We start from the raw sequence: 115343 nt of genomic DNA, 5'->3' as shown, positions 1-115343 counted from the left end.
TTCAATCAAACAGTTGACCGTACTGCCTGTGCCTACTCCAAGTATCATGTCATCTTCGATATAACTTAGAGCCGCTTTGGCGGCGGCTTGCTTTTGTGCTTGCTGATCACTCATCATAAATCCTTGGCAAAATAAACGTATCGCTTTAAAAAAAGTAAAGGGTAAAAAGGTAAAATGCGCCGCCATTATACCCGATGAGCTTAATGGATGTCAGCGTAATAGCCACGCTAATCGCAAGACATTCACTCAAATTTTAAAATGAAGACAGATAAGGCAACCAAACAACCAAAGCCAGTAGCGTGACCAATAGTACGGGCGGGGTAATGAGCAGTCCAATCTTCATATACTGCCCCCAACTGATTTTATAGTCTTTTTCTGCCAATACATGGAGCCACAATAAAGTCGCCAGACTACCGATAGGTGTGAATTTCGGTCCCAAATCATTACCAATCACATTGGCATAAATCATGAGCTCTCGAGTGGCAGCAGGTACCTGCGCGCTATCAATCGCCAGTGCACCAACCAAAGTAGACGGCATATTATTCATAACAGAGGCTACAATAGCAGAGAGGAATCCAGTTCCTACTGTTGCGATGACCGTACCCTGCTGCCCTAGCCAATTCAATACTTGAGCACCATAGGCAGTCAATCCTGCATTGCCCAAGCCATAAACCACCAAGTACATACCGATGGAAAATAATACGATTTGCCAAGGTGCTTGACGCAGGATATCAGATACAGAAACAACGGCATCACGCCCTCCTTGCCACCAGCGACCTGCGATAGCCATTAACAGTAACGCCGCCACTCCTGTCACCAAGGAGATGGCAATGCCCAATGACTCAGTCTTAAAGTAGGCAATAAGTAGCAACGCGAGCAGTGGAAAGGCTACTTTAAAGACAAGCGGATCTTCAATCGCAGACTCTGGTGCACTCAAATCAGCAATGGAGTAGTGTTTTGGAATGTGCCGCGCATAGACTAACCATAATACGGCGAGCGTCGCCAATACAGAAACAATATTGACCGGTATCATCACTGCTGCATAACGACCAAATCCAATGTCAAAATAATTGGCACTAACAATATTGACCAGATTAGAAGTGATTAACGGCAGACTTGCGGTATCAGCAATGAAACCTGTTGCGATAATGAAAGCCAAAGCAGATGGTGGTGAGAATTTGAGACGCAGTAAGATAGCGATGACAATCGGTGTCAGTAGCAATGCTGCCCCATCATTGGCAAAAAACGCCGAGATAAACGCGCCTAAAATCACAATCATAGGAAATAGCAAACGTCCTTGCCCATTGCCAAGCCTAGCCACATGCAGTGCTGCCCAGCCAAAAAATCCTGCTTTATCTAAGATAAGCGAGATAATGATAAGCGCCACAAAGGTAAAAGTCGCATCCCAAACGATGTCCCACACAATACCAATATCGGAGAGCTTTACCACGCCAAAAGCTAAGGCAATCAACGCACCGCCCATTGCACTCCAGCCAATACCCAGTCCTTTGGGCTGCCATATCACTAAAACCAGAGTCACGATAAAGATAGTTAATGCCAGCATTGAGTAACCTTTTTAGGCTTAATTATTATAAGAATAATTATGTAAGAGCAAGCATTAGAAAATGAATGATGAGAGGATACATTAGAGTGATTTTTGATTGACGCGCTGCGACAGCTCCTCTGCGCTTTCTACCCGTTCAGAGTAACGGTCAATCAGATAGGCTGAGCGTCCACGGGTCAGCCAAGTGAATTTCACCAACTCCTCACAAACATCCACGAGACGCAAATATAAAGGAGACTTATCCATACGATCATCGTCGTTAAATTCCAAAAAAGCTTTAGGAATAGAGGACTGATTGGGTATGGTAATCATCCGCATCCAACGCCCAAGAATGCGCAATTGGTTAACCGTATTGAAGCTTTGACTGCCACCACTGACTTGCATCACTGCCAAAGTTTTGCCTTGGGTTGGACGCACACCACCTAATGACAATGGAATCCAGTCAATTTGTGCTTTCATAATACTGGTCATACTGCCATGACGTTCTGGGCTCACCCACAGCATACCTTCTGACCACTGCGCCAACTCTCGCAGCTCTTGTACTTTTGGATGATTGGCATCAGCAGCATCAGGCAATGGCAAACCCGTCGGATCAAAGGTTCGAACCTCACAACCATACCAACGCAATAGACGGCTCGCTTCTTCACTGGCCAGTTTAGAGAATGAGCGCTGGCGTAGAGAGCCGTATAGCACCAATATTTTAGGCGCATGGCGCGGGTCATTTGTTCCAATTAAAGGCTCAATATCGATAGATTGTATACTGTCTACATCAATATTGGGCAAATCACCCAAATCGACTACATCTAAATCTGCTGTTTTATTTGCCATGATAAATCACTTCCCCATCTTCTTTAGTAAAGCTGCTCACGGGATTGTCTAATAATTCAAATACGCGTTCTGAGGGGCGGCATAATGCCGCGCCCTTATTGGTGACCACGATAGGACGATTGATTAAAATGGGATGGTCAATCATCGCATCAATGATTTGATCGTCAGACAGTTCAGGATTGTGTAATCCTAACTCATCATTGACAGGTTCTTTGCTTCGTAACAGCTCTCTTGGTGAAAGGTTTATCTTTGCCAACAGCTCAACTAAATGATCGCGGCTTGGTGGGGTTTTAAGATATTCAATTACTTCTGGATTTTCGCCTGAGGCTTTCATGATGGCCAATGTATTGCGAGACGTACCGCATTTTGGATTGTGAAAAATTAGTGATGTCATAGTAATTTTACCTATATTTATGAATATGCTTAGGGTATGTCCTCAATCTTAAAAAAATTGACTAAATGAGCTAAAAATGAGGACACGCCCTAGTAATAAAGAGGTTTGTTAAATCAGTTATGGGCTTACTGATTATTTGAAAGACTGTCTGCATCAGTAGGTTTAGCACGCTCACATCCGCTCAGACTGTCCATAAGAGACGCACACAATTCTGGATGTCCCGCACAACAATCTTGCAATAGAAACTGAATAACCTCCTCCATATGTGACAGTGAGGCGCGATAAATTATCTGCCGACTGTGCCGTTGAGACACCACCCACCCGGCACGAGCCAGCACTGATAAATGTGCTGACATCGTATTGTGCGGCACAGACAGTTGACGAGCAATTTCACCTGCTGGCAGACCAACGGGCTCTTGGCTGACAAGCAACCTAAAGGCCTTGAGACGAGTATCTTGAGAGAGCGCAGCAAAGCTTGCGATAGCATTTATTATTTCCATATGTCCAATAATACAGACATATGGAAATAATTCAATATTTTTTTTAAAAATATTGAGATAAAATCACCCTATCTTTCATCAAAACTTAAAATCGCTGCAAAAACTGCAATAGGGTCTTGCAAGACCGTTAAAATCAGCATAGGCTAATCTATTTAATTTTTCTATTCATCCACACTTTTTATTAGGGAACATTATGCTGTCACATTGGGTACGAGCCATCTTGCAAGCCACCGTCTATGACGTGGCAATTCAAACACCACTTGAAGCGGCGCCCAAGCTGACCCAACGTTTTGCTAATGACATTCGTTTTAAACGCGAAGACTTGCAACCGGTCAAATCCTTTAAATTGCGTGGTGCCTATAATCGAATTAGTCAATTAAGTGATGAGCAAAAAGCACGCGGCGTCATTTGTGCATCAGCAGGTAATCACGCACAAGGGGTTGCTTACTCCGCCCGTAAACTTGCCCTAAACAATATCATCGTGATGCCGACCACCACCCCTGACATTAAAGTGGATGCGGTAAAGGCGCTTGGCGGCAATGTCGATTTGTATGGTGATAGCTTCGATGAAGCCAACCGTTATGCAATCAATCGCGCTGAAACAGAAGGTCTGACTTTTATCCCACCTTACGATGATGAATTGGTGATTGCCGGACAAGGTACCATTGGTCTTGAGCTCACTCAGCAATGGCGCAATATGGATTATGTGTTTGTCGCGGTTGGCGGTGGTGGTCTCATCTCAGGTGTCGCGGCATTCTTAGGTGAAGTTGCGCCGCATGTCAAAGTGATTGCGGTAGAAGCAGAGCAATCAGCTTCTCTTAAAGCGGCGCTTGAAGCCAATGAGCGCGTTAAGCTTGAGCAAGTTGGGCTGTTCGTCGATGGCGTGGCGGTTGCTCAAATCGGCGAACTGCCATTTGAAATTGTTCGTATGCAAAAGAGTGATAAGTCAGGTCCTTTAGTCGAGCCTGAAGTCGTGACTTGTACCAATGACGAAGTATGCGCGGCGGTTAAAGACATCTTTGAAGAAAATCGCAGTATCGTTGAGCCTGCGGGCGCGTTACCCGTTGCTGGTATGAAAAAATATATCGAAGCCCATAATCTGCAAGGTAAAAACTGCGTCGGTATTATTTGCGGTGCCAATATGAACTTTGACCGCCTACGTTATATCGCTGAGCGTACTGAAATTGGTGAGAAAAAAGAAGCCATCTTTGGTGTGACAATTCCTGAGCAGACAGGCGCTTTCTTAAATTTCTGCCGTAGCTTACATGGACGCAATATCACTGAGTTTAATTATCGCGCCGATAGCAAAAAATCACCTGACTCTATGGAACCTGCATCAATATTCGTCGGTATCGCACTAAAAGAAGGCGACAAAGAGCGTAAAACCATTCGCACCCAATTGGCAGCTGATGGCTACACGGCTCATGATCTGACCGATGATGATATTGCCAAATCACATATCCGCCATTTGATTGGTGGTCATGCGCATGTTGCAAACGAGCAATTATTAAGTGTGGTTTTCCCTGAACGTCCAGGGGCATTGCTGAAGTTTTTAGAAAAACTGGGTGATGACTTTAATATCACTTTGTTTCATTATCGCAATCATGGTGCCGCCGAAGGTCGCGTATTGGTCGGTTTGCAAGCGTCTGAAGGTAATTCTCGTCAATTACAAGACGCGTTACTCGATATCGGCTATGACTGCACCATGCTCAATGACAATATTGGCTATCAATTATTTTTGAAATAAAAATAGACTATCAATCCATCAATGGCTGTTTGTTAATCACTAAAAAGCCATTGATGAATGAACAGTGATTATGCATTGGTAGCTTTCATTAATTCATAGCGACCATGATGAGGTGGTAAACCGTGACTCAAAAGATATTGATCTTTATATTATTACTGGTTTTAGCACTTTTGGGTTATAAGATGCTGCAACCTGACAACACGACCAGTAACCCTATTGCTAACGTTGCGACTGATACTCCAGTTGACGCTGATTTTACCTCAACTGATCTGGATGATATACCGCCAACGTACGTCGACTCAGATGCAACGTCAACATCAGTCTCGGCAGTAAAACCAGTACTCACGTCGTCAGCATCAGCATCAAGCTTTACCTGTGATGGCAGAAAGCATTGCTCTCAGATGACGTCATGCGCAGAAGCCACTTACTTTGTACAACACTGCCCGAATACCAAAATGGATGGTAACAATGATGGTATCCCATGTGAGCAGCAGTGGTGTCGCTGATTTTATGTCAAATATAAACTGAGAACAGCATGCATATTCCTGATATTTTTTCCGCAGAAAACCTAGAAAACATCATTGGATTTATCGCAGCCAATCCCTTAGCGACCTTGATTACTCAAACCAAAGATGGCATTGAAGCCTGCCATATACCGCTCTTCTGGCATAACGATAACTTTATGCCTGATGCTAGTGTTGGTGTTGGTGTTGGTTCTGATATTAACTCTAATGCTCAGCACGGCTATCTTTACGGTCATTTCGGTCGTGAAAACCCTATTTATCAGAACACCTTACCAGATACTTCGTGGTTAATTATTTTTCAAGATTCTGGACATTATATCAGCCCCAACTGGTATCCTAGCAAAGCGAAAACCCATAAAGAAGTGCCCACTTGGAACTATCAAAGCGTCCATATTCAATCCAAAATTGAGCTGCTTGAAGACACCGATACGCTGAAATGGATATTAGCAACCATGACTGCGCAGCAAGAGGTGCTATCCGACCATCCTTGGTCATTAGATGAGGCACCTGCTACTTATATCGATGCTATGTGCCGAGGGATTATTGGCTTTAAGCTGCCCATCGATTCTATACAAGCCCAATTTAAATTAAGCCAAAATAAAACCGTAGAAAATATCACAGGTGTGATTAATGGTTTAGCGCAGTTAAAGACAAATGATGCGGCTGAAATGGCGATGAAAGTTGCCAATCAGAATAATGGCTAAGACGAGACTTTCGCTCTTCACCATAAGAATCTATTTTTAAACATTTTGATAGCGCAAGGCTCTTTCAATTTGCAAAAAAAGCACCATTAATATTATCTTACTTTATGGATATCTATGAGGTTTTGATGAGTAAACACAACAAAAACCACAATCAGCCTAACCATAGCCAACCTGATGTCGTGCGTATGCGCCTCGATAAGTGGTTGTGGGCAGCACGATTTTATCGGACACGTAATCTCGCCAAAGAAGCCATCGAAAGCGGACGGGTACATTATGCGGGTAGCCGCGTAAAGACCAGCAAAGAGATTATGGTTGGTGATGAACTACAGATTCGTCAAGGCTCAGCCACTGCTATGACTGAAAAGACCGTGGTCGTTGAAGCACTAACGGCGCAACGTGGTAATGCGCTCGCTGCTGAAATTTTGTATTCAGAAACTGAAGAAAGCGAAGAGCGCCGCGCTTATCATGCTGAGCAGCGCAAACTTGCCAATCTTGCACGGCCTGATAATAAACCCAACAAAAAAGAGCGCCGTGACCTTCAACGCTTTAAGCATAAACAAGAATAAGCTGGTCAAAGCACGACCTTAGATTATAAATAATATCATCGAAAATTCGTGAACAGATGACCGTATTGTTTAGCTTCTACTCTTGCCATTCAAGGCATTAACCGTTACGCTGACAGCCGATTTACTTAATTAATTGCATGCTAATAAAAGCCGCACTAACATGCCGGTCTCTTATAGCATGTTTTTTTGTTATACAAGGTCATATTATGCTGATGAAAACCTGTACTCCGTCTTCTGTATTATTGGTTTGTTTGGGAAATATTTGCCGATCGCCAACGGCTGAAGAAGTCTTTCGTCAGCAAGCAGCGATTGCTGGATTGTCAATCAAAGTAGATTCAGCAGGAACGAGTGACTCGCATATTGGTCATGCGCCCGACACTCGCTCGCAACGCCATGCAAAAGCGCATGGTTATAAAATCAATAAACTGGTCGCCCGCCAAGTCAGTGCCGATGACTTTCGTAATTTTGATTTAATTCTAGCAATGGATACACAGAATTTAGCTGATTTACAAGCCATCAAAGACAGCTTGATAGGGACAGAAGACAATTTGGCCAAGTTGGCTTTATTTAGTGAGGAAGATCCTACTTATGGCGGCGACGATGTGCCAGATCCTTATAAAGGCGATGGTGATGACTTTGAAGAAGTGATCGAGCGTATTGAGTCAAGCGCACAAGCGTGGATTGAAAGCTGGAAAGCTTGCTAACGATAAAGCTAACTTTCTGCCACCTTTTTATCTTTCATCCTTTATAATAAACACTGTGTAATCCATTATCTATCTGCCACATGGGCTATGTTATGACCTCAGTTTCACGCTTGGATTCTAGTACTCAATTTGCCATGACCACTGATTTGCCAGCGAGCTTATTGACCCGTGAATTAGTCGATTTGTCACATGGTAATACCATGGCCTTAGCCTGTGTCGCGGATACTGTCGTGACACTGACGGCTGAAGCACAGCTTGACGATTTTATGGCAAATTATACAAAAGACATAGCGCAAAACAAGCCATTATTTGTATTGTCTGGCGGCAGTAATGTGTTATTACCAGCGCATCTGAATGCTATCGTATTGCAGCCCCAAATGCGCGGTATCAGCCTCATCGCTCAGACAGATAGCCACGTCGATATCGCAGTAATGGCAGGCGAAAACTGGCATGACTTGGTGGTATATACGGTCAGTCAAGGTTGGTATGGGCTAGAAAATCTGGCACTAATCCCAGGGCTAACTGGTGCGGCACCCGTACAAAATATCGGTGCTTATGGTGTCCAACTAGAAGACTGCTTACAGTATGTACGAGCCTATCACTTACCCACTCAAACTTGGCATCATCTCACAGCCGCCGACTGCGAGTTTGGCTATCGTGACAGCATTTTTAAACGTGCGCCTAATACTTGGTTAATCAGCTGTGTTGGATTCAGATTACATACCGATGCAACCAAAATCCTAGCCAGCTATGGTGATGTGCAAACCGTTGCGCAACGATATGCCGAGCAAGACGATCGTACGCAGCCAGTGCCTGCGGATATCATGCAAGCGATTATCGATATTCGTCAACAAAAACTCCCTAATCCCAAGCAGCTGCCAAATTGTGGTAGCTTTTTTCAAAACCCCATTATTCCTCAATCGCACTTTATTGCTTTACAATCGACCTACCCTACTATCGTCGGCTACGCTATGCCTGATGCCATGATAAAGGTTGCGGCAGGCTGGTTGATTGAACAGACAGGCTTGAAAGGTGGTGGTATTGCACCGATTGTCACCCATCAGCAGCAAGCCTTGGTGCTGACCAATCATGCCCCTTATCACGCCACTCAAAACAATGTAGCAGATGCCCAACGACATATCGTCAATACGGTTTATGAAAAATTTGCGATTCAGTTAGCGCGTGAGCCAGTTTGGGTAAATACTGACGGCTCTATTGGGTATGATGAGCATGTGGTCTAAGCGGCTATTATCTAAGCGACTATGGCGTTATTACCTGCGTTCAGCTGAGCGTATGATAAAGCTATTTCGTATTATTAATATTACCTTTTTACTTGGTTCAACGACTGTTATTTTAGTACTCATCAGCCTATTCACGCCGCTGTTCTCCCAAGCTATTGTTTATCTATTTACGCTTTTGCCATTGCCCAGCCTACCCTCTGCTGCCTTGAGTTCACCGCCTACCGCTTATGTGGTTTTAGGCGGCGGACTAACCAATGATCATGACAATCAAATTATTCTTAATAGCTACAGCCTCAACCGCGCCCGTACCGCTGCCAGCGCTTATCACGACTTACCCTTACCTATTGTACTAAGCGGTGCTGAAGCGCCGTGGCTTGGTCAATGGCTCATTGAGCATGGTATTGATGGGCTGATAAGCGAAAATGCCAGTATGAATACCTGCGAAAATGCGCGTTTTACCGCCAAACGTATTCCACTGCGTCATGTGTATCTCATTACTGACAGCTACCATATGGCACGTGCTCGTAGACAGTTTGCCTTAAACGGTATCAATAGCACACCACTTAGCGCCCCTTTACCAGTGAGCCGTGACTGGATGAAACCTGCGCAAAACTTAAGTCATTCTCGACGCGCTGTTTATGAAGTTGCCGCTTATTTACGCGATGTGATACGTCCTCAAATGAATTGTCGTCATGCCAACGACGTGACCTCACAGCAGCTGTTAACCCCTAGAGGTAACGCAGCAAAAAAACCTGACGAATAAAGTTAAATACAAGCAGGTAGCCAGTTCAATATCTTTTGAGAACTCACCCTAATCACTACCGGTCATCCACTATACTTGTGATGAGTGTATAATAATAAAAGAAAATGCTATTTAAGAGAGTTACCATGCTCAGTATATTTTTGTTAATTCCATTAAGTCTCATGCTGTTTGTGGTTGCCATTTGGGCGGTACGCTATGCGGTCAAATCAAATCAGTTTGAAGATCTGGACAATGCATCACAGCGCATCATATTGGATGATCGCCAAGAGCGACGGCAGACCATACAGGCTCATGATTACTCAGCGCCTATTTCGCAGAATGACGATACCACAGTGACTGATATAGTCGCTGATGATAAGGTGAGCCATCCTGATATAGAGTCAATTGATCATGCTGACCTTGATAAACAGCCAAAAATCTAGCATTGAGCCACTTTATCTATAGTAGAAGCTATTGAAAGTGTGAATATATGGCAACCGAGCGCAAATAGTACGACTTAGTACATTGAACGAGGTGGATGCCATAACCACTTATCAAGGCTTGTACTATCTGCGCAGCCTACTGTTAAGTGTTGGTTAAATGCCGATTTTATGTGTAGGTTTGCTTTTCGTTTTTTAGGAGAATCGCCCCATGACCACCGCTTTACTTATTGCGGCACTACTGATGGGCTTTTTTGGTTCACCGCATTGCTTAGGCATGTGTGGCGGTCTGGTGACAGCATTTGGGCTATCGATGAAAGACGTCAGCCCGACCAAACGCCGTGCTCTTGTGGCAACTTACCATTTAGGTCGTTTGACCAGTTACGCATTTTTGGGTTTGATGGCAGGACTGATTGGCACCACTGTACTAGAGCCCTTAATGAAAGGTAATAGTACGCCACGTATCTTGCTAGGCTTGGTGTTAGTATTCGTCGGCGTGACCATGCTTGGCGCACCATTTTTAAAAAATCTTGAGCGTTTTGGTATGCGATTTTGGCAATATCTCAGCCCACTTCGTCAAAAAGTATTTCCACTCAATACCTTTCCGCGAGCATTAACGGCTGGACTGCTTTGGGGATTTTTGCCTTGCGGATTGGTTTACGGTGCATTATTGATTGCAGTAGTCGCTCACAATCCACTAAGCGGTGCTGCACTCATGTTTGTGTTTGGCTTAGGAACCGTACCGATGCTAGTCGCCACGCACGAAACCGTTGGTTGGTTACGTGACAAGATTGGACGTTTTCGCTTGAGACAGCTTAATGGCGCTGTCATGGTATTATCTGGCTTAGCCGTTGTGTTTGTCCCTATAGCAATGTCTAGCATGCATGGTGGGCATGATATGTTCAATATGCAAGGCGATCATATGCAAATGAGCGATTCAGAAATGATGGATATGCCGATGGATACAAATATGGATCACAGCAGCCATCATATGATGCCAACTGATAACAGCACAACTCCCCAAGGTATAGATCATAGTATGCATGATATGAGTGATGGCGCGATCAACATGAACCACGATGAACATTCTGAAATGATGGAACAAGCTCAATAGAATTATCGACAATAGATATTGTTAAAATATGAAATCATTTAACATCAAAATCTGCCATATAAAAAAGCCCTCAACATCAATCATGATGTTGAGGGCTTTTATGATTCCGACAGCTGTACACTATAGTAGAACTGACGGCTTATAAATCACTACTCTTGCCACTGCTCAAGGGTAAACTTAGTATCTAAATGCTTCTCTAGCGCGGGTATATTAAAAGCATCATCTTCACTCACAAAACTAATGCTGATGCCTGTTTGTCCAGCACGACCCGTACGACCAATACGATGCACGTAATCATCTGGCTGATCAGGCAAGGTATAATTAACCACGTGGCTAACATCATCGACATGGATACCGCGTCCTGCGACATCAGTTGCCACCAAGACAGAAGCATGACCATCTTTAAAGCGCTGTAGATACTTTTCACGTTTTTGTTGAATGACATCGCCCGACAACATCACAATTTTATGCGCTTGACGCAGCTTATGATACAGACGCTTGACTTGGTCTTTACGATTGGCAAAGACAATCACTTTATCCACTGCCGTATCACTGATGATACGCTGCAACGCTTCTAATTTTTGATCTTCTGTCAGTAAATAAAAGTGCTGATCGACTAACTCACTGGTTTTATGTTCTGGCTCTATTTCAACAAACTGCGGCTCATGCAACCAGCGATAGGCTAGATTCATCACATCTTGGTTGAAGGTGGCAGAGAACAGTAAGCTTTGACGGTCTGTATTGGCTGGCATCCGACCGACCAAACGCTTGATGTCAGGGATAAAACCCATATCTAGCATGCGATCTGCTTCATCTAACACCAGTACTTCCACTCGATCTAAATAGACCATGCCTTTATTGGCAAGATCAATTAGACGACCAGGTGTCGCTACTAAAATATCGACATATTGACGCTCAAGCTCATGCTGCTGAGTCTCATAATTGGTGCCGCCCATGATACAAACACTGTGTAGCGAAGTATATTTGGTCAAAGCGATACAATCATCAAATATTTGCTGAGCAAGCTCGCGAGTGGGCGCCATGACCACTGCGCGCGGCTCACCCAAATAACGCTCTTCATCATTGGTAAAAGGACGTTTAAGTAAGGCTTCCATAATAGTCAATAGAAAGGTTGCCGTCTTGCCAGTACCCGTCTGCGCCTGTCCAATAGCATCTTGATTTGCCAAGGTATGCGGTAATATTTGTGCTTGTATGGGCGTTAATGCCGTAAAACCTAGATCACTTACGGCACGTAAGGTCGGTGCTGAAAGTGGCAAATCAGTAAACGTGGTAAAATTACTCAAAAAAATATCCTTTTAAATTAATCACTTGTTCATTACTAATAATAAGTAGACTCATGATAAATAGGCTCATGATAACCCGTTATATTGCTGTCTAAATTAAGCAGCAACAACAATATGAAATCTATATATAGCTGACTGAGATACGGGCATAAAAAAAGCCAAGCCTAACGCCTAATCCCACCAAACATGCTGATTTTGACTCAACATGGGTAAGATAAAACGGGCTTGACTCAGTAGTATATCAGTAGTGTCTACAGACATTATAGCTAAACCGCTCTAATGACTGGATAGATTACTCTTCTACTTTTCTGACTTCTTCAGCTTGAAGACCTTTATCACCTTCTACCACACTGAATTCGACCTTTTCGCCATCTTTTAGAGAACGATAGCCATCACCTTGAATCGCGCGGAAATGGACAAAAATATCTTCTCCGCTGTCACGTTGAATGAAGCCAAAGCCTTTTGAGTCATTAAACCACTTAACGATACCTTGCTCACGAGCTGACATAATATTGCTTCCTAAAAAAGTCCGCTTAGCCCCAAATTCCTTTGCAACATTGCATATAAACGGGATCTAAGATGATGAAATCAAAAACTTAAGAGTACTATACTAACTATTATCACCTACATACCGCATCTATAGCAAATAACGGTATGTAGCAACATAGTGAGTATTTACAAACATAACGACCGTCTTACTGATTGCTCTACTTCGGCAGTAGCAACAAACTTGCAATAATTATTGCATAAAAAATATCATAGCACGGGTTTTTAGCAACATAAAGACTTTTAACATGATTTTTTGGCTTTAGCTTTATTTTTCATGTAATTTTTTTATAACCTCGTCATCAAGCTGTTATCATAAAGAGAAAGGTTTGATTAAACTGTGCAATTTTACGCTTATGCCATTTCATGCTTATACAGTATCTAAACCTTATAACAAATAATAAATCCTCAACCTCGTTTCATCGTTATAGAGACCATTATGACCTCGCCTTCTCAGTCTATACCAACCGTCACGCCTTCAAAGAAAAATGCCGATAAAACACTCACTCATAAGTTATTGCTGGTTAATGGGGTCAATTTGAATTTATTGGGTAAGCGCGAACCTGAAATTTATGGTCATACGACACTAGCAGATATCGAGGAACGTCTGATCGCACGTGCAGCTCAGCACGGTATTGAATTAATATGTATACAATCCAATCATGAAGGTAGACTGATAGATGACATCCAATATCATGGACTTTTAGCGGAGACAGCGCTGCAAGTAGATGCCATTATCATTAACCCCGCCGCCTTTACTCATACCTCGGTTGCGTTACGTGATGCGCTCTTGGCCACACAAAAACCGTTTATCGAGGTACACTTATCCAATGTGCATGCGCGCGAGCCTTTTCGCCATCATTCTTATCTAAGCGATGTCGCCGTCGGTGTTATTTGTGGTTTGGGGCATCTGGGTTATCAAATGGCATTGTCCTACTGGCTTGATAGCCTCTACTCTGTCACAATCAGCGATTAATGCTTAATCCTGATTACCGACAATCATGAATTGTATAACTATACTTTATCAATAGCACACGAGTTAAACAGCAATTGTTTGACTAAAATACTAAAATTATGACTGAGCAAACAACCCACTACATGGTGATATGAATGGCAAAATCGTCTGGAAAGCGCTTTATGAAATTGGCTGGCATGACAGCAAGCATTGCCGGCAAAGCAGCTAAAAACTCATTTAAGCACCTCTCAAGTGACGAAGAAAAACGTTTGCAAGCACGCTCAGAGCTGATGCAAGATGTGGGCATTCAGATAGCCGAAACGTTGGGTGAAATGAAAGGCGCGGTGATGAAAGTCGGGCAAATTGCCTCGCAATATAAAGACGTGTTCCCACCAGAAGTAGCGACAGCGCTAGAAAAGCTGCAAAAAGATGCGCCGCCCATGCCGTATTCGCAGATACGTGCACAAATCGAGCGCGAGCTTAAAGCGCCTGTCGCAGAATTATTTAGCGAATTTGAAGAAACACCGTTTGCGGCGGCTTCCATCGGTCAAGTGCATAAAGCCGTTTTGCCATCTGGTCAAAAAGTGGTGGTTAAAGTCCAATATCCTGATGTCGATGAAAACTGTGATAGTGACCTCAAACAAGTACGCATGGCACTAAAAATCGCGGGTGTGCTCAATATGAGCAAACAGTTGCAAGAGCAACTATTTAACGAGATTCGCCAAAGTTTACACGATGAATTGGACTATATTAAAGAAGCGCATAACTTACGAGTGTTTGGCGCATTTCATGCAGAAGACAAAGGTCTTATTATTCCTAAAGTCATTAGCAGCCACTCTTCTAAACGGATTTTAACCTTAACAGAAGAGATGGGAGAAACCCTAACCGTCGCGGCGACTTGGGACAATGACATCAAACAACACATAGCCAAGCGCCTGTTCCACTTTACCGCAGGACAACTATTTGGCTTATACCGTATGCACTGTGACCCACATCCCGGCAACTTTGCCTTTCGCAAAGATGGCAGTGTGGTGGCTTATGATTTTGGCGGCATCCGTAGCTATAGTGACAGCGAAGTTCAATTGTTCCGCCGTTTTGCCAAGCATGCCATTAAAGGAGATGTGACTGCCCTTGAGCAGGACCTCATCGCTCTTGATATTCGCCGTGATGACGATAAAAATATCCCCGGAGAGTTTTATGAGAAATGGCTATCCATTGGGCTAAAGCCTCTGTCTATTCAACCTTATCAACAAGGCGCTTTTGATTTTGGTCAAAGTCAGGTTCATCACGAAGTCATTGCTCAAATGCGGACGTCGTTGAAGTACTTTGGTCAATTCCAACCTTCTGCAACCACCATGATGCTAGATCGCACAGTGTCAGGACAATACTGGAACTTAGTCAACCTCGGTGTTGAGATTGACTTATCACCACTCGTTAGTGAATACATTGATGTATAACGATATAAAATATACATATTTACGAAAGCAGACAACGCACAAACACGGCTAAATATGCAAAGCGTGTCCACAACGATCACAGAATTCTGCTGCAATGGCATGACCGAACTTGCCACAATTAGGACAGGTGACGGGATTGAGTTGCGGACGCATATTACGTGCCAGCTCAGAAGTAAAAATCCCCGTTGGCACTGCAATGATCGAATAACCCGTAATCATGACCATGCTCGCAATCGCTTGACCTAGCGGTGTTTTGGGTGACATATCACCGTAACCGACCGTGGTCATGGTGACGACTGCCCAGTAGATAGACAGCGGAATACTGGTAAAGCCATTTTCAGGGCCTTCTACCACGTAAATAATCGAGCCGAAAATCGTGACCAATAATACCAGCGACAAAAAGAATACCGTGATTTTTTGCTGACTGGTTTTAAGCGCCGAGGCCAAAAATCCCGCTTGTTGCATATAAGCTTTGAGCTTGAGTACGCGAAACACACGTAAAATACGCAAAACCCGTATCACTAATAGATACTGTACCCCCACAAACATGAGGCTTAGGTAACTTGGCAGCACAGACAATAAATCGACTACCCCAAAAAAACTAAAGACGTAACGCACGCGGTTAGGCGCTGAAAACAACCTGAGCGCATACTCTATCGTGAATAAAATGGTAAAAAACCATTCAGCATAAAAGAATATAGTGCCATATTGCAGGCGCATGTATAGCACACTGTCCAGCATGACCACAGCCACACTGGTCAAAATCGCAATCAATAATACAATATCAAAAATTTTACCCAAACGGGTATCTGTGCCTTCAATAATAATATGAATGCGGTTACGCAGGTGGGTAATGGCTTCAGCCGTCGGTTGCTTCATATAGTCAGTAGTATCGAGTCAGTAGCGATATAAAATAATGGCTTGATGGCAACCAATGATTTAAAATACGCTGGATAAGGCCAAGTTAGTCAAAATAGATAAAATTGGTTTATAATATTGTTCACAGGTCACATGTGAATACAATCACTAAGTTGCCACAGTGTAGCAAAAAAGCACTCTCAACAAAATACAAATCGTTAACGTGTCGGTAGCTCTGTTACTTCAAAGAGATAGTGCAAGCTATATTATAGAAACAGGTGATATGAGGTGTGTCATCATGCAGATTGAAAAATCTTAAAATGTATAAATACTCTTATTCATGACATACTCATAGTAAAAGATTGTTATTAAACACTTGTTTTAAGCACAATAAATAATACGCAAAACTTAAGGATGTTATATGGCAGGCCATTCAAAATGGGCAAATATTAAACACCGTAAAGCCCGTCAGGATGCGGTAAAAGGTAAAGTATTCACTAAAATTATTCGTGAAATTGTCTCTGCTGCCAAGCAAGGTGATCCTGACCCTAACAAGAATCCGCGCCTACGTGCTGTCATTGAAAAAGCCCTATCTGTCAATATGACACGAGATACCATCAACCGTGCAGTAGCTCGTGGTACAGGCGGTGATGACAATGACAATATGGACGAAGTAAGCTATGAAGGCTATGGCATCGGCGGCGTCGCAGTACTTGTCGAAACCTTGACTGACAATCTTAACCGAACAGTCAGTGAAGTACGCCACGCCTTTACCAAAAATGAAGGCAATCTAGGTACTACTGGCTCGGTCGCTTATCTATTTAATAAGCGCGGTGAAATCATCTTTAATGATACAAGCCTAGAAGATGAAGTCATGCTAGTGGCATTAGATGCAGGCGCGCTTGATATCGAGAATGATGGTGAAAGCTTGCTCGTCATCACTGAATGGGAAAATTTCGGTCACGTCAAAGATGCGCTTAATGCTGCAGGTTTGGTCTCTGACAATGCTGAAGTGACCATGGCACCGTCTACCAGTGCTGAAATAGACAATGTCGATGATGCACTAAAAGTCATGAAAATGATTGATATGTTAGAAGATATCGATGATGTGCAAGAGGTTTATAGCAATGTAAACTTTTCTGCTGACGTAATGACCCAGCTCGAGCAATAGTTTTATCCCGCAACCCTTTATGTCTCACACATCAAAAAGCCAAACGTTTAAAACGTTTGGCTTTTTTTGTTTAGCAATATGTGACGAACGCTTCGCTCCTACTAGGTTTTGCAAGTGACACCTTCAAGCGCTAACAAGTATGTTTTCTTATCCAGTCCACCTGTATAGCCACCAAGCTTACCATCGCTAGCAATGACTCGATGACACGGAACGATAATGCTAAAAGGATTTTTACTATTAGCATTAGCAACCGCGCGAAACCCTTTGGGACTAGCGACATTTTGTGCCAGTGTCGCATAGCTTATTGCTTTGCCATAGCCAATATCTTGTAACGCTTGCCAAACTCGTTGCTGAAACTTGGTTCCTAAGCTGATATCTAATGGCAAATCGAATACCTGACGATCACCTTTAAAATACGATTTTAATTGCGCTATAGTCTCTATGAGTAGCGCTTGGGCAGGCACATTTTTGCTTAGGCTATCCTCATTGATAAACGTAAAGCTCTGATCGACAAACCCATATTGTTTCTTAAGTTTGGGAATGGATTTTGAGCTATGCCAAGAGTCACCTGCTAGCAGCCAATTGACTTCTACCAGCTTAGGGCTACTATGCTCATTGACACTCGCAATTAACGTTAGCTGGTGTGCGCCAAAAGCGGCTGTGGTGACTATCATGATGCTTCCTTTCAAATGATGATATTTTCAAAAATCGTTCATCGACTAAAACAACCTATCGAGCGCTACTCTTTATCATCGGTCTCAAATAAGGCGGCAACAAATTGTTTTGGACTAAAGGCACGTAAATCATCGATCGATTCACCAACACCAATATAGCGAATCGGCACATCTGTGGTTTCAGCAATATTAAAGACCACACCACCTTTCGCAGTGCCATCTAGTTTGGTAATGGTAATACCCGTTAATGGTACGACTTTATTAAAGAGTTCTACTTGATTAATCGCATTTTGACCCGTGCCAGCATCGAGGACAATCATACCTTCATGCGGTGCGCTTGGATCCGCTTTACGCATGACGCGTACCACTTTTTCAAGCTCAGCCATCAGGTGGGTTTTATTCTGCAAGCGTCCAGCAGTATCAGCGATTAATACATCGATATTTTTTGCTTTGGCAGACTGCATGGCATCAAAGATAACAGAGGCACTATCAGAGCCGTGACCTTGAGCGACGACTGGAATGTTATTACGCTCACCCCAAATTTGTAGCTGTTCAGTAGCAGCGGCACGGAAGGTATCGCCAGCAGCCAGCATAACGGATTTACCTTCGCCTTGTAAGCGCTTGGCAAGTTTACCAATCGTCGTGGTTTTACCCACACCATTAACACCCACGACTAAAATCACAAAAGGTTTTTTGCTGGTATCAATAATGAGTGGTGCGACTTTTGGCGTTAAAATATCAACCAGTTCAGTTTGCAACGCTTTATATAATGAATGCGCATAAATCAAATCACCACGGTCTGTCTGTTCGGTCAGACTTTTGATAATACGATTGGTCGCATTGACACCGATATCGGCAACCAATAACTGATCTTCAACTTCTTCCAATAGCTCATCATCAATCTCTTTGCCACCGATCAAAATACTGACCATACCTTCGGCAAGATTTTTACGCGACTTACTTAGCCCCGTTTTCATGCGGTTAAACCAGCTGCCTTTTTTCTTGTTTTCTTGCAGCTCTGTAGATTCGATTTCTGCTTGAGTGGTCACTTGTACCGCACTACTCGCAGGACTGACATTTGGGCTATCGCCAAGTTGCTCTTGTAGTGGCATGGTTGGGGCAGTAGAAATAGTGCTAAGCTTAGTATCAATATTTTTATTATTATCGTTATCAGCTGATGAAGCGCTTATAAAGCTTTCAGAGGCGTTTTTAGACGTGCTTTGCTCTTCTGTCCTCACAATTGGCGCACCCAAAGCAATGTTTTGTGCCGCATCAGCACTTGAGACATCTTTGTTTATCGTGCTGTCTTTTTGCTGATCTTCGATGCTTTTATCATTGGGCGCTTGGATAGAGCCTGCATCTTCTTTCTCATCGGTAATGGGCACAGATTGCGAAGGCAGACTGGGTAAGGTAATATCATCGTCATCTAAGTCATCAAAATTGCCATCGAGATTAATGATTACACGACTGCTATTATTGGAGTTATTCATAAGCTTGCCCTAAAAGTTATCACGTTCAGTTATTTGATTATTTTAAATGGGTCGGTATATCGTCATGTTTTTGCCATGGGCCATGACCCACGACAGTCAATTTTTAGCCTAGTTTATCATAATTCAAGTTGTGCTCAGACCTTACCATCATAGCCTATCGTCAATTTTTGCAAATCTGGCAAGTTATACCATCTATTTAGAAAGTTTCGCTTAAGGTTTGGCAACAAAAATCTGACCTTACACATGCTAAACTTCGCCTACTCTACCAGAGTTTATTGTAGAACAAGCCTTATTCCAAAACTTACCAATTACTTCACTATCGATTACTCAACCCTCATTTTTAGGAATTATCTATGCCATCACTATCTAACACTGACAAAACGTACGGTAAAAAAGCAATCAGCATCAGCGCAGCTTTATTAGTAGCGACACTAGTACTATCTGCGACAGGCTGTAATACCACCCAAGAATTTAAGCCAACAGCCAGTGTGATGGTTGGGGCACATAAATCTTTATAAAACCCGCTATCTATCGCTAGTATTGAGAGTGATCTAACCACTGATCAATTTACAAGTTGCCATTTTATATAAGTAGAATATACCATGCCACTGCCTTTATCACCGTCGCCCTTACCTACCGCCTCTCTACGTCTTGCCGGTGCCTTAGCAATAGCAACGACTCTTGCTGCTTGCCAAACCAGTACTATCAGCGCCAACACATTGTCGACTGCTCAGAAGCCAGCCATTCAAAATACCTTGGGTAAAGATGGGCTAAATACCGCTAAATCAGGTCAAGACTTTCAGCCCTCATCAGCATTGACCATGGATATGTCAGGTCGACACGAATATCAATTAGAAAACGGTCTAAAGGTAGTGGTAAAAGAAGACCATCGCGCACCTGTGGTAATGACTCAAATCTGGTATCGAGTTGGGTCAGCAGATGAGCCACTGGATAAAGGGGGCATCTCGCATTTGCTTGAGCATATGATGTTTAAAGGCACTACTAACGTTTCGAGCGACGACTATGAGCGATTGATTGCTAAATTTGGCGGCGTCAATAATGCGTTTACCAGCTACGACTATACGGGCTATTACGAGCTATTCCCTGCCAACCGTTTTCCTTTGGCATTAGAGCTAGAAGCGGATCGTATGAAAAACCTACTTTTTAATGAGCAGGAATTTACCAAAGAGCACCAAGTGGTCATGGAAGAGCGCCGCCAACGCACTGATGATAATCCACTTGCCAAGGCTTATGAGTCATTTCGCTTATTGGCGCTCCCGGATAGTCCAAAAGGCGAATCCGTTATTGGGCCGATGGATGAGCTTGAATCCATTACCCTTACAGATTTAAAAGACTGGTATAAAACATGGTACGCACCAAACAATGCAACGTTAGTCATCGTTGGCGACGTTAAACCACAAGAAGTGTTGGCTCAAGTCAAACGTTACTTTGGGGAGCTAACACCAAGCGATCTACCTAAACGTCCTGCCGTCAGTCAAAAAGGCTTCCGTGGCTATCAGCAAGTCGACTCCGAGCAAGCCGTACAAGTGCCAGTATTGTTAATAGGTTATAACGTACCCAGTCTCGTCACTGCTGGTGCAGCTAATGAAAAACAAGCTTATGCGCTCTCACTGGCTCAAGATGTATTAGACGGTGGTCTCTCTGCCCGCCTTGAGAGTCGATTGATACGCGAGCAAGGTCTACTTACCACAGTGGGCACTTCATATGACTTGCTAGATCGTGGCGATGGACTGTTTTTGATACAAGCAACTCCACGTGAAGGTGTCAGCTTAGAGCAAGCACAACAAGCCATTATGGCTGAAATAGAAAAGCTCAAAACCGATCCCATCGCTGCTGATGAAATCGAGCGTGCCAAAACCAATACGGTCACAGGGCTCGTCTATGCGCAAGACAGTATGGAAGGTCAAGCGCAGATGATTGGCTCATTACAGTCTATCGGTCTTGACGATACGCTGCTTGCCAAATTGCCCACCAAACTCGATAGCGTGACGATTGCTGACATACAAGCTGCTAGCAAAAAGTATTTGGTAAAGGACAATTTAACAGTGATGCATGTCATCCCACCTAAAAACCAAGCAGCGACAGAGAAATAATCGTGCCGTGTTAGCTCTTTATTCGATACAAGCGCCAATCATAAAGACCTTATTTATAAGAAGAAAACCATGACTCAAAATAGTAATTTGTTGCAAAATAGAAAAAAAGCGTGCAGCTCAATACCATCAGCAACCGCCACCATGCAAAAACTGTCGCATCTTAGTGTTGGCATCTTGCTAGGTCTAACAACGTTGACGATGACAGCACAAGCAAACACAACAGGTGCTGAAGAATATCGTGGCTCTGCGGCAGTGGATACCAGCGCACCGATTGCCGCATTATCAAAGCTAACCAGCCTTGACGATGATAAACCGTTAACCGTTACCATCCCAACGATTCAGCAGTTCAAAACCAAGGCAGGCGTTCCCGTACGTTTTGTACAAACAACAGCCTTACCGATTGTCGATATCGACTTGCGTTTTAACGCTGGTAGCGCCCGTGATGGCAGTATTAGTAACACAGGTTTTGGTATTGCTAATATGACTGCTACTATGTTGACGCAAGGCTCTAAACGCTTAGACGAAAATGAATTTACTCGCGCTGTTGAAACCTTGGGTATCAATCTAAATAGTAGTGCTTATAAAGACATGTTTATTGTGTCGCTACGTAGCTTATCTGATGATAAGCATCTACTTCCAGCCGTTGATTTAATGACTCAGATGCTCAGCGAACCCGCTTTTGACGACAGCATTTTAGCACGTAATAAAGCACGATTATTGGTTGGTTTGCAGCAGCAAAAACAAGATCCCAACAGCCTTGCTAGCATCGCATTTAGCGAAGCATTGTATGGCGAGCATCCTTACGCCCATCCATCAGCGGGTACACTTGAAAGCGTTCCTACTATCGAAAAGCAACAGCTAATAGATTTTAAAAACCGCTATTTGGTCGCAGCAAATGCCTCTGTTGCCATCACTGGTAATCTAACCTTAGAGCAAGCAAAAAAACTTGCTGAAGATATCACTAGCAAATTACCGAAGGGTCAGCCTGCAACTGAGCTGCCTGAACCCAAACCACTGAGCCAAGCAAAGCACATTCATATCCCCTTTCCAAGTACTCAAACCACCGTACTCATGGGACAATTGGGAGATAAGCGTGCCACCGATCCCCAGTCTCAGCAGAAGCAAACCAATTTTGCGGTTGGTAATGAGGTACTTGCGGGCGGTGATTTTAATGCGCGACTCATGACTGAGATTAGACAAAACTTGGGCTACACTTATGGCATATCAGGCTCTATGAATCCCATGCTGGCACGAGGACCATACCAAATCGGTTTTTCAACGCGCAATGATAAGGCGCGCGCGGCCATTGATGCCAGCTTAGACGTTATCAATGACACTTTAGAAAAAGGTATCACCAGCACTGAGATGCGCTTAACGACGGACAATCTTAAAAATAGCTTTCCGATGGGTTTTGCGAGCAATGCAGGAATTAATGGCTTACTTGGGATGATGAATTTTTATCAATTACCAAACAGCTATCTGACTGATTATGTCAAACGTGTTGATCAAGTAAAGCTATCAGAAGTCAATCAAACCATGCGTGATACCCTTAAACCTGATGATTTCCTGATTGTCACCGTTGGACAAGAGAATCCTTGGAAAGATAAAAAGACCAATAAATAGCCGCACAAAGAAATGCTGGGCAACACTATTTAGTATTGCCCAGCATTTCTTTATAGGTTGGCACTCTTTATGAGTCTTAATAAATTATGAGTAGCACTGTTTATGAGTGGTACTAAAAGTAGATAGTGGGTTGTCCATACAAAAAATAAGGGGCTGTAATAGATAAGGATTAAATATCACACCATATTCTTAGTATCTTAAGCTGATTAGACGGTGCGCCATAGTTAGCCCTAAACTCGCACTCTTTCAAAAATAAATGGAAATGCTTCTTATCGATCCCATTATGTTTTCTGAGTGTTCGTTTAGACTGATTCCAAAAGTTCTCAATGCCATTGATGTGATTGCTTTTACCGCAAGTAAACTCTTTAAAGTGATTGACTCTGAGGTGTTTAAACTCGCTCACATCCAATGCATGGTAAATTCGATAACTATCAGTATAAACAAAGCTGTCAGGCTTGATTTTACGCTTAATAACGGGCATTAGGGTAATCTGATTCTTGTAATACTTACAATACAGCTATTTCATATGATATGTCATATGAATAAGTCGCAAGTTAGAAAGCTAAAAACCCTTTATACTATTTTTCGCATAGCATAAAGGGTTTTTAGCTTTCTTAGATGACGTTGCCAATGTTCAACACGCCCTAATTTATTAGCTAGCGAGCTGAAGCTTTTTTACGTTACCCATAAGTGCGCTAAGATTTTTCTCAAGCTTACTTTTTTCTAGCTTCATTCTAACGACAACCTTAATAATCTCATCAGCTATCTCCTTATTGCCTTCAGCCACTGCCTGTTGCAATGCTAGGCCTTCACGCATAATAGCAACCCTTAAAGGCTCGATCTTATAAATAATACGGTTGATAGATTTATGCAGATCCGACTGTCTATAGCACTCTTTTACCTTAGATGATTTATATAAGAGACTGTTTTTATCACTTTTTGCGCGGGCTAACGTCTCGATATAATCAGCCGCTATCTTGTCAGCATAATCATCTTGAATACCAATCTCTAAAATATTTTTTACTAATATGATATCTATTTTTTCTAATTCAGTCTCTTTAATGGCACTTTTTAACATTTCACACAGTCCTTCGTAAATGTTGGGATTAGGGGTGAATTAAGTGGTTATCGCATATAAAAAGCAAAGCCATCGGCGTCACTATAATTGGCACGTGGATTCGTTGTTTGCGCACTCTTATATTCACACTCGTATAAAAGTTACTTTCACAACCATGCCAATCAATTCGTAATTGAGCTCACTCAAGAATATTTATATAACAATATACTTATGTTCATTCTAACCTAAGAGTACAAGTGTACACAATAGGTATTCAACCCTTTTGATACAAAGGTTATGAAAAGCGGCTATCAAACCGCCATAGATTGATATTTATTTTGAGAATAGTACTGTTGAGGTTTATCAAAATGATGAGGGTAAACAACTCCCTCATTATTAGGAATTGTTTAATGACGCGTGGATTCTTGCTAGACATATCTAAAATTGATTGATGGAATATTTACAAAGAAATGAATGAGCTACTTTTACTAAGAAGGGAAAATCACTGGCTCATCGCCATCTTGCCAAGGTTGAAACTTGGTCATGGCTTGTATAAATAATGGATGCGCTAGCCAGTTTTTTAGCCATATTTGCAGTTTAGGATAAGGCAAACTGTAAAAAACGTCGCGATCTACATGAGCAAATTGGCGGACAAATGGCATAATACCGATATCGGCAATGGTCACACTGTCTCCTAGCAAATAAGTATTTTTAGTAAGCAGTGCTTCTAAAATCTGTAGAAATGCTTCACCTTTTTGCCGATATTCTGTTTGGGTCATTTCAAGATGACGGTCAGCATATTTATAGCGATCTAGCCAATGCTTAAACTCCTGATCGTTTTGCTCAATTAACGTATTACCTTGATGCAAAGTCTTAGGGTTCAACAGCTCTTGTGGATCTTGCTGTTCAAGCGCCCACTCCATTATTTCCCGACTCTCTTCAATCACAACACCATCAGCGAGCTGTAAAACGGGCACGGTGCCTTTTGGACTAATCGCTAGCATTTTCGCAGGTTTGTTTTTTAAGGTTATCTCCCGTAGCTCTACCGGCAACTCGGCAAACAACAGACCGAGACGCGCGCGCATGGCATAAGGACAGCGACGAAAAGAGTAAAGACAAGAAAGGGAGTAAGCAGTCATATATTTTTTCACAGTTAAAACGAGATCAGCAGCCTTAGAGTCACTAACATCAAGAGTCATTTAGTTTCGTTACTGATCTCTATTAAGGGTTGGTAAAATTAATACTTCAAAGCATTGAACAAAGCCAGTATCATAGCGGCATTGAAAAACCCTTACCTTATTTATTATAAAACAAAAGGAAGATATAGTGTCGCAGGCTCAGACAACTATCACAGAGACACCTCATCTCACAAAAGATCAGAACTCTGTATTAAAGATTCTTACGATCATGGGTTACTTAGAAGGTACGTCCTTTTTATTACTACTTTGCATCGCCATGCCGCTAAAATATATGATGGGTATTGCAGAAGCGGTCACCTACATAGGGATGGCTCATGGCGGATTGTTCATCGCGTATATTTTAATGCTGTTGATAGCCACCACCAAAATAAAAATGCCGCTTTGGGCGATGCCAGCAGGGGTACTCGGATCCTTTTTACCCCTTGGTCCGTTTATATTCGATCATTTATTAAAAAAGAGCTTGAATAAAAAAGTTTAAAACCCCTTCAAAGTAATGTCAAATGACTTACTGAATATGACGAACATTGGTGATTTTAAGGTATAGCGCTGTTTAAGCGCTGGACGGTATGTATTAATGACTGATCATGATGGCTGATTATAGTTATTCGTCAGTCATTAATTTCCCATAAAAACTATCCACTCACTGCGACTGGCACTTTACGAATCAGCCATAAAAAGTACGCGCCGCCAATGATAGCCGCAATCGTACCCGCAGGCAGCTCATAAGGGAAAATAACATAACGCCCAATCCAGTCTGCTATTACCATCACCCCTGCGCCTAACAAAGCCGCTAATGGCAATTGGCGCTCAAGCCTTACCGCACCGAGTGACGTCGCCAAATGTGGCACCATTAGACCAATGAAACTCAATGGCCCAACCGCAAGCGTACTGGCAGTACTTAGTGCCGCCACCAGTGCCAATAGCGCAATCGTGACTGGCGTCACAGCCACCCCCAGATTACGAGCGACCCCTGTACCCAAACCAAGCACTCTTAATGGTTTGATAAGCAGTAAGCTGAGGGTAAATAAAATGAGAGCAATGCCGATAAGATACCACACGGTACTAGGCTGAGCGCTATAAGTGGTTCCCGATAGCCAGCTAAGCATTGCTTCTAGGCGTGGATCGCCAGACAGCTTGACCATGTGCATCACCCCATCCATCATCGCGGCAATACCGATACCGACCAGTAATAGATAGCCAGAGCTTACCTTACGTGCCAGCCAAATAACCAGCAATAATACAGCCATCGCTCCTGATAATCCTGAGATCAACAACGTGCCTGAGCCAGCAGACAGTCCTAAGCTTGGTAGTAGTAAAAACCCTAAGATAACCCCAAGCGCCGCGCCCGAGCTCACACCCAATACTTCTGGACTTGCCATCGGGTTGCGGGTGAGCGTTTGCAATAATACACCAGCGATGGCCAACATCAGACCCGTTGCCGCAGCGCTCAAACTGCGCGGTAGCCGATACTGCTGGGTGATCGCCCAATCGGTACTTAGTCCCCAACCACTGACGTCTTGGACAAAAACACAGGCAAGCATAATTATCATTACCACGCCAATACCCCAGCGCCACCATGCCACAGGTGCATGCTTGCCCGTTAGCATTGGAGTCACTGTTTCTATCCGCTCGCGGCGCTGACGCAAAATCAGCCAAATAATCAGTGGTGCACCGAGAATACCCGTCATCGCCCCTGCTGGAATTTGCATATTTAGTATGGGTTCGAGTAATAAAGCAACATTGCTAGTCAGCCATAAAAGTAGTGCCCCTAAGACAAAGGCTGCAAGCAGACGTTTGCTAATAGAAGCAACTCCCAACGCATTAACCAGACTGGCAGCGCCAAGACCGATAAAACCAATTAGACCAACTTCGCTAACCACCAAAGCGGTAACAACCGCCACAATAAGCACCACCAATGCACGGATACCGATAATCGGCACGCCCAAGCGCTTGGCTTGTGAGTCATCGAGACTCATCAAGGTTAATGGTTTTAACAAGGGTAGACAGACAACCGCCATCACGACGGCCGTTATCGCTAGCATCGTACTGGTATGCCAGCTATTCTGTGCCAAAAATCCCGCCGCCCACGACAGCATACCATTACTACGTTCAGCAAAAAACAACACCAAAACATTGGCAACGGCGGCAAGTAGAATGTTTACCACCAAGCCTGCCAATATTAAAATGAGCGGATTAAAACGACTAGGTGCTGACAACGCAAAGACCAGTCCCATACTAATAAGCGCGCCGACAAAGGACACATAAAGTCCGCCATAAATCGCTAAGCTTGGCAAAAACAAGGTCACAATGAGCATGGCCAATTGTGCACCAACGCCGACGCCCAATGTGGTGTCTGACGCTAATGGGTTTTTGACCAATTGCTGTAGCAAAATACTGACAACCCCAAGCAGACCACCTGCCAATAGCGCTACTATACTGGTCGCCACTATATGCAGCTGCGTCGCAAGACTGATAATATCCAATTGCGAGCTTGGAATAAACAAATCACTGATCGGGCGTGTCCACTCCTGAGCGATTAATGCCCACGTGCTCCATACTGACAACACCACAAGGATAATCATTACTGCCCAGATGCGCCATGTATCCTCAAATACCGAAGGTAGTTTCCTAGGTAATTTTGGTGCTGGATTGGGAGGTTTTTGCATAAGCTTGGAGTGTTGCTCTGATGGTGTTTTCAATGTGGGCGACTGAGACGCTGCAAGTGAAGTCATAGGTTTGACATAATCAGTAGTATTATTGGTATGAGAGTGATGAGTCTGTGCGGCAGTATTGATAGTCATGATGCTGCCCCACCTTTTAATGTCACTATTGATAAATTATTTGCCAAACCGACCAGTGACGACATGCCACCATAAATCCATATGGGCGGCAGCTCACCCACGCAGCGCTCATCGCCATAGCCTAGACGCTGCCAAACCAAACTGTCTTTAATCTCAGCTCGGGTTATCGGACTCAGCGGGTCTATGATTAATAGGCAGGTCTCATTATCCAATTGAGCCAAGTCTCCCATTCGAATGGGGACAAACCCCCATTGATTGCCTTTGCCTAATACATCCAGCTTTTTGCCCATCTGACTTAGCACGGGCTGAAACAAACTATTTTTGACATACATGCGCATGTTATTAGCATCAGCGAACTGCACAACGGCAAATCTCTTTACTTTTGGATAGCGCTGCTGCAGACGCTCACTTGCCAGTTTGATATCTTTCTGACTTTTTGTAATATAGCTTTCAGCCAAGGCTGGTTCATCAATTAGCTGTCCCAACTGACGAGTCGGCTCAGTATAATCTGCCCAAATTGCAGTATCACCTTTAGCGGCGAACATGACCGACTCAGAGGGCACATCTCCATAGAGGTTGCGGGCATGCTCATAAAAAAAGTTATCGACGACCAAATCGACAGGCAATTGGGCAACCAATTCCGCATTAGGCTGATAGCGAATGCCCAAATCAATGATTGAGGTTGGCAATTCAGGCGTACCTACCCATCTGTCCCACACCCTCACATCACCCGTCGCTATCGGGGGGTAACCCATAGCGGTCAAGGTTGCCGCATTGCCCCAATCAGGTGAGACTATATTGATGTTAGTGTTATCTGCATTGCCCACTTGAGCGTCTTTTTGTGCCGTTATTGGTTGGTGACAGGCAGTCAGCACGGTGGTCAGTGTTAAGCTTGCTATGAGCGGCAAACACTTATATTTACTGATAGTGAGATTTGAGCCAGCTTTTATACAAGGTTTTATGAAAGATTTTATGGCTATTAAAGAGAACAGAGATTTATAAAGAGCAGGAAACATGGCGGCCTATCTTTTGCGCGAATAAGAGAAAATAAGAAATGAAAAAGATGAGGCAAATACTAGGGCATGCCCTCATTTTAACAACGGTCATAAAAATTTAACCATTTTTAGCCTACTTATTCATTTTCGTTCAGATTGATGATATGCCCTACTAGGCAACGGCGACTGGCTGCCCCGTTATAGGATGACTAAGCAGCTGCATATCTACGTTAAAAATCTTGTGCAATACTGTCGGTTGCATGGTGCTGCCGATATCACCGTTATGGCAAATACGTCCGTTTTTTAAGGCGATAACTCGATCGGCATACTGCGCGGCCAAATTAATATCATGCAAAATAATAACCACACTCAAGCCCTGCTCATCCACCAAACGACGTATAAGCTGGATAACTTCAAGCTGATAGTGCATATCAAGCGCGGCTAATGGCTCATCAAGTAATAAATATCTGGTGTCTTGTGCCAGACACATAGCAAGCCAAACGCGAGCACGCTCACCACCTGAAAGCGTGGCCGTAATGCGGTCAGCGAACGCCTCTGTTTGGGTGATGCGCATGGCTTCTATTACTTTATCTTTGTCCATTTGGTTGGGCTTTTGCAGCCATTTTTGATGCGGATAACGTCCTAGCATGACCAGCTCACGTACTGAAAACCCAGCGGCTTCTGGTAGTTGCTGTGGCAAATATGCCATTTGTCGCGCCAGCTCTTTACTACTGTAATCACTGATACGGCGTTCATCCAAGCTGATGCTACCGCCACTACTTATCATCTCGCCTGCCAACGCTTTGATTAAAGTCGATTTTCCTGAACCATTATGTCCAACCAAAGCGACCAATTGGTTGCTATCAATCTCACAGCTTACATTGTCTAGTAAGGTATTTCCTTGGCGACTGATGGTCAATTGGTTTGCACGTAACATATCGGTACTCATCATGAATTTAAATCGTTGTATTTATATTGGACAGCCAATAAAAACTGATTTTACTCGTAAACGATAATAAAAACAATTATCATTAACTTAAAATACCATTCTTTTTATTTCCGTTCGCTGTTACTTGTAAGTATATATACGACCCATTTTCTTTTATCTGTGACACGTAACCCTCAAATACAAGCCTAATTCTTTATCACCTTAATCATTTTTGAACTCGCACAAACCATTACTCATATCAATAAAGAACACTTCGATGAGTTGATATAAGCTGATTGGATTTTTAGTCGCTTTTATTTCTTTAACCACCAAAGAGCTATCTAGTACCAACGTCAGTAACGACTATCTATGCCGAAGCAATGGCTGTACAAGTATTATTGAAAGACACAAAAAAACGTCTGCTCAATTTCTTGAACAAACGTTTTTAATCCCCTGTACAGCGCCTACCACACAACTTAGCGAGCTACAAACCCGGTATATCGTACTCAACACCTATCAGCTTGTCACAAATGATTGCAAGGGTATAAATAAAAACTAGGGCTTGTTGTGTTGTCTTAGAAGACACAAGCCCTAGCGTTTTAATGCAGAATTTAAAGACAAAAGTTTTTCGGGTCACTGACTCTTGAGTCGGCTGATGGTAATTCCCGTAAAACCAAACAATATCGTTAGTAGTAGCGATAAATAACAGAAGAACGCATAAGGCAGATAATCAAGCACGGGCACGCCTAATGCTTGGCTGATAAACACGCCGCACACACTCCAAGGCACTAGAGGATTGATGACCGTACCTGCATCTTCAATGGTACGAGACAGATTCTTAGGATGTAAATTCAAACGCTCAAACGTCGGACGAAAGGCAGTACCAGATAATAAAATACTCAAATACTGCTCGCCAATAAGCACGTTAATACTCAGAGCAGACATGGCAGCGGCAAATATGGCGCGTCCTGATGTGGTTAAGGTGTCTTTAATCCCTGATAACAGTGCTGGCAAAATACCCAATGCTGTGAGCAAGCCACCGAGACTGAGTGCCAATATTACAATCGCTTGAGTGAAGAACATACTCTGCACACCGCCGCGCGATAGCATACCACCGACTTCACCCAGCTCTAACGATTCAGCTGGTGCATAGCCTGCAAATAAATAGCCACCTAATTGTCCAAAGCTCGGCGAGCTGTGCAAATAAGTAATAATCAATGCTGCCACAATGGTACAGATAATCGTATAAATGGCATTGACACGAAAAACCGCCAACCCAACCAGTACCACGAATGGCAATACCGCATAACCATGTACCAAGCCACTTTCAATCAACTGACCTTGCAATACGGTTACTTGACTCAAGTCAGAGCCTGCGGTCTGCCCAGAAAAAAACCAAAAAATAATGACCGTGAGTATCCACGCTGGTACCGTGGTATACATCATATTGCGAATATGCTCAAACAAATCAATACCCACCACCGATGAAGCAATGGTACAGGTGTCTGATAACGGCGACATTTTATCACCAAAAAACGCCCCTGAGACCACCGCACCAGCCGCAATCGCCACGTTGGCATCAAAGGCATTACTCATACCAATAAAAGCCACACCCAATGTCGCCGCGGTGGTCAAACTACTGCCCAAGGCAATACCAATAATGGAGGTCAATACAAAGGCTGAAATGTAATAATACTCTGGCGATATCAACTGAAAACCAAAATACATCAGCGTTGGAATAGCACCAGACATCATTAAAGCGGCGACCATCAAACCAATAAAGAAGAATAGATAGATAGCACCGATACCACGCATGACACCCGATGCCATTTGCGCTTGCATGTCATCAAAGGTCAAGCCTTTAAACAGACCAATGCCCAGCAAGACACAAATAGCGAGTATCAATGATAAATGCGGTACCCAGCCAAAACCTATCATGGTAACACCCATAATAGCGATGACAATGGCAGAAATCATAAATGCCAGTTGAGGTGAAATTTGGGTTAATATTTTTGGAGGCATCACACATCCTTAGCTTGCCAGTCAAATCTGGCGTTAGGGTTGGCTTTGAGTCGGACAAGTTTAATGAGTTGCAATAGCGATTGCTACCCTCATTATTGATCCAGCAGACTATCGGTCTTAGCTGCCATGACAAAATCATTGCGATGCAGACCTTTAATGCTGTGTGACCACCACGTAACCGTCACCTTGCCCCACTCTACCAATATGCCAGGATGATGCCCTTCTACTTCGGCGATTTCAGCTAATTGGTTGGCAAACTCCATCGCCTTGACGAAGTTTTTGAATTTATATTGACGTTGTAATTGCTTGATGCCATCAACCTCGATCAATGACCAATCTGGAATTTGCTGTAATAGCTCTTGTGTTTCGATGTCGCTGACCGTTGGCGCGCCAATGCGGCAGGCCTCACAGCTGGCTTGTGATAATGTCGTCATTATAATGTCCTTTTATGTTAACTATTCATTTTTTTAATACTGTTATGTTTAATACAGTTACGTCCATGTTGACGCTGTCATTTACGGCTACGTCATTCAAATGATGCCGTTTGTCTTAACCATGCATTAGGCGTTTTTTACCGCATAACTAGGCTCGAACAATCCTAGCGACATGGCTTGTTTGACCATTCCCATGACATCGCTATTGACGATATCAAATAATGTATCCAAATCATCAATGACATAATAAATCGGCTGGATATGATCGATACGATAAGGGGTACGCAACACATCAAGCAAGTCAAACGCTCGGTGCTCTGGTTGATTTTGCGGTTGATGCTGAGGTTCTGCTTGCTGCTCAGAACCAGCATTGAGTGCATAAACCGTCTCAGACGGTGAGCTTAGGATGCCTCCGCCATAGATTCTACGGTTATCTTGTGTCTTTCCAACCAAACCAAACTCGATGGTAAACCAATAGAGCCGTGCCAAAAACCACCGTTCTTCTTTAGTGGCATTAAGACCCAACTTGCCATAAGTTTCATTGAACGTCGCAAAGGCAGGATGGGTCAAAAGCGGACAATGTCCAACGATTTCATGAAAAATATCGGGCTCTTCGATATAGTCCATATCATCAAATCGACGGATAAAAGTTGCCACCGGAAAGGATTTATTGGCAAGCAATTTAAAAAACTTACCAAAACTGATTAATGCAGGGACAGCGGCAGTTTGCCAGCCAGTCGTGGCTTGCAATACCTCATCGATATCATGCAATTGCGGAATACGCGTAGCGGGCAAATTCAGCTTTTTTAAACCGTCTAGATAGGCTGGGCAGGCACGGTTAGGTATTTGCTCGGCTTGACGCTCAAGCAATGCCTGCCACATACCATTTTCATCATCACTATAGTGAATATGACCATGGCTATCTGGCTGATGCGACACGTAAGGTTGTTTTTTAGGCATAGAATCCTGCTTTTTATAAGCAGAATCATCGTGACTGGCATCAGTGCCTAGCGTTTTGCAAGCAACGCTGTTGGCACCGATAGCTTTATTAACAGAATTCGTATGTGGTAGGCGTTCCATGCCTGTATTCCTTTTATTGCCATTAGCGCTCTGAATTTTTGCTATTCGTTTTCAATCATGACTGAACCATAGCTCAGTCATCGCATTGAACACATGGTATTACAGAGCGCAGTGGTTATTAGGGACAAGACAAACTTCTTTTGCCCTGCCCGTTTATTTTATGGATTTTTCCCTAAATGTAGAGGCGCTTACGGTGTTTCAGTTTCTGGCTGACCAACCGTGCCACGACGGACTTGATCGCGCTCGATGGATTCAAATAGGGCTTTGAAATTACCTTCGCCAAAGCCATCTTCGTAATCACCTTTACGCTGGATAAACTCGAAGAATACAGGGCTACCTAAGATAGTTTCAGAGAAAATTTGTAGTAGCAGACGCGGTGCGCCGCCTTCAGTGGTGCCATCTAACAAGATACCGCGCATCTGTAGCTCAGAGACATTTTCGCCATGATTTGGTAGACGCTCACTCAGCATTTCATAGTAAGTTGCGGTTGGAGCAGTCATGAGCGGGATACCCGCTGCTTTTAATTTATCGATGCTGGCAAACAAATCATCGCTGGCCAAAGCAATATGCTGAATACCTTCACCGTTGAAATGCATCAAGTATTCTTCAATTTGACCGCCGCCCTGCTTTGACTCTTCGTTCAATGGAATACGGATTTTGCCATCAGGCGCTGTCATGGCTTTACTGGTCAAACCCGTATATTCACCTTTGATGTCAAAAAAGCGGATTTCGCGGAAGTTAAAGATGCGCTCATAAAAGTTTGCCCAATAAGCCATGCGACCACGGTAAACGTTATGGGTTAAATGGTCGATGACTTTAAAACCATGCCCGACAGGACGACGGTCTACATCAGCAAAAAACTCGAAATCGACGTCATAAATAGACTCACCATCTTTATAACGATCGATGAGATAAATCAGTGAGCCACCGATACCCTTGATAGCAGGCAGGCGCAGCTCCATCACACCAGTGGGTACGTCTACTGGCTGCGCGCCCATTTCGATGGCACGCTCATAAGCTTTTTTGGAATTCTGCACACGAAAACCCATGCTACAAGCGCCAGCACCATGCTCTTCAACGAAATAGCTGGCTTCGCTTTTTGGTTCACGATTTAGAATAAGATTGATATCACCTTGACGGTATAGCGCCACATCTTTTGAGCGATGATTGGCGACATGGGCAAAGCCAAGCTGTTTGAACAATGCGTCGACCGCATCCGGTTGAGGCGAGGCGAATTCAACAAAATCAAACCCATTCAGGCTCATTGGGTTGTCAAATAAATCTGCCATTGTAATCATCCTTAATTTCAATTGGTGGTAAAAATGCGATAAAAAATGTCTTCAATCAATAATTCTTATTGACGATGTATTTATATTAGATTAGGTTTATTTATAAGACTAATTGTTTTTTATGATTTATTTATCAGGTTTACTTATGAATATCAGCATTCGCCAATTAACCGCTTTTATCCAAGTCGCTGACAATGGCAGTTTTACCCGTGCCAGCGATCAGATGCATTTGACCCAATCTGCCGTTAGCGGCTTGATTAAAGAGCTAGAGTCCAGCCTCGGTATTGTGCTGTTCGACCGTACTACCCGCCAGCTGTCTTTGTCGGTAGTAGGACGGCATTTATTGCCACAAGCACGGCGTATCTTGAATGAGATGCAGCTGTTTGAAAATGAGGCGAGCAGTTTAACAAGCTTGGCGCAAGGTCAAGTACGACTCGCTGTTTCGCAGTTTGCAGCCTCTTCGATGCCAGCAGTCATCGCCCAGTTTTCCAAACAACACCCCGAGATTAGCGTGTCGCTATTAGATTGTTCGGCAGAAAACTTACTCAGACATATTCAGGACATTGAAGTAGATTTGGGTGTCGGTACTGAGCTTGGATTTATGGAGGCTGAGGACGATATCAATGCTGATTTGTTATATCAGCTGCCATTTTGTGTGGTGATGCCTGACAACCATGCGCTGGCACAAAAACATGAAATAATGTGGCAGGATTTATTAGACATTCCGCTCATCACGCTGCAAGGCCCTTTCATTGAACAAGTGACAGCCGAGTTGGATGACCGTATCGCCAGTCATATCCAACAGGCACGGTATAAAGTGAATTTTATGTCTACCGCGCTTGAAATGACCCGTCAAGGCTTCGGTATTACCTTATGTTTGCCCTATATGCCCGAAGTCATCGACTGGGTTAGCGCCAATGGCTTACAAATGAGGCCGCTGGCACAACCCGTTAAAATGCGGCAGTTTTTTATCTATCAGCGTTCTTCTCGTGCGTTATCGCCTGCTACCATTGCTTTCAAAGACTTCTTGCAGAGCTATTTTTCCAGTCATTTTAATGACTTACAGCATACTTAAGTATCGCTGATACAGACATGATCGGTGCTTAAAAAGCCTTGAAACACAATGGTTGCAACCAACTATTTTATTAATTATGCAAGATAATTGAATCTCATATTGAGTTAACCGTCAATTTGCTCTATGATTTTTGGCGGCTTGATTTATATTTCATAAGGAAACAACATGTTTGAACGTATCGACTATTACGCTGGTGATCCAATTTTAGGGCTGATGGAAAAATATACAGCAGATAACAATCCTAAAAAGGTCAATTTAGGCATTGGTATTTATTATGATGAAAATGGTGTATTGCCTGTACTTGACTGTGTAAAAACAGCCGAAGAACGCATTGCCGATCCTATTGCGCCGCGTCCTTATCTGCCGATGGCAGGCTTACCAGGACATCGTAAAGGCTGTCAGGAACTACTGTTCGGTAAAGACGCGCAGATTTTAAAAGACGGTTTGGTCGCTACTATCGCTACAATCGGCGGTTCTGGCGCGTTAAAAGTCGGCGCTGAGTTCATCCATGAATGGTTCCCACAATCTAAATGCTATGTGAGTGACCCGACATGGGGCAACCACATTGCCATTTTTGAAGGCTCTGATGTCGAAGTGGGTAAATACCCGTACTACGATAAAGCCAACAGCAGCATCAAATTCGATGAAATGATTGCGTTTTTTGAGACGTTGAACAAAAATGATGTGATCTTGCTGCATCCTTGTTGCCACAATCCAACAGGTCTAGATTTGACCCGTGAGCAATGGGATACCGTGCTGAACGTCATTCAAGCGCGCGAATTGATTCCATTTATGGACATTGCCTACCAAGGCTTTGGCGAAGACATGGACAGCGATGCTTATGCGATTCGTAAAGCTGTCGATATGGGCTTGCCATTGTTTGTCAGCAACTCATTCTCTAAAAACTTATCGCTATATGGTGAGCGTGTCGGTGGTCTATCAGTTGTTTGTCCAACGGTTGACGAGACAGAGCGCGTCTTCGGTCAGCTAAATGCTACCGTACGCCGTATTTACTCAAGCCCGCCATCACATGGTGGTCGTGTGGTCGATATCGTTATGAACGACGAAGCACTACATAAGCAATGGGTTGGCGAAGTTTATGCGATGCGCGACCGTATCAAAGCCATGCGTTTACAGCTAAAATCAGTGTTAGAAGCCAAAATCCCGAACCGCAACTTTGACTATATTACCCGTCAAAATGGCATGTTTAGCTTTACTGGTCTGACGCCTGAGCAAGTCGAACGCTTACAAAGCGAGTTTGGCATTTACATGGTTTCCAACTCACGTATGTGTGTGGCTGGACTGAACACCAGCAACATCGACTATGTGGCCAATGCCATGGCAGACGTCTTGAAAGACTGAGTGAGCACGCATTAAAACGGTGCGGTAGTCAGTAATAGCGATTCATAAAAAGGTTGAGCGAGTGCTCAGCCTTTTTTTATGTCCTACGTTTTTCCTATTTGTTTTACCAAAGAACATCAACGTCCCTAGTATCACGTCTATTTTAAGAAAACACTGCACAAAAACCCTTGCAATCTCCACTTTGATAAATTACATTATGCGTAAGTAGTTAATTATAACGTAATTCATTATATGCTTTAGCAAGGAGCAACCTATGTCAAAGATTGACAACACCCTCATATCCTTTATCGATATCGCCGCTGATTCTGACTTCTCCATTCATAACCTGCCTTATGGTATTTTTAGTGACGCCAAAGACGCTGCTGATAATAATAAGCGCCGCGCTGGTGTGGCTATCGGTGAGTACGTATTGGATTTGGCTGTGCTCGAAGCAGAAGGTTTACTGAGCTTAGAGGGTGGTCCATATTTTGATCAAGCAACGCTAAACGCTTTTATTGACTCAGGTCGAGACAATTGGACCCAAGCACGCACAACCATCCAAACCCTCCTATCTAGTGCCAGCGACGCCTTGCGTGATAATCAAGATTTGCAGAAAAAAGCGCTATTTAATCAAGCAGACGTCACCATGCATCTGCCTGTTCACGTACCAGGCTTTACCGATTTCTATTCGTCTAAAGAGCACGCCACCAACGTCGGCACTATGTTTCGTGATCCAAACAACGCCCTGCTCCCTAACTGGACTGAAATGCCAGTGGGCTATAACGGACGCGCCAGCACCGTCATCGTCAGTGGCACTGAGGTGATACGCCCCTCTGGTCAATTAAAGCCAAACGCTGATGACCGCCCTATTTTCTCAGCCTGCAAGCGTTTAGATTTTGAGCTTGAGACTGCTTTTGTAGTTGGTAAAGGTAATAGCATTGGTCAACCAATCGCAGTGGACAATGCTTCTGAGCATATTTTTGGCATGGTTTTGCTCAACGACTGGTCAGCCCGTGACATTCAAAAATGGGAATACGTGCCTTTAGGTCCATTTAATGCTAAAACCTTTGCTTCTGAAGTCTCGCCTTGGATTGTGACTATGGATGCGTTGGTACCTTTTAAAACGGCATGCCCGATTCAAGAGCCAAAACCATTGGCATATCTAAACGAAAAAGACAGCAATAATAGCTACGACATCCATCTATCAGTTGAGTTATTGCCTGAAAACTCAGATAGCGCCACTGTGGTTTGTGAGACCAACTTCAAGCACATGTATTGGTCAATGGCGCAGCAGCTCACCCACCACACTATCACTGGCTGTAAAGTGGAAGTTGGCGATATGATGGGCTCAGGTACGATTTCAGGACCAACGCCAGATTCTTATGGCTCAATGCTAGAGATTGCTTGGAATGCGACCAAACCTGTCACTTTAAAAGGCGGTGAGACCCGCAGTTTTATTGAAGATGGCGACACAGTAATCATGAAAGGCTATAGCGAAAAAGACGGCATTCGTGTCGGGTTTGGTGAAGTACGCGGCAAAGTACTGCCCGCGCTTAACTTTGATTTTGACAAATAGTCTAGAAAAAATGTGAGCACAGTGTTTTTGAGCTGCCAAGCAACCATCGACCTATAGTCAATCGGTACTGGCAGCCTATTACTTACTGCATTCCCTATCAAAAGGAGTTTGATATGAGCTTTAAAATTGAAAAAATCCATCATGTGGCCTATCGCTGCAAAGACGCTAAAGAAACCGTTGAATGGTATCAAAAATATCTAAACATGGACTTCATCCTTGCATTTGCTGAAGACCACGTGCCTTCGACCAAAGCCTTTGATCCTTATATGCATGTGTTTTTAGACGCAGGTAATGGCAACGTATTGGCGTTTTTTGAAGTACCCAATCAGCCTGAAATGGGTTTTGATCCGAATACCCCGAATTGGGTGCAACACTTAGCCATGAAGGTAAAAAACCGTGATGCCTTAATGGCAGCAAAAAAGCATTTAGAAGAAAATGGTATTGATGTGGTCGGTGTGACCAATCACGGTATCTTCCATTCTATCTATTTCTTTGATCCTAATGGCCATCGTATGGAACTCACCTACGATGATATTACCTCAGAAGAAAAAGTCTCGATGATTACTGAAGCCATGAAGTATGAGATGTTAGAAGAATGGTCACGTACCAAACGCGCACCAGCTCATACCCAGTTTTTACATGCAGAGGAACTGGCTGAAGCAAGAGAAGTCGCGCCTGTCGGTGAGTGATTGACCTGTTATTGTGTTTGCTATCTCTTTTTATATGATTAATTAGGGCGTGCCATCATTTTAAGACCATTGAATGCATCAATATACTAATTGATGACACGCCCTAGGTAGCGAACAATATCTAACCATCATGAAAGGATTCAATGATGAAAATAAAACCCCCTTTAGGAATACTCTTAGCGACTTCGATCGCGATGACTGGTTGCTCTAATAACGACCCAGCAGTAGACGCTGATGTAGAGACAGGCGATGTGACTACTCTAAGATTCTCACACTTTATGACTGCCAATGACAACATAAACACCGAAGCATTGCAGCCATGGGCAAAGAAAATTGAAGAAGAATCAAAAGGCCGCTTAAAGATTGAGATCTACCCTTCTGCTACTCTTAGCAAACCGGGTGCTACCTATGATGCTACCGCAAAAGGTATCGTTGATATTGGTATGCAAGCGCAAGGATATACAGCAGGGCGATTTCCTTTAACTCAAATTGTAGAGCTGCCAGGTATCACCAATACTGCACAGCAGCAGAGCTGCATACTTCATAAACTGTATGATGATAGTGTCATTAAAAATGAGTACGAAGATACTCACCTGCTAGCGCTGATAGGCACTGGACAAGGTGCGCTGCATACCGTAGATAAGCCTATTCGCACGCCAGCTGATATGAAAGGTTTGCGTATTCGTCAACCTTCTGCGGTTGCCAGTCACATTATCGAAGCGACTGGCGCGGCGCCTGTTGGCATGCCTGCCAGTGATACTTATACTTCCCTTCAACGCGGTGTCATTGACGGACTTAGCTTTACTTGGCAGCCCATTCAAGCATTTCGTCTTGATGAGTTAATCAATACGCACACCAACATTCCTTTTTATAACTCTACTTTTGTTATCAGTATGAATAAAGAGAAATACAACAACTTACCTGATGATCTCAAGAAAGTAATTGATGACAATTCAGGGGCGGAGATGGCAGCACGTGTCTCCAAAGTATTTGACGTCAGTAACGCCAAAGCAATGGCCGCAGCCAAAGAAAAAGGCGATATCATGATCGATATCCCTGACCCACTCAATGACCCAGACTGGAAAGGTCCATTAATGGAAGGCTCACAGCACTATCTAGATGAAGTCAATGCCACTGGTCTAGACGCTGACAACGTGTACGAAAAAGCAAAAGCTGCCAGTAGCGCCTGTATGGTCTAAAGGATGAATATCATTAAACGATATTCGGACAAAAATTCCTTTACGCGATAGTCGGTCAGTTTATATGATTAAAACTTATATAGTAAAAAAACCAGCTACGCAATTTGATAACGCTGCGCGATTGCTAGAATTTGCTCAACCACGTTGTGTTGCTCACTCATAGGCAATTGCTCTGTCGTTCCGATGATAGTGATGGCGTACTCTAGTGGTAGTCCTTTGCTAGCAGTTTTGCCACTAACAGCAGATAGATTAACAGCGCTATTAACAAACGGCGGCAATATGACAGGAATCGTAATGGCATTAATCCCCATGAGCATATCACCCGTCACTGTCGCATAGCCTTGGGTACGAATCTTGGCTTGCAAGTGACTGAAATTCTGCCATTTTTCTGTGATTATTGCTTCATTGTCTGTCTGCCATTCAGCTGTGACCAATGGCTGAATGACGGCATCTGGCTGATAACTGGCAAATAATTGCCCCGTCGCCGATGTCGTCAGCGGCATACGTGAACCGATACGAGTGATAATACTAATCGGGCTATCTGGTTCAACGGACTGAATAATAATAGGACCTTCGCTAAACCATTTGGCAATCTGCACACCGCAATTCAGGGTGTCTTTGATTTCATTAGCGATGTGCGTCAGCCGCTCTAAAATATTGTTTTGACTAAATCCAGAGTGCCCCAATGCTGCCAATGTGTTAACCCTATCGCCTAGCCCGTAGCGACCATCATCAAGCTTACGCGCATAGTTTTTACGTATGAGGCTGACCAAATAGCGGTGACACTTTGCTGGATGCATTTGCATCACTTGCGCAATATCTTTTAGCATCATCGGCTCGTTATGATCGATAAGAACGTCTACCACCGACAATCCAATCTCCAGTGACTGGACGCCACTTTGACTTTTATTGGTTGTCACGGGATTTTCTAAAGGGCTTTCAGCTGCTGGCATGTTTTGCTCAATGAGTAATTTACTTGGCATATTAATCTAACATATTCATGAAAAACTGAAATGAAGAGGTAACGTCATAAGAGTTTTTTAATTGTATAAGATACATTTCGTACCATTAATTATAACCGCTTATCTCATTCACAACCTACCATAATAAAAGGAATTCACAATGATGACACTTTATGGCTACTTTCGCAGCAGCACCTCGTATCGTACTCGTATCGCGATGAATCTCAAAGGCTTAGACTATGACTATATTTCGGTCAATTTAGCAAAAGATGAGCAGTTAGCAGATGCGTTTAAATCACTCAATCCACAAGGATTGGTGCCTGTTTTACAGACCGATGATTTATTACTATATCAAAGCCCTGCCATCTTAGAATGGTTAGAAGAAGTTCATTCAGAAAACCCGCTATTGCCTAAAGACGCGGCTGGACGGATGCAAGTACGAGCCATTAGCGCTATGATTGGTTGTGATATTCATCCCATTAATAACCGCCGTATCTTACAATATCTACGCAATGAGCTGGCGGTAGACGAAGAAAAAGTCATGGCGTGGTGCAACCGTTGGATGAGTGAGGGATTTGCGGCGTTAGAAAAAATACTAGCAAAAGACAAAAGCCGTGGAAAATTTTGCTACGGTGACAGCTCTACTTTTGCAGATTGCTATTTGATTCCTCAGGTCTCTTCGGCGCGACGTTTTAACGTGGATTTAAGTGCTTATCCCAATATCGTCGAAATTGACACGCATTGCCGTACGCTCAAAGCCTTTGCTGACGCTGATCCTAGCATGCAGCCTGATGCGCCCAAGTCTCAATAAATACTCAAACAGGGTGCTTTCAGTAAGGGTGTTTTGCTATTAAATGACTAGGGCGTGTCCTCAATTCAATCGAGTATCCTCTAAATGGGCTAAAAATGGCTAAATCTTGCCAAACATCGTCAAATAGCTGGTTAATATCCTGATATTATCTGCGCTATTTTCCTTGTTTGACGGCAATTTATCTCATTTTTATTACCATTTTTAAAATGAGGACATGCCCTAGAAAATTAAATGATTAGAGAATTAAATAACAAAACGCCCTTATAATTTCTGGGCTCAGGGCTCAGACAAAGCAATCAAAGCGAATGACTGCCTGAAAACAGGCAAAGCATTGATACTCTTAAGCCAAACATAGTATTTAATATTTCATCGAATCATCACTTCTACTTTTCATCTCAATATAATATTTCATATATGCAAATTATTGGTTGTATAGCAGTCAACTGTTGGCTATTCTTGGTATAGGCGTTGTTATATCTCAAATTTAGAATTAATTTTAGATAAACATACTGTTTTATACATTAAAATAAGGTTGGATATTATGAGTTATACACATCTATCAAATAACAAAGACGCTCTACCATCCCATGCCGCTCAAGATATTTATGATTTAGCCCTATCGGCTAGAGAAGAAACAGAAACCTGTAGAAAAATTGCACCGACAGTGGTCAAAAAACTGTCAGAGTTGTCGTTATTTAGGATGGGACTGCCAAAATCGTTGGGAGGATGGCAAGGCAATCCTGTGGAAACGTTAAAGGTTTATGAGACGCTAGCCAGTGCTGAAGCCTCAGTTGCTTGGATCGTTTGGAACAACCATTTGGCCTGCACATTTGGACGATTTTTAGACGAGCCTAGTATGAAAGAGATATACAGTGACCCCTCTCATGTCTATGCCAACTCTGCACGCCCTGAAGGGATTGCTAAACAAACCGCTGAAGGATATACGGTCTCAGGTCAATGGACATTAGTATCAGGTTGTGAATTGGCAGACTGGTTTGTGCTGCGCTGCTTGGTAATATCCGAAGGCTCGCCTACGACCCTTGGACCGGGTGCAAATTTAAAGCTGTTCTTTATTCCAAAAAAAGATGTGGAAGTGATTGATACTTGGCATGTTGGTGGACTAAATGGTACAGGCAGTCACGACATCGTCATCAAAGACGCGTTTGTGCAGGAGCGTTATGCGGTCGATTTTGATAGCCCTGTCGCCATCGATAATGCGTATAGCCGCCTACCAATCGGTTGTATTAATGCCGTTGGCTGTGCAGCGATGGCACTGGGTGTCTTAAAAGCGGCGACAGATGAGTTAATCGAAATTTGCCTTAAGAAAGTAACGCCCGGTAGAAGCCCAGATTTGCGTGATCGTGCAGCAGTACAAGCGACTATCGCTAAAAGCAAAACCTTATTAGCGTCTAAGCGCGCACAGTTACACAATAGTGTCGAGGTATTATGGAACGAAGCACAGCAACAGAACACCTTTACCGATACACAGCTGGCTGATGTGTGGGCAGCAGCCTGTGAAGCAGCGAGAGAAGCCAGAGCCATGGTATCGGAAATTTATGCGGTCGCTGGTACGGTCTCGCTATATAAAAAACATAGAATAGAAAGAGCGCATCGAGACATTCATGCTATTTTACAACATGGTATCGTGCAGCCACATTGGATGGAGCAAGCTGGCATGGCTTATGTCGGATTGACCCCAAATGCAGCCATGTTCAGAGTATAGAATTGCTTTTATAAAAATAAATAAGCCCTCATAGAATGAGGGCTTTTTATCGATTGGCTATTGAGCCAAAGAAAAACAAATCATTGGTAAAAGTCATTTGGTGACTACCAAATAGTGACTACCAAATCATCACGCTGAAAACGTCTTCATGCTCATGTTACAAAAAAGCAAGACATCTGATGCCTTGCTTTTTTATGACTAATTTTTATAACTAACAAATCACTTTACTTGATAGTAGGCTTGATTGCTTTAATCAAAATGGAAGCCTGCACCAATCGAGCCGCCAGCATTACCTTGGGTATCAGCGGTGCCGTTTACCTTCATGACCCAACGACCATCATTGGATAACTTCGAGAAGCCAATAGCAACTGCACTTTCCCCATTGTACGTTCCTATACCGCCACCGATTAAGGATTTACCAGCGATGTAAGCTTGCGGTAGTGAAGACATTGCCATGGCGGCTGAGATACCAGCATTTGCATCGTCTTCGACTTCACCAATTTTATAACCTAGCTCATTCATGTTGTTGCCAAGTCTTTGACTAACAGCATCTAATTGACCCATATTCACAGCGTCTCTGGGTGCCATGCCATCAGCCACATCAGTGATCTTGTTGCCAGCGGCATTGATACCGCTTGCGGTCATACTAGGACCACCGACAATGCTGACACCATTATTATTGATTGTCGTATTGCCAGTTTTGACGCTATCGATATTAATATTACCGTTTAGATCAAACTTAATACTACTGCCTGCTGCTGTTGTGGTGATGTTATTACCACCTGTGAAGGTGAGGACACTGCCATCGCCTACTGGTTTGTTGATGGTAGCACCGCTATCAGCACCAAAATTGAGACCCGCATCTATTTTATCCTTGTTCACTTTGATATTGGTCGTATTAGTATCGATGTTTGTTTTATTCGTGGCAATATTCGTGGTATTGGTTTGGATATTGGTAGTGTTGGCTTGGATGTTTTCATTGATAACGACTTCTCCTTGCTTAATAGAAGCAATCGCACCGTCGATACTATTTTGACCAGTACCACCAATATTACTATTGGTAAAGGTACCATCTACAGGATTGTAGACTGTCTCACCGCCAATGATACTACTGATGCCACTGCCTTGTGCATAGAGCTGACCACCATTGATGGCATCTTTGCTACCTTCAGAGACATCGCCATTCACAACGTTTGTAATCTTAGTGTCAGCAGCATTGATACCCGCTTTGGTGATACTAGGTCCACCTGTAATAGTCAGCCCATTGTTATTCATAATGGTATTACCCGTCGTTACGCTATCTAAATTCAGGTCTGGATTTAAATCGAAGCTAATGTCATTGACGCCTGCCAATGGTGCAGCAGCACGTAGGTCAGGGCTAACATTATTGTCCGCTGATCTAGATACTTTAATATTACCATCTGTACTGTTCAAATCGATGGCGCTGCCTTGTTTGATCATAGTGGCAACATCACCCTGAGCCGTTAGTCCCCAACCTTGATCAAGGGCAAACGTCGTGGCGTTCAACTGTCCGACAGTCGCTGCATCTGTATCTGCAATACCAGCAGCTACATTGGTGATTCTGTTAAAACCATTGTCAAGACCACTACTGCTCAGTCTAACCGTTCTACCGGGACCATTACCAGTAAAGGTAAAGCCATTACTATTCATAATGCTATTACCAATCTGCATGCTACCCTCATTGCCTAAATTCAACTGGTTATTCAGTTTCACCTGAACACCCGTTGCTGAGGCCATCGTCGTAATGTTGCTATCACCAGTGACGTTGATGGTATCACCTAAAGCAAACTGCTGGTCGTTGGCACTATTGCCATCACCGATTTTGATGCCTTTGGCCACGAGACTATTGGTTGCTGACAATTGGTCGAAGTTTACCGCATCCTTACCTGTGGTCGCTTCTGCAACGTTAGTAATTTTATTGCCACCATTGTTCAGACCATTGGCTGAGATGCTGACACCGCTACCAAAGTTTGCGCTGTTAAGACCAGTTAAATCTTTCGCAAGTTTCACGGTCAATGTGCTGGTACCGTCAGCAACGACGCCAATGTTGTTGCCATTTGACAAGTCACTTGCCACGGTCGCGCCACCTTTGATTGTCAGCTTGTCACCAAGCTGACGATTAACGGTAGTACCCGTGTCACCATCGAAATCAAAACCTTTATCGATGGTCGTGGTCGTGGCTTGTAGTTGACCAAAGTTTACGGCATCGCTGGCTATTGTACCGTTAGCGACATTAGTAATTTGATTGCCACCATTGTCCAGCCCACTATTACTAAGTCTGACCGTTTGATTAGTCCCACCCGTGAATGTGACACCATCAGCGTTGACGACTGTAGTTCCTGTGGTCAAGCTGGTTGAGACTAAATCGGCAGCAGTAGCAACTTTGATACCACCATTGTCAGCGGTCAAGACAATATTGTCACCAGTAATAAAGTTGGCTGTATTATTGTCTTTATCCAAAGTCTTGACATCAGCACCATTGATTTGTGTCACTACCGTTTGCATCGCACTATCGGCTTTTACCAAGCTTGCCTTACTACCTTCGCTTAGATCAACTTGATAGTCGGTGATATTGGTATCAGGATCTTTGACACTAGTGCTAACTGTTAGTGCATTAGCATCTGCAGTAGAAACACTGGTGCCATTGGCATTGACAGTATAGACATCCTGTCCAGTATCGCTATCGTTTGAAAAGTCAACACTGGCAACATTCGTACCTTTAACTACTTTGGTTCTCGCTCCTGCGGCTGCCATCTGTACATCACCGATGTTTGCTGCATTGGTTTCCGTATTACCACCGCTTTTTACTCCCTTGATCTGGGTGTCGTTGGCATTGATACCAGTAGTAGAGATACTAACACCACCAAAATCTGCACTAGTGAGGCCCGTTAAAGTTGGAGACAGACCGAGAGCAATTCCATCGCCCGTTGATAAGCCAGTGGTGGTTAAATTGCTGTCTGTATCAAACTTAATTTCTTCACCCAAGGCAAAGGTTTTTTTGAGAGTACCGCCGCTGCTTGCATCATTCACATTAAACTTGATGCCTTTAGCAATATTGTCAGTGTTGGTACCAATATTGGTGGTATTGGTTGAGATGTTGTTAGTATTGGTCGTGACATTAGTATTAGTCGTTTCTAGCTGACTAAAATTCACCGCATCTTTTGCGTTAACCCCATCATCAACGTTAATAACTCTCTTATTACCCGCATTGACCCCGCTTTTGGTGATGCTTGGACCATTTAAAATGGTCAGACCATTGCTGGTTAACGTGGCATTGGTAGGGTTAAATATGCTTCCACCCGTTACTGTAACACCTGCACCACTAACGGTAGTGACGCCAGTAAGCACGCCGCCAGTGACAATACCTAGACCATTGACCGTTGTGCCGTTTAATAAGTTGCCAGTGCTAACGCTGCCTGTTGTACCTAGGTTTAAGTTGTCATTGAGCTCAACTTCGATTTTGCCATTTTTTACTCGGGTGTCGATGTTGCTGTTAGAGCCAACCACCTCAACGGCTTGTCCCAATGGTTTCTGTACTGTGTTACCATCAGCAGCTTTTAATGCAAAGCCTGAGGTGGATACACCAGTAATGGCACTATTCAAATCACCAATATTCGCCGCATTGGTTTCTGTTGTGCCACCGCTAGCCACTCCTGAGATGACTTTATCACCAGCATTGATACCAGTAGATGAGATACTAACGCCGCTATTAAAGCTTGCACTATCCAGACCTGTTAAGTTGTTGGCTAAACCAAGTTTGATTCCATCACCCGTTGATAAGCCAGTGGTGGTTAAATTGCTGTCTGTATCAAACTTAATTTCTTCACCCAAGGCGAAAGTTTTTTTGAGAGTGCCACCGCTACTTGCATCATTCACATTAAACTTGATGCCTTTAGCAATATTGTCAGTGTTGATGCCAATATTGGTGGTATTGGTTGAGATGTTGTTAGTATTGGTCGTGACTTGTTGGTTGGTATTAAATAACTGACCACCATTGATGGCGTCTTTGCTATTTAGACTGACCGTACCATTAGAAACATTGACGACCTTCTTATTACCCGCATTGACCCCGCTTTTGGTGATGCTTGGACCATTTAAAATGGTCAGACCATTACTGGTTAACGTGGCATTGGTAGGGTTAAATATGCTTCCACCCGTTACCGTGACACCTGTACCACTAACGGTAGTGACGCCAGTAAGTACTCCTCCAGTGACAATACCTAGACCATTGACCGTTGTGCCGTTTAATAAGTTGCCAGTGCTAACGCTGCCTGTTGTACCTAGGTTTAAGTTGTCATTGAGCTCAACTTCGATTTTGCCATTTTTTACTCGGGTGTCGATGTTGCTGTTAGAGCCAACCACCTCAACGGCTTGTCCCAATGGTTTCTGTACTGTATTACCATCAGCGGCTTTTAATGCAAAGCCTTTGTTAATAGTCGTGGTATTATTTCCGACCGCTTCATTGGTCGCATATAATTGACTACCATTCACGGCATCTGTACTAGCCGCAGTGACAGCTCCACCAGCGACGTTTTTGATCTGACGCTCAGATCCTACTACGCCCACGGATACTTGCGCACCCTCTCGTAACATACCCTTATCATCAATGACATTACCGGCGATATCATATACCACGCCACCAACTGTCATCGTCTTTTCAGAGCTTGCACTTGTTGCTGTTGTTGAGCCTGCACCTAAAGAGACTGAACCATCTTTGCTCGCTGATGCGCCAACACCGAACGCTGAAGAAGCCGTTCCCGAGGTATTGGAATGAACACCAACGGCTGTAGACAGATCACCTTTAGACAGCGATTTTGCACCAATGGCTATCGAGGCAGCACCTCCAGCTTCGGTATTGACATCATATTGATTGGTTTCTACCAGATCTTTACCTACGTAGGATTTGAAAACATCGTTAACTGTGCCACTATTTAGTGGTGACAATGGACTACCATCGATATTGGTTCTCGATGCAAAATCTAGATCATCACCGCCTATCGCGATCGAGGATGCCCCTCTAGACACGACGTTAGCACCGATAGCAATCGATTGCTCACCACTTGCCATCGTCTGTTGCCCAAATTCTGAGCTGCCAATCGCAATGGTTTGGCTACCAGTGGCTTTTGCATTTCCGCCCAGCGCCATGGCGTTATAACCTGTCGCTCCGTCGTTATTAGCATTACCGACAGCAGCTGAGTCCACGCTATAATACTTGGTTTTATTATTAGCGACAGTATTCGACAGCCCCGTTAGCTGAGCCACATTGACAGCATCACTGTCACTACTACCTGCTGCGACGTTTACAATCTGACGGTTGCCACCCGCTGCTCCTGTTCCTACAGAGACCGCGCCAAGCGTAACGCTATCCGTTGCTTGGATGACTGAGCTATCTGCTCCTACTGGCACAAAACCACTGGCACCACCAGCACGATTTGCAATAGAGTTTGAACCTAATGCGATGCCATTTACTGCGTTAGATCGAGAGCCGACACCAAAAGCAAGGCTGTTATCAGCAGTCGCTTTTGCATTACTACCAAAGGCAATCGTATCACTGCCAACTGCTTGAGTCTGTCCATCCGCTCTATAACCTACATTTGCTTGATCAGCCACTGTACCTGCATTTTCAAAATCAGTTGAACCAATCGCAATACCACGTTTGCCTGAGGCAAGTGCTGAATGACCAACAGCAAGAGAGCCTTGACCCGTTGCTGAGGAGACGTTACCAATAGCCTGAGCAAAGTCAGCAGTCGCTGCCGATTGACGTCCAAGCGCTAACGAGGTATTCCCATTAGAATACGCTGCCGCCCCAATTGCCACAGATGACCGACCAATGGCTTTTGCTTGAGTGCCTAGAGCAGTAGCGACGTCACCGGCTTCTGTCCCAGTGCCAATGGCGGTACTACCAGAGTTGTTTTGTGAACCACCCGTCCAAGTAAATGACGGATTGCCTCTATCGACCAGATTGAAGTTTTGCCCAGCGTCCGCTTCACAGCCAATGGCAACCGAATAGCTGCCTTCAGCATTCGCTTCAGTACTGTTTGTATTACAAGAAGAAATTGCCGTACCAGATCCCGTACCACCGCCGACATTCACTTGCGCAAAAGCTTGCGGTGACATTGTAAATCCAGCCGCCAGCATCCCTATGGCGATCGTGGATAGTCGGAAAAATTGGGTAGAAGAAAGATTAGAAGTCGTATTGATGGTCGCGTTTGCGCTCACGCTAGATTTGGAAGATTTGCCGCGCCCCTTTGCATATTCACCAACTGCGGTAAAACAGCTCAAGGCTTCATTCCATATTACTTTATAGATGCGGTTCATAGTGTGCACTCCCTTACAGACTGGTCAGATTTAAAAATCAAAGATAATATCCATCTTGCAGAGAGTCGATATCACAAAATAAAACACGTTATCGGCGGATAACGATTAAATGTTTTTTGTTCATCATTTATCTTGTTAACCAACAACTAACACTTTTTATCTTGAAAAGCCCTAATCGCTCTCTCTATATATTAGTATTACCGAATATATAGAGAGAGACAATGCCGCTCATCGGGCATTTATTACCGCTCATCCAATTATATAACAAAAAATGAATATACAGATGTTTTTTGCTCCTTGCTTATATTGAATGCTCCCACTTTTTTGAAATAATCCGCTTTGAAACTTAATAAAACACACGCTTATACACACACTTTAGAGATGTTTTAAGCGCGTGTTCGCCACTTTATGCTGCTCTTAGTCCCCTTCAGAGTTAACAGGCAATGTTATTTGCATCACCAGCCCTTGGATATCATCTTGGCGATTATAGACATGAATCTGACCCTTGTGTGCCATTACCACGGCATGAACGATTGCCAGCCCCAAACCATACCCCCCCGTTTCACGATGGCGAGCCGAGTCAAGCCGTACAAAGGGCTGAAAAATACGCGCCAAGTCCTTATCCGCGATGCCACCACCCTCGTCTGTGATGCTGATTTGAAGTGCAGGCTTATTGCCTTCCATCTCCACTTTTTTAATGTCAGCAATGACTGTTGAATCAGAGGCCGTATGCATAAAAGCATTACGAATGACATTTTCAAGCGCACTATGCAGCTGTTCTTGGTTGCCAAGCACAGTCCAAGGCGTTGTTGAATCAGTGGTAGATGAAGCGTCTGCCACCAATGCATGACTCGGCTGCCATTGCCAACGCACATTTTTATGCTGAAACTCAAAGCAAACGTCTTGTCCAATTTCACTAATGATGTCAGAAATATCAACCGCTTCGTTTTCTATATTGTCGATGGTATATTGCTGCATTTGTAGAGATTGAATATGAATGATTTGCTCAATCAACTCATTCATCCGCGCCGACTCTTTATCTATACGGTCGAGATAACGACTGGCATTCGGTGCAAAGTCGCGAGTCAGCTCAGTCGCAACGTCTAGACGCGCCAGTGGCGATCGTAGCTCGTGCGAGATATCACTGAGCATCTGTTTGCGTGCCAGCTCACTCTCAGCCAACCGTTTTGATAGTTTAGCCACGTCTTTTGCGAGTAAACCAAGCTCATCATCTCCCATTTTTGATAGGTCTGGGTGGGTCTGATAATCGCCATCAATCAGACGGTGTACGGTATTTTGTACACGGCGGATACGCTGAGTCATTGTACGGCTCAGCCAAATACAAACCAAGACGCTAAAAACGAGAATAAATAGCAAACGTATGGGAAAATTGCCACGTTGCAGCGCCATAACATCAGCAAAACGCAAATGCGGACGTAATTGTATAATGACAGACTGCTCATCTGGTAAGACGACCGTCACATCAGCCAGCTCAGGGCGACTGTCGAAATCAGCTAGCGTAGCGCTATTTGGCATCATCGGTTGCAGAATATGGTTTAAGAATGATGACTTATCATTCGACATTTTATTATTATCATCGTGACTATTAATCCTGTTATTGTCCACATTGGGCTGAGCTGCCATTGATTGCATTGATGGTTGCCCTACTTCACGCCGACTACCCTGCATACCTTTTTGCCTACGCTCATCTCTATTGCGATAACGCGGAAATATAATCGCCCCTTCTTCATCGTAAACACTTATCTGATTCATGAGTTGACGGTCCTGACGATACATCTGCTTAACTGTACTTAAATCACCCGCTCTTAATGCCTCAACCATTTCTTGACGCTTAATCAATAAACTATCAGTTTGTACGTTCATGCGAACCGTTAGTGCTTTTTCGACCAGCCAACGCTCCACCATGATCGATAAAATAGAGGTGATTATAATTGTTAATAATAGACTTAGAAACAAACGCCAAAATAGTGTGATTCGCACTTTAAACTTTGGGGTTTGCTTAAGCGTTTTATGGTTAATAGCTTTCTTGGAAGCGTTCATCGATGAGTCCGTCATTACAATACCAGCTGATAGCCTTTACCACGAACCGCTTTGATCGGCTCATCATGAAAAGGTTGGAATTTTTTGCGCAATCGCGAGACATGCACATCAAGGCTACGGTCGAACGGCTGTAATTCACGTTGTAAAACATGCTCTGACAGCCAGGCTTTGCTCACCACCTCGCCTTTTTGTTTCAGTAGCGCAACCAACAAATCAAACTCTGTCCCCGTCACTTGTAGTTCTATGCCATCTATCTGACAAAGCCGCTGGTTTTGATCCAGATGCAAACGACTCTCTGGTAGCGGCGTATGCTCTGATGTCGCTGCGCTGGTGCGTTTGATGACGGCATTGATACGTGCCAGCAGCTCTCTAGGATTGCAGGGTTTGGTAATATAATCATCAGCACCAAGTTCAAGCCCAATGATACGATCAATCTCCTCCCCTTTTGCCGTCAGCATAATGACAGGGATATCACTGATATTGGGTAATTGACGCAAGACACTCAATCCATCGATTTTTGGCATCATAATATCTAGCACTAACAGGTCGTAAGCAGCAGTACCATTAAGCACATTATTGCTCGCAGTTTTGAGTTTATGTATGACAGCCTCACCATCGTGAACGCAGTCGCATGTCACCCCATGATTGTGCAAGTATTCTTGTAACAATTGGGTCAATTCTTCGTCATCATCGCCTAGTAGTATGTGTGGCACATCTTTCTCCTTAAGCGTTAGATCGCTTTATGAGCCATATTATCAGTCAATTGCTTATGGATTCGCTATAAACGTTACCTTTCTTAATACTTCATAAATGTTCGTAACCTCTAACTGTCGTAATATAGCGTCTATCAGCGACAAATACTGATAACAAGCTGTGATGGATAGTGGCTATCCGGGGCACTTACTGTTCATAAGCTGATCAGATAAAAACTGACTTTTTCGCAACCAATAACGTATGCACCATAAATTAAGGTAACGATGATGAAAAAATTATTAATGGGCTCAGTATTAGCAATGTCTAGCATTTTCACCGTAACAGCTTGTACCAGTGTTAATGCAACCACTGATACCACACCAACGACCAGTAAAATGCAGCATAAAGATGGCATGAAAAAAGGTGGTATGAAAAAAGGCGGCATGAGAGGTCCAATGTCGCAACTAGATCTAACAGCAACGCAACAAGCGCAAATCAAAGCCATCATGCAAGCACAACACGGCGATCGTAAAGCTGACCGTACAAAAAACAAATTGGAACGGGCGCAAATGCAGCAACAAATGCAAGCATTGACCAATGCCAGCACTCTAAATACAGCAGCAGTCAATCGCTTAGCTGATCAGCAAGCGGCTAAAACCAAGCAACGCTTCATTGAGCGAGTACAGACTCAACATGCTATCTCTCAAATATTGACTGCTGAGCAACGAGCAAAACTTGCTACATTAAAAGCTGAAAAAATGGCGAAAGGTCATAAAGGCTCAGAGCACGGTAAAATGCATGGCAAACCACATCAAGGCATGTAATTCGTCATTAATAGACTATTTTGCATTCATGCTGAATGTCCTATAAGACTGATTATTAACACATAAAAAAGCGCATCGTATAAACGGTGCGCTTTTTAGTTTTCAAAATTTTTCTTTATATAATTAATTACAACCAAACTGGTTGCATGAGTAATTAAAACTATTTCCATCACTATCGCTACCATTATGGTAAGTATAAGACCCAATCTGGCGAGAAGTTTTGTTCCAAGAACTCCCATCAGCACTAGCACCATTAGTATAAGAGGTATCACCAATTCTATTAGTATTTTGGTTCCAACTGCTTCCCGTACTACTATTATAGCCAGATGTATATGTTGTATTTCCTACTCTGTTATTTGTATATGAATTTCCACTTGCATCAGAACATGTAGAAAAAGATGAGCTACCAATACATCCTGCTTGGGCAGATCCACATGCAACTATAGTGAAAATAAATCCTACTAAAAACTTTTTCATAACCTTCCTTTTTTAATATCAATATCATTCAATTTTTGAAGTTTCAGAACATAGCAATTTAAAACATAAAAACATTACTCTAATCAACCGAACCCAACTTCTCTTTAGCCATTGGCATGACACTAAACATCATTTTGCCCATCGCAGTACCATTGCCATCACGATAATACTGCATCAACTCGCTGCCATACTCGCGCACATCAATACTATTACTGGCATTAGGCACTTGTACATCACTTGGTAAATTGGGAAATGCCATGTTTTTGGCGCTTACAGCGGAATACTGCTGCAAAACATCTATGACCATATTATTAGAAGTAGTTTCACTCGGAAGCTCACTGCGCAGATGCTGCCATTTGAGCTGACCACGCTTATCAAATCCATACAACTCTTGCGTCTCTGCATTTGATAGCATTGCACTTTCTGCCGTCTTTTCTTTTGCCTCTGCCATTGTTTCCTCTATTGTCTCACTGCCACTATCCACATCACTATCTATGTCACTTTTTATCATTGCCAATATTTGCTGCGCCAACGCTTTACTGGTAAATTTCCTAGCATTTGTGTCGCTTGCCTCGTCAGCCGCGCTTTCTTTGACCAGTTCTGGATATCGCTGACTCATCCGCTCGTAGACGATGCGCATATAATCTTGATAAAACTGCTCATAACTCTCAGCGCTTTGTACACGGCGAATAACTTGGTTACTTGCCAGCATTGCTGGTAGCTGATGCGCGGGCAGCTTGGGAGAGAGCGAGGCTAGCGTATTAGGGGCGACATAATCAAACTGGCTAATCGGTGCGGCATCAAATGTGGCGTCTAAGGCTGCAAAGTGGCTTTTTATCAACTCACTACCAAAGCCTTTGGGTAAGGTGCCGTCATCAATGGCCAACTTTAACCACTTATTGCGCCACTTTATGCCGAGCTTGTCATCTAACAGTTCTGAATTAAACATCGCAAAATTATCTGCCCATAGATAAATATTACCGTTTTTCAAATCCAGATAAATTGGCTGATTAACACTGCTTTGATGGTTGCGTGCTTGATACTGCACGCTCGCCAGCATCGTCGCCTTGCCAACCATTGGCTGATAAACACCTTGCGCATTGATAGACAGCGGCTTTAGCACATAAGCATCTAGCAACTTTGCTTTTTTGATATCTTGCGCTGTCGATCGGTCGTCGTAATTGTCAAATAACTGTTGGTAAAACGCTGGCACATTGATTTCACTATCATATTTACTCTCTACCCATGCCTCATAGGCATCCGTACACTCAAGATAAGTGTCTTTGAGCACCGTTCGCTGAGCATCATAATCTGCCGCCAAAATATCTTTATTTTGCGCTTCTGCTTGGGTAATTAAGGTGGCATACGCTTGATCGTGTGTGTCTTCGCAGTATTCATCGATATAAACTGAGGCGACTGGCGCTTTGGCATCTATTTCCATATTTATATCGCTAAACTGCTGCTCGTTACTGATCTCCAGATTGCTATGGTAACTAAAAGACTGTCGGCGCTGTTTCTGTAACGCAGTCGCCAACGCTGTCTTTGCTGCCACTGGCGTTTGCTTGGCAGTCATAGCATTAGATTGGTCAAGACTGGTAGATTGGCAGCCCGTTAATAATAGTGCCCCTGTTACCAATGCACCAGCAAATAGGCGATTGCCATTAAGAACTGACGCAAGGCTCGCTGACGAAAGACGACTTGCAATGATTTGATGTGATTTTTTCATTTTTTATCCTTAATAAATATGGGCTTGAACATGACAAGATAGCGTTATTGATCATCTACCCTGTTGTCAGCATCGTCTTCAATACCAGTGTCATCTTGACTATCAGCACTGTCATATTCTGCTGCATCATAGCCGCTATCACCATCTGCATAATCGCTACCATAGTCATCATCCCTGCTCCCACTATAGTCATAGCGGGCATCACGTGCCGTTTGCAGTCTGTCTTTTTGTTGACGCTGCTCTGCCATCCATGCATTGCCATCGATAGCAGTTTTAGCATTTGCGCCAAAAGACTCAGCCAATAAAGGCGTTAGTGCATGTTTACTAAAACTGCTTTTATCATAGCGTACTTGATTCAGCACGCTGGTTGTCGAACCCATCAAGTCACCACCGATATTTACCCGCTGCTGCTTAGCAAGCAGGCGATCGGCGCTATCTAAATAATAGTAATTTATCTGATTAAAAGAGATTGGACCTATGGCTTCAATTAGCTGCAAAAGCGAACCTACATCCGCACTTTGGTAGCCTTTATTGTATAGCTGCACTTTCGCAAGCGCGGTTTTTAGCATAGCGCCATCAGGATATTTCTGTGGATTGGCATCGACATAATCCTGTAGCGAATTTGTCATGTATTTTAGGGTTTTGCCAATCATCTCACCGCTTTGCTTGCTGCCGAAATAGACTTTTACCGCTCGGCTCGCACCGACTTCTTTAGCAAAAGCATCACTGCGAATATCTACCGCGCTAAAGTGCTCAGACGCTAGCTCTGCCATGCTGCTCTGTACGGCAGCAATGGCGGCATCGTAAAGCACTGCTGGCGGCAGCTGCGCGGTAATACTCTCAGGCAACCCAAAACTAACAGTATGTGAGGTCATTTGGTTAGGTAAAGGGGTGTTTTCAGGATTAACCAATGCCACAATAGGCATGATTGCTGATGGGTCTACCGTAACTGTACTATGGTTAAAATCGAACGCTAGCGGTATCTGTATAGATGAGCTAATCGTTGGTGTCACATAATCATAGCTATAGACGCTTTGCAGTTGTCGCTGTTTGGGTTTGTACTGACTGACACTATTGAACGTTAAATTTTGATATTGATAAGCATTTGACGCGGCTATCTGTTCAGGCGTGCGATGGAACATACTCAGCATTTGACCAATGACGCCCGTAGATGTTGCTGATTGGCTACCTTGTTCTACATCCTCTGGTTGTTGTTTAGCCGTTTGTATGGCTTCATACTGCTCTATCATGCTTTTTGGGTTTAATTTTGATAACTTTGAAAAAGCACTGTCTGATTCATAATCATCGGTGTCATAGTTCCCTTCGCCGTAACTCTCTGATTGATAGTCACTGCGACTATAACCGTTTTCGTCATAGTTAACATCCTCTACAACACAGACTTCATAAGCGTCATCGTCCTCATTGTCATTGCATTTATTCGACTCTGCACTTACCGCTGCTAACTCTGCCATAGCCTCAGTTTGCCTGTCCTCATAATCACTTTCATCATAGTCACCGTCAGGCTTATAAGCATAGGCTTCTATAATTGTTCTAAGCAAGCTACTAGAGCCTGCATCAATGCTGTCTGGAGCAATAAAAGGAACGGCTTGATAATTGGCTTGCGAGACTGCTACGTGTTCTGTTGCCAGATGCTGACGAATAGCTGCCAGTAAATGTGACTTTGCTTGATTGTCAGTATTGGGATATTTTTCTTGGTCAAATAATTGCTGATAACGCTCAGATTTGGCTGTGAGGCTGGCATTAAATGCGCGTCCTTGTGCTTGGCTCTGTGCACTATCGGCGGTACTAAAATCAATCATACTTTTTGATGCCGCAGTCGACGATACCGCTGGGCTTGATTGACAGCCCAAAAGAGCCAGAGACGTAGTGCCAACCAGCAAGGCGATAGACGTCAATTTACCTACCTGAGATACATGGTCGTTATTATTGATAGACGAATGATGACTCGTCATCTCAGAGTAGCGCTGTCGATTATGATTATTAATATGATTTGATGACATAGTAATCTCTTTGTATAAATAGCCAGTCTATAATTAGTGTACATTAGTACCGTTATTTATATCACAATGCGTTACAATTTAGTAAAATTAGAACCTATTTATTAAGAAAATACTTAGATTTTTTTATACAAAACAACTTTCTCACTATGGCTTTCTCGCTCAAGTAAAAAGGACTTTACAATGCCAACCTCGATATCAAAAAACAACATACGCACTGCTGACAATAATCCTCAAAGTAGAGCAAATATTAAAGCGGCTATTTTGTTAATCAGTAGCACATTTTTAGTATCACTATCTGCTCACGCGCTTGAGCCGACAACCAATCAATCAACTACTATCAACCAAACATCGATTAACACTAGCGCCATCAATCTCGCGATTATGGCTGATAATCCTACTGTAATATCTGAAACTCAGCGTGTGACAAGAGCCAAAACCACTACCCTCACTTCCACGATTAACAATGCCAATGCCGATCAAGCCATCTATTCTGAAGATGCGATTCACCACCCTGTTTGGGCAAAAAACGGCATGGTCGCCACCCAAGAAGCCCTCGCCTCTGATATTGGACTCAAGATTTTAAAAGACGGTGGTAATGCGGTTGATGCTGGAGTCGCCGTTGGCTTTGCCTTAGCAGTAACTTTGCCGCGCGCAGGCAACATTGGCGGTGGTGGATTTATGATGATTTATGATGCCAAGCAAGGCAAAACGGTGGCACTCGATTACCGTGAAAAAGCACCGAGTAGCGCCTCGCGTGATATGTATCTCGATGAGGATGGCAATGCGGTCAGCGACTTGTCTCGTTATCACGGTCTAGCAGTTGGCGTACCGGGAACGGTCGCAGGATTACTTAAAGCATTAGAAGATCATGGCACCATGAGCCGAGGACAAGTGATGGCACCAGCGATTGCACTGGCTGAGGACGGTATAGAAGTCACAGCAGGTCTGTCTGAGTCACTCACAGCATTAAGCGATCGCATGCAAAAATGGCCAAGCACCAAAAAGGTATTCTTTAAACATGATGGCAGCGCCTATCAACCCGGTGAGCGCTTAAAACAGCCTGAATTGGCAAAATCGCTTAAGCTGATTGCCGCAAAAGGCGCCGATGGATTCTATAAAGGAGAAACCGCAAGTAAGTTGGTCAAAGCGGTCAATGAGGCTGGCGGTAGCATGAGCTTACAGGATTTAGCCAACTATGAAGCCATAGCCCGCGAGCCAGTCAAAGGCGATTATCGTGGTTATGAGATTGTCTCGATGCCACCGCCGTCTTCTGGTGGTATTCATATTGTGCAAATTTTAAACATTTTGGAAGGTTATCCGCTAAAAGACTATGGGCAAAACAGTGCGCAAACCATTCATTTAATGGCTGAAGCAATGCAGTTGGCTTATGCGGATCGCTCAGAGTATTTAGGTGATTCTGACTTTATCGATGTGCCTGCCAGCGGTTTAGCTTCTCAGGCTTATGCGGATAAACTGCGCACCTTAATCAATCCAGACAAAGCCACGCCAGCGTCTACCATCAAAGCCAACAACCCTCTACCCTATGAGAGTGATCAGACCACGCATTTCTCTGTTGTCGATAAAGAGGGCAATGCGATAGCCAATACTTATACGCTGAACTTTTCTTATGGCACAGGTCTTGTCGCTGAAGGTACGGGGATATTGCTCAATAATGAAATGGATGATTTTTCTGCCAAACCGGGTGTGCCAAATGGTTATGGCTTAATCGGCGGTGATGCCAATGCCGTTGAAGCCAATAAACGCCCATTATCTTCTATGAGTCCGACACTGGTTTTTAAAGACAGTAAACCATATATCGTCACGGGTAGCCCTGGTGGTAGCCGCATCATTACCACTGTCACCCAAATAATCTCGAACGTCATCGATCATGATATGAATATCGCTGAGGCCACTCACGCACCGCGTATCCATGACCAATGGCTGCCTGATGAGATTCGGGTCGAAAAAGCACTGAATATTGATACGGTTAAAAAGCTTGAATCAATGGGTCATACGGTCAGTCCAAAATCAGCGATGGGCTCAACCCAGTCGATTATGATCACGCCAAATGGTGTCTACGGCTCGTCAGACCCACGTATCGTCGATGCGGCGGTGGTTGGATACTGATTTAACTTTTACTTGATATGTATAAATAAAAAACGCTCTCTATCATAATAAAGAGCGTTTTTTTAATAGATATGAAAAGTATTGAAAGATACTATCAATACAACTTGATCTTGTTAAAGAAGTCATTGTCTAATAATAATTTCGGTCTGGCATTGACCTCTTTTAGACCCACCTTATGTTGCATCATAAGCTCTATGAGATTCATTTGATCGATGAGTATCAAACTGTGCGAATCCGTTGCATTGGCATATTCCTGCGCAGGCTTGGTAAAGCTTGTCGTAGTAATAAACAAGCCATGATGATTGGTTTTTTGTGGTGGATAAGCACCTATGAAGTTTCTCAAATCGCCATTAGATATATTATTCCCAGCACTATATAGTTTGGCTTGAATATAATAGTTATGCACCTCACCATCTGGGAAATCCTGAATAATCAGCCCGTCAATGCCATTGTCATTCGAGCGTCCAGTATGACGCGAGGTCAAATTACTCTCAGGACTTTCAATCTCTAAAGATCGTTCAATCATTTTTAGACAAAACCACTCAAACTGCAAAGGTGACAAGCTTTCAAGCTGCGCCATAATCATATCAGGCGTTACCTTGACAAAATCATTGCCCACAGTAGCATCTGCATAATTGTTCATAAACATAGACGTTCGGCGCTGAGTTTCTTCTATCAAATGATTAATAAGTGCATCGCCATTTTTACCATAAGCCGCAATATTGACTTTTTGCAGATCAGCAAAGGCTTTATTATCAAAACGGGTCAAGTTAGCAATATAATCACTATTTGGAATGCCTTCGTTAATGTATTGAGTAAAATTGCTTCCTGCTAACCAAAAATAGACTTTGCCAAACGGGTCTAAACGTATGATGTTTTTAGGCGTTACTTTTTCATCAAAAGTAATAAAATTAGCAAAATTCTGATTTAAATTGGGTACCAAGCTGAACTTGTCTTCTTTGACCAGCCCCATCGCGGACAAGCACAACAAAATTAGATCAACGATGTCATCATAACAAGGTGAGCCGTTATGACACTCATGGCGTATATCATAATTACTCATGTAATTGATTTCTTTATGATCATTGACAATTTGTGCTAACTTTTCAAACTCTCTATAAAATACCGTGCGACCAACGGTATTCCGCGTACTCAAATTTTTTATGGTTTGTATACCCGCATTTAACATGTAACCAAATGCGGGCAGCTTCGTAATGTTACTCATAATATTATCGTCTTTGTTTGATTACATGAATATTATTGTGTGAAATAAGGCGTCAAATAGGCTTTGTTTCGCAACAACTTAAGGACAAATGTTTATGCTACCAACTATTGAGACAAAACACAGCAAAATTTCACCTTTATAAATGAGAAAAACAAATCCTCTCACTCAGATTAAACCCTTTGAATCAGTGGCTGTCTACGGCAAATAATGCTATTATTGACGACCCCATTTAAAACGTATCAACATGGCTATCGAGGTCTTATTTACCTTTGAACATCCATATAAATAACGGATACACATCCTTTATTTTATCGATAGCTTATTGCTTTTGATCGTACTAGTAAGAGTCTTCTATGGCATTTGTTCACCTTGGCATCCACAGCGAATATTCAATCACCGATTCTATCGTGCGTATAAAGCCGCTTATCAAAGCGGCGGCGGCTGACCATCAGCGCGCGCTGGCATTGACCGATTTGTCCAATCTGTATGCCACGGTGAAGTTTTATCGTGCCTGCCTAGGTGCTGGTATCAAGCCCATTATCGGCAGTGAAGTCATCATGGAAAATGAAGACACACGGCTCACCCTACTCGCGATGGACAACGAGGGCTATCAAAACATCACTCGTATCGTATCGCTTGGCTTTACCGAAGGGCGCGCCGACGATGCCAATCATGGTGTACCAGTCGTCAAGCGCAGTCATATTTTAGCGCATGCGGCAGGCGTGATTGTCTTATTCACTGAAAAATCGGACGTCGGTCAGGCATTGGTTGGATCTATGCCAGAAAAAGCCGATGAGCTGCTAATAGAATGGCAGGCGCAATTTGCTGATCGCTTATATTTTGCGATTAAGCGTACCAATCGCTCAGGTGAAGACGCCTTTATTAAAGCGGCTATTCACTCTGGCGCTAAGCATCATATTCCCATCATTGCGCATAATGACGTGCGCTTCTTAGAGCAGGATGATTTCGATGCTCACGAAGCACGGGTTTGTATCGCAGGCTCCTACGTACTTGCCGACCAAAATCGCCCGCAAACTTATTCCGATGCACAATACCTTAAAACCCAAGCGCAAATGCAGCAGTTATTTGCTGATATTCCGCAGGTTATTGACAATACTTTGCGCTTAGCAAGCCGCTGTAATGTGACGTTGACGCTTGGTATCAACGTCCTACCTGACTTTCCTGTGCCTGAAGGTGAGACGATTGAATCGTTTTTCCGTGCAGAATCAATACGGGGTCTGAATAATCGACTAGGTAAACTATTCCCGATCGAGAAACGTAGCGATAATTGGAGCGAGTTTCGCCAAAGATATGATGACCGCTTAGAGTATGAACTAAAGGTGATTCTTTCAATGGGCTTTCCTGGTTACTTCCTCATCGTTATGGACTTTATCCGCTGGGCAAAAGCCAATGGCGTACCAGTCGGTCCTGGTCGTGGTTCTGGTGCAGGCTCGCTCGTTGCTTATTCGCTCAATATTACCGACCTCGACCCTATTCATTACGACTTATTATTTGAGCGATTTTTGAATCCCGAGCGTGTGTCCATGCCCGATTTCGATATTGACTTTTGTATTGAAGGTCGCGACCGCGTTATTGATTATGTGGCGCAAACCTATGGTCGTGAAGCAGTCTCGCAAATCATTACCTTTGGTACGATGGCAGCAAAAGCGGTGGTGCGTGACGTGGCACGTGCGCAAAGTAAATCCTACTTCCTTGCCAGCAAAATGTCGAAACTTATTCCCAAAACACCGGGGATTACTTTAAGCCAAGCGCTTGAACAAGAGCCGCAGCTCAAAGACTTAATCTCCAATCCTGACAATATGGATTACGAAGATGCCACTGAAGTGTGGGAAATGGCGATTAAGCTTGAAGGTATTTGCCGGAACGTGGGTAAACATGCGGGTGGCGTATTGATTGCGCCGCACAGAATCACAGATTTTAGCGCGATTTATTGTGATGATGAAGGTCACCGTGTCAGCCAGTTTGATAAAGATGACGTTGAAGCCGTTGGGCTAGTAAAATTTGACTTCTTGGGTCTACGTAACTTGACCGTGATTGATGCCGCGGTCAGAAATATCAATCTGCGCCGTGCCAAAGAAGGCAAAGATGCGTTGGTATTAGAAGACCTACCATTAGATGATAAAAAAGCCTACAAGCTCTTGCAAGATGCCAAGACCACTGCCGTCTTTCAGTTAGAAAGTATGGGTATGAAAAAGTATCTGGCGAAATTACAACCGACCAACATCGAAGATGTGATCGCCATGTGTGCGCTTTATCGCCCAGGCCCGCTGGACGCTGGCATGGTAGAGATGTATATCGACCGCAAACATGGTCGTGAGGAAGTCATTTATGATCATCCCAATCTTGAGCCGATTTTAGAAAATACCAATGGCGTTATTGTCTATCAAGAACAGGTCATGCAAATCTCGCAGGTCATGGCAGGCTACAGCTTGGGCGGCGCAGATATGCTTCGCCGTGCCATGGGTAAAAAGAAACCTGAAGAAATGGCTAAGCAGCGCGATATCTTTATTACTGGTGCAACAGAGCAAGGTATTGATGAAGCAACGTCAGGCGGTGTGTTTGATTTGATGGAGAAGTTTGCCGGTTACGGCTTTAACCGCTCGCATTCGGCTGCTTATGGTGTACTCGCTTATCAGACCGCGTATCTAAAGCAATACTATCCTGCTGAGTTTATGGCAGCCGTACTCACATCAGATATGAACAACACTGACAACGTGGTGTTCTTTATCAATGATTGCCGTGAAAACTTTGATTTAACCGTTGTTAATCCATCGGTAAATCGCAGTGAGTGGCATTTTGTTGCCGATACCCCAACCAATATCATTTATGGCTTGGGTGCGATTAAAGGCGTTGGTGAAGGTGCGGTTGAGTCTATCGTTGATGCACGCCGCCGTGAAGGTCCGTTTAAAGATCTCTATGATTTTTGCCGCCGTGTAGATATTAAAAAGGTCAATAAACGCACTTTAGAGGGACTGATAAACGCGGGATGTTTTGATGACTTTGCAGCTACCCTGCGACCAGATTTACCAGCCGATGAAGCGTACGAGATTCGCGGCGCATTAATGAGTCAGCTGCCAAGTGCCGTACAAGCGGCTGAACAAGACCGTCAAAACCGCGAAATCGGCATGATGGATTTGTTTGGTGAAATGGATGGTGTCGTTGCCGCGCCACCACTGGTCATGACGCCAGAGCTGATTTGGGGTGATAAGCACCGTTTAAAAGCAGAAAAGAACACGTTAGGATTGTATTTGACGGGTCATCCAATCAATGAATACTTGGATGAGTTAAAACGCTATACCTCAGGCACTCGTCTCGATAAACTGACTGACACGGGCTATAACGGTAGCTGTTATTTCGCCGGATTGATTATTGATATTGCCAACTTTGGTAATCGCAATGTCATTATCTTAGATGACGGCACTTCAAGGCTGGAAGTAAGCTGCTATGCCGAGCGTTTCAATCGTGTCAAAGAACAGTTGAAAATTGATGAAGTCGTCATCATCAAAGGCAGCATTCGTGAGCGTGATGGGCGTTTATTTGCCCGTCTTGATAGTGCCATGAGCATGGTCGATGCGCGCCTAAGATGGATGAAAAAAATCAGTATTAAAATTCATGGCAGCGATATCAATCTGCTGACGCGACTGCAACCGTTACTCAAGTCTGCACAAGCCAGCATTATTCCAGCACCAAAACTGTCTCATGACAACGAGCAAGACGAGCAAAATGGCAGCTTTAATGGCTACGATGCTGCGATGGGCGGAAGTTTGTATGATGAAAATGGCAATGATTTATTGGCACTAGAAAATGACATAAATCAAAATAATGCTAATCAAAGCTATGTGAACAATGCTTTGAGCAATACTGACGCCTCCATTAATGATAATTGTCTGCCACTGGGACTGAGCATTTATGAGGAATTTGGCATCGCTAACGTAGGACTATCTGAGCACTGGCGCATCTATCCCAACGATGACAACTTACAGCAATTAAAGAATATGGTTAGTGAAGACAATTTACATTTCCATTATAGCTAGGGCGTATCCTCATTTTAAAAATGGTGATAAAAATGAGATAAATTGCCGTCAAACAAGGAAGATAGCGATGTTAATATCGAGATATTGATAAGCTATTCGACGATGTTTAACAAAATTTAGCCATGTTTAGCCCATTTAGAGAGTAATTGATTGAAATGAGGACACGCCCTAACACCTGAAGAACATTGACGTATTTATTACAAACCCTTTACCGTTTTGACTTTTAGAATTGGACATAAAACCATGGATGAAACCCCAAATAAAAATATGGTTCACCAAGCTGAAGAAATCATTAATCATGAGCAATTTGAAGACATGCGTGATTTATTAGAAGAAGACTTTGCTGACTTGATACAAGTGTATATCACTGATAGTCAGCAGCGAGTAAGTGCGCTGCGAGTCGCTCAGCAAGAAAATGACAATGCCAATGGTTTTGAGGTTGCTCATGCGTTAAAAGGGGCCAGCGCCAACTTGGGCACGACCCAATTAATGAACTTGAGCAGCCAGTTACAAGAGCGCTGCCGCGAGCGTCTTATCAGCGAGCAAGCGGCACTGATTGAAAATATCGCCGTCGCATTGCAACGCGCAGAACAAGAAATCAATCTAAGACTGGGGTTGTAATGAGTAATGATTCTACCCCTATATTAGCAGCATCTACTGTCCATCATACAGTGAGCGACTATTTGTCTTGTGTGCAAATCGTCATGGTTAATACCACTTTGCCTGCCAATATTGGCTCAGCAGCGCGCGCTATGCACACAATGGGCTTGTCTCGTTTGACGGTTGTCGATCCCAAGCTACCAATTGATGAAACCAGTGTGTCTCATGCAGCAGGTGGCAGCGAGCTGCTATCATCAGCCATCATAGCACCTACTTTAGAATCTGCTATTGCGGATTGCCAGCTGGTATTTGCTGCCAGCAGTCGCAGTCGTCATTTGCCCCGCCCTGTCGTGACACCCACGCAAGCTGCTAAGATTATGTTTGATTTTATCGATAAACAGTCGGTGTCGAGCAAAGACGATAGCAATGCTGATACCCTATCGGCTGTTACTGCTAGTAAACCAAATATCGCTATCCTATTTGGGCGTGAAGATCGTGGATTAACCAATGAAGAATTGGCTTATGCCGATTATCATATCCAAATCGATGCCAACCCTGCTTATCCTGTACTCAATGTCGCGTCAGCCGTGCAAGTAATCGCTAGCTTTATTTTTGCTTACGCGCAATCACACACTCAGACAGCGGATAGTTTAGATACTGCTTTGAGCACCACTACTCAGCCAATACTCGATGTACATTTACGTCAGCAATGGGATGAACCCGCCATTACCCAGCAGCAATTGCAACAGCTGACTCATCGCACCACTGAACTGATGGTTCAACGAGGTTTAGCCGATAGCGAAAACTTGAAGTCTTTACCATCGCGACTGTCACGACTGGGCTCACGCCTACAGCTTGATCAAAAAGAGTATCAGCTACTCAGTGCTTTGATTGCCAAACTTGCAAAAGACTAAAGCTTTTAATATGCCAGGTTTCTGGCGTTGAGTTGCTATTGCAATAACAGCAGTAGCATTTACAAATGCTATGATTTTAAAAATGATATGATTCAATAATAAAAAGGAATTGATGATGAATTGGAACGTTTATTTGTCTGGAGAAATACACACCGACTGGCGACAAAAAATCATGCAAGGCGCGAAAGACCAAGGTTTAGATATTACCTTTACCTCAGCAGTCACTGAACATGAAGCCAGCGATGCCGCCGGTGACGTACTCGGTAAAAATGACAATGGGTTCTGGCGCGACCATCAGTCATCAAAAGTTAATGCGATTCGCACCAAAAACATGATTCAAAAGTGCGACATTGCTATTATTCGTTTTGGTGATAAATATAAACAGTGGAACGCTGCATTCGATGCTGGCTACTGCGCGGCTTTAAGCAAGCCGTACATTACCCTTCATGCTGAAGATATTATTCATCCGTTAAAAGAAGTCGATGCGGCGGCAATGGCTTGGGCGCAAACGCCAGAGCAAGTTGTCGAGCTGCTAAAATATGTTGTCAGTGATAGCTAAATCATAAATAATTGCCTATAGATAAATTGTCAATGACTGGCATTTTATCTGTCAGTCGTCTGTTTTTATTTATCGCTCATCGCTATATTTTGTGCGGCAAAGCTGCTATAACTAAATTGATTGTAATCAAAAATACGATAGGACAATTTATGTCATTGCCAACGGCCTTATTCAAATCACTTTCACGCATCAAAAAAGACCTAAAAGAAGATATCGATGCGGTATTTAACCGTGATCCTGCTGCACGTAATAGTCTGGAAGTCATCTTGACTTATCCTGGCATCCACGCGCTCGTCCTACATCGCGGTGCCCATTATCTGTGGCAAAACGAGCAAAAACTGGCGGCGCGAGTAATTTCTTATGGCTCACGCATCATCACAGGTATTGAGATACACCCTGCTGCTAAAATCGGTCGACGGTTTTTTATTGACCATGGTATGGGCATTGTCATCGGCGAAACGGCAGAGATTGGCAATGATGTGACGCTTTATCACGGGGTCACGCTTGGCGGCGTCTCTTGGAATAATGGCAAGCGCCACCCTACTTTGGAAGATGGGGTTATCGTTGGTGCTGGTGCTAAAGTATTGGGGCCATTTACTGTCGGTAAAGGCGCTAAAATTGGCTCAAATGCCGTCGTAGTAAAGGCAGTACCAGCAGGTGCGACCATGGTCGGCAGCGCCGCTCGGATGATATCAGACCATCACGACGAAAAAGGCAATCCGATTGTTAAAAAAGTCGATGATGCCAAGCAACAAGAAAAAGTAGCGCAAGCTGCTTCTACAGATAATGGCATAGATAAAAAGGCAGTAGATGAAAAAGCCACCAACCGCTCAGTACGCGAAACTGCTTTTCAAGCTTATGGTATCGATCCAACCTCACAAGATCCTGTGGCTGAAGCTTTTGCTAAAATGCTAGAGCATATTCAACAATCAGAAAATCGCTTAGATCAATTACAAGCAGCGATGTGCAAAATCGATCCTGACTTTTGTAAAAAAGAATATGATAAATTATGCTTAGAGGATATCGATGTGATTGGTCGTGCCGATATAGATGAAATAGGCGCTGAGCAGAAGTAACCTTCTATTCTAGCTGTCGTCGATACTGAATGAAAAGAGGCTAAACAGCCTCTTTTTCTATTTTAACCAATTGATAAACAACGCTTTACTGACTAGCTATTTAACAGACAATATTTAACAGACAATATTTATAAAAAAGATGAGTCAGGCTGCGTCAAAAACGCTATTTCTTCGCTACTTGAAACCCGTCCTAAAATGTCATTACGATGCGGATAACGACCAAAACGATCGATAATCACTTTATGTTTAAGCTCAGCATCCACGGTATCTGCATTGGTATATTGCTTAAATAGCTTTTCTGCTTGCTGATGAATCAGTTTTGATTCGCTGTGCATATAAGGCATCAATAAAAACTTACGCTCATTTATAGTTTCAAGCGCCTCTAATGCACCGGCAGCCACCGCCTCTTGCGCGAGCGCGAGACTCATCGCATCTTGGGCAAAAGCCGCTGGCGTATCACGGTAAATATTGCGTGAAAATTGATCCAATATAATAATTTCTGCTAAACGCCCTTTTATGCTGCTTCGCCATGTATAAAATTCTACGGCGGCGGCTTGCTCAAGTATATCGCTGTATCGCTCTATTAATAATTGATCAAACGCTATGTCTTTCTCAAAAAATTTCTCACTACCCACCTCATCAAAACAGAAATTTAATATGTCGTTGTACATTATTTCCTCACTACATTATTTAAAACAGTCAGCCGAAAACATTATTTGAAGCTATCATTCAAGAACATAAAGCATTCACTTTTGGTTTCATAATCACTAAGGAGTATTCAACAATTCTGTCCTATACTCTTTCATTATTCATAACTAAAAAAACAGGAAAACTCATGGCTCGTTTACAAGATAAAGTTATTATTATCACTGGTGCCGCCCAAGGCATGGGCGAGACTCATGCACGTTTGTGTATGCAAGAAGGTGCTAAAGTCGTCTTGACCGATATTAATTCTGATAAAGGCGACGCATTAGCAAAAGATCTTGGCGATAGCGCTCTATTTATTAAGCATGACGTTACTAGTGAAGAAGATTGGACGCAAGTCGTTGAGCAGACTGAAGCGCGTTTTGGACGTATTGACGTCTTGGTCAATAATGCAGGTATCACTACGCACAAATCTATTTTAGATACGTCAGTAGAAGCGTATCGCAAGATTCTAGAGATTAATCAGGTGTCGGTCTTTTTAGGTATGAAAGCAGTCATTCCAACGATGAAAGCCGCCAAACAAGGTTCTATCATCAATATCTCATCGATTAATGGTTTGGTTGGCGGCGCTATCGGCTATACCGATTCTAAGTTTGCGGTACGCGGTATGACCAAAGCGGCAGCATTAGAGTGTGCCCCTCATGGCATTCGCGTGAACTCCATTCATCCAGGCGTCATCGCCACACCGATGATTATGCAAGGCGATACCAAAGATGCGGTTGAAGCATTTGCCAAAACTATTCCGATGAGACGTGTTGCTCAGCCCGAAGAAGTCAGCGGCATGGTGTTGTTTTTAGCCTCTGATGACTCAAGCTACTCGACGGGGTCAGAGTTTGTCGTTGATGGTGGTTTGACCGCACAGTAGGCGTAATAGTTAAACTTTTTAAATGTGATATAGGCTGGGCATTTTGCTCAGCTTCTATTTTGAGAGGTTTTAAGAAAAATACTAGAGCGTGTCTTCAATAACTTTTATTTATTTAGAATAGCATCTTGGCTGCTTCATGTGACCTTTTAAAAAATGATCTTTAATCAACTCCTCTACCCCTGCTCTTTCATGCGCTTTGAATGGGTAACGATCTGCCATTACAATCCAATTAGACTCTTCAAAGTCCTTATTTTTGCTTAGGCTATTTTCATCAGAAACACCTTCTATCAATGGCGTTTCTATCAATAGAATATCGATATCCATCGTAACTTTTTTTATTGGCGTCTGAGCTTCTGTTAGACGCTGTCTATGACAGTCTCCTTCAAGATCTTTAAAAACCTGCTGTAACTGTTGCAGTGTCATTGGCTCTACCAAACGCAGATAAACGCACTGATTGGTATAATCGGGCTTTGGTTGCGCTTCGGTCGATGTAAAGTCAGGATTTTCAAACGCAGTAGATAACTGTATTTCCCCTAGCGCCGCTAGATCTTTTCGGACAAGCGGCAGATAATGCTCAGATTGATAATTACTGCCTAAAGCCAATAATACTGCCGTCACAGACTGCGTTTGCAACTGTTCAGGCGTCTGCTTTTTTAGTGTTTCAAGACTCAAATCAGCCAAATTTTTATGCATATTATGCATCATCGTCCTTGCTTACAACTGGCTTATTTTCAATGACCGTTGCATAACGCGTGATCTGTACCCCAACCGCATCGGCTTGCTTTATAGCAGTGGGCTTAGCAATGCTTAAAGTGATTTTATGACAGCTATATTTGGCAAGCAACTTATCAGCGATTTGCCCCGCTAAATGCTCTAGCAACTGCGCTTTAATCGCTTGGCACCATGCGCTCACATCATCGCAAACCGCTTTATAATTCAGCGCATCATTGACATCATCTGAGATAGCCGCACGGCTGATATCTGTTTCAAGTGCTATATCAATCAGCAGCGGCTGCGTGATTGCGCGCTCCCACGCGTAAACACCGATGACTGCTTCTACTGTCAAGCCTTTAACGAATACTACATCAGATTCGGTATGAAACATGCTCTCATCCTTGTTTGCTAAATTTTAATTAGATTTTGAACTCAGGTTTTTTAATTGGTTTTCTGCAACGCCTCTTCACGCAAACGCGCGGCTTTTAGCGCTTTACTAGGGCGATGACGCCATAAGTCAATGCTGAATAATAACAGACCAAACCAAATCAGACCAAACACTGCAAGACGTTGTAAATCAAATGGCTCGTTATAATAGAACACCGCTAAGAAGAAGATAAAGGTCGGCGTCAGATAATTCATAAAACTTAAAATGCTATAAGCAACGAGCTTGGTAGATTTATTAAACAATAATAGCGGTATCAAGGTAATCGGCCCTGCGATCATTAGTAGCCAAATATTGGGACTAAACCAAAAACTCAATTGACTACTGACCACATCTGCTTGCCAGAACCACCATAAGCAAATCGGCACCAACATCGTTGTTTCGACAAACATAGCATCGACAGCTGTCAAAGGCGTCTGCCGTTGAATGGTGCCATAAGTACTAAAACTAAAGGCTAAAATCAGTGATATCCATGGCAAGCTACCAATCATAACTACTTGAATGACCACGGATAATAAGGCGAAACCAATAGCAACCCATTGCAGCCTACGTAAGCGCTCTTTGAATAAAATCATCGATAGCGCAACGCCTACCAATGGTCCGATAAAATACCCCAAACTGGCTTCGAGAATACGGTCGTGATTGACGGCCCATACATAAGTGAGCCAGTTGGTGGCAATAATCAAACCCGATATAAATGAGAACGCGATCCATCTCGGATTTTTCTTTAAGGTATCAATCCACTGCCAGCGCTTGGTGAATACCAACACGATAAGCAAGCAAGCAAACGTCCAAATAATACGGTGACCGATAATTTCGGTCGCATCGTAGGCGGCCAATTGTTTAAAATATAATGGAAACCCACCCCAGATAAAAAAGGCAATGAGGGCGGTGATGATGCCACGTCTGGTTGTTTTAATGGGCGTAACTGGTTTTTTGATGACGTTTTGGGTGGTCATAGTACAGTACAACTTTTTAGAGCAAAGCGCACTCTTGCCCCATATTAATTTCTATATCAATTCAATGGCAAAAGCGCAGGGTCACTACAGATAGGATACAAGTTAAAAAGCAATGCGCTCATGCCAATATAGGCATCAACACATTGCTAACGATAACAACTTTAAAAACAACATTTACATCAAGGCTAACGAGTAACTTTTTAGACTTTATGGAATGCTGTAGCCAGCATTTTACAATTCAGTACTTTAAAGCTCAGTGTTGCAAAAGCCAATAATACTATTCAGCAAGTTAATAGAGTTTGTGGTATTAAACCGCAGCATTATCAACTTTAATAGACATTCCAATGTGATTGGCAAGCTCTGCAAATCCTGGGAAACTAGTATTGACGGTCTCAACGCCTTCAATAGTAATTTGCTTGGATGCACGTAAGCTGGCAATGGCAAAACTCATGGCAATGCGATGATCATGGTGCGAGGTAATGTGACCGCCACCAAAGACAGGCTGGCTATTATTGATATTGCTATTTTGACCCTCAATACCTTCGCCTTCAATGCCCTTACCTTCAATAATCAAACCATCATCTGTCACAGTACAATCAATACCCAGTGTTTGTAATCCTTCTGCCATGACTGCAATACGATCAGACTCTTTTACGCGCAGCTCTTTGGCACCAGTCAACACCGTACGACCTTGCGCACAGCTGGCAGCAATGAACAATACTGGGAATTCGTCAATCGCTAATGGCACTAAATGCTCTGGGATTTCAATACCTTTTAGGCTTGAGCTACGAATAGTGATATCAGCGACTGGCTCACCGCCGACATGTGTCTCATTACTTAAGCTGATATCTGCTTGCATTAATTTTAAGATATCGATAATGCCCGTGCGTGTCGGATTAATACCTACTTGCGTCAAGGTCAGCTCGCTATTTTGGCTGATCGCAGCAGCGACCATAAAAAATGCCGCAGAGGATATATCAGCAGGGACAGCGATATCACCACCTGTGAGTTTACCACCGCCCTCAACACTAATGCGGTTGCCATCGACCGTTACTGGATAACCAAAAGCTGAAAGCATACGCTCGGTATGGTCACGACTGACTTCCGGCTGGGTAACGGTTGTGGTGCCTTCTGCCCAAAGTCCAGCCAACAATAAGCAAGATTTAATCTGCGCAGAAGCCACAGGCATCTCATAATCGATACCTTGTAATGGCTTACCGATAGTCGCTCGACCAGTGATACTAAGTGGCGCCGTACCACTATGACCCGTACTTTGAATGACTGCACCCATCTCGCGTAAAGGTGCGGCTACACGCTCCATTGGACGCTTGTTCAGGCTGGTATCGCCTGTCAACACGCTGTCAAATGATTGCGCCGCTAAGATACCAGCCAGCAGGCGCATGCTAGTACCTGAGTTGCCCATATACAATGGTGTTTTACTCGGTTTCAGACCGTTCATACCCACGCCATGAATGGTCAATTTGCCGTTATCAGGCCCTTCAATGGTCACGCCCATATCACGGAATGCTTGCAAGGTGGCAAGCGCATCTTCCCCTTCCAAAAATCCAGTGACATTGGTCACGCCTGTCGCAAGGCTGCCCAGCATAATGCTGCGGTGGGAGATAGACTTGTCACCAGGAATGGCAATAGTGCCCAATACCGTATTGCTAGGAGTAATATTATAAGAAGCTGACATGGCAGAAGTATCCGTATAAGGGGTGCTGGCTAACATATGGCCAAAATGTCGCCGTGCGGCTTGCGCGCGGCCCAAAAGTCCCATCAGGGCGGTTGAATCTTTATCGATGATAAGCTGACGCATGGTCTGTAGGTAAACGCCATACTCATCAAGGGCGCTAACAATCGCGCTTTCGTTGGCAAAAAATATATCATGCCACATTTTAGGGTCACTGGCAGCGATACGGCTAAAGTCACGAAAGCCGCCCGCTGCATAGCGGAACATATCTAAATTGTCATCATGGCTCGCCAATTGCTCAACCAAATTGAAGGCAAGCAGATGTGGCAAATGACTGGTGTGCGCCAATATGCGATCATGGTGTTCCGCATCCATTGACATAACGTTTGCACCCACCGCTTCCCATAACTGCCGCAGCTTGGTAATCGCTACATTGCTTGTAGTAGGTAGCTCACAAATAATGACACTATGATTCACAAACAATGTGGCGCGTCTGGCATGATATCCTGAATTCTCAGCACCCGCAATCGGATGCGCTGGAACAAGACCTATAGGCAATGAGCCAAAGACGGCTTTGGCAGCGTCAATGATATTGACCTTGGTGCTACAAACATCCGTCAGGATGCAATCAGTGGCAAGTTGTCCGTTATCCATCGCTGCTTTGATATCGATAAATACGGTTTGCACCGCTTGTACTGGTACGGCGATAACAATCAAATCACTACCAAACACTACTTCGCTTAAAACAGCACTACCAGCGTCTAATAAGCCGTGCTGAATAGCTTCGTCGATGCTTGGTGTATGTCTATCAACCGCCACCAAGCGCTCACTCAAACCATTGTCTTTAATGGCTTGGGCAAGGCTCGCACCGATAAGCCCTAGACCAATCACACAAATCTGTTTAAATAACGGCGGCTGAGTATTCATACACTGCATATTATTGTTTTGATTGCTTATATTGTTTTGCTGGCGACTCACGGCTTTTCTCGTTAAACAAACTAGCATCAGAATGACTAAAACAAGCCGACGCTAGTGTCATAAAAATGATTAATAAATTATTTACTTATCCAAAACGACCTAACATACTTCTTATCAATTATCAGTCAAGATTGAGCGCAGTGTATCAATCAGGCGCATATTTTCTTCTGCCACCCCTACTGTGATACGCAGCCAATGCGGTAAGCCATAGCTCTCTAATGGACGGACGATAACACCCTGCTCTAGCAATGCTTGATGAATAGAAGCAGCGGTGATGTCTTCCATCTCAACGGCTATTTCTACCATAATAAAGTTGGCATGCGACTTAATGAAACCCAACCCTAACGCATCAAACTGCTTTTCTAACCAGCGCATTTGCTCATCATTCATCAAACGAGTTTTTTCAATAAAGTCTGAGTCAGCAAGTGCAGCAGCCGCAGCAGCTAAAGCCACCCTACTCACGTTAAATGGCTGACGAATGCGATTGAGTAAGTCCGCGACAGCCACTGAGCTAAGCGCATACCCAACACGTAAACCCGCCAGTCCATAAGCTTTGGAAAAAGTGCGCACGATGACGACATTATCAAATTCATCTAACAACGCCCGATTATTACTCTCAGGGCTATATTCGATATACGCCTCATCTAATACCACCAATACCGAGCTTGGTATGCTAGCCATAAATGCTCGTAACTCTTGAGGTTCAAGCTGTGTGCCAGTTGGATTATTAGGATTGGCGATAAAGACTATTTTAGTATTGGGGTTGTCTTGAACCGCTTGACTCATCGCTTTTAGATCATGACCAAAGCGATGTGCAGGCACTTCTATACCTGTCGCCCCTTGTATTTTAGCCAACATCGGATAAACGATAAAGGCATATTGACTGTAAACGATAGCATCGTCAGCACCAGCAAAACTACGCGCTAAAATATCAAGCAAATCGTCAGAGCCATTACCCAAAGTAATCTGCTCGACACTGACATCATTGAAGTCAGCCAGTGCTTGTTTTAGATAGTAACCGTTGCCATCAGGATAACGTGCCAACTGACCCAATTGCTCAGTAATCGCTAGCGTGACGTGCGGTGAGCAGCCTCTTGGGTTTTCATTACTGGCAAGTTTTACCACATCTGAGACGCCATACTCACGCGTCAACTCTTCAATCGGCTTGCCCGTTTGATAAGGCACCAGCTCTAAAATACTATCGTAGGCAGGTACAAGCGGTGATAAATTTGACTCTACTGAATGAGATGACGGCATGATTTATCCTTAGATATGATTTTGGCAAGTGATGTGACCCATTCGGCGTTATATCGTTGGTTCAATTTCAAAGCGAGTCAAGGGTAACCAAGGCAACCGAGTGCAGATGATTATGTGATGCTTCACGCGAGGTAAACGCCATGACTCTTTTACAGTAGAGGGACTATAGCACTGCTTTTGGATAAGAACCTAGAACGCGCACATCTTTTACCAATGGACGGATATCAGCGATAGCAGCGCTGACGTTTGGCTCGTCAATATGACCATTCATGTCGATGAAAAACACGTATGCCCACTTATTCGGACGCTCAGGACGGGTTTCGATACTGGTCATCGACACGCCATGATAAGACAAAGGCTTCAAAATCTCGATCAATGCGCCCGCTTTGTCATGTGCTGATACGACGATAGACGTTTTATCCTGACCTGATGGCGCAATCGCTTCGTGACCGATGATAAGGAATCGCGTGGTATTGCTCGGGTTGTCTTCGATATTTGAATATAGCTTATGCAAGCCATATTCTGCAGCAGCCACATCACCGGCGATTGCTGCTGAATGCCATTCATTTTTCAAGCGGCGGGCAGCTTCGCCATTGCTCGATACCGCCACGCGCTCGACATTCGGGTAATTGACATCGAGCCAATGACGACACTGCGCTAGTGACTGCTGATGCGAGTAAATACGGCTTAAACCATCAAGTTTGGTATGTTCTGCGACCAAGAAATTCTGATGAATCGGCAGCTCAACTTCTCCAATTATCTTTAAGGTGGAGGAAAGAAAACCATCTAACGTATGGTTGACCACACCCTCAGACGAGTTTTCGACTGGCACCACACCATACATCGCTGTGCCTGCTTCAACTTCACGGAATACATCAGTGATGGTGGTCATTGGTACGGTATCAGCGGCTTTACCGAAATGCTTGAGCGCAGCAGCATGAGTAAAAGTACCTACTGGTCCCAAGAAAGCAATGCGCTGCGGTGCTTCTAAGTCAAGGCAGACCGACATAATTTCACGGAACAACCGCGCCATTTTGTCATCAGCGATCGGACCTGTGTTGCGTTCCATCACCGCTTTTAGCACTTGCGCTTCACGCTCAGGGCGATAAAAAATAGGATTGCTATTGTCGGCAGTCGGGTTATTGACAATGTGTTGTTTCTTTACTGCGGCCACTTGCTGAGCCAACTTGGCACGGTTATTAATCAATGTCTGGATTTCGCAGTCTACTGTATCAATACTTTGGCGAATATCGTCCAAAAATGCTTTTTCAGTTGCAGTATCGTTAGCCCCTGCGATGGCTTGATTTAGCTTATCCATGTTTTGCTCTGATGACTGCTCACTCATTACCGCCTATCCTTTTTCTAAAATTATTACTGAGTTTTTTACTAGTTAGGTACTGCTTTTTTAACTTTGAAGGCTTCAAGTATTTCTAATTATCGACAACCAATCATTTCATTATTGAATCAGCACTCAATGACGGTCAAAGGTGTCAAGCATACTAGCAATGATATTCGATAGGAATCACACTAAATAGCAGGCAGCCTCTCAAAAGCACCCTGCACGGCGAGCGCTATCGTCTACTATTGCCGTATGTTAGTCACACACACCAGCATGCAAATGTAGCAGCCAGATCGCTGACCCGCTCTACTATAACAAAAACTATCGACAGTGCCCATGTGTAAATGCGCGTAAATTCGTCAATATTGGCAAACAGAGGCAATATGGCAGCGATGCACGGCAAAACTATGAAGGAACATCCACTCAAAACTATGTTACAGTCTAAAACTGATAGCAAATAGCACTATAAAGTAGAAAATTACCACGTAACTGAACACAATCTGTTTTTGATCAAAAAGGATATCTGATGAGCGCATTACAACAGCTTCGTACCATGACCACCATTGTCGCTGATACTGGTGACCTTGCCGCCATTGCGCGCTTAAAACCTATCGATGCGACCACCAATCCAAGCCTCATTACCAAAGCACTCCTCCATCCTGACAACCAAGGCATGCTGTCAGAAACCATGAGTCGTCATAATGGCAATATAGATGCAGTGATTGACGCGCTGACCATTCAGGTTGGCTGTGATATTTTAGAGCTTATTCAAGGCCGCGTCTCTACCGAAGTGGATGCTCGTTTGTCTTATGACACTCAGGCGACGATTGATAAAGCCTTAGTATTTATGGAAGCTTACCAAAAAGCAGGGGTTAACTCAGAGCGCGTATTAATTAAAATGGCCGCGACATGGCAAGGGATTGAGGCAGCACGCTATCTTGAAACCCAAAATATTCACTGCAATTTAACGTTGTTATTTGGACAGCATCAAGCAATTGCCTGTGCCGATGCAGGTGTGACATTGATATCGCCTTTCGTTGGTCGTATTTTAGACTGGCAAAAACGCCAACAAAATCGTCAAAACGTGCCCGCTTCTGATGATATGGGCGTGCAGTCTGTAAAGCGCATTTATCAATACTACAAGCAGCATAACTATAATACGCAAGTGATGGGCGCAAGCTTTCGCTCGACTGAACAGATATTAGCGCTAGCAGGGTGTGATCTATTGACCATCGCGCCTGACCTTATCGACGCGCTGGCAGCGATGGATACTGAGGTGATACAGCAACTGTCACCTAGCATGTCATTAGATGTAGCCGACATGAAACGCGTGAGTCTAACGCGAGAGGAATATAGTAGCGCCTATCAACAAGACACGGTTACACAAGATTTATTACCAAAAGGTATCGACGGCTTTATTGGTGCTCGTGATGAGCTTGCTCAGATGTTAGCAGCGATGCGTCATTGATATGAGCGTCGAGCGTTATAAACAGTGATGAGTATGATCAACATTTTACAAACCTCAGTCGCAGGTTATAAAAGAAATTTGCCTGCTAATAGTAAGTTGGCTATCATGGCTCACTTCTCACAACAAGAAGCAAGGCTTGATTATGAAACGGCTATCAGTGTTATTAGTGGGTGGTGTTCTAGCAGTCAGCACGCATGCAGTGAACTGGTCAAAAATATCAGAAAGTCCTACTGGATCAATTTTTAGCTTAGACTTGGACTCTATTGAAAGCTCCGACATCAATATCATAGACGAAAAAAATGTCGAAAACATCACCGTATCTATCCGCAGAACATACCCTGCACAAAAAGATGAAACAAAAGTAGATAAGGAAGGTAAAGAAAAAGCGATTCATCATAGCGATCAGCAATTGCTCATCTCTTGTAAAGACGCCAGTTACTATAAACGCGCTTACGTTAACTATGATGCCAATAATAAGGTATTAGAATCTTGGCAATCAGAAAAACCCATATTAACCACCAAAGATTTTAAGATAACCAAGCCAAAAACGATTAGTCGTATGCTAATAGAACAGGCGTGTAAAACTTACCTTACCAGCAAGACAAGTAACGTACGTTAAGACAAAGCAAATACAGGCAATTAAAAAAGCGCGCTAAATTCATTCAGCGCGCTTTTTTAATTGCCTTATTTCACGCTATTCACTAAGCGTTGCCAGTTTTAAGCCTTTAAAACCGTATAGACAGGCACTGGAAATTCGCCATGCAAATCAACCAAATCTAGCAATACTAACGCCCCCACCACGGTATGGTCTGCCGATTTACACAGCTCATAAGCGGTGGTTAAAGTGCCACCTGTGGCTAAAATATCATCGACCAATAGCACGCGCTCAGGCGGTAGATTGTTTTGCATCTCAAGAGTATCTTTACCATATTCTAGAGCATACGCTTTATTGGCAACGGGCGGTGGCAGCTTACCGGGTTTACGTAGCAAAATCATCCCTTTGCCCAATCGACCTGCAAGCAAACTTGCAAAGACAAAACCACGCGCTTCAACTGCCCCTAGACAATCTACCTCGTCCATCACACCTTCAGGCAGTGCGGCGAGCAATGCATCTATCACCTCATTAATATGACTGCGCAGTAACGGCGTAATATCATAAAAATCAATGCCGACTTTCGGGAAGTCTGGTACTGTGCGAATCACTTGCCAGAAGGGATGATCCGTATTGAGCTTATTAGACGACTCATTTTCGACATTTTTAGATGTAGCGGCAGCATTAATGCTCATGGTAACCCTTAGCGTATATGACTTAGATAATGTAATTTAGATAATAATATATCAACGATAAATGATGGCTAATATTGTGAATTTAGCGGCGCTTATTATAACATAATTGATAGAAATATCGCAGTTGCGCACGTAAGCGTACAGGTGCTTACTGACAGACAGAAGACCTAAACCCCTTGATAAAAACCAATCAATCTCAATATACAAGTGTAAACTTAACGACGAAAATCACGGTTATATGCTAAACTATGTGCGCTTTTACAGTCTCATTTAACGGCTGTGGTTGCAAGTATGCACGTCAAAAACACCCTGTAACACGGATTATAAACACTGATAATGCTCGATAGGACTATTTATGAAACGTTATGAATGTATCGTCTGCGGCTGGATATATGATGAAGCACTCGGCTGTCCCGAAGAAGGGATTGCGCCAGGCACTAAATGGGATGACATCCCTGATGATTGGACCTGCCCAGAGTGCGGTGTGGGCAAGCTTGATTTTGAGATGCTTGAGCTGTAATAGACGACCCTCTAATTAGGACACTTCATGACAACATCGAATGACATCAAACCATCGGCAACCCTACAAGAAGACTTAGGTGGCTACCCTACTCCTGAGTGGCAAAAGTTTGGCGCGCACCAATGGCGAGACTCTGACCTTAGCAAGCATCTGTATCAATCAATGATTGATATCGGCGATGGCATTGAGCTGTGTGTTGAGGCAGGTGGCAATCCTAATGATCCACCACTGCTCATGATTATGGGACTTGGCTCACAGATGATATTTTGGCCAGATAATTTTATCAAGCGCCTTATTGATGCCGGTTTTTTTGTCATTCGTTTTGATAATCGTGATATTGGTCTGTCTTCTAAAGTGCAGATTGATGGACTACCGCGTATCAGTCAGCTAAAAATGATGATGCGCCTGCAAACGGGGTTGTCCAATAAAGGTACGCAAGTGGCTTATAATTTAACAGATATGGCAGAAGATACCGCTCGTTTGATTAAGGCGTTGCAGTTGGGGAAAACCCATCTGATTGGGGCTTCGATGGGCGGCATGATTGCGCAAATCGTAGCGGCACGTTATCCAAGTTTAGTACAGCGCATGGCGTTGATGTTTACCACGACCAACCGTGCATTTTTAAAACCACCAAAACCTAGGCAGCTATATACCCTGATCAACCGCCCTGAAAGTCATTCTGAGCGCGATATCGTGCGCCATAGCGTGTGGTTTATGAAGACAGTCGGTACGCCTGGGCATGTCAACGTACGTATGGTGCGTGAAATTGCCAAATTGCGTTATCAGCGCAACTTTCATCCGCTCGGCACGGTACAACAGCTCAATGCTATCTTGGCATCAGGCTCTATTAGCAGGTTTAGCAAGCAAGTCAAAGCGCCGACTATCGTACTGCATGGTAGCGCAGATGGACTACTGCCCGCCTCACAAGGTCGTGTGGTTGCCAAGACCATTCCGAATGCCAAGTTTCATTTAATCGAAGGCATGGCGCATGATATTCCTGAATACTATCAACCTTATATGGTCGATTTAATCAGCAATCATTTATTAGACGAATAATTTTAGTTGTCACACAATTCATAAAAAAGAGCGTAAACCCTATGAATCAATAGTAGGATTTACGCTCTTTTTTATGCTGGATATTTTACCTAGGTCATTAGATCATGTAGGTCTTTATATTTGGACGCGCCGCTTAATCACAGCCCACTCCTGTGCCCTCTTTATCGATACACATTTTATTGCCGTTTTTTAGATTGCCAATCCACGCTTTACCACCAGTAAAGGTGAAGGCGGGTTTGCCTTGATAAAGATCACCAGCTGACACACCGCTATTGGCAAAGCGAAAAGGAATCACCAACTCGCCACCAAGATTAACAAAGCCCCAGTTTTCATCGATGCGCACGCCAGCCAAGCCTTCGGCAAAGGGACGCACCTCGTCAAAAGAATAGGTAATCATGGTCACATTATTATCATCGATAAACCCCCATTTGCCATCTTGCTGACGCGGTTGTAGCATCGTAAAGCGATTGGGAAGTGTCTGGTTGGATGAGGATGCATTGCCATTAGCGCTGGCAGGTGCTCGTGGCGTCGTGGATTGCTCGTTGTTACTACCATTTGGGTCACTGGTCGTTTTGCCGTTTTCATCAATCCAACTGATCGCTTGATTTTTACGTACACGGGCGACACCATTTTGGTAATCATCAATGTCACTAATCACGGACGAAAACGGCACGATGGTTTTATTACTAGTAGTAATGACCCCATATTTACCATCCTGCTTTACCACGATACGCCCGTTAGAGACGGGACGCGCCCAACCCTGTCCTTCTTTAAGCACATCATACATCGCAGGCACTACTTCACGACCTTGCATATTAAGATAACCGACATGACCGTTGCGCAGTACAGGCAGTAGACCTGCCGATATCTTACTGGCATCAACTTTTTGATAACGTGATAAATCAACGACGCTTTTGCCCTTACTATTCATCAGAGCAACTGGCGCGCCGAAATCTTTTGTCGCCAAAAAATAGCCGCTATTTGCCGTACAAGCCACGTTTTTATAATAACTTTTTGGAATTTTGCAACTGGCCGCTTGTACGCTTGGCGCCATAAATAGCGTAATAGCAAAGATGGCGATAGCAAAACCAGATGTCGATAGTCGTTGTTGTAGGGATAATGAACGTCGCAACATAGATGAACCTAGGCTAATGGTATTGAAGTACTTGAGGTAAAGACTAATAAGAAACTATCCTGTTTTATTGTGCCACTACAGAGATTATAAACCACTAGATTAGCAAATAGTGATATCTACGCCAACATCGTTCCTGTAAGAATGTCTCCACCATATATTCGTATTGTTATAGATACTTTCTTATATGAGTGAAGCTTAAGGTCATCATTGATTTTATACCTAGCATATACAGAGATAAAACCTGATATCGTGATAATAAATCAAACAATAAGCATAAATGATAGTTTGACCATTTCATTTTAGCGTCAAAACCTAGACAATACGGCTTGTATTAGCGTCAGTATTCATTGGCGTTATCGTTGATACAGTAAGATAAAATAATAATATGGATATAAGGATATTGTATGGCGATTGCTTCTTCACGCTCTGCCTCTACTGGGTTGGTCATTGGTTGTATTATCTTTGGTCTGGGTAGTTTGATTGTCGCTCACGTTGATATTGGCGGTTGGGCAATGGCATTTTGGCGCTTGGCTATTTCAGGTGTCGTATTCGCTGTATTGGCCAAAATCATGGGACAGCGTCTACCCCGCTCAAGGCGCGCTATTTTTTATGGTTTATTATCAGGTGTCTTTTTAGGCTTAGATCTGGCGCTCTGGCACGAGAGTATTTATGCGGTCGGCCCTGGTATCTCAACTTTATTGAATAGCCTACAGATTTTCTTTTTAGCCGCCATTGGGTTTTTATATTTTAACGAACGCCAATCTATATTGCAGCTCATCAGTTTGTTTTTAGCCATGTTTGGTGTGGCCATGATAGGCAGTCCTGAGTTTGCGCATAACAGCGCTGCCACTTGGGGGTTCGTCACTGGTATCGTCTCAGGGGCAATGCTAGCAGCATCGATGACTTTTATCCGTAAGACGCATGATACTGAACCCACACCTATATTTATGCTGATGCAGCTGATTAGTATCGGTGGTGTATTGGCGATGATTGTTCCTATGTTTGTGTTTGATATGGGTCATATTTTACCAAACACTTGGTCTGAGATTGGCTGGGTGCTCATCTACGGTACGGTGATGCAATGCTTGGCGTGGGGGCTAATTGCCTATTCCATTCCTAAGCTGTCTTTGGCGTTAACTGGATTATTATTATTATCAGAACCTATTGCCGCATTGGTCATTGATTATAGCTGGCTGGACAAACCAATTAATAGCTTACAGTGGAGCGGTGCTCTGTTGACCATGTTTGCAATCTATTTGGGCTCACTGAAACCTAAGCCGCGCGCCCTACGACGTTATCGGTTTTTCTCAAAATTTTACAAGCGAGACTACAAGTAGCTTTTATTCTGCATTTTTATCGTGCACTTGCTGCCACTCCATAAAAAGCGCCCATGCTACCGATAGCATGGGCGCTTTTTATGGAGTGATATACGCTGTTATCGTCGTTATCTGATAGGTATAAAACCTCAGCATCATAAAAGCTGATTACTTAGCCAATGATTGATGAGCAGCCTTCGCTTCAGATCCTTGGTTAAATAACGCATTTAAGACAATCGCTGCCAAAGTCGCCGTACCGATACCGCCCAAATCAAAGCCGCCTAAATGCAAACTAAAGTTACCGGTACCCATAATAACGGTCACGGCCGCGATAATTAGATTGCTGTTTTTGCTAAAGTCGATACGACTGTCTATCCAAATTTTGACGCCTGCAATAGCAATCAAACCGAACACCACAATGGACGCACCGCCCAATAAAGCGGCTGGTATCGTCTGAATGATGGCACCAAATTTCGGTGATAGCCCTAACAAAATAGCTACCACGCCTGCCACGACAAATATTGTTGTGCTATACACCTTAGTCACCGCCATCACACCGATGTTTTCAGCATAAGTCGTCACACCAGTACCGCCAAATCCTGCTGAAAAGGTGGTTGCCAAACCATCAGCAAAAAATGCTCGACCCATATAAGGCGTGACACGAGCTTTGGTCATACCTTCGACAGCCTTAAAATGCCCTAAGTTTTCAGCCACCAAAATAAAGGCCACAGGCGCAATCAGAATAATAGCACTCATCTCAAAGCGAGGCGTATGGATACTAGGTAAGCCAAACCACGAAGCAGCTGCCACACCACTAAAGTCAATCGCCGTACCAAAACCCATGACGTTGGTCATGATAAAATAGGCAAAATAGGATAATATTAAACCAACCAGTAATAGCAGACGACGCAGCATACCACGTGTAAAGACAGCCACACCACTGATGAGTAATACGGTCAAGGTAGCCATCCAAGCATCAAACTGATTGGCAGACACCCCTTGAATGGTCACTGGCGCTAAGTTGAGACCAATAATCATCACAATAGCACCAGTAACGATAGGCGGCATCAAACGCTCAATCCAGCCAGTACCCGTTTTCATCACCAGCAGCCCAATTAACGCATAAATGATACCGCAAGCCATGATGCCGCCCAAAGCGACATTCAAATTACCATTGAACCCTGCGCCTGCATAAGCTGTCACAGCGATAACGGGACCAATGAAAGCAAAACTTGAGCCCAAATAGCTCGGCATGCGCCCACCAGTGATCAGAAAAAACATCACCGTACAGATACCTGACATCAAAATGGCTAAGTTGGGATCAAAGCCCATTAACAGCGGCGCAAGCACGGTCGCACCAAACATCGCAAAAGTATGCTGTACACCTAATAGCACGCTTTTTGACGGTGGCAAATATTCATTGATACCGACTGGATCACGATCTAAATCGCCTTGATACGGACGCCATGTCGGAAACCAGCGTCCATTTTCAAAGTCTGGATTGTACGGAGGACTGATCGCCGCAGCCTCTAATCCAGGTTCAGCAGATGGTGCTTGAGCGCTGTTTTCTAAAGGCGAGGAAGGGTCTTTTTGAGAGGGCATACACGCTTGTCCTATGTAAACTGGGCTAAAATAATAGACAACAGTAAATGAAAAATAAAAATTGCTTTAAATCAGGGCATCAATCGGCAAGAATATGTGGCTAGAAATTATAATAACGAGTAAAATCCGCATCTTTTCATTTATAATATGTCGCCCTGACTCATTCATTTATGTTGCAATATGGCAAACCAAAAGTATTATTTGGTATGATGACCATGTTTTGGTAGATGTATGTGGTCGGATATGTTTAACTAAAAAACGGTTATGGTCGCTTATGACTCAGTGTACTCTGCAGCGACAATCAACTTACAGGATGTTACATAGCCATTAGCTCCGAGCATGATAGCGGAGTTTCAAAACAAATAAAAGTTATTATTCAATCACCATTTTTCCTCTTTTGCGTTAATACTTCCATGGGCGGTGCTTCCTCTATACCTTTGTCGGTGCTATAAGCGAGAGCTGCCTGTTATATTCTCAATGAAAGTGCCTAAAGCAGCTATACAACATGTTAGTGCACTTAAAAAACTTGGTAAGTTATTATGATTAGTGTTTTTGATTTATTTAAAATCGGTATTGGCCCATCAAGCTCACACACGGTAGGACCCATGGTCGCCGCCAATCTTTTTTTGGGCTCATTAACCAAGCAAACAGAGCTGAAGGCTATTACAGGTGTTGAGATTGAGCTTTATGGCTCTTTGGCAGCCACAGGCAAAGGACATGCAACCGATACTGCTATATTGTTAGGGCTGCTTGGGCATGCTCCTAGTACGATCGATACCCGTTTGACCAGTCAATATTTGTCACCGATTTTTTCAGACAAACAGCTCAATATAGCAGGCACGCATGTTATTGCCTTTGAGACAGAGCGCGATATTCACTGGTATGACGAAACCGTTTTGCCCTACCATCCTAATGCTTTGACTATCCGCGCATTATTGACCGACGGCAGTCATTATCAACAAACCTATTATTCGGTAGGTGGCGGCTTTGTTATCAATGAAGAAGATGCCACCAATCCGGATGAAGATAACGCCACGCCGACCATTGACGCCATTCCTTACCCCTTTAATAGCGCCGCAGAATTGCTGGAGCAATGTCGTCAACACCACTTAAGCGTTAGTGAATTGGTATTGGCAAATGAATGTCATTACCGCAATCAATCAGAAGTTTTTGCTTATTTAGACTCTATTTGGGAGTCAATGCAGGACTGCGTGACGCGAGGCTGTCAAAACAGTGGCATATTACCTGGTGGCTTGGATGTAAAACGCCGTGCCCAAGCATTACATCTACAATTGTGCGCCGAGAAAAACCAACCCATTACCAAAAATGACAAACTCGCTGCCATGGACTGGATTGATTTATATGCCTTGGCGGTCAATGAAGAAAATGCCAATGGTGGAAATGTCGTCACTGCCCCCACCAACGGTGCAGCAGGTATTATTCCTGCGGTGATGCATTACTATCGTGACTTTTTATCAAGCTATAGCCAAGATGGTGCACGCAAGTTTTTGTTAAATGCGACTGCTATTGGCAGTTTAATCAAACAAAATGCCTCCATCTCTGGCGCTGAAGTTGGTTGCCAAGGTGAAGTTGGTTCTGCTTGTGCCATGGCAGCTTCTGCATTGGCAGAAATCTTGGGCGGTGATCCAGCTAAATGCCTTAATGCGGCTGAGATTGGTATTGAGCATAACTTAGGTCTAACATGCGACCCTGTAGGCGGTCTAGTGCAAGTGCCTTGTATCGAGCGCAATGCCATGGGCGCCGTCAAAGCTGTCAATGCGGCACGACTTGCTTGCCGCGGTAATGGACAGCACTTTGTCTCTTTAGATAAAGTGATTGAAACCATGAAAGTCACTGGTGCGGATATGCTAGATAAATACAAAGAAACCTCACGAGGCGGTCTTGCCGTTTATGCAGACAATCGTATCCCTACTGCCACTCATGGCGTCAGTGTAAAATATAGTCAGTGCTAGAGCGTTCTCTAAATTCGATTGACTGTTATCCAAATGGGGATACGTTCTAACATAACGATCGTTTAATATAGCTTATCCTGACATCACATTCCCAAGTATTTGCTAAAATAAAAAAGACCCCTAATTCTGTATTAGGGGTCTTTTTTATTTTGGTCAAATATGCTCATCAACTAGACATGCTCAATGATTCATTACTCAGCTGTTTTTGAAACCACTTCGTTTAGAATCCAAACTGGCTTAGCCATGTTAGTATTTTCATCCATCATGACTTCTTGGCGAACATCTAGAATATAACGATAGTTTGGCTCATAAGTGAAGCCCTGAATATTACCGTTTAAAGGTGTGTAGTTTTTCTGATAAGTCTGACGATACTGTAAGCATTCTGCTTCAACCTTAGTACCCTCAGCTGTTGACAGCTCACAGACGGCTTTCAGTGGTGCTACTTCTATTTCAAAACTTGGAATGTTAACCACTTTAACATTCATAGGTTGCCCATCGACAACCATCGTACGTTCGTTATCCATACCCATGGTAGAGCAACCTGACAGGGCAAAGGCGGTCATTACTGCTGCAAGTACTAATTTTTTCATTATTAAATCCTCAGTTAATTGTTATAAATACATTATTAATGGTTTGAGATTATTGTTTTGGACACATCATGCTGGTAAATATATTTTAAAAATATCAGTCAATTTTTGCGATGGGTGTAATACTACTGTCGATATTGAGCCAAGCAAGAGTATTCACCTGATTTAGCTTTACCGAATAAACCTATTAAGTCTCAATAATGTCGTCTATTGTTTGTTTACTGAGGTCAGTATAGAGCGCAACTCGTCTTCTGCTCTATAACTGCTTTGTAAAGTAACGTCAGCTTTTGCAACTGTTGTTAATCGCGCGTATTGAATAGTAGAGTAAATTGATACTGAGAAAAATTTACACATCAAAAAGCCAGAGTGATAGTCACTCTGGCTCAGTTATTCGTTAAACAGTATTTTACTTAGCTGACAGTGATAACCCTTAGCTACGGTAATCGGCATTAATTTTGACGTAGTCATAGGACAAATCACAAGTATAAACCGTATCGCTAGCATCGCCGCGAGCAAGGTCAATATGAATGGTAATCTCGGAGCGACTCATGACTGCTTTGCCCGCTTCTTCTGTATAGCTAGGCGCGACGCCACCATTCTGGCAAATCATGACTTCATCTAGATAGACATCCACTTGTTCCGTATCCAAGTCTTCGATACCCGCATAACCCACTGCTGCTAAGATACGACCCCAGTTGGCATCGCTAGCGAAGAACGCAGTTTTGACCAACGGTGAATGCGCGACCGCATATGCCACATCGCAGCACTCTTGGGTTGTCTTGCCACCAGTGACGTTGACGGTCATAAACTTGGTAGCACCCTCGCCATCACGTACGATTAATTGCGCCAGACGGACAAACACCTCGGTCAAAGCCGCAAATATAGCCTGATAATGCGGATGCTCTTGGCTGTCAATGATATCTGAGCTGGCAGCACCTGTGGCGATCAACACACAGCAATCATTGGTTGAAGTGTCGCCATCAACAGTGATGCGGTTAAAAGATTGTTCGTTGATGGCACTTAGCATCTCCTGTAATAGGTCAGCAGCGATATTAGCATCGGTCGCCACATAACCCAGCATAGTTGCCATATTAGGGCGTATCATACCTGAGCCTTTCGACATACCTGTCACATGATAGCTAACACCCGCCACGTCGATTTTTTGGCTAGCGAGCTTCGGAATCGTATCTGTGGTGCGAATACCATTCGCCGCGGCAAGCCAATTATCAGCCCCCAAATTGGCAAGTGCATTATCTAAGCCTGCGATGATCGCATCGCTATTTAATGGCTCACCAATGACACCCGTCGAGAATGGCAATATTGCATTACTATCCACGCCAGCCTTACTCGCTAGGGCTGCACAAATATCAACGGCGCGACGTTTGCCATCAGCACCCGTCCCAGCATTAGCATTACCTGTGTTAGTGACCAAATAACGCGGACTGGCCTTGGCAAAATGCTCACGCAACACCCGTACAGGTGCTGCACAAAAGGTGTTTTTGGTGGTCACAACCGCAGTGGTCGCGGTATCAGCGATCTCAATCACTACTAAATCATCTCGGTCTTTATAGCGTACGCCTGCGGCAGTGGCGCTTAGCTTGATTCCTTCGATAGGATAAATAATATCAGGTACTGCAACATTTCCGACTGCCATGGTTTAATCCTTATTGTAAAATTTTTATCATTATTTATAACGGATGATGCGATAAACACTGAGGTGCGTTGAGCCTTCAACAATGACGCTACTGCTGGTGAAGTATCAAACGCGACCTATATAAATATTACCGTTTTTTTAAATCAAATGCCGACCAAATTGGCGCATGATCAGACGGTTTTTCCATCGCCCGTAGCTCATAACTAATCCCAGCATCAACACAGGCTTCAACAAGATCCGAGCTGCACAAAATATGATCGATACGCAAGCCACGTTTCGGCTCATCATTGAACCCACGACTGCGATAATCAAACCAGCTATATAGCTCTGTGCTCTCTGGATAATGTAAGCGATAGGTATCTGTCAGCTCGCGTGACATCAGCGCCGCATACCACTCACGTTCTTCTGGTAAAAATGAGGTCTTTCTATTCTTCAACCAGCGCTTAGCATTGACGTCGCCAATGCCAATATCAGTATCTTCTGGGGCAATATTCATATCACCCATGATTATGAGCGAGCGACCTTCTGCTCTTAGGGTATCGATATACGCCATCAAATCAGCATAATAAGCGCGCTTCATCGGGAATTTGGTCGGATGGTCTTGGCTCTCTCCTTGTGGAAAATAGCCATTGAGCACATCAATCTCACGACCATCAAATTCATATCGTGCATGAATAAAACGCTTCTGTGCCTCGACATCTTCGCCAGGGAAACCTTTTTGCACAAATATAGGTGCAACCTTGGATAGTAGCGCCACACCATAATGGGCTTTTTGACCAAAGTACTCTACGTGATAGCCCAGACTCTCTATATTCTCTAGGGGGAATTGCTCATCATGTACTTTTGTTTCCTGTAGACCCATCACATCAGGATCGATCACTTCTCGCACAGCCTCAAGCTGATGTTGACGTGCGCGAATACCATTGATATTAAAACTGACAAAACGGGTCATAAATTATCCTATACTAATTGATGAAAATACGGTGCTAATATAAAGAAATGGGCTATGAAAGTGCACAATCCGCTATCATAACAGACGTCGACCGACCTAACTGTTGCGCGCCCTGATATCTTAAGCTAGAGTAGTTGTGGTTAATATGGCTGCTATCAAATTTTGGCCATCGAATCATGAACATCGAACAATATTTATTAAAACAATGACCGAGCATCTTTATGATAAAAAATAACAGCAAAAATACAAACACAGTGGCAAGTGTAGACGGCGAATATACGCCATTGTTTACCAAAAATTATAACGTCTATATTAACCATACTGATGCCGGCGGTATAGTCTACCATGCCAATCATTTGGTGTTTTTTGAAAACTGCCGCCGTGATTGGTTTGGGGAACTGAATTTGAATGGGTATTTTTTGCAGACTGACGATGGAGAAATTCAGCATTTTGTCGTCAGTCAAGCAGACTTGCAATACAAAAGAGCTATTTTGTTAGATGAAGTCATCAGTGTGCGCATCGATAAAGTCGAGTTAAAACCTGCCAGCATTATCTTTTACCAGAGCATTTATCGTCACAGCCCAGACAGCCTTTCTTCTGATTATGCTAATAGCAATGCTAATGCTAGCAGCTTATTAAGTAGTGGCAAAATCGTCATTGCTTGTGTGCAAAACCAAGTCAAAACCAAACCGCTATCCAATAGTAAGGCAGATACTGCGGTTGCTAGTGCCACGCCCATGCGCCCTATTCGTGTTCCAAAGCATTTACGCGATGCCATTGAGCAAGCGATCCACGAGCAGCTGAATGCTTAGTGGCTGGATAATTAGTAGTTAGATACTTAATGATTGGATATTTAGTGGCTGAATAATTGGCGATAATGACTTATGCATCTTCATAATAATAAACCGATACTGATATTCGAGAATATTCAGGTACATAGTAAACGTACAGCCAGCATACCTGCCTATAATGATAACAAGGTTGGCGATAAAAGTATTAATAACAAAAATATGGAAGCCATAGAAGCCACAACATCTGCGCTATCTACCATTTATCAAAGATGGATCAGCAAACTAAGACCAAACACTGTCTCTCAGCCAATCATACCTGCTCATCAACGATTATTAATCGATGGCGCCACAGGCAGGCTGTTAGCAGGTCAAGTAACCGTGTTGACAGGCGGTTCTGGTAGTGGTAAATCGGTATTATTACGGGTATTGGCTGGACTATTGCCAATGAGCGGCGGCAATGTGCGTTTGCGCCGTGATGACCAATCAACCAGTAGTGCTTATTGTAGTATCCATGATACTGCACCGATACAGTGGCGCACGCACGTTGCCCTACTCGCCCAGCACCCACAATTATTAGAAGGCAGTGTACTTGAGAACTTGCAAATGCCTTATCAGCTACAAGCGCATCAGCACCTTGACTTTGATATCGACTGGCATATCGCACAGCTTGAGCAATTGCAACGCAGCGCTGACTTTTTGCAGCAAGAAGTCTATCATCTATCGGGCGGCGAGCGGCAACTGGTCAACACGTTACGCCTCTTACAATTGAACCCACGGGTGTTGTTACTAGATGAGCCTACCGCTGCCCTAGACAGTGACACTTCAGCCCAGCTCGTACATCTACTCACAAACTGGTTACAGGCAGATAGGCGGCGTACATTACTATGGGTAACTCACGATACGCAAGACATCATGCCATTGGCCGATCGGCATTGGCAGATGCAAGCAGGGGTATTAACTGAGATATTCTAACGCTGAGCTAAGCCTGTCATGTCACTCTTTAAAATGATCTTTCTTAACAAAGTCGTATTAGGGTCTATCTTATATTCGTCATTTTATATAGTGAGCCACGATGAGCGGTACAGATGACATACAAATATTTTTAACTTACGGTGATATTGCCCTTGCCAGCAGCTTAATCATCATCGTTCTTATTATCTCTTGGCGGCTGCGCTTACAGCTGACCAAAACGCTTTTAACCGCGGCTATCCGCACGGTGCTCCAGCTTAGTTTTATCGGTTTGATATTGGCATGGATTTTTGCCCGTGAACAGTGGTATGAAGTCCTGTTAATTTTGACCATCATGACCTTGATTGCAGGTGCTGCTGCCAAAAATCGCGTTAAACGTAGCTATAAAGGTTTGTTAACTGACACTCTGCTAGCAGTAAGCGTTTCGGCTATATTAGTCACTGCGATAGCCATCATGATTATTTTAAAGGTACAGCCTTGGTACACACCGCAATTCGTCATTCCTATCTTGGGGCTGATATTGGGCAACTCGCTCACCGCTATCTCATTGACCAGCAACCAGTTGATTGAATCCTTTCATGAGCAGCAAGGACGTATAGAGATGATGCTCAGCCTATCTGCTCGCCCATTTGAAGCGGTACATGAACCAATACGCGCTGCCATTGTCAATGGCATGACTCCGACGCTGAACTCTATGCTAGTTGTCGGTATTGTTAGCTTACCAGGGATGATGACTGGTCAAATATTGGCTGGCGCTGACCCCACTCAAGCGATTCGCTATCAGATAGTCACTATGTTTTTGATATGTGTGAGCAGTACGCTCGGTTGTACAATCAGCGCGTTACTCATTTATCGACGCTTTTTTAATAAAAACAAGCAGCTGATATTGCCTTTATAGCATTCAGCATGACTAAATCTCAAATGAACTTCTAGGGCTTGTCCTCATTTAAAAAGGGAGATAAAAATGAGATAAATTGTCGTCAAACAAGGAAAGTAGCGCAAATAATATCGAGATATTAATAAGCTATTTGACGATGTTTGGCAAAATTTAGCCATTTTTAGGCCATTTAGAAAGTAATCGATTGAATTGAGGACAGGCCCTAACACATCTTTGGTTGATATATTAATTTTGGCTGCGATGATTTTTTAATTGACGCCTTGATTTTTATCAAAATTTATACTCATCCAGTGGCAAACAGGGACGCTACCTATTCATGTTAAATTATATATGAATCGTATTTCTCAGCTTTATTTATGCACTGCTCAGTATTCCATACTAGTATAGTATTTGATGGCATTCATGCTACTGTATTGCTTAAATGTATAATTATTTTCTGATACCTTAGTGTTAGATAGATAACAGGTAGAGCTTATTTAAGAGTAAAAATGCTTTTATGATTAAGCTATCTGTCCGTTCAATTGACTTAATTATCTGCCTAATAATAGTTAAGTCCTTTTGGACGATGGCAACAAAACCTAGCAGCCAGTCAATAGATAAGGATATTATCACTCTCAGCGGCAAACGGTTTACGTCAGCGCTGATGTGTTTATTGACACGGATATGGCTGCTTTACTACAGAATTTACCCTATTTCAAACTTCAAGGACGCTGACTATGACGCCGAATAAACCTTGGCTTGCCCATTATCCTAATGGTGTACCAAAGACCATCAACCCCGATAGATATAGCAGCATCATGGAGCTGTACGAAGAATGCTTTGAGCGCTTTCGTCTGCACCCTATGAGTATCTGTATGGGCGTGACGCATACCTACGATGATGTTGATAAAGCTTCGATTGCCGTTGCCGCATGGTTGCAGGCGCAAGGTCTGCCTCAAGGCAGTGTGGTTGCACTCATGATGCCAAACGTTCCGCAATACCTGCCAACGATGATTGGTATTTTGCGGGCAGGCTACGTTTGTACCCCTGTTAACCCACTGTATACTGGTCGTGAGCTGCGCCATCAGTTGAACGACTCGGGTGCTCAGGTTATTTTTGTGGTCGATAACTTTGCCCAAGCGCTTGAACAAGTCATTGATGAAACCCATATTAAGCGGATTGTCCTCTCAAAAATGGGCGACATGATGGGGTTAAAAGGTATCTTGGTGAATACCATCATCCGTCAGGTCAAACGCTTAGTACCTAAGTACAAACTGAATGACCCTAAGCACGAAGTGACCAAGTTCCCTGATGTGCTGAAGAAAGGCAAAAGCCTGCCGTTCCACAAACCAAAAATGCAGTTAGATCAAAAAGCATTTTTACAGTATACAGGTGGCACAACAGGACTATCTAAAGGGGCTATCTTAACGCAGCGTAATATCGTCGCCGCGGCGATGCAATCAGAAGCATGGACCAAACCGATTACGTCAGAGATTAATGAGGTCTATATCAATATGGTCATGGCGTTACCGCTCTATCATATTTTTGCCTTTATGCTCAGTCTACTCGGCATGCGCTCAGGCTACACCTTTATCTTGATACCTAATCCACGTGATATACCAGGATTTATTAAAACGCTGTCAAAACAGCCGTTCCATATATTGCCAGCGGTTAATACCTTATTTAAAGGCTTACTTGATCATCCCAACTTTAAAGAGTTAGACTTTAGCTCATTACGCATCTCACAAGCAGGTGGTATGGCAGCAACTGAGCAGACAGCTGCTCGCTGGTTGGAAGTCACTGGTTGCGCCATGATTGAAGGTTGGGGTATGACAGAAGGTGTCGCTGTAGGTACCGCTAACGTCATCACTGATCGCAAGTTTAACGGTACGATTGGCGTCCCTGTTCCTAGTGTCGATGTCATTGTCATCGATGATGAAGGCAATCGCGTTGGTGTCAACGAAGCTGGTGAGATGTGTGTAAAAGGTCCTAACGTAACCTCAGGTTATCTTAACAGAGACAGTAGTGATGACTTTACGGCAGATGGCTACTTTCGCACTGGCGATATCGTCAGCATGGATGAAAAAGGATACTTTAGATTATTAGACCGTAAAAAAGACATGATTTTGGTTTCAGGCTTCAATGTCTTCCCAAATGAGGTTGAATCAGTGATGCTAGATTGTGATGGTATTATTGATTGTGCGGTGATCGGTATTCCCGATGAGCATCAAGGTGAAGCAGTCAAAATTTATATCGTCCCTGCCGATAACAATGTCACCAAGGAAGTCATTAAAGAATTTGCATTGGACAATATGACTGGCTATAAATGCCCGCGTCATATCGAATTTGTCAGTGAGTTGCCAAAGAGTAATGTGGGTAAAGTACTACGTCAAAAACTGCGTGAAAAGCATATGTCGGACAACCCACAATTGTAAATAAAAAAATCATTATCAAAAGCGTTTTACATCATATGTAGAGCGCTTTTTTTATGTGAATCTATCACTCTTATACAGAAAATCATTACTTTGTAACTATAATGTTAATGCTTTTACATAACAACTTTTTCTACAAACTAGATGATTCTTATCATGATTCATAAATTTCCAAGTAAAATGCCGTTCGCACCTTGTTGCTAACCGCTTATCCTCTATATGGTTACAACATATATTTTTTGCTTTATCAAACTTAATTATAAACTATCAAGTTCTTGTATAAAAATAACAATATCAATTGTAGTTATGTTAATGTGTTGCCAAAATAAGTCACGCTATTTTTTATTAGTGTGAGTCGATAGTCGTTCAATTCAGATCAGTTTATGAGCAAGTGGTGCTTTTCTTAGTAAGGATAATAGTAACCAGCTGTTTACTGTATTTAGACCACTGCTTTTTATAGTGAAATGAGCTTGTAGTTAAATAATTTATATAGAGGTCACCGTATTTTAGCAGTCTGTGAATCGATAGGATAGCACGCGACAATCCATTGCTCTTAAGGCGATGATTTATATTGTTGACAAGGATGTGACTACTCTTTTATAGAACCTTAACGTATCACAACATTTAAGGACGCTAAGTATGACAGTAGATAAGCCTTGGCTGGCGCAATATCCAGAAAACGTACCCAAGACCATTAATCCTGATCAATATGAGAGCCTCATAGAGCTGTATGAGGAATGTTTCAATCGTTTTCGTATGCATCCTATGACTATTTGTATGGGTGTCACTCATACTTATGGTGATGTGGATAAAGCCTCACTGGCCGTTGCCGCATGGTTACAAGCGCAAGGCATTCCTAAAGGCAGTGTGGTCGCACTCATGATGCCAAACGTGCCGCAATATCTGCCAACGATGATTGGTATTTTGCGGGCAGGTTATGTGTGTACCCCAGTTAACCCACTGTATACCGGTCGTGAGCTGCGCCATCAGTTGAACGACTCGGGTGCTCAAGTTATTTTTGTGGTTGATAACTTTGCTCAAGCACTCGAGCAGGTAATCGAAGAGACGGATATCAAACGTATTGTCCTATCGAAAATGGGCGATATGATGGGATTAAAAGGTATTTTGGTCAATACGGTAATCCGTCAGGTCAAACGCTTAGTGCCGAAATATAATCTTGACGATCCTAAATACAACGTTACCAAGTTTCCAGATGTGCTGAAAAAAGGTAAAAACCTACCGTTTCAAGCACCAAAAACGGCTTTGCAACATAAAGCGATTTTGCAGTATACCGGTGGTACCACAGGATTGTCTAAAGGCGCGGTATTAACTCAGCGTAATGTCGTTGCTGCGGCCATGCAGTCAGAAGCATGGTTTCGCCCTGTTACCTCAGAAATTAATGAGGTTTATATCAATATGGTCATGGCACTGCCGCTGTATCATATTTTTGCTTACATGCTTAGCCTGCTTGGCATGCGCTCAGGTTACACTTTTATTTTGGTACCAAATCCGCGTGATATGCCTGGATTTATCAAAACTTTATCCAAACAGCCGTTCCATATTTTCCCAGCGGTTAATACTTTGTTTAAAGGCTTGCTTGATCAGCCAAACTTTAAAGACCTAGATTTCAGCTCACTTCGTCTCTCGCAGGCAGGTGGTATGGCAGCAACCGAACAAACAGCGGCGCGTTGGTTAGAAGTGACAGGCTGTCCGATGGTTGAAGGTTGGGGTATGACTGAATGTGTAGCAGTCGGCACCAACAATATCGTCATTGATCGTAAATTTAATAGTACGATTGGCACGCCTGGTCCAAGCGTTGATATTATTGTTATCGATGAAGATGGCAAAGAAGTAGGCGTTAATCAGGCAGGCGAGCTGTGCATCAAAGGTCCAAATGTCATGTCGGGCTACTTTAATAAAGACAGTAGTAGCGACTTTACTAAAGAGGGTTATTTCCGTACGGGTGATATCGTCAGTATGGATGAAAAAGGTTACTTTAGATTATTAGATCGCAAAAAAGATATGATTTTGGTCTCAGGCTTTAACGTCTTCCCAAATGAAATCGAGTCGGTTATGCTTGATTGTAAAGGCATTATTGAGTGTGCAGTCATCGGTATTCCTGATGAACATCAAGGTGAGACGGTAAAAATATATATCGTCCCGGCCGATAATAACGTCACTAAAAGTGATATTAAAGAGTTCGCTATCGATAACTTGACCGGCTATAAATGCCCGCGTCATATCGAGTTTGTCACCGAGCTACCTAAGAGTAATGTCGGCAAGATACTACGTCAAAAATTGCGTGAAAAACATATGTCAGATAATCCGCAAACCTTGTAGTCGTTAAGACTCTCAGTAGTTAAGACTTATAAGTTTCAAAAAATAAAAGCCCACTATATACAATGTAGCGGGCTTTTTGTTGCGTTAATTTTTCTTGACTAATTTTGACATTAATAACAACACAACCGCTATCAGCTGACTCTATTGACCACTTGTAATGGCAAATGCTTCATCGCTTGACCGACAATCGACCATGGCAGACTTGGCACGCAAGCTTCGTCTACTTCTGCCTCAATCGCAGCAACGATCGCTTTGGTGCCTGTTTCTGCATCTACTTCAAACGGTAAAGGTTTGGCATTTTCATTAATTTCAGTACGGATATAACCTGGATAAATGGTCGAGACTTTAATGGGCAATTTGGTTAATAACATATCAGCACGAATGCCTTCTGCCAGATGAGCCAAACCCGCCTTACTTGCACCATAAGCGGTCAAATGCTTAGGCAGTCCACGCATTGCTGACATGCTTGATATCACCACCAGATGACCGCTGTTTTGTGCGCGGAAAATATTCATCGCCGCTTCACATTGCGCGAGCGCAGAGACAAAGTTAATCTCAACGGTGCGTCGGTTGGTATCGAAGCGCCCTTTACCAATACGGCGACTATCCCCGACGCCCGCATTGACCACCACACGATCGATATGACCAAAGTCAGTTGCGAACGCATCAAATACATCGAATATGGCATCATAGTCGCTGACATCTAATGCTCGATATTCAACACGAATATCAGGATACGCTGCCATCAACTCTGCTTGTAGACTTCCTAGACGGTCGGTACGACGCGCGCAAATCGCTAAATTATAGCCAAGCTTGGCAAACAATCTTGCCATGCCTTCGCCCAGTCCTGAGCTGGCACCCGTGATTAATACTGTTTTACCACGACCAATCTGCTGCTTATTTAAACCTTTTAGATAGCGCGCAGGCTGAATCGCGCTAAATAGCTGATTTTTACTTTGTTTAGCGCTTTTGGTGACTAAATTGATCAATTTATTTTGCATAGAACGTCCTGTTTACATCCATATTATATGAAGCTGACAGTCTATAATATCGCAAATTGATAAGTGCGGCTTGTCTGTTATAAAAATACACAAAAAGTACTCAACAGTTATCATAACTGATTCTAATAACATAAAAATCGGCTACGTGTTTAGAGCAGCCATTTTATCCTGATGTTAATCACGGCTTAATTATGACCTTGATATCTCACCGGCTATCACATGCTATGTTATCGCCACGTCACGAAGCGTTTGCCATCAGCAAATAAGTGACTGTATTCATTTAAAGACAATAGCCGTGTACTCTGCGCTTTTAAAGTAATAGACGTCACGCCCGTATTAACTAAGCTTTTATTAATTTGATACGCAGTCTGACTGCCTTGTTGTAATAACTGCGCGGTAATAGCCGAAATAATGCCGCCCGAAGTAAACACCAGCACCGTACTATCACGCTCTAAATTCAGATTGGCCACTTGCAAACGCACTTGCTCAAGCGCTTGTTTTGCCCGCTCATTAAATTGTGACCAGCTCTCAATATAATCACCGTCATTCCCACCTGCATGCCAGCGCTGCATCGCAGCATCAAACAACTCCGCTAAACGCGTAGATGGCACTTCTGCTTGCGCAATTTCAGCCGCAATAGCACCTTTACTCATGAAAGCAGGATTAGAATTTATAAACACGTCTTTATGATTAAATTCATCAAATTGTGGCAGTACATAGCTATCCGGCGCACTTATATCGATCGCAGGCTTACTAGAGATATTGCTATCGGTATCAACAAATGACTGATAACGCTGCCAAAAATGATGTGCAGAGTCTTGCTGCCTAACCAAACTACCAGTAAAAATCGCATCGATTCGACGCTGAGTCGTCGCGTAATGCTGACCTAGCATCTGCGCTTGAATACTGCCTAGCTCTGAAAGCTGATCATAATTTTCTTGTCCGAATGACGCTTGACCATGACGGGCCAAAAGTATGGTTGTCATAAAATATTGCCTTATTAATCGCACTCTTATAATTTTTAAAAGCCCTAGATTTTTAATTTTTAATTTGCTTACTCTTCAGCTTTAGGTGCGCTTTGTCCAAAATAGCTCTTTGGTAAGATACTTTTAATAACAGCCTGTATAGGACTTGGCAACTGCTCAATCATCGCAGCATCAACACCCATATCTTGCAAATGCGGCTGTACTCGGTTAGTAAACAAAATCTCACCTTCATATTGAGCAATCAGTTTAAGACATTTGGCATGTAATACGTGCACAATAATCCAGAAATTTTTAAAGGCTGGATTGGTCGTTTGTTTATGATAGTAGCGATAATAAATTTGCTGAACAATACCCGCTAGACGGAATAACCCAAACACTTCATAAAACGTCCAGTTGTCTATCTCTAGACCTGTCTGCTCAAGATAATAAGCAACCACCTCATTGCGAGTCATCATGCCTTTTAAATGGGTGGGCTGACGGCGTGACTGCTGCATAATGATATTGTCATCTTCTTCAATCCAATACGCCAATGCGCTGCCCAAATCCATCAAAGGATCGCCCAAGGTCGCCATTTCCCAGTCGAGTACGCCGATCACCTTGGTCGGATCTGCTGCATCCAAAATCACATTATCAAAGCGCCAATCGTTATGAATGAGGCAAGTCTTACTGTCAGCAGGCGTATGCTTACCGAGCCATTGACGTACTAAGGCAAAACTTGGGACGTTAGGCGTTTTGGCTTTGACATAACGCTTGTCCCAACCTGCCACTTGGCGCTCACAGTACCCTTCGCCGCGACCTAAATTGACCAAATCAGGATGGTTTTTATAATCGACTTGATGCAGCTCAATCAAAGCATCGATGACATTGGTACATAACTCGCGTGTTTGCACTTCGTTTAAATCAACGCCTTTTGGCAAGTTAGCCCGCGGAATAATACCTTCCATTCGCTCCATGACATAAAAATCTGCGCCAATAACGTCTTCGTCAGTACACAGCGCGACCATTTTTGGTACATAGGGATAAGCATCTTTTAAAGCTTTTTGCACGGTATATTCGCGCACCATATCATGTGCCGATTTGGCTTTGGTGCCTTTTGGCGGACGGCGTAAAATCAAATCTTGGCCGTCACCTTCGCCTTCATATTGTAGCCGGTAAGTCCAGTTTGAAGCGCCACCTGAGAATTGGGTAACGGTTGGATCGCCCTCTACGTCAACGCCTTGCTCGCGTAGCCAGTCGCTGACCGCTTGCGCGTCAAGCTCTTCGCCCTCGCGCACTTCGCCGCCTTTATCTAAAACTTTATTAACGGTTTGATTGTCAGCATCAGTATGGTTGGCATGATGTTCAGTTGCCATAAGACATTCCTTATCGTGTGGTCGTTTATTTTTTACCAGTTATTTGTTGTTTATAAAAGCTTAAGAGTTAAAAATTCACTATCAAATCATCGATAGTGAATTTTTGGTCATATAATTTAAATGACAATGTAGCCGACTTTTTAAGATTTAGCAGGTTTAGATGGGCGGCTAAATCCTTGACGTTTTAATTCTAATTTGGCAATCATGGTTTTATGCACTTCATCAGGGCCATCGGCTAAACGTAGCGCGCGAGCTTGGGCAAAAAAAGCAGGCAACATCGTATCTTGACAAACACCCATGCCACCGTGAATTTGAATCGCCATATCAACCACTTCTTGCAAGACAGTCGGTGCAACGACTTTAATGGCAGAGATTTCAGTCAATGCCGCTTTGGTCCCCTTCGCGTCCATTTTTTGCGCCGCGTATAGTGTCAATAAACGCGCTTGGTCAATTTTGATACGGGCGTCAGCAATACGCTCAAAGTTACCGCCTAATTGTAGCAGAGGCTTACCAAACGCGGTACGCTGCATACCGCGCTTAACCGCGAGCTCAAGAGACTTTTCGGCAGCACCAATACAGCGCATGCAATGGTGAATACGACCTGGTCCTAGGCGACCTTGCGCAATCTCAAAGCCCATACCAGGTCCACCGATAAAGTTATCGACTGGCACACGCACATTATTAAAGCGGACTTCGCCATGACCGTGCGGCGCATCATAATCACCAAATACCTTTAACATACGCTCGATGTTAACGCCTGCGGTTTTTGCTGGCACCAATACCATCGAATGCTGATGATGACGGTCTTTATTCTCATCAGGCGTGTACGCCATGACTATCAAAATATCGACCGCAGGGTCACCAAGACCCGATGACCACCATTTGCTACCATTGATAATAATCTCATCGCCATCAACCACAGCTGTCGCTTGCATATTGGTCGCATCACTGGAGGCGACATCAGGCTCAGTCATACAAAATACCGAACGCGTTCTACCTTCTAAGATTGGCGTTAGCCATTTGTCTTGCTGCTCTTCAGAACCATAGCGCCATAAAAGCTCCATATTGCCGCTATCAGGGGCATTACAGTTAAACACATAAGGCGCTAATAAACTGCGACCAGTGAGCTCGGCAATCGGTGCATAATCGGTCACCGACAACCCTGCCCCTAGCGTGTCATCTGGCAAAAATAAATTCCATAGACCGGCTTCGCGTGCTTGTTTACGCAAACTCTCATACTTCTCTGGCCACTGCCAATTTTTCCAATTGCCGTCTGGGTTTTGCGCATGACAATCCGCCCAAAACTGTGCTTCTATTGGCTCAATATAGGTTTCGATAAATGCTTTGACTTTGGCGTGCATGGTTTGACCATGTTCGGTGGCGGTAAACATCAATGTATTTTCAGACATAGCTGGCATCCTTTTCCTTGCTGATGGTTAATGATTTTCATCACGTTTACATAAGACTTTTATAAAAAGCTCAATGCTAACTTTATAGTGTACGTGCGTATACTCTGTTCTGTATGCCACATTTATAACACAGCATTTATGAATAAACAGCAAAAAGGCGCGACCCGCTAGGACACGCCTTTTACAAAATACAAACAATGCATCTATTTAGAGTGGAAAACTGAAAATTACTTTAGGATATTTAAACGGCTATTAAAATCAAAACGTGCCAATGCATCTGGCAGCTTGTCAATCGCCATATTTACCGTTGCTTCGGCAGCTTGTGACAATCCTAGCTTCTCTGCGAGCGTTGGCTTTTGACGGGAATGCAGCGCATAGACTTCATTGTCTTCCATACGCTCTAAAATATAGCTGTCTGAGGTTTGTAGGCTATCAATTAATTTGAGTTTCAGCGCATCTTCGCCATACCAATGCTCGCCTGTTGCTACTTTTGCGACATCCAATGCTGGACGATAGGTGTTCACGAAATGTTTGAATAACTCATGCGTTTGCTCAAGCTCTTCTTGGTACTTGGCACGGTCGTCAGCGTCATTTTCACCAAACATAGTGACAGTACGTTTATAGTCACCAGCGGTAAACATCTCATAATCGACGTCATGATTTTTTAGCCATTTATGAAAGTTTGGCAACTGTGATACCACACCGATTGAGCCAATAATGGCAAAGGGCGCAGCCACTACGTTATCCGCCACACACGCCATCATATAACCACCACTGGCCGCGACTTTATCGACACAGACTGTTAGTTTTAAACCAGCCTCTTTTAGACGTGCCAATTGCGCTGCTGCCAAACCATAACCATGAACCAAGCCGCCACCTGATTCAAGACGTACCACGACTTCATCACCTTTATTTGCGCTGCTGATTAATGTGCTGATTTCTTCGCGTAAATGCTTGACTGCCGTGGCTTTGATATCACCGTCAAAGTCGAGAACGAAAACTTGTGATTTATTATCACTGTTTTTTTTCTTATTTTTGCTTTTTGCCTTCAATGCTTGCTTGGCTTTTTTAGCCATTACTTTTTTGAATTGCTTAAGCGCGGCTTTACCTTGAGTTGCCTCCATTAAGTCTTCACGGCGTTGTTCTTGGCTTTTATTTAGATGAACAACTTGTAGCTCAATAGGGTTCTTAGCAGGGTGAAAAAGCATGAGTAGCATTCCTTACATGATTAGAATAATTTTAATAAGATTTTATAAGTGAGCCTGATATGTGCACAGTGGCTGATATTTTCAAGCAATATGACAATATTTAACCCGATGCAAATGTTACTGAATAAATACGCCCATTACTGATACTTTCCTACGCTTTGATTGGACGCCACTGGTTGTATAACAAGGGCAGATTAGGCATAATATGCGTTTACACCAAATTTTCTGTAGCCAACGTGATGACCATTTGTCTTAATCGCGTTATTTGTGCGTTTTTAGCGGATAGCTTGAATCGTACAGCAATGGCTGCATTATTGTATTTCGAATTGGGCTGATAACTGGATAATTATATTATGACGCAAAGCACTATGACGCATAGCGAATATCGAGACGAATATTGCGGAGCCGTAACCGAAAGCTTCATCGATCAAACCATCAGTATCGTAGGCTGGGTGCATCGTCGTCGCGATCACGGTGGGGTGATTTTTTTAGACATGCGTGACCGCGCTGGTATCTTGCAGGTCGTCGTTGACCCTGATACACCAGAAGCCTTTGCAATGGCTGATGCGGTACGTCCTGAATATGTGCTAAAAATCACTGGTCGCGTACGTCAACGCTACGCGGGTACTGAAAACAATAATATGACCAGTGGTCAGATTGAGCTGTTGGGCAAAGAAATTGAAGTATTGGCGAAATCTGAAACACCGCCTTTCCCATTAAATGATGAGAAAACCACAGTATCAGAAGACTTGCGTTTAAAATACCGCTATCTTGATATGCGTCGTCCGCAAATGCAAGAGCGTATGGTTTTCCGTGCTAAAGCCACGTCAGCCATTCGTCGTTACTTAGATGACCATGGTTTCTTAGACGTTGAGACCCCTATCTTGACTCGTGCGACACCAGAAGGCGCGCGTGATTATCTTGTGCCATCACGCACACGCCCGGGTAACTTTTTCGCCTTACCACAATCACCACAACTATTTAAACAGTTATTGATGGTGTCAGGTTTTGATCGTTATTATCAAATCGCTAAATGTTTCCGTGACGAAGACTTACGTGCTGACCGTCAGCCTGAATTTACCCAAGTGGATATTGAGACTTCTTTCTTAAACGAAGAAGAAATCATGAACATCAACGAAGGTTTGATTAAGCATTTATTCAAAACCATGATGGATGTTGATTTTGAGCAATTCCCACGCATGACTTACGCAGAAGCGATGCGTGACTATGCCTCAGACAAGCCTGACTTACGTATTCCATTAAAACTCATCGACGTTGCTGATTTAATGAAAGACGTTGATTTTAAAGTATTTGCCGGTCCTGCTAACGATCCTAAAGGTCGCGTTGCTGCCCTACGAATTCCTGGTGGCGCGTCATTAAGCCGTAAGCAAATCGATGCTTATACCAAATTCGTTAGCATCTATGGTGCACGTGGTTTGGCGTATATCAAAGTTAACGATGCGAGCAATATCAACAACGGCGTTGACCAAGAATCTGGTCTTCAGTCTCCTATCATCAAAAATATGACCGATGACGTATTGGTCAGCTTGATTGAGCGTACTGGTGCAGAAAGCAACGATATTATATTCTTTGGTGCGGATAAAGCCAGTGTCGTCAATGACGCAATCGGCGCACTACGTCAAAAAATTGGTCTAGACCTTGAGATGACTACTTGTCAGTGGGCGCCACTTTGGGTCACTGATTTCCCAATGTTTGAGCAAACGGATGATGGTCGTTGGACGTCAATGCATCACCCGTTTACTAAACCTAAAGGTTCTGTTGATGAATTGAAAAACAACCCAGAATCTGCCCTTTCTATCGCTTATGATATGGTACTAAATGGTACAGAAGTTGGCGGTGGTAGCTTACGTATCAATACCTATGATATGCAGCAAGCCGTACTTGAAGCGTTAGGTATCGGCGAGCAAGAAGCTGAAGATAAGTTTGGCTTCTTACTTGACGCCTTAAAATTCGGTGCGCCGCCGCATGGTGGCTTGGCCTTTGGTTTAGATCGCTTAATTATGCTCATGGTAGGCGCAGACTCTATCCGTGATGTTATCGCTTTCCCGAAAACCAAAACTGCTGAGTGCCCACTAACTCAAGCACCTGCTGAAGTTGATAGCAAGCAGCTACGTGATCTTGGTATCCGTGTGCGCGAAAAAGCACAGGCTGACACCAACAAACCTGCGCAATAAATGGTCTAACGATGTCCGGATATTTTTTTCAGTACTTATTACGTGATTCATCACCGTGTGAATGGTTATGAATCCGTATCACATTTTTAAAATCGTGCCATTGTCTGTCTTGCAGATACTGGCACGTTTTGTTGCGTGGGTGATTATCAAGATACCCAATTTGAGTATCATGCGTACAGTCAGTATCAATTTGGCGTTAATTGCGCCTAAGCTGACTAATGTGCAAAAACAAGTGTTAACCAAAGAGATTATTTATCACCAGTGTTTGACCAGTATTGAATCGATTAAAAGCTGGGCCATGCCACCTGAGTGGAGTATCGCTCAGATTCGCGACGTTCATAATAAAGACATTTTATTAGAAGGACTTGCGAGTGCCAACGGCATGCTCGCTATCGTGCCGCATCTTGGTACGTGGGAGATGATGAACGCTTGGCTCAATCAATTTGGTTCCCCAACCATTATGTACAAACCTGTCAAAGGTGACATTACCAACAACTTTGTGTTACAAGGGCGTTCAAGGCTTAATGCGACCCTAGTACCAACCGATGGTAGCGGTGTGAAAGCCATATTTAAAACCCTCAAACAAGGTGGCTTTAGTATCGTCTTACCCGATCATGTTCCCGACCCTTCGGGCGGCGTGGTTGTGCCCTTTTTTGGTATTAAAACGCTAACCAGTACGCTTGCTTCTAAACTTGCTAGTAAAACCAGATGTGCCTTGGTCGGCTTATCTTGTATTCGCCGTGACGATGGTCGTGGATTTGACATCTATTGTTATAAGCTTGATGATCCAGCACTTTATGATCGTCATGCTGAGACCGCCGCTTATGCACTTAACCAAGCCATGCAACAGATGATTGAAGAAAAATGCAGTCACTATATGTGGGGCTATCGACGTTTCAAACATATTCCCGCATTAGGAAATCCTTACAACGTTGATGAAGAAACTTTGGCCAAATTCATTCGTGACAACAAGCGGGCTGATCAAAACGTTCATGACACAACCACGCGCGCTGGCAATGAGCCATGAACAATGACCTTACAATTAGCCAAACGTTTAGAGAGCTCGTGAATCATAGCTGTGATAATATTGGCTGACTTTTGTACCCTTAGACGTTACTAGGGCGTGTCCTCAGTTCAATCGATCGTCTTATAAATGGATTAGAGATGACTAAATTTTGCCAAATAGCGTCAAATATTCAGTCAATAGCTCGATATTGTCTGCGCTATTTTTTCATTTGGCGACAATTTATCTCATTTTTATCACCATGTAAAAAATGAGAACACGCCCTAAATATTTTTTATTTATATTAATATGAGTGCATTATGGCAACTGACGTAACCAATACCTCATCGACAGACCACACGCACGCACGCAGCAGCACTGCTGAGCAGCGTTATGTTATCTGTATGAAATGGGGTGACAAATACGGCGCTGAGTACGTCAACCGTCTTTATAATATGGTCAGTCGCCATTTGACCTTAGACTTCCAAATGATCTGCCTCACTGATGATAGTAGCGGTATCGACCCTGCTGTGACTTGCCATCCTATTCCAGAGATGGATTTGCCTGCCGGTCCTGAGCGTGGTTGGAAAAAACTCACGACTTTCAAACCTGAACTATATGGCCTTAAAGGTGTGGCTTTATTTTTAGATATCGACATTGTTATTGTTGACAACATAGATGCCTTTTTTACCTATCAAGCTCAGCACAAAGACAGCGTGGTGATTATCCGTGATTGGAAAAAACCGTGGCGAATGATTGGTAATAGCTCTGTTTATCGTTTCAATATTGGCATGAACACCTATCCTGATTTGCTCGCAAACTTTGAGCGTAACTTTGCCACCATTCGTACCCAAGTGCGCCATGAGCAGGCTTATCTATCTAACTATTTACGTGAGCATCATCATTTAGAGTATTGGGATAAAACGTGGTGTGTCAGCTTCAAGTACCAATGCATCGCCCCTATTCCCTTTAACTTTGTGCGTGCGCCTACTCTGCCGGATGGCGCAAAGATTGTCATCTTTCATGGTGAGATTAATCCGCCAGATGCCATCAATGGTAGCGGCGGTAAATGGTATCGTCATGTTAAACCAAGTCCTTGGCTAAAAGATTATTGGCAGTAGTAGTGACGAATTTATACTGAACGGTTTAAAATACAGAACTGTAAAGAATAAACGTATCACAGCATATCAATACTTGAGGAAAACAATGAAAGTACAAACCTACCTAATCAACCTTGATGGTAGCCATGAGCGCTTAGAGAATGCTAAAAAGCAACTCGATAGTATCGATTGGAGTTTTGAGAGGTTTCCTGCTTTTGATGGACGTGGCAAATCACTGTCTAGCTTTGAAAATTATGACGACCAGCAAGCAAGGCAGACTCTCGGTCGTAGCCTTTTAAACTCCGAGATCGGTTGCTATCTTAGCCACTATCATTGTGTGTCGGCATTTTTAGAGAGCGATGCAGACTACCTAATCGTTTTAGAAGATGATATGCAGTTGTCTGATAATTTTAAGAGCGTTACCACGCAGTTGTTAGATTTTTTGTACGCCAATAAAAATTTAGAGTGGCATTTAATCAATATTGCCGCTAATAAAAAAAAGATAACGAAAGATATTACCCAAATCAATAACCATACTTTGTGGCATGCTTATTATTTTCCTATTTTAGGCTTGGGCTTGATATGGTCCAGAAAAGGGGCAGAAGAATTTATAGAAAAAGGCAAAATGATTACCATGCCAGTTGATGTGTTTTTTCAAAACTGGCTCAGCCAAAGCGCTAAAGGTTTGGGGGTTTGGCCAGCATTGGTAACTCCCTCAGATATGGACAGTGATATTTGGAGTGAAGCAAAAGCAAAAAATATACAACGTAAAGAGTTAGAGAATAGAGACTGGTCTTATAGCCTAAAAAAGAAGCAAAGAATATTGCACAACAAAATACTTGCCATTAAAAACTTATATTCACATAAATAGTACTTATATTATGAAAAATACTGTTATCAGCTTAACTGCTGCTATAGACAGAAGAGAACACATCAAAACTGAGTTTAACAAACATAATATCAACTTTGAATTTTTTGATGCGCTTACGCCAAGTGTGGCTGAAGCTTATGCTAAAAAACTCTGTACAAACTTTGAAAGTAGCAATCTTAGTGGTGGTGAGCTGGCATGTATGATGAGTCATGTCTCAATTTGGCAAAAAATGATTGACGAAAGCATACCCTATCTGGCTATCTTTGAAGATGATGTCTATTTGGGCGAAGATGCTGAATATTTATTAAATACGACAGATTGGATTCAGCCTACATGGCATATTATAAAAACTGAGACGGTCAATGATAAAATACTTTTGTCTTCCGATAGATATGAGGTTATCGCTGAAAAAAGATACCTTGCTCAATTAAAGGGTACTCATTTAGGTTCAGGTGGCTATATTTTATCATTACATGGTGCTAAGCTTTACTTTGATTATTTTACTAAAAACAAGTTAATACCAATAGATGAGCTGATGTTTGATACTTTTCTGAGTGAAGGTTTAGAACCTATTTACCAAATGACGCCTGCTCTATGCATACAAGAAATTATATTGTGCGGTGCTAACTCAGCATTGTTATTGCCAGGCTCATTAATGACAGATCGCAGCAACAAAGTAAATAAAATAAAGAAACCTTTCACTTATAAACTAAAAAGAGAAGTTAGTAGGCTTGCTTTACAGATGAAAAAAGCGCTGTCTGCTGAAAATATTCCTTTTAAATAATCTATAGTCAATCTACTATAAAGTAAATACAGTGTTACTGGAATAATTGTACTCTTTTTATTTAGGACTAACTATACTGTATGTTAATCATCCAAATAAAATCAGACTCAGAAAATTATTATTAACGACTAAATAAGCGCAATGTCATTTTATCTAGCGAATATTTTACAGGTCTTATTTACAGGTTTTTTATAAACCTAGCAGGTAACAAAAATGTTTTTAGTGAAAAACCTCAGATTACTGGGAGAAGGTACGCAAAAAAAGGTTTATGAGTATCCCGATGACTTAGAGAAAGTCATTAAAATAATGAAGACAGAGCATGCAACAGCGACTGGTGGTAGAGCAGGTCAGCATCACTTGCGAGCACATCGATCACAAGGTATTTACAGACAGTTTCGCAGAGAGTTATTACAATATTTACAGCTATGTAAAAATAACTATGCTAATTTTAACTTTACCTTTCCTATCGAAACGGTCTACGGTTTTGTGCCTACTGACCAAGGTTTAGGTTTGGTAACTGAAAGAGTTCTAGATCCGAATGGTACGGCAACCTCACTATATGAGATTGCAACAAACCATAGTTTTGAGGATAAGCATGCTATTGCTTTAGATGCCCTATTCAATGAATGCGTAGAGCAGCATGTTGTATTTGGTGAAGTTAATATCGCAGGAATTATGTATACCGAACAAAGAAGAGGCTTTCCTGAATTCGTACTGGTCGATGGTATTGGCGAAAAGCTACTTATACCTTTTAGAGCCATGAGTAAAAGCATTAATAGTCGTAACGTTAGAAAAATTGAAAAGCATATTAAAAACCAGATTAATGATTACCAAAATAAAATAACTATCAAATAGATAGCTTATTTTTTGAGTAACTCTCCAAATAATTCATGATAGCCTTGAGTAATATGGTCTTTACTATATGAGTGTAAAGCCTTTTGTCGTGCAGCTGATGCTAATTGCTGATACTCCGCAGGATTAGATAATACCGATGATATCGTAGCAGCCAATTTGCTAGCATCTCCAATAGGAAAAAGAAATCCGTCTTTTTCGTGATTTATTAGCTCTTCTACCCCTACTGCCTCACTTCCAATAATTAAGCAGCCGCTCGCCATTGCCTCTATTACAGCGAGATTTAGTCCTTCGAACCTACTAGACATCACAAATATTTTATGATTTAGCAGTAATTTATCAACTTCGTTACTATAGTCTATAAATTTAATTTGGTCTTCTAAGGCGTATTGTTGCACCAGTTGCATAACTTCTTTCTTATAACGCTCACGCCCAGTGCCTACCAGCGTTAAATGTGGGATGACTCCTTGTTTTTTGAGCTTATGCATTGCCTCAATTAAGGTAACATGATCCTTACTCTTTGCGTATCTACCAACCATAATCAAGTCTTGTGGTCTAGCACTTATAGGCGATAGATTATCTCCTCCAAATCGCGTGGTATCGATGCCATTTGAGATTACTTGGATAGGTGACTGTAGGCCTTGATTAGACAAGGTTTTTGCAACCCCTTGTGAAACCGCGACCACTCTATCGGTATATTTACTTAGTTTGCGTGTTTGGTAAAGCTTCCAAGGAGTATAACGCTCTCTAGAGTTATGCTCAACTTGGATTAAATGAGGAACTTTAGCCAGTAATCCTGCTCGACGCCCTAACAAATGCTCAGGAAATCCATGAGCAACTAAAATATCTGGCCGCCATTGTTCACATAGATTTTTTAGCTCCAGTATTGTCGTTATATGGGTCGCACCTGTGATTACTTGATACTCGATATTTTTGTCATCCAATCCTTTTAGCTTTTCCGCTACTGTTGTACTTTTGCGACGTAATACCAATAAACTCTCAATTGAAGGTAATTGATTGTGTGCCGCGATCAAGTCAACAGCTACTTTTGTAGCTCCAGAGAAACCGCCCGTGACAAAATGTAAAACTCTCAATGGTTTCTCCTTAAGTACATCTAAATAGATATAAAAATTTATTTACTTTAAAGACAGTTTTATTATCTTTACAAATTTCTTGAAAAAATAATTCGCAGTTTTAAATGGCTTGATAGAAAATAGCTTTAGTGAATATTTTATTTTATTACTGCTTTCTTCATACTGTTTTTTAGTATTAAACCACTTTATATTGGCCAGCGCTTTATTATAATATTTTGAATCCTTAAAAAAAATTAATACATCCAGTCTACCCTGTTTCATTTTTTCTGAATCTTTTGAAAAATTATTATCATGTTGTCTATATAAAGCAAATATTTCACTCATATAATAAATCCTGCCATGCTTTGTTAATTTTAGCCACATGTACCAATCTTCTAAAACGATGCTGGAATCATAGCCACCAGTTTCTTTTAATGCTTGGAGTCTAATCAGCTGTGTCACTGCAGGCAGGTCAAACTTGTGCATTATTATTCTTTTGAAATCATAATATCTTGATTTACTTAAGCTGGTTGCTATTATTTTATCATTTTCATCAATATGCTGAACACCGCCAAACACCGCTAAAACATTATGGTGACTATTTAGAAACTCGACCTGCACCTTAAGCTTATGACTCAGTATGACATCATCTGAAGCGATACCAGAATAATACTCTCCCTGACACCACTCGATGGCTTCATTCAAAGTAGCGCTCAAACCTTTATTTGGTCTAGATCTAAACTCAAAATTAACAAAGCGTTGCTCACATAACTTTGTCATCTCTTCAATTTTTGCAAACGATCCATCTTTTGAGCCATCATCTATGATAATAAGTTCTATATTTTCGTATGTTTGATTTATGACACTTTGGATAGAAGCTTGGACAAAATCTTCATGGTTATAGCAAGGTATCACTACGGAAACTAAAGGTTTTGACATATCAAGACTCATAATAAATTTGTTATTCTAAAAAAAATTAATCTTATTTTTCTCGTGAACTTTATTGTACTGAACAGTCCAGAATAATTAATTTTACTCATACCTTCAATTATAGCTTTTTTCCAATCTGCCTTATTTCTAAGCTCTGTCTTATGTTTACGCATATAGCTATAAGTACTCCATAGGACATATACTATATTATCTTTAGTACTCGCATATATTTTCGGCTGGTCTAAGAAAATATCATTTAAAATAAATGCATTTCTTAACATCAAATAATGATTATCATTCACTTTCTGAGTAGTAGAAAGAAAATTGTAGTGATAATAATACACTGATGAAATTCTTATTATTTTTTCTGAGTTGAAAAAATTTAACCTTGTTATTACTTCATCATTATTTATGTAATTATCGTTATTAATATTATACTTTTCGTAATCTTTATAGCTTTTCTTAATAACTTCCTTTCTAATAGCAAAGCAACCATGTACATGCCATCCATTTAAAGAATTTACTATACATTCAATAGGATCCAGCTCATTATCTAATGTATAAAAACAGAGCTTATTCCAAAATTTATTTTTATTTTCAATTAACATCTCCGGTATAACTATGTCTACATCTAGATTACTATGATAAGTTTTATAAACTTCACTTATCATATTTTCTGAGAGACTATCATCACAATCTAGAAACAGTATAAACTCAGTAGAAGCATTTTCTATGCCTAATCTTCTGGCTTGGGCTGCACCTTTATTTTCTTGCTCAAAAACTTTATAGTTAAAGCTAACCCCCAATGCCAAATGATCTTTAATGACTCTTAAAGTGTGGTCAGTCGATCCATCATCAACGAAAACAACATCAAAATTTTGATTTTTTTGATTCTTGAGAGTTTCAATGCAGCTTTTTATATTTTCTTGCTCATTATGCATTGGTACAATTATACTTATAAGACTCATTCAATTCCTTTATTGCTAATCCATAATAAAATTAAAACAATTTGCATCATAAAAGACGGCCGTATTAGATAACTGGTTTAACTCCCGTTGTCGTAATCAAATTATTCAGAATACATCCAAAAATCATTACATCTCTGAATAATTGTAGTGACGTCTTCCATAGTCATGGTAGGCCCTATTGGTAAACTTAACACTTCATCATGCATTTTTTCAGAAATGAGATAGCTAAGCTTATTCCACTCTTTATAAGCAGGTTGCTGATGTGGCGGAATAGGATAATGTATCAGTGCCTGAATCCCATTTTCAGCTAAGTATGTTTGTAGCGCATCTCTATGTTTACAGCGAATCACAAAAACATGCCAAACGTGGGCGCTATCATTTTCCTGAGTAGGTAAGATGATTGCTTTATTTTTAATGCCTTCAAGATAAGCGTTCGCGACTTGTCGGCGATGCGCAATTTCTTTATCAAGATACTTTAATTTAGGGGCTGTCCTAGATAAGTAAAATAATCTAGGATAGTCATATGAGAAAGAGCAGATTAAGTTGGTACAAACAAACC

Annotated in this window: 96 protein-coding genes and 2 pseudogenes (1 of these 98 running past the window's edge); 48 read left to right on the top strand and 50 right to left on the bottom strand. The window is 43.0% G+C overall.

Features of this window, described 5'->3' with window-relative positions; all coding sequences use genetic code 11:
* The 5 genes from rpiA to JMX95_RS05565 form a co-directional block, all read right to left on the bottom strand.
* Positions 1–114, bottom strand: the start of a protein-coding gene (gene rpiA / locus JMX95_RS05585) for a ribose-5-phosphate isomerase RpiA (RefSeq protein ID WP_060491162.1). It extends 546 nt beyond the left edge of the window; the window shows 114 of its 660 coding nt (coding positions 1–114); it begins with the start codon at positions 112–114; its stop codon lies off the left edge, out of view.
* A 139-nt stretch (positions 115–253) separates the two neighbouring features.
* On the bottom strand, positions 254–1564 hold the full coding sequence (locus tag JMX95_RS05580; RefSeq protein ID WP_201560230.1) for an arsenic transporter: 1311 nt from the start codon (positions 1562–1564) through the stop codon (positions 254–256).
* An 81-nt stretch (positions 1565–1645) separates the two neighbouring features.
* Positions 1646–2392: an arsenical resistance protein ArsH gene (gene arsH, locus JMX95_RS05575; RefSeq protein WP_201560229.1), complete on the bottom strand. Its 747-nt coding sequence runs from the start codon at positions 2390–2392 to the stop codon at positions 1646–1648.
* Complete coding sequence (arsC, locus tag JMX95_RS05570) at positions 2382–2786, bottom strand: arsenate reductase (glutaredoxin) (protein ID WP_201560228.1); 405 nt, start codon at positions 2784–2786, stop codon at positions 2382–2384. The genes arsH and arsC overlap by 11 nt, the downstream gene beginning before the upstream one ends.
* A gap of 125 nt (positions 2787–2911) precedes the next feature.
* Positions 2912–3286: an ArsR/SmtB family transcription factor gene (locus tag JMX95_RS05565; RefSeq protein ID WP_201560227.1), complete on the bottom strand. Its 375-nt coding sequence runs from the start codon at positions 3284–3286 to the stop codon at positions 2912–2914.
* Between the two features lie 193 nt (positions 3287–3479).
* Here JMX95_RS05565 and ilvA point away from each other — a divergent pair, with 193 nt between their 5' ends.
* From ilvA to JMX95_RS05520, 9 genes and pseudogenes are all read left to right on the top strand, one after another.
* The gene (ilvA, locus tag JMX95_RS05560; RefSeq protein ID WP_060491167.1) at positions 3480–5033 is read left to right on the top strand and encodes a threonine ammonia-lyase, biosynthetic; all 1554 of its coding nucleotides are present in this window, start codon (positions 3480–3482) and stop codon (positions 5031–5033) included.
* A 347-nt stretch (positions 5034–5380) separates the two neighbouring features.
* A pseudogene (locus tag JMX95_RS13675) lies at positions 5381–5539 on the top strand (excalibur calcium-binding domain-containing protein); the annotation flags it as partial.
* A gap of 29 nt (positions 5540–5568) precedes the next feature.
* On the top strand, positions 5569–6261 hold the full coding sequence (locus JMX95_RS05550) for an FMN-binding negative transcriptional regulator (RefSeq protein ID WP_201560226.1): 693 nt from the start codon (positions 5569–5571) through the stop codon (positions 6259–6261).
* 125 nt (positions 6262–6386) lie between these two features.
* Positions 6387–6827: an RNA-binding S4 domain-containing protein gene (locus tag JMX95_RS05545; RefSeq protein ID WP_201560225.1), complete on the top strand. Its 441-nt coding sequence runs from the start codon at positions 6387–6389 to the stop codon at positions 6825–6827.
* Between the two features lie 206 nt (positions 6828–7033).
* The gene (locus JMX95_RS05540; RefSeq protein WP_201560224.1) at positions 7034–7531 is read left to right on the top strand and encodes a low molecular weight protein-tyrosine-phosphatase; all 498 of its coding nucleotides are present in this window, start codon (positions 7034–7036) and stop codon (positions 7529–7531) included.
* Positions 7532–7665: 134 nt separating this feature from the next.
* Positions 7666–8772 (top strand): UDP-N-acetylmuramate dehydrogenase, encoded by a 1107-nt coding sequence (murB, locus tag JMX95_RS05535; RefSeq protein WP_201560288.1) that lies wholly within the window; start codon positions 7666–7668, stop codon positions 8770–8772.
* Positions 8762–9535, top strand: a complete 774-nt coding sequence (locus JMX95_RS05530; RefSeq protein ID WP_201539677.1) for a YdcF family protein — start codon at positions 8762–8764, stop codon at positions 9533–9535. Before murB ends, JMX95_RS05530 begins: the two co-directional genes overlap by 11 nt.
* A gap of 125 nt (positions 9536–9660) precedes the next feature.
* Positions 9661–9957, top strand: a complete 297-nt coding sequence (ccoS, locus tag JMX95_RS05525; protein ID WP_087815953.1) for a cbb3-type cytochrome oxidase assembly protein CcoS — start codon at positions 9661–9663, stop codon at positions 9955–9957.
* Between the two features lie 208 nt (positions 9958–10165).
* A complete protein-coding gene (locus tag JMX95_RS05520; RefSeq protein ID WP_201560223.1) occupies positions 10166–11068 on the top strand; it encodes a sulfite exporter TauE/SafE family protein in 903 nt (300 codons plus the stop codon).
* A 149-nt stretch (positions 11069–11217) separates the two neighbouring features.
* On the opposite strand, the gene JMX95_RS05515 is transcribed toward JMX95_RS05520, so the two are convergent.
* Together JMX95_RS05515 and JMX95_RS05510 are read right to left on the bottom strand one after the other, a co-directional pair.
* Positions 11218–12372: a DEAD/DEAH box helicase gene (locus tag JMX95_RS05515; RefSeq protein WP_045446437.1), complete on the bottom strand. Its 1155-nt coding sequence runs from the start codon at positions 12370–12372 to the stop codon at positions 11218–11220.
* A 292-nt stretch (positions 12373–12664) separates the two neighbouring features.
* Complete coding sequence (locus tag JMX95_RS05510) at positions 12665–12880, bottom strand: cold-shock protein (protein ID WP_011513806.1); 216 nt, start codon at positions 12878–12880, stop codon at positions 12665–12667.
* Between the two features lie 477 nt (positions 12881–13357).
* Between JMX95_RS05510 and aroQ the strand changes: the two genes are divergently transcribed.
* Both aroQ and JMX95_RS05500 read left to right on the top strand, forming a co-directional pair.
* Entirely contained in the window at positions 13358–13894 is a 537-nt protein-coding gene (gene aroQ, locus JMX95_RS05505; protein ID WP_201560222.1) for a type II 3-dehydroquinate dehydratase, read from the top strand.
* Positions 13895–14028: 134 nt separating this feature from the next.
* A complete protein-coding gene (locus JMX95_RS05500) occupies positions 14029–15330 on the top strand; it encodes an ABC1 kinase family protein (RefSeq protein ID WP_201560221.1) in 1302 nt (433 codons plus the stop codon).
* A gap of 48 nt (positions 15331–15378) precedes the next feature.
* Here the strand turns inward: JMX95_RS05500 and JMX95_RS05495 are convergent, their stop codons facing one another.
* Entirely contained in the window at positions 15379–16209 is an 831-nt protein-coding gene (locus JMX95_RS05495; protein ID WP_201560220.1) for an ion transporter, read from the bottom strand.
* Between the two features lie 400 nt (positions 16210–16609).
* Between JMX95_RS05495 and JMX95_RS05490 the strand changes: the two genes are divergently transcribed.
* Positions 16610–17359, top strand: a complete 750-nt coding sequence (locus JMX95_RS05490) for a YebC/PmpR family DNA-binding transcriptional regulator (RefSeq protein ID WP_045446423.1) — start codon at positions 16610–16612, stop codon at positions 17357–17359.
* 101 nt (positions 17360–17460) lie between these two features.
* On the opposite strand, the gene JMX95_RS05485 is transcribed toward JMX95_RS05490, so the two are convergent.
* Together JMX95_RS05485 and ftsY are read right to left on the bottom strand one after the other, a co-directional pair.
* The gene (locus JMX95_RS05485) at positions 17461–18033 is read right to left on the bottom strand and encodes a methylated-DNA--[protein]-cysteine S-methyltransferase (RefSeq protein ID WP_201560219.1); all 573 of its coding nucleotides are present in this window, start codon (positions 18031–18033) and stop codon (positions 17461–17463) included.
* 65 nt (positions 18034–18098) lie between these two features.
* On the bottom strand, positions 18099–19523 hold the full coding sequence (gene ftsY, locus JMX95_RS13835; RefSeq protein ID WP_201560218.1) for a signal recognition particle-docking protein FtsY: 1425 nt from the start codon (positions 19521–19523) through the stop codon (positions 18099–18101).
* Between the two features lie 353 nt (positions 19524–19876).
* Here ftsY and JMX95_RS05475 point away from each other — a divergent pair, with 353 nt between their 5' ends.
* From JMX95_RS05475 to JMX95_RS05465, 3 genes are all read left to right on the top strand, one after another.
* The gene (locus tag JMX95_RS05475) at positions 19877–20041 is read left to right on the top strand and encodes a hypothetical protein (RefSeq protein ID WP_157908393.1); all 165 of its coding nucleotides are present in this window, start codon (positions 19877–19879) and stop codon (positions 20039–20041) included.
* 84 nt (positions 20042–20125) lie between these two features.
* Complete coding sequence (locus JMX95_RS05470) at positions 20126–21637, top strand: M16 family metallopeptidase (RefSeq protein ID WP_201560217.1); 1512 nt, start codon at positions 20126–20128, stop codon at positions 21635–21637.
* Positions 21638–21706: 69 nt separating this feature from the next.
* Positions 21707–23260, top strand: coding sequence for a M16 family metallopeptidase (locus JMX95_RS05465; RefSeq protein ID WP_201560216.1), 1554 nt, complete (start codon positions 21707–21709; stop codon positions 23258–23260).
* Between the two features lie 169 nt (positions 23261–23429).
* Here the strand turns inward: JMX95_RS05465 and JMX95_RS05460 are convergent.
* The 3 genes and pseudogenes from JMX95_RS05460 to JMX95_RS05450 all read right to left on the bottom strand — a co-directional run.
* Positions 23430–23747 (bottom strand): annotated as a pseudogene (locus tag JMX95_RS05460) (IS1595 family transposase); the annotation flags it as partial.
* A 165-nt stretch (positions 23748–23912) separates the two neighbouring features.
* The gene (locus JMX95_RS05455; RefSeq protein ID WP_201560215.1) at positions 23913–24338 is read right to left on the bottom strand and encodes a hypothetical protein; all 426 of its coding nucleotides are present in this window, start codon (positions 24336–24338) and stop codon (positions 23913–23915) included.
* A gap of 467 nt (positions 24339–24805) precedes the next feature.
* The gene (locus JMX95_RS05450; protein WP_201560214.1) at positions 24806–25456 is read right to left on the bottom strand and encodes a glutathione S-transferase; all 651 of its coding nucleotides are present in this window, start codon (positions 25454–25456) and stop codon (positions 24806–24808) included.
* A 187-nt stretch (positions 25457–25643) separates the two neighbouring features.
* Between JMX95_RS05450 and JMX95_RS05445 the strand changes: the two genes are divergently transcribed.
* Positions 25644–25994, top strand: a complete 351-nt coding sequence (locus JMX95_RS05445) for a DUF3817 domain-containing protein (protein WP_227675982.1) — start codon at positions 25644–25646, stop codon at positions 25992–25994.
* Between the two features lie 154 nt (positions 25995–26148).
* Here JMX95_RS05445 and fhuB read toward each other — a convergent pair whose 3' ends face one another.
* The 7 genes from fhuB to hppD form a co-directional block, all read right to left on the bottom strand.
* Complete coding sequence (gene fhuB, locus JMX95_RS05440; RefSeq protein WP_227675981.1) at positions 26149–28317, bottom strand: Fe(3+)-hydroxamate ABC transporter permease FhuB; 2169 nt, start codon at positions 28315–28317, stop codon at positions 26149–26151.
* Positions 28314–29225 (bottom strand): ABC transporter substrate-binding protein, encoded by a 912-nt coding sequence (locus tag JMX95_RS05435; RefSeq protein WP_227675980.1) that lies wholly within the window; start codon positions 29223–29225, stop codon positions 28314–28316. The genes fhuB and JMX95_RS05435 overlap by 4 nt, the downstream gene beginning before the upstream one ends.
* A 259-nt stretch (positions 29226–29484) precedes the next feature.
* Positions 29485–30249, bottom strand: a complete 765-nt coding sequence (locus JMX95_RS05430; RefSeq protein ID WP_201560285.1) for an ABC transporter ATP-binding protein — start codon at positions 30247–30249, stop codon at positions 29485–29487.
* A 624-nt stretch (positions 30250–30873) separates the two neighbouring features.
* Positions 30874–32262 carry a Na+/H+ antiporter NhaC gene (nhaC, locus tag JMX95_RS05425; protein WP_055124079.1) on the bottom strand — a complete coding sequence of 463 codons (1389 nt, stop codon included), beginning with the start codon at positions 32260–32262 and terminating at the stop codon, positions 30874–30876.
* Between the two features lie 92 nt (positions 32263–32354).
* The gene (locus JMX95_RS05420; protein WP_201560213.1) at positions 32355–32696 is read right to left on the bottom strand and encodes a 4a-hydroxytetrahydrobiopterin dehydratase; all 342 of its coding nucleotides are present in this window, start codon (positions 32694–32696) and stop codon (positions 32355–32357) included.
* Between the two features lie 126 nt (positions 32697–32822).
* Entirely contained in the window at positions 32823–33776 is a 954-nt protein-coding gene (gene phhA / locus JMX95_RS05415) for a phenylalanine 4-monooxygenase (RefSeq protein WP_201560212.1), read from the bottom strand.
* Between the two features lie 188 nt (positions 33777–33964).
* A complete protein-coding gene (hppD, locus tag JMX95_RS05410; RefSeq protein ID WP_201560211.1) occupies positions 33965–35065 on the bottom strand; it encodes a 4-hydroxyphenylpyruvate dioxygenase in 1101 nt (366 codons plus the stop codon).
* 145 nt (positions 35066–35210) lie between these two features.
* Between hppD and JMX95_RS05405 the strand changes: the two genes are divergently transcribed.
* From JMX95_RS05405 to JMX95_RS05385, 5 genes are all read left to right on the top strand, one after another.
* Positions 35211–36140 carry a LysR family transcriptional regulator gene (locus JMX95_RS05405; protein ID WP_201560210.1) on the top strand — a complete coding sequence of 310 codons (930 nt, stop codon included), beginning with the start codon at positions 35211–35213 and terminating at the stop codon, positions 36138–36140.
* Between the two features lie 165 nt (positions 36141–36305).
* Positions 36306–37502: an aromatic amino acid transaminase gene (locus JMX95_RS05400; RefSeq protein ID WP_055124082.1), complete on the top strand. Its 1197-nt coding sequence runs from the start codon at positions 36306–36308 to the stop codon at positions 37500–37502.
* 253 nt (positions 37503–37755) lie between these two features.
* A complete protein-coding gene (fahA, locus tag JMX95_RS05395; protein ID WP_413786821.1) occupies positions 37756–39057 on the top strand; it encodes a fumarylacetoacetase in 1302 nt (433 codons plus the stop codon).
* Between the two features lie 113 nt (positions 39058–39170).
* On the top strand, positions 39171–39746 hold the full coding sequence (locus JMX95_RS05390) for a VOC family protein (protein ID WP_201560209.1): 576 nt from the start codon (positions 39171–39173) through the stop codon (positions 39744–39746).
* 146 nt (positions 39747–39892) lie between these two features.
* Entirely contained in the window at positions 39893–40945 is a 1053-nt protein-coding gene (locus JMX95_RS05385; RefSeq protein WP_201560208.1) for a TRAP transporter substrate-binding protein, read from the top strand.
* Between the two features lie 95 nt (positions 40946–41040).
* On the opposite strand, the gene JMX95_RS05380 is transcribed toward JMX95_RS05385, so the two are convergent.
* The gene (locus JMX95_RS05380) at positions 41041–41928 is read right to left on the bottom strand and encodes an IclR family transcriptional regulator (RefSeq protein WP_227675979.1); all 888 of its coding nucleotides are present in this window, start codon (positions 41926–41928) and stop codon (positions 41041–41043) included.
* Between the two features lie 142 nt (positions 41929–42070).
* On the opposite strand from JMX95_RS05380, the gene maiA reads away from it, so the two are divergent.
* Together maiA and JMX95_RS05370 are read left to right on the top strand one after the other, a co-directional pair.
* On the top strand, positions 42071–42718 hold the full coding sequence (maiA, locus tag JMX95_RS05375; protein ID WP_201560282.1) for a maleylacetoacetate isomerase: 648 nt from the start codon (positions 42071–42073) through the stop codon (positions 42716–42718).
* A 541-nt stretch (positions 42719–43259) separates the two neighbouring features.
* A complete protein-coding gene (locus JMX95_RS05370; RefSeq protein WP_198330805.1) occupies positions 43260–44441 on the top strand; it encodes an acyl-CoA dehydrogenase family protein in 1182 nt (393 codons plus the stop codon).
* 249 nt (positions 44442–44690) lie between these two features.
* On the opposite strand, the gene JMX95_RS05365 is transcribed toward JMX95_RS05370, so the two are convergent.
* The 3 genes from JMX95_RS05365 to JMX95_RS05355 all read right to left on the bottom strand — a co-directional run bounded on the left by JMX95_RS05365 (position 44691) and on the right by JMX95_RS05355 (position 53554).
* Positions 44691–50780 carry a YadA-like family protein gene (locus JMX95_RS05365; protein WP_198330804.1) on the bottom strand — a complete coding sequence of 2030 codons (6090 nt, stop codon included), beginning with the start codon at positions 50778–50780 and terminating at the stop codon, positions 44691–44693.
* Between the two features lie 417 nt (positions 50781–51197).
* Positions 51198–52841 (bottom strand): sensor histidine kinase, encoded by a 1644-nt coding sequence (locus JMX95_RS05360; RefSeq protein ID WP_227675977.1) that lies wholly within the window; start codon positions 52839–52841, stop codon positions 51198–51200.
* A 14-nt stretch (positions 52842–52855) separates the two neighbouring features.
* Positions 52856–53554 (bottom strand): response regulator transcription factor, encoded by a 699-nt coding sequence (locus tag JMX95_RS05355; protein ID WP_198330802.1) that lies wholly within the window; start codon positions 53552–53554, stop codon positions 52856–52858.
* 267 nt (positions 53555–53821) lie between these two features.
* Here JMX95_RS05355 and JMX95_RS05350 point away from each other — a divergent pair, with 267 nt between their 5' ends.
* Positions 53822–54358, top strand: a complete 537-nt coding sequence (locus tag JMX95_RS05350; protein ID WP_198330801.1) for a Spy/CpxP family protein refolding chaperone — start codon at positions 53822–53824, stop codon at positions 54356–54358.
* Positions 54359–54481: 123 nt separating this feature from the next.
* Here JMX95_RS05350 and JMX95_RS05345 read toward each other — a convergent pair whose 3' ends face one another.
* The 3 genes from JMX95_RS05345 to JMX95_RS05335 form a co-directional block, all read right to left on the bottom strand.
* Positions 54482–54835: a hypothetical protein gene (locus JMX95_RS05345; protein WP_087945579.1), complete on the bottom strand. Its 354-nt coding sequence runs from the start codon at positions 54833–54835 to the stop codon at positions 54482–54484.
* 79 nt (positions 54836–54914) lie between these two features.
* Entirely contained in the window at positions 54915–56561 is a 1647-nt protein-coding gene (locus JMX95_RS05340; protein ID WP_198330800.1) for a hypothetical protein, read from the bottom strand.
* 44 nt (positions 56562–56605) lie between these two features.
* Positions 56606–58582 carry a hypothetical protein gene (locus JMX95_RS05335; protein WP_198330799.1) on the bottom strand — a complete coding sequence of 659 codons (1977 nt, stop codon included), beginning with the start codon at positions 58580–58582 and terminating at the stop codon, positions 56606–56608.
* 180 nt (positions 58583–58762) lie between these two features.
* Between JMX95_RS05335 and ggt the strand changes: the two genes are divergently transcribed.
* A complete protein-coding gene (ggt, locus tag JMX95_RS05330; RefSeq protein WP_227675976.1) occupies positions 58763–60709 on the top strand; it encodes a gamma-glutamyltransferase in 1947 nt (648 codons plus the stop codon).
* Between the two features lie 94 nt (positions 60710–60803).
* Here the strand turns inward: ggt and JMX95_RS05325 are convergent, their stop codons facing one another.
* Entirely contained in the window at positions 60804–61934 is a 1131-nt protein-coding gene (locus JMX95_RS05325; protein ID WP_201560207.1) for a restriction endonuclease, read from the bottom strand.
* A 353-nt stretch (positions 61935–62287) separates the two neighbouring features.
* Here JMX95_RS05325 and dnaE point away from each other — a divergent pair, with 353 nt between their 5' ends.
* The 5 genes from dnaE to cysE all read left to right on the top strand — a co-directional run bounded on the left by dnaE (position 62288) and on the right by cysE (position 69138).
* The gene (gene dnaE / locus JMX95_RS05320; protein WP_201560206.1) at positions 62288–65989 is read left to right on the top strand and encodes a DNA polymerase III subunit alpha; all 3702 of its coding nucleotides are present in this window, start codon (positions 62288–62290) and stop codon (positions 65987–65989) included.
* A 243-nt stretch (positions 65990–66232) separates the two neighbouring features.
* Positions 66233–66610 carry an Hpt domain-containing protein gene (locus JMX95_RS05315; RefSeq protein WP_201560205.1) on the top strand — a complete coding sequence of 126 codons (378 nt, stop codon included), beginning with the start codon at positions 66233–66235 and terminating at the stop codon, positions 66608–66610.
* On the top strand, positions 66610–67503 hold the full coding sequence (locus JMX95_RS05310; protein WP_201560204.1) for an RNA methyltransferase: 894 nt from the start codon (positions 66610–66612) through the stop codon (positions 67501–67503). The genes JMX95_RS05315 and JMX95_RS05310 overlap by 1 nt, the downstream gene beginning before the upstream one ends.
* A 115-nt stretch (positions 67504–67618) precedes the next feature.
* On the top strand, positions 67619–68062 hold the full coding sequence (locus JMX95_RS05305; protein ID WP_201539183.1) for a YtoQ family protein: 444 nt from the start codon (positions 67619–67621) through the stop codon (positions 68060–68062).
* A gap of 149 nt (positions 68063–68211) precedes the next feature.
* Positions 68212–69138 carry a serine O-acetyltransferase gene (gene cysE / locus JMX95_RS05300; RefSeq protein WP_201560203.1) on the top strand — a complete coding sequence of 309 codons (927 nt, stop codon included), beginning with the start codon at positions 68212–68214 and terminating at the stop codon, positions 69136–69138.
* A 128-nt stretch (positions 69139–69266) separates the two neighbouring features.
* Here cysE and JMX95_RS05295 read toward each other — a convergent pair whose 3' ends face one another.
* The gene (locus JMX95_RS05295) at positions 69267–69812 is read right to left on the bottom strand and encodes a DUF924 family protein (RefSeq protein ID WP_413786824.1); all 546 of its coding nucleotides are present in this window, start codon (positions 69810–69812) and stop codon (positions 69267–69269) included.
* A 161-nt stretch (positions 69813–69973) separates the two neighbouring features.
* Here JMX95_RS05295 and JMX95_RS05290 point away from each other — a divergent pair, with 161 nt between their 5' ends.
* Complete coding sequence (locus JMX95_RS05290) at positions 69974–70708, top strand: glucose 1-dehydrogenase (protein WP_201560201.1); 735 nt, start codon at positions 69974–69976, stop codon at positions 70706–70708.
* A 108-nt stretch (positions 70709–70816) separates the two neighbouring features.
* Here the strand turns inward: JMX95_RS05290 and JMX95_RS05285 are convergent, their stop codons facing one another.
* The 6 genes from JMX95_RS05285 to pheA all read right to left on the bottom strand — a co-directional run bounded on the left by JMX95_RS05285 (position 70817) and on the right by pheA (position 78099).
* Positions 70817–71401: a 2-amino-4-hydroxy-6-hydroxymethyldihydropteridine diphosphokinase gene (locus JMX95_RS05285; RefSeq protein ID WP_201560200.1), complete on the bottom strand. Its 585-nt coding sequence runs from the start codon at positions 71399–71401 to the stop codon at positions 70817–70819.
* Between the two features lies 1 nt (position 71402).
* Complete coding sequence (gene folB, locus JMX95_RS05280) at positions 71403–71813, bottom strand: dihydroneopterin aldolase (protein ID WP_060490980.1); 411 nt, start codon at positions 71811–71813, stop codon at positions 71403–71405.
* A 50-nt stretch (positions 71814–71863) separates the two neighbouring features.
* Positions 71864–72826, bottom strand: coding sequence for an EamA family transporter RarD (gene rarD, locus JMX95_RS05275; protein ID WP_201560199.1), 963 nt, complete (start codon positions 72824–72826; stop codon positions 71864–71866).
* 307 nt (positions 72827–73133) lie between these two features.
* Positions 73134–75455: a bifunctional prephenate dehydrogenase/3-phosphoshikimate 1-carboxyvinyltransferase gene (locus tag JMX95_RS05270; protein ID WP_413786823.1), complete on the bottom strand. Its 2322-nt coding sequence runs from the start codon at positions 75453–75455 to the stop codon at positions 73134–73136.
* 156 nt (positions 75456–75611) lie between these two features.
* The gene (gene hisC / locus JMX95_RS05265) at positions 75612–76754 is read right to left on the bottom strand and encodes a histidinol-phosphate transaminase (RefSeq protein ID WP_201560198.1); all 1143 of its coding nucleotides are present in this window, start codon (positions 76752–76754) and stop codon (positions 75612–75614) included.
* Positions 76755–76917: 163 nt separating this feature from the next.
* Positions 76918–78099, bottom strand: a complete 1182-nt coding sequence (gene pheA / locus JMX95_RS05260) for a prephenate dehydratase (protein WP_045455471.1) — start codon at positions 78097–78099, stop codon at positions 76918–76920.
* A 520-nt stretch (positions 78100–78619) separates the two neighbouring features.
* Between pheA and JMX95_RS05255 the strand changes: the two genes are divergently transcribed.
* Complete coding sequence (locus JMX95_RS05255) at positions 78620–79561, top strand: transaldolase (protein ID WP_045454919.1); 942 nt, start codon at positions 78620–78622, stop codon at positions 79559–79561.
* Positions 79562–79703: 142 nt separating this feature from the next.
* Positions 79704–80180, top strand: a complete 477-nt coding sequence (locus tag JMX95_RS05250) for a hypothetical protein (protein ID WP_045454922.1) — start codon at positions 79704–79706, stop codon at positions 80178–80180.
* A gap of 98 nt (positions 80181–80278) precedes the next feature.
* On the opposite strand, the gene JMX95_RS05245 is transcribed toward JMX95_RS05250, so the two are convergent.
* Complete coding sequence (locus JMX95_RS05245; protein ID WP_055124107.1) at positions 80279–80848, bottom strand: adenine phosphoribosyltransferase; 570 nt, start codon at positions 80846–80848, stop codon at positions 80279–80281.
* A gap of 355 nt (positions 80849–81203) precedes the next feature.
* Between JMX95_RS05245 and JMX95_RS05240 the strand changes: the two genes are divergently transcribed.
* Positions 81204–81368 (top strand): rubredoxin, encoded by a 165-nt coding sequence (locus JMX95_RS05240; protein ID WP_011280463.1) that lies wholly within the window; start codon positions 81204–81206, stop codon positions 81366–81368.
* A gap of 27 nt (positions 81369–81395) precedes the next feature.
* Positions 81396–82424 carry an alpha/beta fold hydrolase gene (locus JMX95_RS05235; protein WP_201501339.1) on the top strand — a complete coding sequence of 343 codons (1029 nt, stop codon included), beginning with the start codon at positions 81396–81398 and terminating at the stop codon, positions 82422–82424.
* A gap of 133 nt (positions 82425–82557) precedes the next feature.
* Here the strand turns inward: JMX95_RS05235 and JMX95_RS05230 are convergent, their stop codons facing one another.
* Positions 82558–83478, bottom strand: coding sequence for a WG repeat-containing protein (locus tag JMX95_RS05230; RefSeq protein ID WP_372815323.1), 921 nt, complete (start codon positions 83476–83478; stop codon positions 82558–82560).
* Between the two features lie 485 nt (positions 83479–83963).
* On the opposite strand from JMX95_RS05230, the gene JMX95_RS05225 reads away from it, so the two are divergent.
* Positions 83964–84896, top strand: a complete 933-nt coding sequence (locus JMX95_RS05225) for a DMT family transporter (protein ID WP_201560196.1) — start codon at positions 83964–83966, stop codon at positions 84894–84896.
* A 147-nt stretch (positions 84897–85043) separates the two neighbouring features.
* Here JMX95_RS05225 and JMX95_RS05220 read toward each other — a convergent pair whose 3' ends face one another.
* A complete protein-coding gene (locus JMX95_RS05220; RefSeq protein WP_201560195.1) occupies positions 85044–86477 on the bottom strand; it encodes a solute carrier family 23 protein in 1434 nt (477 codons plus the stop codon).
* A 539-nt stretch (positions 86478–87016) separates the two neighbouring features.
* On the opposite strand from JMX95_RS05220, the gene JMX95_RS05215 reads away from it, so the two are divergent.
* On the top strand, positions 87017–88450 hold the full coding sequence (locus JMX95_RS05215; RefSeq protein WP_201560194.1) for an L-serine ammonia-lyase: 1434 nt from the start codon (positions 87017–87019) through the stop codon (positions 88448–88450).
* Positions 88451–88641: 191 nt separating this feature from the next.
* On the opposite strand, the gene JMX95_RS05210 is transcribed toward JMX95_RS05215, so the two are convergent.
* From JMX95_RS05210 to xthA, 3 genes are all read right to left on the bottom strand, one after another.
* Complete coding sequence (locus JMX95_RS05210; protein WP_087815288.1) at positions 88642–89040, bottom strand: DUF4377 domain-containing protein; 399 nt, start codon at positions 89038–89040, stop codon at positions 88642–88644.
* Between the two features lie 427 nt (positions 89041–89467).
* Entirely contained in the window at positions 89468–90691 is a 1224-nt protein-coding gene (gene argJ / locus JMX95_RS05205) for a bifunctional glutamate N-acetyltransferase/amino-acid acetyltransferase ArgJ (RefSeq protein ID WP_201560193.1), read from the bottom strand.
* Positions 90692–90818: 127 nt separating this feature from the next.
* Entirely contained in the window at positions 90819–91643 is an 825-nt protein-coding gene (gene xthA / locus JMX95_RS05200) for an exodeoxyribonuclease III (protein ID WP_201560192.1), read from the bottom strand.
* Between the two features lie 221 nt (positions 91644–91864).
* Here xthA and JMX95_RS05195 point away from each other — a divergent pair, with 221 nt between their 5' ends.
* The 5 genes from JMX95_RS05195 (at position 91865) to JMX95_RS05175 (ending at position 99052) form a co-directional block, all read left to right on the top strand.
* On the top strand, positions 91865–92455 hold the full coding sequence (locus JMX95_RS05195; RefSeq protein WP_201501346.1) for an acyl-CoA thioesterase: 591 nt from the start codon (positions 91865–91867) through the stop codon (positions 92453–92455).
* A gap of 72 nt (positions 92456–92527) precedes the next feature.
* Complete coding sequence (locus JMX95_RS05190; RefSeq protein ID WP_201560191.1) at positions 92528–93406, top strand: ATP-binding cassette domain-containing protein; 879 nt, start codon at positions 92528–92530, stop codon at positions 93404–93406.
* 100 nt (positions 93407–93506) lie between these two features.
* Positions 93507–94301 carry an ABC transporter permease gene (locus tag JMX95_RS05185; protein ID WP_045454933.1) on the top strand — a complete coding sequence of 265 codons (795 nt, stop codon included), beginning with the start codon at positions 93507–93509 and terminating at the stop codon, positions 94299–94301.
* Between the two features lie 716 nt (positions 94302–95017).
* Positions 95018–96715 carry an AMP-binding protein gene (locus tag JMX95_RS05180; RefSeq protein ID WP_045454936.1) on the top strand — a complete coding sequence of 566 codons (1698 nt, stop codon included), beginning with the start codon at positions 95018–95020 and terminating at the stop codon, positions 96713–96715.
* A 636-nt stretch (positions 96716–97351) separates the two neighbouring features.
* Complete coding sequence (locus JMX95_RS05175; protein WP_201560190.1) at positions 97352–99052, top strand: AMP-binding protein; 1701 nt, start codon at positions 97352–97354, stop codon at positions 99050–99052.
* 131 nt (positions 99053–99183) lie between these two features.
* Here JMX95_RS05175 and JMX95_RS05170 read toward each other — a convergent pair whose 3' ends face one another.
* The 5 genes from JMX95_RS05170 to sohB all read right to left on the bottom strand — a co-directional run bounded on the left by JMX95_RS05170 (position 99184) and on the right by sohB (position 105008).
* Positions 99184–100053 (bottom strand): SDR family oxidoreductase, encoded by an 870-nt coding sequence (locus JMX95_RS05170; RefSeq protein WP_227675975.1) that lies wholly within the window; start codon positions 100051–100053, stop codon positions 99184–99186.
* Between the two features lie 227 nt (positions 100054–100280).
* The gene (locus JMX95_RS05165; RefSeq protein ID WP_045454940.1) at positions 100281–101039 is read right to left on the bottom strand and encodes a histidine phosphatase family protein; all 759 of its coding nucleotides are present in this window, start codon (positions 101037–101039) and stop codon (positions 100281–100283) included.
* Between the two features lie 68 nt (positions 101040–101107).
* Positions 101108–102391 (bottom strand): phosphotransferase family protein, encoded by a 1284-nt coding sequence (locus JMX95_RS05160; protein WP_201560189.1) that lies wholly within the window; start codon positions 102389–102391, stop codon positions 101108–101110.
* Positions 102392–102531: 140 nt separating this feature from the next.
* On the bottom strand, positions 102532–103782 hold the full coding sequence (locus tag JMX95_RS05155; protein WP_045455026.1) for an acyl-CoA dehydrogenase family protein: 1251 nt from the start codon (positions 103780–103782) through the stop codon (positions 102532–102534).
* Positions 103783–104027: 245 nt separating this feature from the next.
* Positions 104028–105008: a protease SohB gene (gene sohB, locus JMX95_RS05150; RefSeq protein ID WP_055124124.1), complete on the bottom strand. Its 981-nt coding sequence runs from the start codon at positions 105006–105008 to the stop codon at positions 104028–104030.
* Between the two features lie 368 nt (positions 105009–105376).
* On the opposite strand from sohB, the gene aspS reads away from it, so the two are divergent.
* The 6 genes from aspS (at position 105377) to JMX95_RS05120 (ending at position 111816) form a co-directional block, all read left to right on the top strand.
* Positions 105377–107203, top strand: a complete 1827-nt coding sequence (gene aspS / locus JMX95_RS05145; RefSeq protein ID WP_045455030.1) for an aspartate--tRNA ligase — start codon at positions 105377–105379, stop codon at positions 107201–107203.
* 67 nt (positions 107204–107270) lie between these two features.
* Positions 107271–108230 carry a lysophospholipid acyltransferase family protein gene (locus JMX95_RS05140; protein WP_201560188.1) on the top strand — a complete coding sequence of 320 codons (960 nt, stop codon included), beginning with the start codon at positions 107271–107273 and terminating at the stop codon, positions 108228–108230.
* Positions 108231–108610: 380 nt separating this feature from the next.
* On the top strand, positions 108611–109327 hold the full coding sequence (locus JMX95_RS05135; RefSeq protein ID WP_413786822.1) for a glycosyltransferase: 717 nt from the start codon (positions 108611–108613) through the stop codon (positions 109325–109327).
* 85 nt (positions 109328–109412) lie between these two features.
* On the top strand, positions 109413–110177 hold the full coding sequence (locus JMX95_RS05130) for a glycosyltransferase family 25 protein (RefSeq protein ID WP_201560186.1): 765 nt from the start codon (positions 109413–109415) through the stop codon (positions 110175–110177).
* A 10-nt stretch (positions 110178–110187) separates the two neighbouring features.
* Positions 110188–110961 (top strand): glycosyltransferase family 25 protein, encoded by a 774-nt coding sequence (locus JMX95_RS05125; protein WP_201560185.1) that lies wholly within the window; start codon positions 110188–110190, stop codon positions 110959–110961.
* A 213-nt stretch (positions 110962–111174) separates the two neighbouring features.
* The gene (locus JMX95_RS05120; RefSeq protein WP_201560184.1) at positions 111175–111816 is read left to right on the top strand and encodes a YrbL family protein; all 642 of its coding nucleotides are present in this window, start codon (positions 111175–111177) and stop codon (positions 111814–111816) included.
* A 5-nt stretch (positions 111817–111821) separates the two neighbouring features.
* On the opposite strand, the gene JMX95_RS05115 is transcribed toward JMX95_RS05120, so the two are convergent.
* From JMX95_RS05115 to JMX95_RS05100, 4 genes are all read right to left on the bottom strand, one after another.
* Complete coding sequence (locus tag JMX95_RS05115; protein ID WP_201560183.1) at positions 111822–112907, bottom strand: glycosyltransferase family 4 protein; 1086 nt, start codon at positions 112905–112907, stop codon at positions 111822–111824.
* A 42-nt stretch (positions 112908–112949) separates the two neighbouring features.
* On the bottom strand, positions 112950–113825 hold the full coding sequence (locus JMX95_RS05110; RefSeq protein WP_201560182.1) for a glycosyltransferase family 2 protein: 876 nt from the start codon (positions 113823–113825) through the stop codon (positions 112950–112952).
* Positions 113826–113833: 8 nt separating this feature from the next.
* Positions 113834–114784, bottom strand: coding sequence for a glycosyltransferase family 2 protein (locus JMX95_RS05105; RefSeq protein ID WP_201560181.1), 951 nt, complete (start codon positions 114782–114784; stop codon positions 113834–113836).
* A 101-nt stretch (positions 114785–114885) separates the two neighbouring features.
* A partial coding sequence (locus JMX95_RS05100) for a DegT/DnrJ/EryC1/StrS family aminotransferase (protein WP_201560180.1) occupies positions 114886–115343 on the bottom strand: 458 nt, incomplete at its 5' end.

The sequence above is a fragment of the Psychrobacter sp. NC44 genome (assembly GCF_904846655.1).
In the GTDB taxonomy this organism is placed as follows: Bacteria; Pseudomonadota; Gammaproteobacteria; order Pseudomonadales; family Moraxellaceae; genus Psychrobacter.
This window is presented reverse-complemented; position numbering and strand designations above follow the sequence as displayed.

Excerpts from the sequence above, each read along its gene's own strand:
- JMX95_RS05370 (WP_198330805.1), top strand. The coding sequence starts at position 43,260 with ATGAGTTATACACATCTATCAAATAACAAAGACGCTCTACCATCCCAT.
- JMX95_RS05135 (WP_413786822.1), top strand. The coding sequence starts at position 108,611 with ATGAAATGGGGTGACAAATACGGCGCTGAGTACGTCAACCGTCTTTAT.
- JMX95_RS05545 (WP_201560225.1), top strand. The coding sequence starts at position 6,387 with ATGAGTAAACACAACAAAAACCACAATCAGCCTAACCATAGCCAACCT.
- aroQ (WP_201560222.1), top strand. The coding sequence starts at position 13,358 with ATGACCTCGCCTTCTCAGTCTATACCAACCGTCACGCCTTCAAAGAAA.
- JMX95_RS05250 (WP_045454922.1), top strand. The coding sequence starts at position 79,704 with ATGAAACGGCTATCAGTGTTATTAGTGGGTGGTGTTCTAGCAGTCAGC.
- dnaE (WP_201560206.1), top strand. The coding sequence starts at position 62,288 with ATGGCATTTGTTCACCTTGGCATCCACAGCGAATATTCAATCACCGAT.
- JMX95_RS05105 (WP_201560181.1), bottom strand. The coding sequence starts at position 114,784 with ATGAGTCTTATAAGTATAATTGTACCAATGCATAATGAGCAAGAAAAT.
- JMX95_RS05130 (WP_201560186.1), top strand. The coding sequence starts at position 109,413 with ATGAAAGTACAAACCTACCTAATCAACCTTGATGGTAGCCATGAGCGC.
- JMX95_RS05520 (WP_201560223.1), top strand. The coding sequence starts at position 10,166 with ATGACCACCGCTTTACTTATTGCGGCACTACTGATGGGCTTTTTTGGT.
- JMX95_RS05350 (WP_198330801.1), top strand. The coding sequence starts at position 53,822 with ATGAAAAAATTATTAATGGGCTCAGTATTAGCAATGTCTAGCATTTTC.
- JMX95_RS05210 (WP_087815288.1), bottom strand. The coding sequence starts at position 89,040 with ATGAAAAAATTAGTACTTGCAGCAGTAATGACCGCCTTTGCCCTGTCA.
- JMX95_RS05405 (WP_201560210.1), top strand. The coding sequence starts at position 35,211 with ATGAATATCAGCATTCGCCAATTAACCGCTTTTATCCAAGTCGCTGAC.
- aspS (WP_045455030.1), top strand. The coding sequence starts at position 105,377 with ATGACGCATAGCGAATATCGAGACGAATATTGCGGAGCCGTAACCGAA.
- phhA (WP_201560212.1), bottom strand. The coding sequence starts at position 33,776 with ATGGAACGCCTACCACATACGAATTCTGTTAATAAAGCTATCGGTGCC.
- JMX95_RS05315 (WP_201560205.1), top strand. The coding sequence starts at position 66,233 with ATGGATGAAACCCCAAATAAAAATATGGTTCACCAAGCTGAAGAAATC.
- JMX95_RS05495 (WP_201560220.1), bottom strand. The coding sequence starts at position 16,209 with ATGAAGCAACCGACGGCTGAAGCCATTACCCACCTGCGTAACCGCATT.
- ilvA (WP_060491167.1), top strand. The coding sequence starts at position 3,480 with ATGCTGTCACATTGGGTACGAGCCATCTTGCAAGCCACCGTCTATGAC.
- JMX95_RS05335 (WP_198330799.1), bottom strand. The coding sequence starts at position 58,582 with ATGTCATCAAATCATATTAATAATCATAATCGACAGCGCTACTCTGAG.
- ftsY (WP_201560218.1), bottom strand. The coding sequence starts at position 19,523 with ATGAATAACTCCAATAATAGCAGTCGTGTAATCATTAATCTCGATGGC.
- JMX95_RS05420 (WP_201560213.1), bottom strand. The coding sequence starts at position 32,696 with ATGACGACATTATCACAAGCCAGCTGTGAGGCCTGCCGCATTGGCGCG.
- JMX95_RS05110 (WP_201560182.1), bottom strand. The coding sequence starts at position 113,825 with ATGTCAAAACCTTTAGTTTCCGTAGTGATACCTTGCTATAACCATGAA.
- JMX95_RS05360 (WP_227675977.1), bottom strand. The coding sequence starts at position 52,841 with ATGAACGCTTCCAAGAAAGCTATTAACCATAAAACGCTTAAGCAAACC.
- JMX95_RS05390 (WP_201560209.1), top strand. The coding sequence starts at position 39,171 with ATGAGCTTTAAAATTGAAAAAATCCATCATGTGGCCTATCGCTGCAAA.
- JMX95_RS05550 (WP_201560226.1), top strand. The coding sequence starts at position 5,569 with ATGCATATTCCTGATATTTTTTCCGCAGAAAACCTAGAAAACATCATT.
- JMX95_RS05175 (WP_201560190.1), top strand. The coding sequence starts at position 97,352 with ATGACAGTAGATAAGCCTTGGCTGGCGCAATATCCAGAAAACGTACCC.
- JMX95_RS05160 (WP_201560189.1), bottom strand. The coding sequence starts at position 102,391 with ATGGCAACTGAACATCATGCCAACCATACTGATGCTGACAATCAAACC.
- fhuB (WP_227675981.1), bottom strand. The coding sequence starts at position 28,317 with ATGACTATCAATACTGCCGCACAGACTCATCACTCTCATACCAATAAT.
- JMX95_RS05400 (WP_055124082.1), top strand. The coding sequence starts at position 36,306 with ATGTTTGAACGTATCGACTATTACGCTGGTGATCCAATTTTAGGGCTG.
- JMX95_RS05325 (WP_201560207.1), bottom strand. The coding sequence starts at position 61,934 with ATGAGTAACATTACGAAGCTGCCCGCATTTGGTTACATGTTAAATGCG.
- JMX95_RS05165 (WP_045454940.1), bottom strand. The coding sequence starts at position 101,039 with ATGACAACCATACTTTTGGCCCGTCATGGTCAAGCGTCATTCGGACAA.
- JMX95_RS05120 (WP_201560184.1), top strand. The coding sequence starts at position 111,175 with ATGTTTTTAGTGAAAAACCTCAGATTACTGGGAGAAGGTACGCAAAAA.
- cysE (WP_201560203.1), top strand. The coding sequence starts at position 68,212 with ATGTCATTGCCAACGGCCTTATTCAAATCACTTTCACGCATCAAAAAA.
- rarD (WP_201560199.1), bottom strand. The coding sequence starts at position 72,826 with ATGACCACCCAAAACGTCATCAAAAAACCAGTTACGCCCATTAAAACA.
- JMX95_RS05530 (WP_201539677.1), top strand. The coding sequence starts at position 8,762 with ATGTGGTCTAAGCGGCTATTATCTAAGCGACTATGGCGTTATTACCTG.
- xthA (WP_201560192.1), bottom strand. The coding sequence starts at position 91,643 with ATGACCCGTTTTGTCAGTTTTAATATCAATGGTATTCGCGCACGTCAA.
- JMX95_RS05455 (WP_201560215.1), bottom strand. The coding sequence starts at position 24,338 with ATGTTAAAAAGTGCCATTAAAGAGACTGAATTAGAAAAAATAGATATC.
- JMX95_RS05380 (WP_227675979.1), bottom strand. The coding sequence starts at position 41,928 with ATGCCAAGTAAATTACTCATTGAGCAAAACATGCCAGCAGCTGAAAGC.
- JMX95_RS05140 (WP_201560188.1), top strand. The coding sequence starts at position 107,271 with ATGAATCCGTATCACATTTTTAAAATCGTGCCATTGTCTGTCTTGCAG.
- JMX95_RS05185 (WP_045454933.1), top strand. The coding sequence starts at position 93,507 with ATGAGCGGTACAGATGACATACAAATATTTTTAACTTACGGTGATATT.
- maiA (WP_201560282.1), top strand. The coding sequence starts at position 42,071 with ATGACACTTTATGGCTACTTTCGCAGCAGCACCTCGTATCGTACTCGT.
- ggt (WP_227675976.1), top strand. The coding sequence starts at position 58,763 with ATGCCAACCTCGATATCAAAAAACAACATACGCACTGCTGACAATAAT.
- JMX95_RS05270 (WP_413786823.1), bottom strand. The coding sequence starts at position 75,455 with ATGCAGTGTATGAATACTCAGCCGCCGTTATTTAAACAGATTTGTGTG.
- JMX95_RS05225 (WP_201560196.1), top strand. The coding sequence starts at position 83,964 with ATGGCGATTGCTTCTTCACGCTCTGCCTCTACTGGGTTGGTCATTGGT.
- folB (WP_060490980.1), bottom strand. The coding sequence starts at position 71,813 with ATGTTTCATACCGAATCTGATGTAGTATTCGTTAAAGGCTTGACAGTA.
- JMX95_RS05180 (WP_045454936.1), top strand. The coding sequence starts at position 95,018 with ATGACGCCGAATAAACCTTGGCTTGCCCATTATCCTAATGGTGTACCA.
- hppD (WP_201560211.1), bottom strand. The coding sequence starts at position 35,065 with ATGGCAGATTTATTTGACAACCCAATGAGCCTGAATGGGTTTGATTTT.
- JMX95_RS05240 (WP_011280463.1), top strand. The coding sequence starts at position 81,204 with ATGAAACGTTATGAATGTATCGTCTGCGGCTGGATATATGATGAAGCA.
- JMX95_RS05345 (WP_087945579.1), bottom strand. The coding sequence starts at position 54,835 with ATGAAAAAGTTTTTAGTAGGATTTATTTTCACTATAGTTGCATGTGGA.
- JMX95_RS05465 (WP_201560216.1), top strand. The coding sequence starts at position 21,707 with ATGACTCAAAATAGTAATTTGTTGCAAAATAGAAAAAAAGCGTGCAGC.
- JMX95_RS05450 (WP_201560214.1), bottom strand. The coding sequence starts at position 25,456 with ATGACTGCTTACTCCCTTTCTTGTCTTTACTCTTTTCGTCGCTGTCCT.
- JMX95_RS05215 (WP_201560194.1), top strand. The coding sequence starts at position 87,017 with ATGATTAGTGTTTTTGATTTATTTAAAATCGGTATTGGCCCATCAAGC.
- JMX95_RS05470 (WP_201560217.1), top strand. The coding sequence starts at position 20,126 with ATGCCACTGCCTTTATCACCGTCGCCCTTACCTACCGCCTCTCTACGT.
- JMX95_RS05255 (WP_045454919.1), top strand. The coding sequence starts at position 78,620 with ATGAGCGCATTACAACAGCTTCGTACCATGACCACCATTGTCGCTGAT.
- JMX95_RS05125 (WP_201560185.1), top strand. The coding sequence starts at position 110,188 with ATGAAAAATACTGTTATCAGCTTAACTGCTGCTATAGACAGAAGAGAA.
- JMX95_RS05365 (WP_198330804.1), bottom strand. The coding sequence starts at position 50,780 with ATGAACCGCATCTATAAAGTAATATGGAATGAAGCCTTGAGCTGTTTT.
- ccoS (WP_087815953.1), top strand. The coding sequence starts at position 9,661 with ATGCTCAGTATATTTTTGTTAATTCCATTAAGTCTCATGCTGTTTGTG.
- JMX95_RS05385 (WP_201560208.1), top strand. The coding sequence starts at position 39,893 with ATGAAAATAAAACCCCCTTTAGGAATACTCTTAGCGACTTCGATCGCG.
- JMX95_RS05340 (WP_198330800.1), bottom strand. The coding sequence starts at position 56,561 with ATGAAAAAATCACATCAAATCATTGCAAGTCGTCTTTCGTCAGCGAGC.
- JMX95_RS05500 (WP_201560221.1), top strand. The coding sequence starts at position 14,029 with ATGGCAAAATCGTCTGGAAAGCGCTTTATGAAATTGGCTGGCATGACA.
- JMX95_RS05305 (WP_201539183.1), top strand. The coding sequence starts at position 67,619 with ATGAATTGGAACGTTTATTTGTCTGGAGAAATACACACCGACTGGCGA.
- JMX95_RS05310 (WP_201560204.1), top strand. The coding sequence starts at position 66,610 with ATGAGTAATGATTCTACCCCTATATTAGCAGCATCTACTGTCCATCAT.
- fahA (WP_413786821.1), top strand. The coding sequence starts at position 37,756 with ATGTCAAAGATTGACAACACCCTCATATCCTTTATCGATATCGCCGCT.
- murB (WP_201560288.1), top strand. The coding sequence starts at position 7,666 with ATGACCACTGATTTGCCAGCGAGCTTATTGACCCGTGAATTAGTCGAT.
- pheA (WP_045455471.1), bottom strand. The coding sequence starts at position 78,099 with ATGAGTGAGCAGTCATCAGAGCAAAACATGGATAAGCTAAATCAAGCC.
- JMX95_RS05235 (WP_201501339.1), top strand. The coding sequence starts at position 81,396 with ATGACAACATCGAATGACATCAAACCATCGGCAACCCTACAAGAAGAC.
- hisC (WP_201560198.1), bottom strand. The coding sequence starts at position 76,754 with ATGCCGTCATCTCATTCAGTAGAGTCAAATTTATCACCGCTTGTACCT.
- JMX95_RS05565 (WP_201560227.1), bottom strand. The coding sequence starts at position 3,286 with ATGGAAATAATAAATGCTATCGCAAGCTTTGCTGCGCTCTCTCAAGAT.
- JMX95_RS05290 (WP_201560201.1), top strand. The coding sequence starts at position 69,974 with ATGGCTCGTTTACAAGATAAAGTTATTATTATCACTGGTGCCGCCCAA.
- JMX95_RS05475 (WP_157908393.1), top strand. The coding sequence starts at position 19,877 with ATGCCATCACTATCTAACACTGACAAAACGTACGGTAAAAAAGCAATC.
- JMX95_RS05190 (WP_201560191.1), top strand. The coding sequence starts at position 92,528 with ATGCATCTTCATAATAATAAACCGATACTGATATTCGAGAATATTCAG.
- JMX95_RS05485 (WP_201560219.1), bottom strand. The coding sequence starts at position 18,033 with ATGATAGTCACCACAGCCGCTTTTGGCGCACACCAGCTAACGTTAATT.
- argJ (WP_201560193.1), bottom strand. The coding sequence starts at position 90,691 with ATGGCAGTCGGAAATGTTGCAGTACCTGATATTATTTATCCTATCGAA.
- JMX95_RS05195 (WP_201501346.1), top strand. The coding sequence starts at position 91,865 with ATGATAAAAAATAACAGCAAAAATACAAACACAGTGGCAAGTGTAGAC.
- JMX95_RS05430 (WP_201560285.1), bottom strand. The coding sequence starts at position 30,249 with ATGTTACGTGCAAACCAATTGACCATCAGTCGCCAAGGAAATACCTTA.
- JMX95_RS05540 (WP_201560224.1), top strand. The coding sequence starts at position 7,034 with ATGCTGATGAAAACCTGTACTCCGTCTTCTGTATTATTGGTTTGTTTG.
- JMX95_RS05155 (WP_045455026.1), bottom strand. The coding sequence starts at position 103,782 with ATGTTTACCGCCACCGAACATGGTCAAACCATGCACGCCAAAGTCAAA.
- nhaC (WP_055124079.1), bottom strand. The coding sequence starts at position 32,262 with ATGCCTCCAAAAATATTAACCCAAATTTCACCTCAACTGGCATTTATG.
- JMX95_RS05245 (WP_055124107.1), bottom strand. The coding sequence starts at position 80,848 with ATGAGCATTAATGCTGCCGCTACATCTAAAAATGTCGAAAATGAGTCG.
- arsH (WP_201560229.1), bottom strand. The coding sequence starts at position 2,392 with ATGGCAAATAAAACAGCAGATTTAGATGTAGTCGATTTGGGTGATTTG.
- JMX95_RS05510 (WP_011513806.1), bottom strand. The coding sequence starts at position 12,880 with ATGTCAGCTCGTGAGCAAGGTATCGTTAAGTGGTTTAATGACTCAAAA.
- arsC (WP_201560228.1), bottom strand. The coding sequence starts at position 2,786 with ATGACATCACTAATTTTTCACAATCCAAAATGCGGTACGTCTCGCAAT.
- JMX95_RS05490 (WP_045446423.1), top strand. The coding sequence starts at position 16,610 with ATGGCAGGCCATTCAAAATGGGCAAATATTAAACACCGTAAAGCCCGT.
- JMX95_RS05230 (WP_372815323.1), bottom strand. The coding sequence starts at position 83,478 with ATGGCGCCAAGCGTACAAGCGGCCAGTTGCAAAATTCCAAAAAGTTAT.
- JMX95_RS05285 (WP_201560200.1), bottom strand. The coding sequence starts at position 71,401 with ATGCATAAAAATTTGGCTGATTTGAGTCTTGAAACACTAAAAAAGCAG.
- sohB (WP_055124124.1), bottom strand. The coding sequence starts at position 105,008 with ATGCTTTTTCACCCTGCTAAGAACCCTATTGAGCTACAAGTTGTTCAT.
- JMX95_RS05580 (WP_201560230.1), bottom strand. The coding sequence starts at position 1,564 with ATGCTGGCATTAACTATCTTTATCGTGACTCTGGTTTTAGTGATATGG.
- JMX95_RS05170 (WP_227675975.1), bottom strand. The coding sequence starts at position 100,053 with ATGCAAAATAAATTGATCAATTTAGTCACCAAAAGCGCTAAACAAAGT.
- JMX95_RS05220 (WP_201560195.1), bottom strand. The coding sequence starts at position 86,477 with ATGCCCTCTCAAAAAGACCCTTCCTCGCCTTTAGAAAACAGCGCTCAA.